This window comes from Luteibacter rhizovicinus (assembly GCF_004342265.1).
Taxonomy (GTDB): Bacteria; Pseudomonadota; Gammaproteobacteria; order Xanthomonadales; family Rhodanobacteraceae; genus Luteibacter; species Luteibacter rhizovicinus_B.
Genome location: NZ_SMCS01000002.1, coordinates 688,038 through 800,328 on the forward strand (window position 1 = coordinate 688,038; position 112,291 = coordinate 800,328).

Below are 112,291 nucleotides of genomic sequence, written 5' to 3' on the forward strand. Positions count from 1 at the left end.
AAGAACAAAGGCGCGCTGCCTTCCGGTAGCGCGCCTTTGTTCTGTACGTGCTTAAAGTACTCAACCGATTCCGTAGTTGTAGACGACAACATATTCGCCTGTTCGTGTCCAGGCGTTATAAGCAAGAATACGATACGTACCGCCGTCGACGGACGGAAGATATGTATTGGTGCCGGTGCTCCCGCTGTCTGCGATGGTCGTCCAGCCGCCATTCGTCAGCCGCTGGAATCGGAAATGCATCGAGCTACCGGATATTCGTACGTTCACGAACCCGGTGCAGCTTGTGGTCCATCGAAATGCCTCCCGTTCCTCTCGGTCGCTCAACGTACCCGAAGCCTGTCCGTCCCGGATACGAAATGGACAGTCGCGCGCCGTGGAACCGGATCGCTCCACATCGATAGCGACCGCCATCGGCTCCACAGTTCCATTTGACTTCGCCCCAACTGCGCCGGCCATAGACATGGCAATCAACCCCATCATCATGCTTTCTACAATCTTCATGATCTCTCCCTGGAATGCGCGTCAATGCGCCAGACGAACATAGCTCACGATTTCGTGAAAAAGATCGTCGGGGCAACGGAAAGTCGTTGTACCTACACGTCGAGTTTAGGAAGGCGAAGCGGAAAGAGCGCAGCGGACCAACAGCCCATCTTTCGCCGACATATCGAGGGGTAGATCGCGGATCGCGCGCGGAAACTATTCGACGCACGCTGATGCTCGGACCACCGCATCGGATTCTGCCAATGGATATGCCCCCGGTTTCCACGCCCTCCTACGATTCAAAAGGCTATAAGTACCTCAAGGTCGAGTCCAGCGAACGCGGCTACGTCGACAATCCCCTCGAATGCACTTCCGCAACCGAATCTCTCTCATCAATGTCGGAAGACACAAAGAACCTCCTTCGCAATGTGAATCTCCAGAGCATTCGACCAAAGGAGCTTGCCAAAATCATTGGCAGGCTCTATGACGAGGGACACATATCAGATAGAGCATCTAGTACGTTCTTCGTACTTCCCGCTGATGGAAACGACCCAATCGACGCCGTCGCTTTCATGGCTGCGGAAGCCAGAAAGTGGAATCTGGATAAATCCGAGTACGGACCAAACACCGCCCGCTATTACGCGCGCGCTTCCGAAGCAGCGACAAGGCTGCAAGATGTCATTGATGTTTTGAGGTCCGAATCGCGCCTCGATGTCGTCGCCTGACATGCATCGTCAACGCTCCGAATGCCCCGACTCATCGTAGTCGCGATGCGTCAACAATCCAGGCCTGATCAAATCGATGAACGCACGCGCCTCCGGACTCAGGAACTTGCCCTTGCGCATCACAACGCCGTAACTGCGTTGCGGGAAGTACTGCCGCATGTTGCGCACGACAAGTCGCTCGCGATCCGCGTCGGTGATGCAGATGCCCGTAACGATGGAGATACCGAGCCCCATAGCGACGTATTGCTTGATGACATCCCAGCCGCCGACCTCGATTGCGACGGTGTACGGCACGTGGCGCTGCTGGAAAACCATGTCGACGAGGCGATACGTCGTCAGGCGCTGCGGCGGAAGGATCAGGCCGTAAGGTGAGAGGTCTTCCAGGCGTAAGTCGGTACGTTTTGCCAGCGGATGATCGGGCGGCATGATCAGCATCGGGTCGTAATGCTGGAACGGCGCCCAGGCTATGTCGTTGGGTACATCGATCATCGATCCGATCGCGATATCGGCTTCGTCGGCGCGCAACAGAGCCAGGCCGTCCTTTCCGGTGACGTTCGCGAGCTGGAGTTGCACCGTCGGAAAGCGCTCCCGGTAGGCCTTGACCAGTTCTGGGAGCAGGTACTGGATGGTCGAAGACCCCGCTGCGACGGTCAGGCGCCCGGTCTGGGTGCCGCGTGTTTTCGCGAGGAAGTTCTTATCGAGAGTCTCCCAGCCTTCGACAAGGGGACGCGCCATTTCGTAAAGCGTCTCGCCCGCATCGGTAAGAGTGATGCGTCGACGGGTTCGCTCCAGAAGTGGCAGGCCAAGCTCTCGCTCCAGCGCCTTCAATTGAAGGCTGATGGATGGCTGGGACAGGAACAGGGCCTCCGCGGCTCGCGTCAAGGTGCCGAGGCGAACCGTGTAAACGAAGGCGCGAAGCTGCTTGAGCCGGTTGCCCTTGTAGTAGAAACGGGCGACATCGCCTTCGCCAGCTGACTGACTACCGGTGCGCTTCGCTGGCGCTTTTCGAGCTTTTACAGAGCCAGTCAGCTTTCTAACCATGACCATTTTCCATTTAAATCATGATGATAGATATAACATTAGTATTGTTAATGTTATGAATTGAAACATTTTCTTTGTCAACATGACATCCGAACGCCTAGCTTGCAATCACGACTTACGTGGAGAGCAACGCCATGGCTGTACCCAAGGACGTCATCGACCTGACCTCCGGCATCGAGGTATCAGGCACCGTTTCGGTGAACTATGCCGACGTGCTGACGCCCGCCGCGCTGGCATTCGTCGCCGCTCTGCACCGCCGTTTCAATGGTCGCCGTCTCGAGCTCCTCGCCGGGCGCGTGATCCGGCAGGCCGCTTACGACGCTGGTGAGTTACCGGACTTCCGCGCGGACACGGCGGCTATCCGAGAGGACAACTGGACTGTGGCGCCGATCCCGGCAGCACTACGGGACCGTCGCGTGGAAATCACCGGCCCAGTCGAACGCAAGATGATCATCAACGCGCTCAACTCGGGTGCGAAGGTATTCATGGCCGACTTCGAGGACTCCAGCGCCCCGACCTGGACCAACCAGATCGACGGCCAACGCAACCTGCGCGACGCCATCGACGGTTCGATCGAGTACACCAGTCCCGAGGGCAAGCAGTACCGCATCGGCGTCGACCCCGCTGTCCTCGTTATCCGACCGCGTGGATGGCACTTGCCCGAACGCCACGTCACGGTCGACGGGGAAACACTGGCCGGTGCATTGCTCGACTTCGGCCTGTTCGCGTTCCACAACGCCGCAAGACTGCATGCCGACGATCTTGGACCGTTTTTCTATCTGCCCAAGTTGCAAAGCATGGAAGAAGCGGCGCTGTGGGAAGAGGTGATGTCGTTCGCGGAGAATCAGCTGAGCCTGCCGCGCGGCACCATGAAAGCAACGGTGCTGATCGAAACGCTGCCCGCCGTTTTCCAGATGGATGAAATCCTGCATGCGCTTCGTCGCCGCATCGTCGGGCTGAACTGCGGGCGCTGGGACTACATTTTTTCCTATCTGAAAACGTTCCGCGCACACGCCGATCGCCTGCTGCCGGAGCGCGGCCAGGTGGTGATGACGGTGCCTTTCCTGAAGGCGTATTCGGAATTGCTGATCCGAACCTGCCATCGTCGTGGCGCCTTTGCCATGGGCGGCATGGCCGCACAGATTCCCATTCGCGGCGACGACGCGGCGAACGAAGCCGCCATGGAAAAAGTGCGCGCCGACAAACTGCGTGAAGTTACCGCCGGCCATGACGGTACATGGGTGGCGCATCCCGCGCTGGTCCCCATCGCGAAAGCGATTTTCGATGCGCACATGCCTGCACAAAACCAATTGCACGTGTTGCGCGACGACGTGAATCCATCGCGCGACCAGCTGATCGCCCCGGCGACTGGCACCGTGACGCGGGCGGGCTTCGACAACAATGTCGAAGTCTGCCTTCGCTACACCGCCGCGTGGCTCGACGGCCTGGGCTGCGTACCCATCCATAACCTGATGGAGGATGCGGCCACCGCCGAGATCGCACGCGCACAGCTATGGCAGTGGCTGCATCACGGACCGATCGAATTCAGCGATCACGCGCCCATCGACTTCGCACTTTTCGACCACGCACTCGCCACGCATGCGCGCCGGCTGCGCGAGAGCCAGTTCCCCGGTCACGACCGTGCCGACGAAGCCGCCGCATTGATCTCGACCCTGACCCACGCAGACGAACTGCGCGACTTCCTCACCCTGCCCGCCTACGACCAGCTCGCCTGATCGCCACGACATATCCACTCTTGAACGGAGATCCATCATGAAGACGCAGACCGCCGAACAGATCAAGCTGGAATGGAAGAATAACGACCGTTGGAACGGTGTCGAACGCCCGTATACCGCCGAAGACGTCACGCGTCTGCGCGGTACGGTGCAGGTCGAGTACACGCTTGCCCGCCGTGGCGCCGAACGCCTGTGGCGCTCGCTGCACGAGCAGCCCTACGTCAACGCGCTGGGCGCCCTGACCGGCAACCAGGCGATGCAGCAGGTCAAGGCCGGGCTGCAGGCGATTTATCTGTCTGGCTGGCAGGTCGCCGCCGACGCGAACACGGCGGGCACCATGTATCCCGACCAGTCGCTGTACCCCGTGGACTCGGTGCCGAACGTCGTGCGCAAGATCAACAAGACGTTGCTGCGCGCCGACCAGATTCATCATGCGGAAGGTAAGGACGGAACGGACTGGCTCGTGCCGATCGTCGCCGACGCGGAGGCGGGTTTCGGTGGCGTCCTCAATGCGTACGAGCTGATGGCGCACATGATCGAATCCGGCGCGGCGGGCGTGCACTTCGAGGATCAACTGGCCAGTGCCAAGAAGTGCGGGCATATGGGCGGCAAGGTGCTGGTGCCGACGCAGGAAGCGGTGCAGAAGCTCATCGCGGCACGTCTCGCCGCCGACGTAGCCGGCGTGCCGACGCTGATCGTCGCACGCACCGATGCCATGGGCGCGGGCCTGGTCACATCGGATATCGACGACCACGACAAGCCGTTCCTGACGGGCAAGCGCACGGTGGAAGGTTTCTACGAAGTCAGGGAAGGTATCGAGCAGGCCATCAGCCGCGGCCTGGCCTATGCACCCTATGCGGACCTGATCTGGTGCGAAACGTCGACGCCGGACCTGGAGCAGGCACGCCGGTTCGCCGAAGCCATCCGCACGAAGTTCCCGGGCAAGATGCTGGCTTACAACTGCTCGCCGAGCTTCAACTGGAAAAAGAATCTCGACGAGAAGACGATTGCCAGCTTCCAGAAGGAACTCGGCGCCATGGGTTATGCGTTCCAGTTCATCACGCTGGCCGGCTTCCATGCGCTGAATTACTCGATGTTCGATCTCGCCCGTGGCTACAAGGATCGCCAGATGGCCGCCTATGTGGAATTGCAGGAGGCGGAGTTCGCCGCCGAGAAGCATGGCTATACCGCCGCAAAGCATCAACGCGAAGTCGGTACGGGTTACTTCGATCAGGTGAACCAGGTCATCGCCGGCTCGCTGAGCTCGCTGTCGGCACTGAGTGGCTCGACGGAAGAAGAGCAGTTCCACGCGTCGGCGGCGTGAGGGATAAGGGCATCGCAAACGATGCCCTTATTTTGCAGGAGCCCGCCTGCGGGCGAAAGCCAATGGAGCGAGGAAGACGGATGCTCACCTCCGCGAGCCTGGTCTTCTGGCTGCGGATGTCACGCACATCTTCTCCGCTCCGTTGGCTTTCGCCCGCAAGCGGGCTCCTACAGCGGCGGGACCAGTGCTATGACGGTCCAGCCCGGGCGCGGCTCCAGCTCGTGCTTGCCCGATGCAATGCGCAGCGTGCCCTTTTCCTCGACGCCAAACAGCATGACCGTCCGCGAACCGTACTGCTCGATGAAATGCGGCCAATCGAACGTTTCGGTCAGGCGCGTCGATTTTATCCGCCAGCCGTCGCGCAGCATTTCGGCGAAGCGCGTATGCGTCATGTCTTCGTCGAACAACGCGGTCGCGAGCAAACTACCCGCGAGCGACGCGCGATCGTGACTTTCCGCTGGCGACAGATTGCGCAGGCGATAGACCTTGTCCCGCCCGAATGCTTCGCGGTAATGCACGCTGACCAGCGAATTCAGTTCGCGATGCGTGGACATCGCCAGAAGATTTCCCACGCCGGTCAGATCGAGTTTGCGATCCGCGGCCTGCGATGCCGGATTGCCGAAGAACGTATTCAATCCTTCCATACGCGCGAGACGTATGCCGTTCCAGTCATAGTCGGCGACCACGACGCGAAGATCCTCGACCTGAGCCAGCGCACGCGCGATTTCCAGCGCGACCGCGTCGGAACCGAAGATCAGTACACCGCGCGGTTCGGGCTCGGCGACACGCAGCCATTGCGCCAGCGGTCGCGCCGTGGCGCTCTGGAATACCACGGTGCCGATGATCAACAGGAAGACCAGCGGTACGAGCCGATCCGCCCCCGCCATGCCGATCTTTTCCAGACGCAACGCGAACAGCGCCGACACGGACGCGGCGACGATGCCGCGCGGAGCGACCCATGCGATAAGCGCGCGCTCCCTCCAGTTGAGTCCACTGCCCACACTGGACACCAGCACGGATAGCGGACGTATCGCGAGCTGCGCGACGACGAAGATGGCGATACCGGACACCAGCGCGCCGGGAGGCAATGGCCAGCCCAGCCGGGCCGCGAGCATGATGAAAAGCGTCGAAACGAGCAGCGTCGTCAGATGCTCTTTGAAGTCCATGATGTCGTCGACATGGACGCCACGCATGTTTCCCAGCGCGATGCCCATGATCGTGACAGCCAGCAGACCCGACTCATGCGCCAGCGCGTTGGATGCGCCGAATGCCGCCAGCACGGCAGCCAGCGTGCCGTAATTCTGCAGATACTCTGGAATGCTCTGCCGACGCAGAAGCCGCCCCAGTACAAAGGCCGCGATAGTGCCGATGATGGCACCGCACGCGATGGTCCCGAGGAATACCTGGATGGAATGACCTTCCCGCCGGGAAACAATGGCTTCGTACACCAGTACGGCGAACAGCGCGCCGACAGGATCGATGACGATGCCTTCCCAGCGCAGCACATTGGCAATGCGCGCATTGGGCCGCACGGTGCGCAGCATGGGAGCGATAACGGTGGGACCGGTAACGCAGGTCAGCGCGCCGAACAGCAGCGACAGCTCCCAGCTCAGACCTCCGATCCAGTGCGCCGCGGCGGCCAACAGCAACAGGGCGAGCACCGCGCCATAGGACACCAGTCCACGCACGGCATTGCCGATGCCGGCCAACTCGCCGAAACGCAGCGTCAGGCTGCCTTCGAACAGAATGATCGCCACAGCCAGGGAGACCACAGGGAACAGCAGATCGCCCATCAGCCGATCCGGCTGAAGCAGGCCGGTTACCGGGCCCAGCACAATGCCCGCGACAAGCAGGAAAAGAATGGCCGGCAAACGAAGACGCCACGCCAGCCACTGGCAGAGAAAGCCCACCACGAGCATCGCGGTCAGGACCAATCCGATTTCGAGCCCCATGCAGCATTCATCCTTTGCTTGCGGAGCGCCGGCCCACAGGTCGACGCAAAGCGAAGGATAGTAAGCACCCTTTCGTGAAGAAAGGCCGAGCCCGGTATCGAAGCGGGGGAGGGAGGGGATCCGATACCGGGGCGGCCATGGGAGTTCATTAAAGAACTGCCCGGTACAGGATTATCCGCGCGCCCCGGACATTCGTCAACTCACCAGTACATAAAATATATTTCACCTAGCCACGGCGATACATCAGCGCCTCGGCGAGATGGCTTTTCTCCACACAACCGGACCCGCCTTCCAGATCCGCGATGGTGCGCGATACCCGTAGGATGCGGTGATAGGCACGCGCGGAGCAGCCGAGCTGCTCCAGCGCCTTTTCGAACCAGTGGCGCTCGGCGGGAGGCAACGCGCAGTCGCGCTCCAGATTGACGACGCTGAGGTCGGCATTGGGCTGCCCGGCACGAAGCAACGCCTTTTCGCGGGCACGAACGACGCGCGCCCGTACGGTAGTCGTATCGTCGTCGCCCTTACCCGGCGGCGACGTGAGATCGGACAGGGGCACGCGAGGTACGTCCACGCGCATGTCGATACGATCCATCAGCGGACCGGATATCCGGGAGCGATAACGCAGTATCTGGTCGGGAGTGCAGCGACAGGTCTCCCGGGTGTCGCCTGCATAACCGCACGGACAGGGATTCATCGCGGCGACCAGCTGGAACTGGGCGGGAAACGAACACTGCCGGGCGGCCCGGGAGATGACGATTTCGCCCGATTCGAGCGGCTCGCGCAGGACCTCGAGGACATGCCTGCTGAATTCGGGCAATTCGTCCAGGAACAGCACGCCGTTGTGCGCCAACGAAATTTCGCCCGGCCGCGGCAACGATCCGCCACCGACGAGTGCAACGCCCGACGCGGTGTGATGCGGCGCGCGGAACGGACGGCGGCGCCATAGCGCGGGATCGACGGTGTCGCCATTCAACGATCGCAGGGCGCAGCTTTCCAGCGCATCGGACTCCGTCATCGGCGGCATGATGCCCGGCAGGCGCTCGGCGAGCATCGTCTTGCCGGTACCGGGGGGACCCATGAGCAACAGGTGATGTCCGCCGGCTGCGGCGATTTCCAGAGCGCGCCGCGCCTGCCACTGTCCGCGCACATCGCGCATGTCGGGGCCGGTATAGGGTGGATCGTCCAGTTCGGAGTTGGCCGGCGCCGAAAGTTCGGCGGTACCGCGCAGCCAGGCACAGACCTCGGCAAGGCTGCCCGCCAGAAGGATATCCGCAGGGCCGAGCAGCGCCGCCTCGGCGGCATTGGCGCGCGGCACGACGACGCGACGCCCGCGTGCCCGCGCGCGCAACAGCGCGGGAAGAATGCCGGGTACGGGCCGGAGCTCGCCGGACAGCGCCAGCTCGCCGAGGAATTCGCAGTCGTCGAGACGCTCGCGTGGAATCTGCGAGGCAGCCGCCAGAATGCCGAGGGCGATGGCCAGATCGAACCGTCCACCGTCCTTGGGTAGTTCGGCGGGCGCGAGATTCACCGTCACGCGACGGTTGGGATATTCGAAAGCGGTGTTCTGGATGGCGACACGAACGCGATCCCGGGCTTCGCGAACCGCCGCTTCCGGCAAGCCTACGATCGAGGTACTCGGGAGACCGCCCGACAAATGCACCTCGACGACGACCTGTGGCGCGGAGACGCCTTGCTGGGCACGCGTCAGGGTGACCGCGAGGCTCATCGAGCGGGGAAAATACAGGTTGGCGCGCGCTGAAGCCGCGTCACGGCCTGACCGAGCTTCGATCTGGCTCGCATACGCACTCCTTGCGTCGTTTGAAAAATAACCGCCCCCGACCGCTCTCGGGGTGAGGGTGACGAATCGGGGGCGGCTCCCGGGAGGTGGCGGGCTATTGCCCGCGAGCGGCAACGCTGACTTCTAGGTCGGCGATGCGCTGTTCCAACTGTTCGAGCTTCTCGCGTGTCCGGGCCAGTACCTGGCTCTGGACGTCGAATTCTTCTCTGGTTACGAGATCGAGGCGGCGTAATCCCTGCGCCAGAATATCTTTGAAGTTGGCGTGCAAATCCTCACGCGCCTGTGCCAACCCTGGCGGCACCAACGACGCCAACCGCTGCGCGAGCTGGTCGATACCCTGCACATCCATCATTGCGCACCCCGATGTCGTGAATGAGAGTCTAGAAGAGCTGTAGAAAGTCGCCATAGGCGCTCGCCACTACGTAGTGTAGGGTTTTTCCTACAAAGAAGCCGTCAAGCCCCCCGCCCGGGACGCCGCGACGCGCCAATGGCACAATGGTCCGTCAGGGCGCAGGCATGTGGCCGCGCCAGCAGGGAGTAAGGCAATGAAGCTCGTGGTGGCCATCATCAAGCCGTTCAAGCTCGACGACGTGCGCGAGGCGCTGGCCGAGGTCGGCGTTCAGGGCGTGACCGTCACGGAAGTGAAGGGTTTCGGCCGCCAGAAGGGCCATACGGAGCTATACCGCGGCGCCGAGTACGTCGTGGACTTCCTGCCCAAGATCAAGCTGGAAGTAGCTGTCGCGGACGACATGCTGGAGCGCGTGACCGAGGCAATCTCCCAGGCGGCACGCACGGGCAAGATCGGCGACGGCAAGATCTTCGTGAGTTCGCTCGAGCAGGTCATCCGCATTCGCACCGGCGAGCTGGACAACGACGCGCTCTGAGCGCGTCCGTTCAGGCCAGGTCGGCCGCGAGCCGGCGATTCTGCCGGTGGCGCAGCAAAAGGCCGCTGTAGTACGCGACGTAATAGCCAATGGTCAGGCCGATCACCAGCATCGTCAGCGGACTGTTCCCCGGCGCGGGTCCATTGACCTGCGCCACGTGCTCACCGCCCGCGAAAACCGGGGCGAGCACTGTGAATCGCCATACCAGCCGCCCGATCAGCAATACCGACAATGCGCCGCCAATCCAGGGATTGGGGATATAGCTGTCCCCGTCCGGGCCCGATTCGAAACGGGTCAGGCGCAGTCCGAACCAGGCAAGCATGCCGCCCAGCGCCAGACCGCCCAGCGCGCCTTCGGCAAGCCGGATGTCCTGCAGACCGGAAAGCATCATCAGGCATGCAATGACCGCGAAAATGGCCACGCGGGCGATCATCCGCTTCCTCCGGATCGGCTGCCGGCCGAAATGGCTGCGCAGGCGGCGATAGATACCGAAGGCAATCAGCGGCGCGACGATGAACGGAATGTAGTTCGGGGCCATGACGACGGACTCGGAGGCGGGGTGTGAGCGGATATTAGGCGTATGCGCCACCAGCCACGATTGCGGCCCGCCATGCATCGCGGGTGACGGATGTCATGCCGGCATTACTTTGCCTTGCCCTGGTTCGCCACCGCGGCCATCTTCGCCGCGATCTCGGCCTGATCGCCCAGGTAGTAATGCTTCACGGGCTTCATGTCGGCGTCGAATTCGTAAACGAGCGGGATGCCGTTCGGGATGTTCAGCTCGGTGATGTCGTCGTCGGAAATTCCGTCGAGGAATTTGACCAGGGCGCGCATCGAGTTGCCATGGGCAGCCATCAGTACGTTGTTTCCGGCGCGAATCGCGGGCGCCAGTACGTCGTGCCAGTACGGCAGCACGCGCTCGACGGTGTCCTTCAGGCATTCGGTCAGCGGCACCGGAATGTTCGCGTAGCGCGCATCGGGCGCGCTATCGGCGGTGGCCTGGGCCGGCGGGGGGATGTCGTAGCTGCGGCGCCAGACTTTCACCTGGTCGTCGCCGAATTTCGTGGCGGTCTCGGCCTTGTTCAGGCCGGTAAGCGCGCCATAGTGGCGTTCGTTGAGGCGCCAGTCGGTCACGACGGGGATCCACATCAGATCCATGACGTCCTGAACGTGCCAGAGGGTGCGCACCGCGCGCTTCAGGTACGAGGTATGCGCCACGTCGAAGGTGAAGCCCGCCTCCTTCAGCAGGCGACCCGCCTCTTTGGCCTCGGCGACGCCCTGCTCGCTGAGATCGACATCGGCCCAGCCGCTGAAGCGGTTTTCGAGGTTCCAGGTCGACTGACCGTGGCGAATCATCACGAGTTTGTACATGGCGTTGGCGTCGATCGGCGAAAACGACGATGGTGAAACCTGGCTCCGCCGCCGTCAACACGGGCCCATGCCGAAGGTCACGCTAAACGAAGCGCGCGGTTGGGGCATCCTAAGATGACTTTCCACCCTCGCGGAGTCGCTGCATGCGCCGTCAACTGCTTTCCCTCGTTATTGCCCTGTCCTTCGCCGGCGCAGCCGTCGCCTCGGACACCGAAAAGGTCAACGGCGCCGTCCGCATTCCCGCCGGACAGCATGTCGAAGACGTCAGCACCGTCAATGGAGCGGTCGAAATCGGAGCTGGCGCCACTGCGCAGAAAGCCAGCACCGTCAACGGTTCGATCACGATCGGCGACAACGCCAGCGCCCGCGAACTCGAAACGGTGAACGGCGCGATCACGCTGGGCACGAAGGCACAGATCGCCAGTACCGTCGAAGCCGTCAATGGCGGCATCCGCCTTGCTCAGGGTGCCGACGTAAAAGGCAAGACATCCAACGTCAACGGCTCGATCGTGCTCGACGCGGCGCATGTCGGCGGCGGTATCGAAACCGTCGCTGGCGACATCGACGTGGGCGCCAACTCGCGCGTCGAAGGCGGCATCCTCGTGAAAAAGCCTGGCGGCTGGTTCAACTTCAATTCGTCCCACAACCGCCCGCCGCGGATCGTGATTGGCCCGAACGCCATCGTGCAGGGCACGCTGCAGTTCGATCGCGAGGTCGAACTGTATGTCAGCGACAAGGCCACCGTCGGTGCCATCAAGGGTGCCACGCCGGCGAAGTTCTCCGGCGCGACGCCTTAAACCCAGTCGCGCGGCTTGAGGTACTCGTCGAGCCGCGCTTCAGGACTGCCAACCTCCGGCGTATAGGCGTATTCGAAACGTACGCGCGGAGGCAGGCTCATGAGAATGGACTCCGTGCGCCCGCCCGATTGCAGGCCAAACAGCGTGCCGCGGTCGTAAACGAGATTGAATTCGACGTACCGCCCGCGACGATAGAGCTGGAATTCGCGCTCGCGTTCGCCATATGGCGTGTCCTTGCGGCGGTCGACGATCGGCAGATAGCCGTCCAGAAGGCCTTGCCCGACATCGCGCGTGAACGACAGGCAGCGCTCGAAACCGCCTTCGTTGAGATCGTCGTAGAACAGGCCGCCCACACCGCGCGTTTCGCCGCGATGTTTCAGGTAGAAATACTCGTCGCACCAGCGCTTGTAGCGAGCATAGACATCGTCGCCGTACGGCGCGCACAGGTCGCGCGCCACGGTATGCCAGTGCTTTATGTCTTCGTCGACGGGATAGAACGGCGTCAGGTCGAAGCCGCCGCCGAACCACCATACGGTATCGACACCCTCCTTCGAGGCTTCGAAGTAGCGGACATTCGCATGCGTGGTCGGTATGTGCGGATTGCGTGGATGCAACACCAACGACACGCCCGTGGCGACGAAGCTCCCGCCCACCAGATCGGGGCGGTGTGCCGTGGCGCTGGGTGGCAACGGGGAACCGTGAACGCGCGAGAAGTTCACACCCGCCTGTTCGAAGATCGCCCCGTTACGCAGCACGCGCGTGCGGCCGCCGCCGCCCGCCGGACGCGTCCAGGCGTCTTCCTCGAAACGCGCCGAGCCGTCGATTTTCTCGATGGCAGCGCAGATACGGTCCTGTAGCTCCCGAAGGAACGAGGCGGCAACGTCGGCTTGTTCTGACATGTCTTCGATTCGCAGGCGATAAATACCGGTCAAGCTTATCAAGCTGGCGAACGACGTCGCTGCGGCAGGCGGTCGCGCCTAGGAAATCCGCTCTACCATCCGCCGGTTGCCGATCAGCACCGCCCAACGCAACCCTATGTCGGTCCACATGATGTATCCCGCTTCAGCGGCGATACGGACCACGTAGCGAAGCGAGCGCGGCAGGCGCGGCTCGGCGGCGACCGGCGTGGCGTCGAAGCCCAGGCGGCGGGCCAGCAGCAGGCAACGGGCCAGGTGATAGCGACTGGTCACCAGCGCGACAGCCGGAAGCGCACCCCCGGCGTCCACCTGATCGCGCAGCATGCTGCGTGCGTGGCGCAGGTTCTCGAGGGAATCGATCGAAGCCTGTTCGAGTTCCAGCGGCACGTTTCCGGGCCAGCCCTGTGCGAGAAGCCAGCGCTGCCCCGCTTCGGCCTCGGACACCACGCCACCGCTAAGTCCGCCGAGCAAAAGCACCTGCTCCGCATTCCCCGCGCTGGCGTTATCCAGCCCGCGGCCGAGACGTGCGCGGTAATCGGCCTCGGGCTCGTCGGCGACGAGACGCCGCCCGAATACCAGGATGACCATGCGTCGCGGCGGCACCAGCGGACTACGTGCGGCCAGATGCCAGACGTGCGCGAGATAACCCACGTAAACGAGGCCGCAACTGGCGACGACGGCGAGGATCGTGACGAAACCGGCGTGGAGAATGTCGCGATCCGAAAGATATCGCCATACGCCGCGTCGGAAGGGAGTGAGTAAGCGAGTCATCGGCAGGGCTGTGGACGAACCGAAGGGAGTCTGCGCACTCCCGCCGCGATGCGCAATCGAACAGACCGCTTCCCGGGCAGACATCATGACGCGCGCGTAAACCGGTTCGGAGCATCTCTAGGCAATCCAGAGAGCGCCCGCTAGGCTCACGACATGCCACATCCCATCTCTCCCCTCGCCATTCGCGCGTTCACGGCGACGTCCGCGCTCGGCCGCGGTCTGGACGCCCATGCGCAAGCACTGGCCGCCGGACGCGGCGGCCTTACGCGTAACGACTTCAGCTCCGCCCCGCTCGATTGCTGGATCGGTCGCGTTCCCGGCCTCGAGGACGAACCCGTGCCGGAGGCGTTTGTTTCCCTGGATTGCCGCAACAACCGGCTTGCCTGGGCCGGTCTTCGCCAGGATGGCTTCGTCGGGCACGTACTCGCCGCGCGCGAGCGGTACGGCGCCTCGCGCGTCGCGGTGTTGATGGGCACCTCCACGGCCAGCATCGGCGCGACGGAAGAAGGCTATCGCCGGCTCGACGACGGCCACCTGCCACCCGAACTGGCGTTTCCCGCATTGCATACGCCCCATTCGCTGGCGAACTTTGTCGCGTCGCTGTTCGACCTGGAAGGCCCCTGCATGACCGTGGCGACGGCCTGCTCGTCCAGCGCCAAGGTATTCGCCAGCGCCGAGCGGATGATCCGTCTTGGCCTGGTGGACGCGGCCGTCGTCGGCGGCGTCGATACGCTCTGCGACAGCGTGCTTTTCGGCTTCAATTCGCTGGAGCTCGTGTCGCCCGAACCCTGCCGCCCCTTCGATGCCGGCCGCCGGGGCATTTCCATCGGCGAAGCCGCCGGATTCGCCCTGCTCGAAAGGCTTGAGGCCGCGCCCGACGCGCCACGGCTCGTTGGCTATGGCGAGTCCAGCGACGCCCACCACATGTCGACGCCCCATCCAGAGGGTCTGGGTGCCGAACTCGCCCTGCGCGACGCGCTGGCGCGTGCCGGGCTCGCGCCAGCGGATATCGACTACATCAATCTGCACGGCACGGCGAGCATGAAGAACGACGAAGTCGAAGCGGCTCTCATCACGAGGACCTTCCCGGCGACGACGCGCGCCAGTTCGACGAAGGGATTTACCGGCCACACGCTTGGCGCCGCAGGCATGCTCGAAGCGGCGATCACGCTGCTGGCGATGCGTGAAGGCCGGGTGCCCGGCAACATCAATGCCGAAGCACCGGACCCGAACTGCGGCCCGCAGATGGCATGGTCCGCCGAAAAGCGCGACGTACGCATCGCGCTCAGCAATTCGTTCGGATTCGGAGGCAACAACGCCTGCCTCGCCTTCGCGGCAGCGGAGCGTCTGGCATGAGTCCGGCACTCACGGTATGGGTCCGCGGTATCGGTCTGTGGGCACCCGGCATGGCCGACTGGACAACCTTTCGTGCCATCGTCCGCAACGAGGCATCGCCCGGCGAAGTCACCCGTCCGGTTGCCGACACCTTGCCCGCGAACGAGAGACGTCGTGCACCGGAAAGCGTCCTGCTCGCCGCGGCCGCCGCTGGCCAGGCGGTCGCCATGAGCGGACTGTCCGCGGCCGATCTCGCCTGCGTATTCGCCTCCGGGCACGGCGATCAGACCATTACGGATTACATGTGCGCCACGCTGGCATCGGCGCCGGCGGAGCTGTCGCCGATCCGGTTCCACAACTCGGTACACAACGCACCGGTGGGTTACTGGACCATCGCCACGCACTGCCACGCGGCCTCGAGCGCGGTGTCCGCCGCCACGTACAGTTTCGGCGCGGGACTACTCGAGGCCGCGATGCTGGCCGTCGCGGACGAGCGCGATGTCCTTTTCGCCGCCTACGACATCGCCGGCACGGGTCCACTTCGCGAGATGACCGCCTGCACGGGCGCGTTCGCCGCCAGTCTCGTATTATCGCCCCACCCGCATCAGGGTGCCGCGCGCATCGACCTCACATTGGTTCCCGGCAACATCCGGGACGCATCGCTGGGCGATGCGCGCATGGATGGCCTGGCGCACAGCAATCCAACGGGTGCGGGACTACGGCTGATGGAAGCGCTCGCGCAAGAACAATCGCTGGCGTTGCGCGTCGCGACAGCCGATAGTCTCGACGTACATCTCGATGTGGAGGCATGCCGGTGAGCGACGCAACAGCGCGCATATGCGTGTTGATTCCCTGCCTGAACGAAGAGAAAGCCATCCGTGGCGTCATCGAATCGACACTCGCACTGGGCATGCCCGTGATCGTGGTGGACGACGGCTCAGACGACCGGACGCCGGATATCGTGTCCGGACTGCCTGTGACGCTGCTGCGTCACTCCACGCGACAGGGCAAGGGCGAAGCACTGCGCACGGGCTTTCGCGAGGTCCTGAAACAGGGTTTCGATGCCGTAGTCACGATGGACGGCGACGGCCAGCACCTTGCATCCGATATCCCGCGCATTCTGGCCGCCAGCGAAAAACATCCCGGAAGCATCGTTATCGGCGCGCGCCTTCTGGAGCGCGACCAGCAACCGAAAGGCCGCCGCCGGGCGAATGCCGTGGCCGACTGGGGTATTTCCTGGGCGTGCGCCCAACCGGTGGCCGATACCCAGAGCGGACAGCGTCTCTATCCCCGCGTCGCGTTATCGCTTGTCGACCTTCCCGCGGAGCACTTCGTTTTCGAGGCCGCACTGCTGATCGCCGCCTCGCGCGAACTCGACGTGGGCGTCGTATCCGTTCCCATCGCGTCGCGCTACCAGGGCGAATTCCGGCTGAGCCATTTCAGCCCCGTGCGCGACGTGACCCGCATAACGGTCTACACCGTTCGCCGTGTATTCCACTATGGCGACGTGATGGCCAGCTACCGCCGCTCGCGTGCGCATACGCCCACCATCGTGGATACGCTCCCGATCTAGGAGATGCCCGTGGGCCCAGCCCTGTTGCTCGTGCAGCTGGTGGCGATCCTCCTCACGGCGCGCGCACTGGCATGGGTGCTGCGCTGGCTCGGACAGCCGCCGGTGATCGGCGAAATGATCGCGGGCATCGCGCTGGGGCCGCTGTTGTTCGGCGCCATCGCACCGGAAGCCCAGGCCGCGCTGTTCGCGAAACCCAGCCTCGCGGCGCTGCAGAGTCTGAGTACGCTCGGCCTGGTGCTCTTCATGTTCGTGGTGGGTGTCGAACTGCGCATGCCGGGTGGTGCCCGGCGCCAGCTGACGGCCGCCACCAAGGTCGGCGTTCTCGCCGTGGTCCTGCCGATGCTGCTGGGCATCGCGGTCGCTCCGGCGCTGTATCCACGCTTTGCACCGCCCGGCGTCGCCTTCTGGCCATTCGCCCTGTTCATTGCCACGGCGGGCGCCATCACCGCACTTCCGGTCATGGCCCGCATCCTGAAAGAACGGCAACTCGCGCACACCGGACCCGCGCGGCTCGCCCTGGCATCGGCGGCCGTCGCGGACGCGCTGGCATGGGTCGCGCTGGCCATGGTCGTGGCCCTCGTCTCCGTGCACGGCGACTGGATGCCGTTCTGGCGGACGCTGGGCGGCATGATCGCGCTGACCGCGCTGTGCTTCGGCGTATTTCGCCCAATGGCGGCACGCATGCTCGCTCGTTACGCCGCGGATAGCCGTCCGCACGGCAACATGCTGTTCGTCCTGCTCATGGGTGCGCTTGCCTGTGCGGCGGCTACCGAATGGCTGAACCTGCATGCGGTATTTGGTGCATTTCTTTTCGGCGCATGTCTGCCGCGCGACGATCGTCTGCTCGACACCATCGTCGAACGCATCGAGCACGTGACGGTACTCCTTCTGCTGCCGGTGTTCTTCGCGCTTGCGGGACTCAACACCAGCGCGGATGCATTCACCGGTGGCGCAGGCTACGCATTGCTGATCATTCTTGCGTTCGCCATCGCCGGCAAGGTGCTGGGCGGCATGGCCGGCGCGCGCCTGGCAGGTCAGGGTTGGCGCGATGCGTTCGCGGTGGGTTCGCTGATGAACGCGCGCGGCCTCATGGAACTGATCGTCATACGCGTCGGCCTCGATGCCGGAGTCATCGGCAAGGAGATGTTCACCATGCTACTGATCATGGCGATCGTCACCACCATCATGACGACGCCGATGCTGGTGTTCTTCATGCGCCGGCGCCCCGCGGAAGCACAGGCGACGCGCCGGCAGGAGCGTATCGCCGGTTCTTCGGATCTTACGGGTGAATGACGGCCGCGCGGCCCGAAGCGACGACGACGCCATCGTGCTCGATACGAAACGTATATTGCGCACCGGAATCGTCGGCATACAGGCATTCGGCATGGATATCGAGTGCACCCTCCAGGGTGTCCACGCGCTCGACCGCGAGGTCGACGCCGCGCAGGCTTACCAGCATGCCCGGCCGCGCCGCGCCGCCGCCAGCCGCACGCGCGCGCAATGCGCCATGCACCGCCATCGCCTGTGCGCCGTACTCCGACAGGTGCACCGCGTGCAGCCCGTGGTCGCCGCGCAGCGGATGCGAGGGCATCGTGTGATTCGTGCTGCGTGCATGGATCGTGCGTTCGTCCCATGCAAGCACGACATCCAGCAGGCACATATCGCCCGCATGCGGCACGAGGTGCATCCAGTCAGTCTTGTCGAGCATGTGGCGCCATCAGAATCGAAAGACAGAAATGGAATGCTACGCCGAGACTAACCGTCAGACCGATCGCGCGAAGCACCGGTATGGACGACCAGCCGAGCATGCCGAATACCAGCAACGCCGAAACGACACAAACGACCGTGGCGTGCAGCGTACGCCGCTGCTCGGCGGGATCGTCCGTGTCGCGCTCGAAGAACAACGCGTAATGCAGGCCGAGTCCGGCGGCGAGAATCAACGCGACCAGATGGAACAGCGACAACGGAATACCGGCCGCGCGTTCGACGGCAAGGACGAGGAACGTCGCGAGCGTCATCGGCGCAAGGACATGCCACGCCCGTCGCACGCTGCGCAACGCCAGCGTGATCGTCACCAGCAGCAGCGCCGTGGCGGCGAGCAGTGCATGGAGGATGCGCGTGCGATATTCGACGACCAGCGATTCGGAGGCCTCTTTCAGGTCCAGCAGGCGCACGTTTCCACCGAAGTCGGCGCCCAACGCCGCGACGGCGTCCGGATCGCGCACGCCGCTCAACGTGCCGAGCCCGATCCAGTGATCCCCACGCTGCACGAGCATGGCGGCAAGTCTCTGACCCAGCGGCGACCGGACGAATGCCTGCGGCGTAAGCGGCAGCGCCGTACGCGCCATTTCCACATCGTGCCGGAACGGAGCGAACAGGTCTTTGCGAAACGGCATGCCTTCCAGTGCACTCTCAAGAGACGCGTCGAGCGCATCCGGGGCCGGAAGCTTCGCCTGCCGGGCACGCTGTACCGCTTGGCTCGGCAGGTAGATCGACGGCAGCTCGAAGGCATCCAGCGCCTTCTTTGCAACCAATGCGCGCATGCGTGGTTCGACGGACTGCGACACAGCAAGCACGTCGTCGGCCGTCGCCCCCTCCACGATCAGCAGGTAACGGACATCGGGAGCACCGAGTTCGCCGCGCAGCCGCGCATCGGTCGCCAATAAGTCCCGCGGCAGTGGCGTCAGGGCGGACAGGTCGTTCTGCCAGAAGGGACCGGGCGCGAAAACCAGCATCAGCACCGCCACGAGAGCCACCGGCACGGGCAGCCAGCGCGGACGCGGCAGCCTATCGAGGAAGTTGCGAAACGCCGCGAGACCCGGCGTGCTCTCGACATCGCGGACGTTGTCCGGCAAAAGCCAGGGCAGCGCATAGCGCGTCGTGAGCCCGGCGGCGAGCAGACCCGTAATGGTAAAGACGGCAAGTTGTTTCAGGCCACCCACGCCCGATGCATAGAAAGCGAGATAGGCAATGCAGGCCGATGCGATCGCGGTCAGCAACAAGGGCCAGAGACCGCGCACGCTTTCGATGGCGGTTTCGCCAGCGCGGCGATGACTCAGAAGACGAATGGGATATTCCTGCGCGACGCCCAGCAAAGTAAACCCGAAGGCGAGCGTGATGCCGTGGACCTCGGAGAATGCGAGCGTCATCACCGCAATGCCCGCGAGCGCACCGCTGACGACGGGCAACGCGCCGAGGAGCAGGCTACGCACACTGCGATAAGCGGCCAGCATGAGTACGATGAAACCGATCGTCGAAATGCGTCCGATCCAGTCGGCCTCGCTACGTGTCTGCGCGTTCACCACAACGCTGAAGTAACCGGGGCCGCTCAGGGTCAGATGCGCTCCGGCACTATCGGGCAACGCGGCGAAAGCGGCACGTATCCGATCGATCGCTTCTCCTTGCGCCCCCGGATCGAACCCGGCGGCGCGCGTCTGCACGAGCAGCAATGCTTCGCCCCGGGAAGAGAACCAGACACCATCGCGCACTTCCGGCGAATGCGCCGGCGTCCACTGCTCCGCAAGCTTCAGGACTTCCAGCGTCGGATCGCGTGGCAGCAGCCCCTTGAGCAACGTGGCTGCGGGAGACCCCAGATCGTCGAGGCGTTGTTCGAGCTGATCGGCGAGATAGTCGCGATCGAACGATGCGGTATCGAGCGTCGGCGAGAGCAGATACCGGTAAGGCAACAGCTGATCGTCGAGCATGCCGAGATCGAAATCGCCGTTGATCGTCTGCGAGAAGGCGCTGTCGGACCGCAGTTTCGCACTCAGGCCGCGACTCAGCGCGGCGAGTTTCTCATCGCTCGCACCATCGATCGCGACAAGCAGCAGGCGCGAACCGGGGCCCTCGCCCACCTGCTCCATAAGCAGCTTCTGATCCGGCGTGGTCGGCGCGGGCATGAAGCTGCGCAGGTCCGTACTGACTACAAGCCGCTGCGCGATGAGCAGGCCCAGGCCGGCCAACGCCAGCAGCCAGCAGATCAACAACGCGATGCGTGCGCCGCGGCGCATTCAGCGCATCGTCCGGCGGAGATAGGTCACGGTGCCCCGCCGCACAGTGCCGCAAGATTTTCACGCGTGGGCGTCGCCGGCATTTTCGTTGCCAGATCGCCCAGTAAATCGATGGCGACATCGCCGTCGGCTTCCTCCATGCGCATGCAACCTGGCTCCGTACCGGCGCCGTCGATGCGAATAGCCGAGATCTGCTTCGCGATGCGCGCGTCGCGCGGCGTAAGGGTAAGCGTCCAGTGAACGTCGCCGCGCGCGAGCTTCACATCGAATGCATCGCCGAGACGCGACGGATCGCCACCGAGCAACGCAACGAAACTATCGAGCAGCACCTTGAGCTGCGGCGCCCGCTGCAATGAAAAACTGCGTGGCTTTTTCCCTTCGCGTTGCTGGGTGACTTCGCCGTCCGCGATGGTGGCGGTCTCGCGATTGGGTGCGTCGACGCGGCGTTCCAGCCGATCGCCGCCGAGCCAGGCCAGTTCGCCCGAGACGACCAGCGGCTTGTCGAGCACGCGCATGAAGCGCGCTTCCGCGAACGGCGTGCGCGCGGGTGGCGGGCGCTTCAGCGTCGCGATGAACGCGTTCGCATCGCTCGCTTCAGGCGTCGACCTGGCGTACGAGAGAAGCGGTATCAGCGCGAGGATTAACACCAGTGTCTTGCCAGAAATCATAGAAGTTGAACCAGTTATAGGGGGCCAGACGCGCGTAATGCTCCACCCGCTGAGCGTAGCGGGAAATCAGTTCGTCGAGAGCCTGCGCGCGCCGTTGCCGAGGAATTTCCACGCGGTCGCTCAATGCTTCGAAAATCAGCTTGTAGCGATTGCCGCCCATGTACAGGCCCATGCACAGCACGACCGGCACCTGTAGCGCCGACGCAACCAGCCAGGGTCCCACGGGAAACGGCGCGGGCGAGCCGAGCAGCGGCGCTTTGCGCAAGGCCTCGTGGGCACGGCCGCGGTCGGCGAGCAACGCGACCATACCGCCCTGACGCGTCGCCTCGGCCATGGCGAGCGTGATCGACGTACCGTCCATCGACGAGTCGATGACGCGAGCGCCCACATCCGGTGCAAGCGCTTCGAGCAACATCGTCATGGCTGGGGTTTTCTGTTTGTCGAGCACCACGCGCAGCGGTATGTCGGGCCGGCGCGCGCCCAATGCACGCAATGCTTCGAAACTGCCCTGGTGGGATCCGATCAGCAGAACGCCACGGCCCATGGCGATGCGCTCGTCGAGGACGTCGAGACCGATCGTTTCTATATCGAAACGTTTTTCGCCGTGTGCGAGAAGAAATATCCGATCCAGCAGCGTCGACGCGAAACAATGGATGTGACGCATCACTTCCAGCGGAGTCGCCGGCCGACCGAATACCCGCGCCAGATAGGCCTTTGATGCCTCGCGCTCTGAGCGGCGACGCAGATAGAAATACAGGGTGATCGGGTACAGCAACGCGCGGCCGGCACCACGACCGCCATGCAGAGCGATGGCGCGAATGAGCCAGATGGCGAAGCGACCGCCGCCTTCGCGCTGATGCTGCCAGTGTGCGGTCATGTCGATCCTTCGACGGTGCCCCGTGCCAGCATCGTGCCGGCACGTACGATCGTAAAGCGCATGCGGTATTCCGAAATTTCAGTAAGAGTGAGCATCGCCTCTTCGCCGGGAAGCAAAGGCGCGACGAATTTCGCATCGGCGATGGACCGCAAGCGAAGGCCTCGCCATTCGCGCCATGCCAGAGCCACCTGCTCCAGCAGCAGAACTCCCGCGACAATGGGGCGCCCCGGAAAATGCCCCGCAAAACTGGGATGACCGGGCTCGAAGCGGATACCGCGGGTTATCTCCGGCAAATCGCTCATGGGCCACCCCGACGCCAGTTGCTCAGCAGTTCCGGCCAGCGCAGCGCGAGCTGCGTCGCCATGTCAACGGGCCCCACATGAGGCACGTCGCGAAGCAACACACGACGCACCGGATACTCGACGAGAAACGCCGCTGCAATGACGAGATAGCAGCCAACATGTGCGTATGCCATGAAGATGCCTCCTTCCAGCCGGATGGGTACGGCGACGCCGAGCGTCGCCAGCAAGCCTTCCGGTGCGGCAAAGCAGAACACGAGCGACAGGAGCAAAGCCTGAACAGCCAACAGCCCCGTCCAGAAAACGGTCAGGCCCCGTGCATATCTGGCCACGCCCGGCAGGGCGAGCCGGTCCCCGCCCTCGATAGTGGCGATGAAATACGCGATGAGCGGCTGATGGCCTCGCAATAACGTGCGCCCGAACAGCCATGCGATAGCCAGATTGATCAGCGCCGGTAGCGCATCCATCGACGTCGTCAGCCAGCCGCGTGCCGCCAGCCAGACGAGCACCGCCGCCAACACCGGCCACGCGATGTACGCAGGCGTGCGTCGTGCCAGCAGCGCGGGAAACAGCACAGCGGTAAGCAGCGAAAGCATGGCCAGCAGCGACAACCATTGGCGATGCGTCATGGCGCCGGCGAAGGCCAGCACGGCATACGTCGCGACACAGGCGATCATCCACGAACGGCCCGGCGCAGCCTGGGACGCGGGGAGAACGGATGGGGATGCCGGATTGCCGGCGTCGGGACGAGCGCGCTCGACGCTCATCGACGTTCCGGTCAGGCGACGCGGTGCTGTTCGATATGCTCGGACAGTTTGCGCAGGTTGGAGAAGATCTGCCGGTTGTCGGGATTGTCGGAACGGAGCTGGAAACCGTAACGCTTCGACACCGCCAGCGCGATCTCCAGCGCATCGATGGAATCCAGTCCCAGGTCGCCGCCGAAGAGGGGAGCTTCGGGATCGATCTGTTCCGGCTTGGTACTTTCGAGGTTCAGGCTGTCCACGATAAGCGTGGCCAGTTCATTTTCTGCTGCGGTTTGTTCTGCCATGCTCTTTCCAAGTCCCCAAAATCTGCCATCCCCCCCGGATGTCAGCGGCCGCGGAGTGTATCACAGGGCTTGCCGGCGGACGCTCTTCACCGATGTGAAAACCGCTAACTATCAGTAGCCTGCGTCACTTCGACACGACCGCGTTATATGATGGACTGCACGAATCGAACGGAAGGTCAGATGGCATCAGGCAGCGAAATGAGGGAGCGGGACAGCGCCCCTGTCCACCCAGCTCCCAGGGTCTGTTACCTGCCGGAAGACCGGGCTCCCTCATCCCACGCACTCGCCACGTTCGGCTTCGGCGCGCACGCCGCGACGTATGACGACCCTCGACACCTGAGGCTGGCCATGGAGCCGCTCGGCATGTCGATGGGCGAGGAATGGCGAGTGTCGTCGCCCGTGACCTTCGGACGCGAAGGCGCCCTTCGCTGGTCCCGCGGAGGCGGCTGGCTGTACGCCGCGATCGAGCTGGACGAAGACGAGCATGGCGGACCGGAAGCCACGGCGGCTCGCGCCTACGACGCGCTGTCGCGATTCGTGGCCGGCAGTCCCGAGTGTCACGTGCAGCGCATCTGGAATTATCTGGCCGACATCAACCTCGGTACCGGCGACGACGAACGCTACAAGCATTTCTGCAACGGCCGCATCGTCGGCATGGGCGACATCTTCGCGAACGGCTATCCGGCCGCAACTGCCATCGGCCACCACGACGCGGCGAAAATCCTGCAGGTCTATCTGCTGGCCACCGATCGTCCGGGCACGCGCGTGGAAAATCCACGCCAGGTAAGCGCCTGGCAGTATCCCCGCCAGTACGGACGTACCCCGCCCAGCTTCGCCCGCGCCACCCTGCTGCCTGCGGACGACGTTCTCGCCATCTCGGGTACCGCATCGGTCGTGGGACATGCGTCGGCGCATCGCGACGACCTGGACGCGCAGCTTGGCGAGACACTGGCGAATCTGGACGCACTACTGACGGCAAGCCACATGCCGGCAGGTTTCGACAGCTACGCCCCGCTGAAAATTTACGTACGCCACGCGGACCACGCCGCTCGCGTGCACGCTTTTGCGGCCGCGCACATGCCGTCGGCACCCTTGCTGGTGTTGCACGGGGATATCTGCCGTTCCGACCTGCTCGTCGAAGTCGACGGCTGGCGCTATCGCGCCTGAGCCCTATTTTTTCTTCGGTCGCTGCCAGCCTTCGATCGACGTCTGGCGGACTCGCGCCACCGTAAGCGCATGAGGGGGAGCATCTCTCGTCACGACCGCGCCAGCACCGATGGTGGCACCTTCGTGCAGCGTGACCGGCGCGACCAGTGCGCTGTTCGAGCCGACGAAGACGTTGTCCTCGATCGTCGTGCGACTCTTGTTCGCGCCATCGTAATTGCAGGTAATCGTACCCGCGCCGATGTTCACGCCACGACCGATGACGGCATCGCCCAGATAGGTGAGGTGATTCGCCTTGCTGCCCTCGCCCATCGACGTCTGCTTGGTTTCGACGAAGTTGCCAACGTGCACGCCGGCGGCGAGATCGGTCCCAGGACGCAGCCGGGCGAACGGACCGATCGTGCACGGTCCATGCGTCACCACGCCATCGAGATCGCAGTGCGCGAGGACGACGGTGCCCGTCGCAAGGCGCGCATTACGAATACGCGTGAACGGACCGATGCGCACATCGTCGCCGAGTTCGACGCTGCCTTCGAAGATAACGTTCACGTCGACTTCGACATCGCGTCCGGCACGGACCGTTCCGCGAACGTCCAGTCGCGAAGGGTCCGCCAGACGCACGCCGGCAAGCGCGAGTCCGCGCGCCATGCGCTGGCGATACAGCGCTTCGAGTTCCGCGAGCTGCCACGGATCGTTCGCACCGGCCGCTTCGATCTCATCGCAGTCGACGCATAGCGCAGGCGTGCCATCCGCGGCTGCGAATTCGAAGACATCGGTGAGGTAGTACTCGCCCTGCACATTGGCGTTGCCGAGGCGGGATGTCCATGCCAGTAACTTCGCCGCGTCGCCGGCGAGGATGCCGGTATTGATCAGGTCGACCGCGCGCTGCGCTGCGCTGGCGTCTTTTTCTTCGACCACGTGACGCACATGCCCGGAAGCGTCGAGGATCACGCGTCCATAGCCTTTGGGATCGGCGACGCGGGTCGCAAGCATGGCCAGCGGCTCGTCCGCCGCGACCAGCCGGCGCAGCGTCTCGCCGTGAATCAACGGAACGTCGCCGTAGAGCACGACCACGCGCCCTTCCAGTACGCCGTTGGCGCGGAGATGTTCCAGCGCGGTGCGTACGGCGTGACCGGTGCCCAGGCGCTCGGTCTGCTCGATCCAGTCCAGCGTCGTATCGTGCGCGAACGCGGCCGTGACTTTGTCGCCGCGATGCCCGTGCACGACATGGATACCGGCGGGATCGAGGGTCCGCGCCACGTCGATCACATGCTGCAACAACGGGCGTCCCGCCAGCGGCATCAATACCTTGGCGGTCGCGGACTTCATTCGCTTGCCTTCGCCGGCAGCGAGGATCACGACATGGATGGGTGTTTGGGTCATGGCTTATCTTCGGCGCATGGTGGCAGGGCGTCACTTTGGCCGGTTTCGGCGAGCATGCCAAGTCCGCCGGACGTTACGGGTTATCCGGGCGGTGGGTCAGGTGCTCGAGGTTCGGTTTATACGCCTCGATGAATGCATTGCGCAGGATGCCGAGGATCGCCGACACCGTATCCAGGTCCTTATCGCCGATGTGACCGCTGATCGGCACGCGGGTGGCGAACTGATCCTTTTCGTGGTTCTTGAAGACCTGAACCACACCTTCCGCTACCGCCTCATAGGCGATTTTCAGCGGCCCCTTCTTATCCTGCTGAACGTCCTGCTTCCAGCTGAAAATCTTCAGGCCATGGAAGAGCGGCTTGGCGTATCCGGTGAGATTGCGATCACGCGCTTCCAGCTCCATCACGAAATCGCCCTCGCCACCCGCGAAGTCGAGCCCTGAATACGCCCGCGCGAGGTCGTTCGCTTTCACGAGCTTGACGTTGTGCACGGTGAGTTCGTAGTGAAAATCGCCAAAGCGCTCCAGCGGATCGAACGAAGCGCGCGTTTCCAGCGGCGCATCGCCCAGCACGTTGGCCGTGGCATGCAACTGCGCGACGCGCGACCCCGACGTCTTCTCCACATTTGTGAGGTTCGTCGCCGTGCCGTTGACATCGGTCATCTTGAGATCGACCTTTGGGCTCGACACGAAATTGTGGAACGTCACGACACCATCGACGACATTCACTTCTTCCAGGCGCATCGGCGACAGAGCCTTCAGCTGCGCACGCCAGTCCACGCCTTTACCCGTCTGCGTATCGCCCTCGCCCTTACCGTCCACGAAGTTGAGTTCCGGACGGAAGAAGTCGACTTTCCCACGCACGTGGCCTCGTGTGAGCGCGCGCCAGCTGAGCGCGATTTCTGTACGCTCGGCACTGAACAGCGGCACGGGTACCTTGCCGTCGACCTTCGTGATCACCAGACGGTCGATGCTGTACGCACCGCGCCAGAGATGGATGTCGATATCCGCCATGCGCCCCGAGTAGGAGCCCATGCTTGCCATGCGTCCATTGAGGTAATTGAGGACGGCAAAAGGCAGCGCGATTCGCGCCGCGATCAGGACGACGGCAACGATCCCGAGGATCCAGAGACTGCGGCGATAGTGGGATTTCATGTCACGGAGGCTGGCATGCAAACGGTCGTCGGCAGATGAAGGAAGCAGTAAAAGCAAAAAGCCGGCGCTGGGCCGGCTTTTTGCTTTTACTGTGCGACTGACTCAGTGCTTCAGCGTCTTGCGCAAGCGCTCCAGCGCCTGCAACTGCGCGAGGGCTTCGGCCAGCTTGGCCTGGGCTTCGGCAACGTCGAGCGTATCGCCACGGTTCGCGAGCGCGTCCTCGGCTTCCTGCTTGGCGGCCAGGGCCGCTGCTTCGTCGAGATCGGCGGCGCGTGCCGCGGTGTCGGCAAGAATGGTCACGACCTGCGGCTGCACCTCGAGGATGCCGCCGGAGACGTAGAACTGCTGGCGCTCGCCGTTGGCCAGAACCACGTCGATGTGACCGGGCTTCAGGCGGGTGATCAACGGCGCGTGCCGGGGAGCGATACCCAGCTCGCCGAGTTCACCGGTGACGACCACCAGCGTAGCGTCGCCCGAGTAGATCTCGGCTTCGGCGCTGACGATGTCGACACGAATGGTGTGGGTCATGGGTGCGATTCCGTAAACGAAGGGGGATCAGGAACGAGAAGCGTCCGGGGTGCGGGACGAGATGCCTTGCCGGCGTCTCGTCCCTGACGACCTCAGGCGGCCTTCTTGGCGCCCATGTCCTCGGCCTTCTTGATGGCTTCGTCGATGCCGCCGACCATGTAGAAGGCCTGCTCCGGCAGGTGATCCACTTCGCCGTCGACGATCATCTTGAAGCCGCGGATCGTTTCCTTCAGCGCCACGTACTTGCCCGGCGAGCCCGTGAAGACTTCCGCGACGTGGAACGGCTGCGAGAAGAAGCGCTCGATCTTACGGGCGCGCGACACCGCTTCCTTGTCTTCCTGCGACAGCTCGTCCATACCGAGGATGGCGATGATGTCCTTCAGTTCCTTGTAGCGCTGCAGCGTGCCCTGAACGCGACGGGCGACGTCGTAGTGCTCCTGGCCGATGACGGCCGGGTCCAGCTGACGGCTGGTGGAATCGAGCGGATCGACCGCCGGATAGATACCCAGCGAAGCGATGCTACGGCTCAGCGTGACGGTCGCATCGAGATGCGCGAACGTGGTCGCCGGCGACGGATCGGTAAGGTCATCCGCGGGAACGTAGACGGCCTGGATCGACGTGATCGAGCCGGTCTTCGTCGAGGTGATGCGCTCCTGCAGCACGCCCATTTCCTCGGCGAGCGTCGGCTGGTAACCCACCGCCGACGGCATACGGCCGAGCAGCGCCGATACTTCGGTACCGGCCAGCGTGTAGCGGTAGATGTTGTCCACGAAGAACAGCACGTCGCGGCCCTTGCCGTTCTCGTCCTTCTCGTCGCGGAAGTACTCGGCCATGGTGAGGCCGGTCAGCGCGACGCGCAGGCGGTTGCCCGGCGGCTCGTTCATCTGACCGTAGACCATCGTCACCTTGTCGAGAACGTTGGAGTCCTTCATCTCGTGATAGAAGTCGTTACCTTCACGAGTACGCTCACCCACGCCGGCGAACACGGACAGACCCGAGTGCGCCTTCGCGATGTTGTTGATGAGCTCCATCATGTTCACGGTCTTGCCGACACCGGCGCCGCCGAACAGGCCGACCTTGCCACCCTTGGCGAACGGGCACATCAGGTCGATGACCTTGATGCCGGTTTCGAGGAGTTCGTTCGCGGCTGCCTGGTCGTCATACGACGGGGCTTCGCGGTGGATGACCCACTCGGCTTCCGCGCCGATCGGACCGGCTTCGTCGATGGGATTGCCCAGCACGTCCATGATGCGGCCGAGCGTCTTCTTGCCGACCGGCACCTTGATGCCTTCGCCGGTGTTGCGGGCGATGAGGTTGCGGCGCAGGCCGTCGGTCGAACCGAGGGCGATCGCGCGGACGACGCCGTCGCCCAGCTGCTGCTGGACTTCGAGCGTAATCGCGGTGCCGTCGATCTTCAGTGCGTCATAAATGTTCGGCACCTGATCGCGCGGGAATTCAACGTCGACCACCGCACCGATGATCTGAACAACTTTGCCCTGGCTCATGGGTATAGCTCCGGATGAATCTTCTAAGGTATGTGTTACGGCGCCGCTTCGCGTCGCCATCGATGTCTTGCGTCAGACCGCGGCCGCGCCGCCGACGATTTCCGAGATTTCCTGGGTAATCGCGGCCTGACGGGCCTTGTTGTAAACCAGCGTCAGTTCGTCGATGACCTTGTTCGCGTTGTCCGATGCCGCCTTCATGGCCACCATGCGCGCGGCATGTTCGCTGGCCAGGTTCTCGAGCGCGGCCTGGTAGACCACGGATTCGATGTAGCGCCCCATCACGTGCTCCAGCACGGTCCGGGCATCGGGTTCGTAGATGTAGTCCCAGTCGTGCTTCTGCTCGACCTTGACGTTGTCCGCGCCAGCGCCTTCCGCCTGTTCCATTTCCGTCGCCACCAGCTGCAGCGGCAGCAGGGCGTGGACGGTCGGCTTCTGAACGATGGTGTTGACGAAGTCGTTGTAGACCAGGAACACGCGATCGAGGCTGTTCGCGGTGTACGCGTCGAGCACCACCTTGATGACGCCAATCAGGTCTTCCAGCTTCGGGCGGTCGCCGAGATGCGTCGCCGTGCCGATCAGGTTCACGCCCTTGATGCGGCGGAAGAACTGCACGGCCTTCTGGCCGACGGCAACGATGTCGACATCGACACCCTTTTCCTGCCACTCGCGCACCGCGATAAGCGTGCGACGGAACAGGTTGGAGTTCAGGCCACCGGCCAGACCGCGGTCCGTCGACACGACGATGTAACCGACGCGCGCGACGTTCGTCCGCTCCGTGAGGAACGGATGGGTGAAGTCGGTGCTCGCCTGCGCAACATGTGCAATGACCTTGCGCATCAGGCGCGCGTAAGGACGCGACGCCTTCATCATGTCCTGCGCCTTGCGAATCTTCGAGGCCGAGACCATTTCGAGCGCGCGCGTCACCTTGCGCATGTTCTGCGTGCTCTTGATCTTGGTTTTGATTTCGCGTCCGCTTGCCATCTCGTACTCGCAGTTGGTTGAATCGTCGACCGTTTAAAGCTTCAGCCGTGCAACGCGAACCGGCATTGCCGGCCCGCGCTTACGACGGCTGCTTACCAGCTACCCGTCTTCTTGAACTCGTCAGCGGCGGCCTTGAAGGTGGCCTCGATGTCGTTGTTCCAGTCGCCGGACTTGTCGATCTTGTTCATCAGTTCGGCATGGTTCTGACGCATGAACGCGTGCAGACCCTTCTCGAACGGCAGCACCTTGTTGACCGGCAGGTCGTCGAGGTAGCCCTTCTCGGCCGCATAGACCGACACGCCGAGTTCGGCGATCGACAGCGGCGAGTACTGCGCCTGCTTCATCAGTTCCGTGACGCGCTGGCCGCGGTCCAGCTGCGCGCGCGTGGCGGCATCGAGGTCCGAAGCGAACTGCGCGAACGCGGCGAGTTCGCGGTACTGCGCGAGCGAGAGCTTCACGCCGCCCGAGAGCTTCTTGATGATCTTCGTCTGCGCGGCACCACCGACTCGCGACACCGAGATACCGGCGTTGACGGGCGGACGGATACCGGCGTTGAACAGATCGGTTTCGAGGAAGATCTGGCCGTCGGTGATCGAGATCACGTTGGTCGGAACGAACGCCGAAACGTCGCCCGCCTGGGTCTCGATGATCGGCAGCGCGGTCAGCGAACCGGTCTTGCCCTTCACTTCGCCATTGGTCATCTTCTCGACGTACTCCTCGCTGACGCGGGAAGCGCGCTCGAGCAGACGCGAGTGGAGATAGAACACGTCGCCGGGATACGCTTCGCGGCCCGGGGGACGCTTCAGCAGCAGCGAGATCTGGCGGTAAGCCACGGCCTGCTTGGAGAGATCGTCGTACACGATGAGCGCGTCTTCGCCGCGGTCACGGAAGTACTCGCCCATGGCGCAACCGGCGTACGGCGCGACGTACTGCAGTGCGGCCGACTCGGACGCCGAAGCGACGACGATAATCGTGTTGGCCAGCGCGCCGTTCTCTTCGAGCTTGCGCACGACGTTGGCGATCGAGGAGCGCTTCTGGCCGATGGCGACGTAGATGCACTTAATGCCGGAGTCTTTCTGGTTGATGATCGCGTCGATCGCGACGGCGGTCTTGCCCGTCTGGCGGTCGCCGATGATCAGCTCGCGCTGGCCGCGGCCGATCGGAATCATCGAGTCGATGGACTTGTAACCCGTCTGCATCGGCTGGTCGACCGATTTACGCCAGATGACGCCCGGCGCGACCTTTTCGATCGGGCTGGTGCCAACGGCGTCGATGGGGCCCTTGCCGTCGATCGGGTTGCCGAGCGCGTCGACGACACGGCCGAGCAGGCCCGGGCCGACCGGCACTTCGAGGATGCGGCCGGTGGTCTTGGCGGCATCGCCTTCGCGCAGGTGGACGTATTCACCGAGGACGACCGCACCCACCGAGTCGCGCTCGAGGTTCAGCGCCAGCGCGAAGGTGTTGTTCGGCAGTTCGATCATTTCGCCCTGCATCACATCGGCCAGGCCGTGGATGCGCACGATGCCGTCGGACACGCTGATGATCGTGCCTTCGTTGCGTGCCTCGGCGCCGAGCTTGAACTGCTCGATGCGGGTCTTGATCAGCTCGCTGATCTCGGACGGATTCAGTGTGGTGCTGGACATGGTCGGTTCCTTGGGTTGCGCCGCGCTAGCGGCACCCGGTGTTATGAGAATCTCGTATCAGTGCGTCAGCGCGCTGGCCAGTCGCTCGAGGCGACCGCGAGCGGAGCCGTCGATAACCTGCTCGCCCGTGTCGATCACGACACCGCCCAGCAGAGCCGGATCGATATGCGTGTCGATCTCGATCTCGCGCTTGAAGCGGCGCTTGAGCGAGGCACGCAACGATTCGGTCTGTGCGGCGTCGAGGTCGAGGGCACTGGTGACCTTGACCTTCATCGTCGACTCGGACTCGAGCTTCAACTCGTCGAAAAGCGCAGCGACTTCGGGCATCAGGTGCAGGCGACCGTTCTCGGCCAGTTCCTCGAGGAACCGCGCGAACGGAGCGTCGTTACCCATGCCTTCGGGCAGATGCAGCGCGACCAGCTGCGCAGGAAGCACGCGCGGATCGTTAATCAGGTCGGCCACTCGGGAATCCGCAGCCACGACGGCGGCGAAGCCGAGGGCGCGGGACCAGTCGGCCAGCGAACCCGACGCGTGCGCTACTTCGAAGGCAGCGCGCGCGTAGGGGCGGGCAAGGGTAAGCGCCTGGGCCATGATCAGATCTCGGTAGCGAGCTGGTCGAGCAGTGCCTTGTGGGCAGCCGGATCGATTTCACGCTGGACGATTTTCGATGCACCCTGGATAGCGAGGGCACCGACCTGCTCACGAAGCTGCTCGCGGGCACGCTGGGCCATCGAAGCGATGTCGTCCTGGGCCTGGGCCTTCAGACGGTTGATCTCTTCGGTTGCTTCCGCACGAGCCTTTTCGAGCAACTGGTTACCCTGCTGCTGAGCCTTGTCGATGATCTCGCTGGCCTGCTGACGAGCCTGCTTGATCTCGACGGCGACCTTGGCGTCGGCATCCTTGAGTTCGGCGCGGGCACGCTCGGCGGCGGCGAGGCCATCGGCAACCTTCTTCTGACGTTCTTCGATGGCGCCGCTGATCTGGGGCCAGATGAACTTGGTGGTGAACCAGACCAGGATCGCAAAAGAGATCATCTGGCCCAGGAAGGTCATGTTGATTTCCATGATCTCTCCGATTTACTCCGAACGCGTTTGGACGAACGGTTGCAGTGGCGGAAACCGCCACGGCAACGGCGATCACACAATTAGTGTGCTGCTGCGGCTGCAGCCTGGAGCACGCTGATCAGCGGGTTCGAGAAAGCGAACAGCAGGGCAACGGCCAGACCGATAATGAACGCGGCGTCGATCAGACCGGCGAGCAGGAACATGCGGCCCTGGAGCAGCGGGACCAGTTCCGGCTGGCGAGCGGCCGACTCAAGGAACTTCGCGCCCATGAGCGCGATACCGAGACAGGCGCCAAGCGCGCCGAGGCCGATGATGATGCCGATGGCAATGGCGGTCAGGCCCTGCACGTGTGCGATGAGTTCCATGGTGTTCTCCTGCAATGCGTAATTAAAAAATGGAAAAGAAACGAAACAGAATGGGACTAAAGGGTCTAACGTCAGTGCGGTGAGTTAGTGATGTTCACGCGCCGTGGCGATGTAGACGATCGTCAGCATCATGAAGATGAACGCCTGGAGGGCGATGATCAGGATGTGGAAAATCGCCCACGCCGTGTTGAACACGACGCCGGGTACGAAGCTGATCCAGCTCACCATCAGACCGGCAATCAGCATGAACACCAGTTCGCCGCCGTACATGTTGCCGAACAGTCGCATGGCAAGCGACACGGGCTTCGACAGGGTTTCGACGACGTTGAGAAAGAAATTCGGGAGGACCAGGATGGTCTTGGCGACCGGGCCTTCGGCATGGAACGGCGCGGTGATCAGTTCCTTGCCGAAACCGAAGCCGCCCTTCGCCTTGATGCCGTGGCCGATGACGATGAACAGCACCGCGACGGACAGGCCGATGGTAGTGTTGATGTCGGCCGTGGGCACCATGCGGAAGAACGTGTGGTGCGCCGTTTCAGCACCGGCGAAGGTGTGGACCAGCCAGCCGCCGAGGTCGACCGGCAGCAGATCCATTGCATTCATGAAGAACACCCACATGAAGATGGACAGCGCCAGCGGCGTCACCGTGCGACGGTCGCCATGGAACGTGTCTTTCACCTGGGTATCAACGAACTCGACGATGATCTCGACGAACGCCTGGCCCTTCGAGGGCACACCCGACGTCGCCTTGCGGGCGTACAACCAGAACCACAGACAGAACAATGCGCCCAGCACGAACGAGACGACGATGGAGTCGACGCGCACGTTCCAGAAAGCACCTGCATCCGGACGGAAATTGATCACCATGTGGTTCAGGTGATGCTGGATGTATTCGGTCAGACCGCCCTGCGGTTCGCTCACCATGCCTCAACCCTTGAATCTGAATGCAAATACGTTGACCGCGAAGCCCGCCACGAGCCCCACGAGGGCGGCCAGCGGCGGTAGCTTCCAGTAAGCCAGGACCAGCAGGACGCCACCGATGAAGACGGTCCACTTAAGGAACATCCCCAGCAGCAGCCTCCCCGTCGCTACCGTCGCATTGCCCAGCGTGCTGAAGAACCGCGCGGCGAACAGCGCGTTACCTAAAGCGACGATGAGGGCGCCCGCAAAGGCGGCCAGACCAGCCGACCGACTCTGCAGTGAGAATGCGATGCCCACCAGCACGGCCATCACCAGCTGCGCGAATACAACGCGCAAAGCCAGACGACGACCGGCGGCAAGACTGTTCAGCAACGCGAGGCTCCCGTGAGGTTTCGCTCAAAGGCGGCACCAGATAGTTCTACGGGCCACGGTCTAATCTGGAAAAGTATACCAGTGCCGTAAACATACGGACAAGCTGCAAAACCTGCGACAACGCTCTCCGGCGTGACCGACGTCACGCCGTCTCGGGAACGGCCCGGGGTGGAGGGGTCAGTCGTTACCGGCGGGCGTCACCATCGCGGTCAGGGTGTTGGCAGTCTGGCGGGCCACGTCGAGGATTTCGCCGGCGGTGGTTGTGGCGCGGGCCGCATTGTCGCGCTGGCATCCCTCGCCCTTCTCCCAGATGGCACGGAGCGCGGTGGCGTCCTGCGCCACCATGGCATCGGCGAAAAGCCCGGCCACGGAACGCGCCTGGTTTTCCATCGCCTGCATCTGCAGGTCGGCAACGCGTTCGAAACCGCGCCATGCCACAGCCTGCGCCGCGGTTGCCTGCTCGACGAAATGCGCGAACGAACGATGATCGGCAAACGGCGTCATGAGGAACTGCCAGGGGAGGTGGGGACCTGAGTGTAGCGACTGCTGCTGCGATGCACCATCGGGTGCGGCTCAGACGTCGGCGACGCCGAATTCCGCACCGGAGGTGCAGGTTTCATGGATCACGACCTTCGCCAGACCGGGGACGTCCACGCGCAACCGCTCGAAAATCCAGCGGCACAGATTTTCGCTGGTCGGATTTTCCAGCCCCTCGATATCGTTGAGGTAATGGTGATCCAGGCGGTCGTATAGCGGAGCGAACCGCGCCTTGAGATCGGCGAAGTCCATCACCCAACCGAAGTGCGGATCGGGCTCGCCCTCGACATGCAATTCGACCTTGAACGAATGACCATGCAATCGCGAGCACTTATGCCCCTCGGGAACGTTCGGCAGGCGATGGGCGGCCTCGATGTGGAAGATCTTGAAGATGCGCATGGGCCTACGGAAGAACATGGGAAGCGCCTATTGTACCGGGCTGGCCGACATCACGAATGTCAAAGTGGTCTTCACGACCTGGTTCTCAATTCCGTGCACCAGATCACATGAGCGCAAGACTTTTCGCACGTGCAAGAATCAAGTGGTATCTTCCGCAATCTTCTGCGACCCGTAATTCCGGTCCTTCGCCGCCTTGGAGGCTTCGATGTGCCTGACCCCGAGTTCAATGATTCCGCCCGCCTCGCACCACCTGTGCGGACTGGCGGAAGAGGTTTTCGCGGCATCGCCGCTGCCCTGTCTCGTCTGGCAGCACGATGTGGAGCGCGCAGTGATGGTGAACGCAGCCTTCGAACGCGAATTCGGTGCGGACCCGAAGCTGGCCGGCCCCGAATGGCTGACCCAACGATTCCAACCCTGCGGCGAGGACGATGAATTTCTCCTCCGGAAGGACGGCGAGCCGCACGGGCGCTACCGCATCACCCGGCAGGCCATGTCGGTTCCGCCCACCATATTCCATGCCGTATTCCTGCAGCCGCTGCCAGACGATCCGCCGCTCGGTCACGAACGCGCGAGTCACGCCTTCTCGGCCCTCCGGCCCGATGTCGCGCTGACCCGGCGCGAAATCCAGGTGCTCGACGGCATCATGCGCGGCAAGCTCAACAAGATCATCGCCGGCGAACTGAGCATCAGCCAGAAGACCGTCGAATTGCACCGGGCGAACCTGATGGCCAAGCTGCGGGTGCACAACGTCGTGGAACTGGCCCGCGCGGTACTCGACACACCGCATATCCCGCTCCACCTCGCCGCCGACTGATACGAAACGCCAGAACAAAGCCGCCAGAACGAAAAATGCCCCTTGCGGGGCATTCGGGACCCAGGGGTCCGGTGACGCATATTGGTGGCTAGAGGCGGGCTCGAACCGCCGACCTCAGCATTATGAGTGCCGCGCTCTGACCAGCTGAGCTACCTAGCCGTGGAACCTGGTCGTCGTGAACTGTAACGATTCACGAAGGCCGGGCAGTTTAATCGCGGGACGGGTTCCATTCAAGTAGCGCCTTGCCCGCCGTTCGTACGCTGTGGTTGAATCGGGGCGCGAGGGCACGCTGCCGCGATGAAGGAAGCTTCCTGCATCGCATGGCTTCGAGCGAGGAGGCGAGATGATCGACGCTGATGGCTACCGACCAAATGTGGGGATCGTGCTGCTGAACGCGGATGGCCGCCTGTTCTGGGCGCGTCGCGTGAACCGTGACGGCTGGCAGTTCCCCCAGGGAGGCATGCGCAGCGACGAAACGCCGCTGGAAGCCATGTATCGCGAGCTCGAGGAAGAAACCGGCCTCGCCGCGCACCATGTCGAAGTGCTTGCCGCCACGCGCGGCTGGCTGCGTTATCGCCTGCCGAACCGCTTTGTCCGTCATCACCAGCACCCCACCTGCATCGGCCAGAAACAGGTCTGGTTCCTCCTGCGCCTGACCGGCGGCGAGGACGCGCTGAAGCTCGACGCCTGCGAGAAACCGGAATTCGACCTGTGGCGCTGGGTGGATTTCTGGTATCCGGCCAATCACGTGGTGAACTTCAAGCGCCAGGTATACGAACGCGCGCTGCGCCAGTTCGCGCCGATGGTCGAAAGCGTCTGCTCGGTGACGATCGGAACCTGCCCGGCATCCGCGGCACCCCAGTCCGCGACGGGCTGACCGCTCGACCGCCGGCCTTCACATCCTCGCGGTTGACAATCGTTCGCATTCGCGTTCAAAATCTGCACCCATGTACATCTGCATGTGCAATGCCGTCACCGACCACGCCATCCGCCGCGCCGCGGCAGACGGCGTGCATTCGTTCGCCGACCTTCAGGCCCGCACCGGTTGCTCGGATTGCTGCGGCACCTGCGAGCCCGAGGCGCGCCAGTGCCTTTCGGACGCCGTCACCGAGGCCCGGTCGACGCTTTCGTTCCTGCCGACGACCGCCTGACACCGCCAGTCCGGCGCCATTCGCACAAGCGAACCATGTTCATTCTCGTTACGCCCTGGGATTCGCGGCTTGCGTATAGTCGTGTCTGAACTATCAGGGAGATCCCCATGAAGGGCGACGCGAAGGTCATCGAATTCCTCAACAAGGTCCTCTACAACGAGCTGGCCGCCATCAATCAGTACTTCCTGCATTACAGGATGTTCAAGGATTGGGGATACAACGAACTCGCCGACCACGAGTACAAGGAATCGATCGAAGAGATGAAGCACGCCGATAAGCTTATCGAGCGCATTCTCTTCCTCGATGGCCTGCCGAACCTCCAGCACCTCGGCAAGCTTCGCATCGGCGAAAACGTCGTCGAAGCACTGCAGGGCGACCTCGATCTGGAAATGGTAGCTACGAAAGACCTGCGCGAGGCCATTGCCTACAGCGAAGGCATCCACGATTTTGTCAGCCGCGACCTGTTCCGGCACATCCTCTCTGAGGAAGAAGAGCATATCGACTGGCTGGAAACGCAGTTCAGCGTCATCAAGGACATCGGTCCAGAGCGCTACATGCTCAGCAAGGTTGGCAAGATCGATAGCTGATCGACGTTTTGAAGAGGCCTCGCTGAAAAGCGAGGCCTCGTTCCTTGACGGTGGCGGAAACCGGGGGGTATACCTTCACGCCGCCTGCACGGAATCCGTCCATGGCTTCTACGCCGCCGCCCCGCTTCATTGTGCGCACGGCCGACGACGTCGGCCGCCAGCGCCGGCTGCGCCTGATTCTGATCGGAGCATGGGCCGGCAGCATCGTCCTCGCCTGCGTCCTGACCTGGGCGCTCACGACCCACGCGCCTGCACTGGTGTCCGATCGCGGCCAGGTCCGCACACTCACCCAGCAGAACGACGACCTCCTCCAGCAGCTGGCGAACGTCCAGCGCTCGGACCAGGTGACCGATATCGCCGGGAAGGAACTCAAGCGCAGTCTTGCCGAGCGCGACGAGGAAATCAGCGGGCTGCGCGCCGACCTGGCGTTCTATTCCCGGCTTGTGGGCGGGGGCGCCCAGCGCGAAGGCCTGCAAGTGCAGGACACCCGGATTTCACCCGTAGGCGGGGCGTCACGTGCCTGGAATATCGTCCTGACGCTGACCCAGAACGCGAAGCGCGGCGAGGACATCAAGGGCAAGGTCTCGATCGCTGTCGAGGGCATTCGTGCCGACAAGGTCGTGGCGCTGGAGGGCGCCGCCCTGGGCGAAACTACTCAAGACGGCATGGCCTTCTCTTTCAAATACTTCCAGCAGTTGCATGGCAGCTTCGTGCTGCCGACCGACTTCAAACCCACCCGTCTGCGGATTACGGTGACCGCCGACGGAAGCAATGCGGCGACCAGTTCCGTTGCCTGGAACGACGCCATCAAAGGTAAAGAGGAATCCGATGTTCAACGGTAATCGCAAGAATCAGGGGCCAAGCGTCAACGCGTCCGATACCAGCCTGGTCTCCCGCGGCATGACCATCCGGGGCGATGTGAAATTCAGCGGCGCATTGCACCTGGACGGCGTGGTCGAGGGGTCGATCCAGGCCGACGCCAAGGGCGACAGCGTCCTGACCATCAGTGAGACGGGCCGGGTGACCGGCCAGATCAACGTCCCGCATGCCGTCGTCAATGGACGGGTGGTTGGCGATATCGACGTCTTCGACAGGCTCGAACTGGCGGCCCAGGCCCGCATAGAGGGCGATGTGCGCTATCAGGTGCTGGAAATGGCCGCGGGGGCACAGGTCAACGGCAAGATGGCGCACCGCGCCCCGGAAGCACCCCGACAGCTGGAAGCCCCGGAAACCGAAATCATGCCGTCTCTCGCAGCGCAGGCTTGACCTGCCGGCAATCGGCGCCATTATGGACAGCATGAATAACCCGTTTCCCATGGCGCCCGATTACCGCAGTAGCGGTGCTCCCCTGGTCTTCACCGAGGCCGCGGCGGGCAAGGTACGCGAACTGATCGACGAAGAGGGCAATCCCGGCCTCAAGCTGCGCGTCTACATCAGCGGCGGCGGGTGTTCGGGGTTCCAGTACGGATTCACATTCGACGAGGAGCAGGCGGACGACGACTTCGCCGTTTCCCGCAATGGCGTGACGCTGGTTGTCGATCCGCTTTCGCTGCAATACCTCACGGGCGCGGAAATCGACTACGCGGAATCGTTCAGCAGCTCCCAGTTTGTCATTCGCAATCCCAACGCAAAGACGACCTGCGGTTGCGGCTCGTCCTTCAGCGCCTGACCGGCTGCCCTGGGGAATGAGCGTCGAACAGGAACGTGACAAGGCGGTCGCAACGCGCGCCCGCGAAAATGTCTTCGCCGGCATCGACATCGACCGCATGGCCGAACGTCGCGACGACCGGCTCTGGGTCGACGAACTCGAAGCGACCGACAGTTCGCGCTTCCTGGTACTGGACAGCGAAGGCCAGGCCTTCGCCCACGCGGATGCGGATCAGCTCCAGTGGATGACGCCCGCCACGCGCTCCGATCGCTTCGGCGACATTCCCGCCACGCTGCTCGGCATTGCCGGCGGCGTCGCTTATTTCACGCTGGCCGTGGACGAAGCACACGCGGAAATCTTCGTGGCGCTTTCCAGTGCGCGGCGCCTCGGCCTGCGCGATGCCGGCCTGCTTTTTCCCGAATTCGAAGCCGGACTATTCGCTTTCGCCAAGGGCATCACCCACTGGCAGCGACAGACCCGTTTCTGCAGTTTCTGCGGTTCTCCCGTGTTGCTGGTGGCTTCGGGCCATCGCGCGCAGTGCACCAACGAAGACTGCGCTCATCTGCACTTTCCACGCACCGACGCGGCCATCATTGTCATCGTCGAGCACGATGGTGCCTGTCTGCTCGGTCGCCAGCGCGGCTGGCCCAAGGGGCGCTATTCAACGCTGGCCGGTTTTATCGAGCCCGGCGAATCGCTCGAAGATGCCGTGCGCCGCGAAGTGCGCGAGGAATCGGGCGTGGAAGTCGCGTACGCCACCTACCATTCCTCGCAACCCTGGCCGTTGCCCGCATCGCTGATGGTCGGCTTCACCGCCACGGCCCGCACACGTGACATCCACCTGCGCGACAACGAACTGGAAGACGCCCGCTGGTTCACCGTGAAACAGATTGTCGATGGCATGACCGACGGCAGCCTGGCGGTTCCACCACCGTTGTCGGTGTCATACCGGCTGATCGAGCACTGGCTTGCCTTGCGTGGCGTCGACCTCGGCGAACTCGCGCGAATCAAACAGGCATAGCTAACCGCCGCACGTTGGCTACAATCGGGGCGAACTCCACGGATCGCTCCCTATGGCTCTACGACTGCTCGCTGCCCTGATTGCCCTGCTACTGGCGTACGCCCTGCCACAGCTGGCCCGCTGGCGCGACGACCGCTGGTTCCGGGCCTGGGTGGATCGCCTGGGCGACGCCTCCGGCGGCGGCCGGGTCGCTGTCGCACTGCTGGTACCGGTGCTTGCCTGCGCGATCATCGGGGCCCTCCTCTCCGGCCTGCCCCTGTTCGATCTGGCGTGGCTGGCGTTCGCCGTCATCGTACTGGTCTACGCACTGGGTCCCCGCGAGATAGAAACCGATATCGACGCGATCCTGAAGGCTCCGGATACCCTGCGCCGCCACGAAACCATACAGGCACTGCGCCAGAACGAAGAACCCCTTCCCTGGTTCGCACCCGCGCTGGTCGAGGCGGCCTTCTTCGCCGCGCTACGCCGGCGATTCGGCGTGCTGTTCTGGTTTTTCCTGTTCGGACCGTGCGGTGCGCTGCTCTATCGGCTGGCACAGATCCTTGGACGCGAGATGACTCAGCGTCTCGACACCGATACGCGCCCCGCTGCTCAGCGCGTCGCGGACGCCCTCGACTGGGTGCCGGCACACATCATGGTCTTCGCCATGGCGCTCGTTTCCGACTTCGACGCGGTCGTCGGATCCTGGCAGCACTGGCACCGGAACTCCGGCAGCCCGCGAACCCGCCTCGATCCCGACTTCCTCGGCGCCGTCGCACGCGCCGGCGTGGATGCGGATGTGGAAGCCGGCGATGGCTACGTCGAAGACACCAGCGACCCCATCGCCGAACTCGCCGATGCACGCCACGTCATCCGGCGCGTACTGATCGTATGGCTGGCGGTCGTCGCGGTCATCGTGGTCGGCGGGTGGTTCGCGTAACGCCCGCTGTTATGCCTGATCCCCGCGCAGCTCGCCTACCCGCGTCTCCAGCATCGCGGCATTCGCCTGTTCCGCGGGAACCAGCGCTCCACCCACCAGCTCGATACGCGACCAGAAACGGCGCGGCACGCGCATGCGCCGAAGGGCCGAATCGCGGCGGCTGAAAATGCTTCCCCACATGCCGCGCAATGCCAGCGGCACGACCGGCACCGGTCGACGCGCGAGAATGCGATCGACGCCTGGCCGGAAAGGTGCGATGGCACCATCCCTCGTGATTCCGCCTTCCGGGAAAATGCAGACGAGCTCGCCGTTCGCGAGCGCTTCGTCGACACGCTCGAACGCCTCGTCCATCAGCGCCGGATCTTCCTTGCGACCCGCGATAGGGATCGCCTTCGCCGTCCGGAATACGAAGCGTAGGATGGGGATGTTGAAGATCTTGTAGTACATCACGAAGCGCACGGGACGACGCACGCTGGCCATCAGGATCAGCGGATCCATGAAGCTCACGTGGTTGCACACGAGCAACGCGGCGCCCTCTTCCGGAATATTGCGCAAGCCATCGACGCGCACGCGATATAGCGTGTTCACCAGTACCCAGGTGATGAAACGCATCGGGAACTCGGGGACCAGCGTGAAGATGTATACCGCCACGACGATGTTGATGAGACCGGTGGCGAGAAATATCTGCGGGATGCTGAAGCCGAAATGCGACATCCCGATACCGAAGCTCGACGCGATGCAGATAAGCAGCGCATTGACGATGTTGTTGCCCGCGATGACGCGGGAAAGTCGATCGCTGGGCGTCCGGCTCTGCACGAAAGCGAACAGCGGCACCACATAGAAACCGGCGAAGACACCGATCATCGTCAGGTCCAGCGCGATGCGCCACGTACCGGGCGCCCTCAGAAAGCCGTGCCAGTCCAGACCGGAAACCGGTGCCAGACCCGAACGCGCGAAGTACAGATCCACCGCGAACACGGTAAGGCCGAACGCACCCATCGGTACGAGACCGATCTCGACGCGACGCCCGGACAGACGTTCGCACAACAGGGAACCCACACCGGTGCCGAGAGAAAACAACGTCAGCACCAACGTGTTGACCGAACCGTCGCCACCGAGATTGTGCAGCGTGTAATTCGGCAGCTGCGCGATCATCACGGTACCGAAGAACCAGAACCAGGAGATACCCAGTACCGCGTTGAATACCGCGCGATCGGCACGCGTAATGCCGAGTACACGAACGGTTTCGGTGAAGGGATTCCAGTTGAATCGCAGATCCGGCGCCGTCGCCGGCGCGACGGGAATCGAGCGGCTTACCGTATAACCCGCGATAGCGATGAGGATCGTGGTCGCCGAAGCGGCAAGCGGACCGTACCCGGCGATCAACATGAGCGAATTGCCGACGATCATGCCGATCAGCATGGCCAGCTGCGTGCCGGTTTCGACGAGGCCGTTGCCACCGACCAGTTCCGAACGATCGAGCGCCTGAGGAAGGATGGCGTACTTGATCGGACCGAATACGGTGGAGTGGACGCCCATGAGGAACAGCACGACGAGCAGCAGCGAGACGTGATGCGTGAAGAATCCGATGGCCGCGATCGTCATGGCCACGATCTCGAAGATCTTCACGTAACGGATGATCCGCGTCTTCTCGTATTTTTCCGCCAGCTGCCCCGCGGTGGCGGAGAACAGGAAGAAAGGCAGGATGAACAATGCGGGCGCGAGGTTCGTGTACAGCGACACCATCTTGTCGCCGAGCGACATCTGGAACGCGACGAGCATGACCATCGCATTGCGGAACGCATTGTCGTTGAACGCTCCGAGAGCCTGCGTCCAGAAGAACGGAGCAAAGCGACGCTTTCCAAGCAGACTGAATTGGCTCACGGGGTCTTCCATCTGGAGTCGTGGGGCAAGCGTAGCCTGAAACGATGTCGGATGATGCGACGTCCCAACATCAGTCTGACGCGCGCCAACTACCCCTCACCGTCACCCCGGCGTACGCCGGGGTCCGCAGCGACCACATCTGGCAAGACCGGACGCTGATGTTCCGGCTTGAAAGCAATCATCGTGGTCGCGATACCCGATCGCCTCGCCGCGGATTCCGGCGTGCGCCGGAATGGCGGTGAGACGAACACGCAGGTCGCTGCAAACTGAGCCAATAACGAATAGCCGATCCCTCAGCCCAACGCCCGATGCGCAATATCGTGGCGATAGAACGCCCCCTCGAAGCCAACATGCGTCAGCGCCTCGTACGCTTTCGCGCGAGCCTGCGCGAGGTCGTCGCCCAACGCACAGACCGTCAGCACGCGTCCGCCCGCGGTCACCGCACGACCATTCGCATCCTGTGTCGTGCCTGCATGGAAGACTTTGACATCCGGACCGAAATCGCCGTTCGCACCTTCGATGACATCGCCGCTGCGCACCTTGCTGGGATAACCGCCGGCCGCAAGCACGACGCCAAGGGAAGGGCGCGAGTCCCACTGCGCATTCACGCGCGAGATATCGCCATCCAGCGCAGCCTCGATCAGGTCGACCATATCGGATTGCAGACGCAGCATGATCGGCTGCGTTTCGGGATCGCCGAAACGCACATTGAACTCGATGACCTTCGGCGTGCCCGACGCGTCGATCATGAGGCCGGCGTAGAGGAATCCCGTGAACGGAACGCCATCGGCGATCATGCCCGCCAGCGTGGGATCGATGATTTCCCGCATGACACGATCTGAAATAGCCTGGGTGACGACGGGAGCGGGCGAATACGCACCCATGCCACCCGTGTTCGGCCCCTTGTCGCCATCGTCGCGACGCTTGTGGTCCTGACTGGTCGCCATCGGCAAGGCGCGTTTGCCATCGCTGATAACGATGAAGCTGGCCTCCTCGCCATCGAGGAATTCCTCGATCACGACACGCGACGACGCGTCGCCGAACGCCTGCTGGCCAAGCATGTCCTCCAGCGCGGCCTCGGCCTCGGCGAGCGTCATTGCAACGACGACGCCCTTGCCTGCCGCCAGACCATCGGCCTTGATGACGATGGGCGCGCCCTTTTCACGGACGTGGACGAGCGCCGGCGCCAGCTCGGTAAATACCGCGTAGTGCGCCGTGGGGATGCCGTGACGCTGCAGGAAATCCTTCGCGAAAGCCTTGCTTCCCTCGAGCTGGGCAGCGGCCGCACTCGGGCCGAAACAACGCAGACCGGCGGCGTCGAAACGATCGACGACACCCGCCACCAGCGGAACTTCGGGACCGACGACCGTCAATCCGACGCCTTCGTCGCGGGCAAGCGCCAGCAGGCCGTCGATGTCCGTCACGGCCACCGGCGCGTTGCGCAGGCCTGGCTCGAGGGCCGTACCGGCATTGCCGGGCGCCACGATCACTTCGCTGACACGCGGCGACTGCCGGAGCTTCCAGGCCAGTGCGTGTTCGCGGCCGCCGCTGCCGATAACGAGGACTTTCATGCTTGCTCCGAATGATCCGGCGCCCTTCCGGCGCAACGTGCCATTGTACCGGCCGTCGTGCCCGAGTATCGCCACTTTCCTGCCCGTCCCGGGCCGTTGTGGACCGCCATGCTCCCCGCACCTGCCCCCAAGGACCTTATGACGATGCGCCGATTATTCCTGTGGATCCCCGCGCTGTTCCTGACGCTGGCCGCCGGCCATGCGCACGCCGCTTCGAGGCGCGAGCACCCGGAATGGGCTCCGATATTCGACGACGCGGGCCTTCGCGGCACGATCGTCGTCTACGACGAGCGCAACGACACATACGACGTTTTCGATGCGGAACGCGCTAAGCACCGCTACCTGCCAGCCTCGACCTTCAAGCTCTTCAACGCCATGGTCGCGCTCGATACCGGTGCCGTGAAGGACGAATACGAAACCGTTCCGTGGGATGGCACGGTACGGACTCTTTCCGGCCCGCCGAAAACCGAATGGAACCGGCCTAATTCACTCGCCAGTGGCATGCGCTATTCCACGGTCTGGTTCTATCGGGAAATGGCGCGACGCGCCGGCGAGCCGCGCATGCGCGACTGGTTGCATCGTGTCGGCTACGGCAACGAGAAAATCGAGGGCGGCATTGACGATTTCTGGCTGAACGACACGTTGCGTATCTCGGCGGAAGAACAGGTGGCCTTCCTGCGCCGCCTCGCCGACGGAACGCTGCCGTTTTCTGCACGCGCCCAGGAAACCGTTCGCCGCATCGCGATCACGGAGTCGCAGCCGACCTACGTGCTTCACGCAAAAACCGGCATGGCCACCGAGGGCGCTCAGAACGCATCAAAAGGAAAGAAGTCGGACGGTCTGGGATGGTATGTCGGCTGGGTCGAATCGAACGGCCGGCGTTGGTTCTTTGCGTCCAATATCGATATCGTAAAACCGGAGGATGTCGACAAGCGCGTCGAAGTCGCCAAACGCATACTGGCGATCGAAGGCGCGTTGCCGCACTGATTCAGGACGACACGCGACCGAGCATTTCCAGCAGAAGACTGCGCGGGAGCTTGCCGGTTTCGTTGCGAGGCAACGCCTGCACTTTCCGCAACGGACGCGGCAGGAATACCGGGTCGATCGACTGGCGCAATGCAAGGGCGATCGACTGCTCGTCGAGATCGGGCGCCACCACGAGCGCGGCGATACGACGCACGCCGATGATGTCGCTATCGTCGAGCTGAAATACCACGCCGTCGAGCACACCGGGGATGGCCAACAGACGCCGGTTGAGATCGCCAAGCGATGCGCGCTTGCCTGCGATTTCCAGCAGGTCGGTATTGCGTCCACGCAAACGGAAACGTCGACCGTCGTCATGCAGCGTGACGATGTCCGCCAGCGCGATCGGCGCATCCAGCTGGGGCGCTTCGACCAGCGTGCCGTCCGGCTGCGGATGCAATCGCACGCCATCGTAAAGCGACCAGTCGTCGTCCGTCGCCGTGCGACGGCTGGCGAAGACACAGGTCTCCGTCGAGCCGAATACTTCGTGCAGCGGCGCACCGAAGCGACGCTCGGCGGCCTGCGCCAGCTCGACGGGCATCGGTGCCGTCGCCGACACGAAGGCGGCGAGAGGCGGCAGGTCGATGTCCGCCTCGACAAGCGTACGCAGGTGGACAGGCGTGATGACCAGAACGCGCGGCGGCGGCACGCTGGCCAGCGTCGCGGCAACATCGGCGGGAAAGAACGGCCGCGCGGCATGCACCGAAACACGACTGAACAGCGGCATCACCACCGACATTTCCATACCGTACATGTGCTGCGGCGGAACCGTCGCGACGACGTGAAACGCTTCGCCCGCGATACTGCTCAGCCTGGCGACATTGCCGAGGTTGCTGGCATGGAAACCACCCCACGTTTTCACGTTGGGCTTGGGCTTTCCCGTCGAACCGGAGGTGTAACCGATGGCAACCACCCTGTCGGCGGGCACGGTGGCCAGCACGTCATCCGACAATGCGTCGGGCGCGCTGTCGGGCCAGACGATGCGGAGATAGCCGGCCGGAGCGGGTTCCAGCACCTGCTCGCCAAGGGCATAACTGCCCGGGTGCGCGGCAAGCACTTCGTCGACGGCACGGGGAGCGCGCGACGGTGGCAACAGATTCGTCTGGCCGCGCAACACCAGTGCGCAGAACGCGACGAGAAACGCATAACGATCCTCGCAGAGGTTCACCGCGCTGGGCGCATCGGGCAGAGCGGCCGCGACATACCGTACGTGACTCAGGAAGGTCGCCGCATCGATACCGCGCCCGTCGCGCCAGGCGACAATCCGCCCGGCCGGTCCAAGCACCAGCGGGAGCCTTGCTCCACCTTCCTGCTCGACAATTTCACAGACAATCGACACGTACGGGGGCTCCAGGTCAGGCGCGGATAATAGCGCCGGTCAGAGCGTCGCGAATGACGGTAGGCGAAACGAGACCGCCCACCGGGGCGTCCAGCAGCCCATCGAGCGCATCGCCGAACCAACCAGCCAGAAGATGGGCATCGCGGGCGGGCGGAACACCGTGGGGATTGGCGCTGGTGGACACCAGAGCCCCGCCAAACGCGCGGCACAGCGCGGCGGCGGGCGGATGGGCCGTGACCCTCAGGGCGATGCCCGCATGGGCGCCAGCCACCCAACCGGGCACGCGGTCCGTTCGGGGAAATACCCAGGTGTTCGGACCAGGCCAGGTGGCGTACACCTGTTCCAGCACAGCGGCAGGAACTGCCGCAAAATCGACATAGGGCTCGATCTGGGCGATGTCCGAGGCGATCAGAAGTACGCCCTGGGTCGCGGGACGGCCCTTGAGTGCGAATACACGTTCGAAGGCCACGCGGTCGTGCGGATCGCAACCGAGGCCGAATACCGCCTCGGTCGGGTAAGCCAGCACGCCACCGTCGCGCAGAAGCGCGGCGGCGGCATCCACCTCGGACAGCTCGAATCGCTGCACGTTACGTTGCCTGTTTTGCCGGCGCTTTCTTCGCAGCGGCTTTCTTGGTCGCGGTCTTTTTTGTCGCGGCTTTCTTCGTGGCGGTTTTCTTGACCGTCGTTTTCTTGGCCGCCGCTTTCTTCACCGCGGTTTTCTTGGCCGGCGCGGCTTTCTTCGTAGCGGTCTTCTTCGCGGCGGTTTTCTTCGTCGCCGTTTTCTTGCCCGCCTTGCCACCGCGCGGCTTCTTCACCGGCGCCGCGGCAAGCAGCTCCAGGCATTCGGCTTCGGTGAGCGTTTTCGGATCGCGGTCTTTCGGAATGCGCGCGTTCTTCTCGCCGTCGGTGATGTAGGGGCCATAGCGACCATTCAACACCTGCACGTCGTTGCCGAAGTCCTGGATGATGCGGTTCGCGATGGCTTCCAGCTTTTCCTGCACGAGCTGCAGCGCACGCGGAAGTTCGATAACGTACGGATCGTCCTCGGGTTTCAGCGAGGCATAGGTGCTGCCCTGCTTCACGAAAGGACCGAAGCGGCCGATACCGACCGTCACGTCCTCACCCGCGTCGGACTGTCCGAGATTGCGCGGCAGCTTGAACAATTCCATCGCGTCTTCGAGCGTGATGGTGTGCATGCTCTGGCCCGGACGCAGGCTGGCATAGGTCGGCTTGTCTTCGTCGTCCTTGCTGCCGATCTGCGCATACGGTCCATAGCGACCGAGACGCACGGATACCGGCTTGCCGGTCTTCGGATCGGTACCCAGTTCGCGCGCGCCCGTGGCTTCGCTGCGATCGACGCTTTCGGTCTTGTCGTCCACCAGCGTTTTGAACGGCTGCCAGAAACGTTCGAGCAGCGGGACCCACTGCTCTTCGCCGCGACTGACCGCATCCAGCTCGTCTTCGAGCTTCGCGGTGAAATCGTAGTCGACGTAACGCGTGAAGTGACCGGAAAGAAAATTGCTGACCGCGCGACCGACGTCGGTCGGCTTGAAGCGACGGCTGTCCAGAAGCACGTATTCGCGATTCAGCAGCACCTGGATGATGCTGGCGTACGTGGACGGACGGCCGATGCCGTATTCCTCGAGCGTCTTCACCAGACTGGCTTCCGAATAGCGCGGCGGAGGCTCGGTGAAGTGCTGGTCGGCGGCAATGGCCGATACATCCACCACATCGCCCTCGGCCAGACGCGGCAGACGGCGCTGATCTTCGTCTTCCTCGTTTTTCTGATCGCGGCCTTCTTCGTATACGGCAAGGAAACCCGGATCGATGACGGTCGTACCGGTGGAACGGAACGACGAATCGGCCACCGCGAATTCGACGGAGACGGTGTTCATCGTCGCGTGAATCATCTGGCAGGCGACGGTGCGCTTCCAGATCAGTTCGTAGAGTTTGCGCTGGTCGTCGTTGAGGTACGACGCCACGCTGCGCGGCGTGAGCATGGCCGAGGTGGGGCGGACAGCTTCATGCGCTTCCTGCGCGTTCTTCGATTTCGATTTGTATACCTGCGGACCATCGGGCAATGCCTGCGCGCCGTAGTCGCGCGCGATCAACTCGCGCAGCTCGGTCACCGCATCGTTGGACAGCGCGGTGGCATCGGTACGCATATAGGTGATGAGACCGACGTTACCTTCGCTGCCCAGCGACACGCCTTCGTACAGACCCTGCGCGATTCGCATCGTGCGGCTGGTCGTAAACCCCAGCTTGCGCGCGGCTTCCTGCTGCAGCGTCGACGTAGTGAACGGCGGCGCCGGACGACGTTTGCGTTCGCGACTGGTGACTTCGCTGACCGTGAATTTGCCGGCCGCGGCCTTTTCCAGCGATGCGCGGGCGGACATCGCATCGGCTTCGTTGGTCAGGTCGAACTGTTCGAATTTCTTGCCATGCAGCTTCGTCAGCTTGGCGGTGAATGCGCCATCGGCGTGTGCCAGGGCCGCTTCGATCGACCAGTATTCTCGCGCCTTGAAGGCTTCGATCTCTTCCTCGCGCTCGACGATCATGCGCAGGGCGGGCGACTGCACGCGTCCGGCCGACAGACCGCGCTGCACCTTGCGCCAGAGCACGGGCGACAGATTGAAGCCGACCAGGTAGTCCAGCGCGCGACGTGCCTGCTGCGCGTCGACCAGGTCATGCGACAGCTTGCGCGGGTTGGCGACGGCTTCCTTGATGGCCTTCGGCGTGATCTCGCTGAACACGACACGCAATACTTCTTTGCCTTCGAGCAGGCCGCGCTCTTTCAGAATCTCGCTGATGTGCCAGGAAATGGCCTCACCTTCGCGATCCAAGTCGGTCGCGAGATAGATGGTGCTGGCCTGGCGGGCCGCCTTGGCGATGGCATCGACATGTTTCTCGTTGCGGTCGATGACCTCGTAGGCCATGGCGAAGCCGCGCTCGGGATCGACGGCGCCCTCCTTGGGGCGCAGGTCGCGGACGTGACCATAGGACGCCAACACCTGGAAATCGGTCCCCAGGTATTTGTTGATCGTCTTGGCCTTGGCCGGCGATTCGACGATGAGGAGGTTTTTTGCCATGGATAAAGCGTTTCCTGGTCCGTCCCGGCCAAGGGCCGCGGCGAACTGCCGGTTCGGTTTCGGATTGTGGGGTAACGAGAAGCTGGCACCCAGCCAACGAACCGGGGTGTCAGTCACTCTATATATATAGTTAGAGACACAGCGCCGTGACGGCTGTCAAGCGGCGGGTGGTTCGGGCAGCCTCTGGTAACGATTTCCGGGCAGGCTGGCGACCTGCCCCTCCAGTTCGAGCATGATCAGCATGGACGACAGCGCGGCCGGGGCGAAGCCCGTGGTTCGCAGCAATGTGTCCAGAGGGGCGGGATCGTAACCCATGGCGTCGAGCAGGCGGCGATATTCAGGATCGGCCCGCCAGTCGAAGGGCCCGGATGAACGCTTTCCGGACGCCTGGGTAGCCGGAAGGGCCAGCCGGGCCGCCAGTTCGGCGCCGAGTTCTCGTGCGGCCGGTGCAAGCGCTTCGAGAATCTCAGCCGGTCGCTGGACCAGCCTCGCACCCTCGCCGATCAGCTCGTGACAGCCTTCCGAGAGCGGATTGTGAATGGAACCGGGCAGCGCGAAGACTTCGCGGCCCTGCTCGCCCGCCTGACGCGCCGTGATCAGCGACCCGGACCGCAGGCCAGCTTCGACGACCAGCACCCCCAGGCTCAGGCCCGCGATAATGCGGTTGCGGCGCGGAAAGTGATACGGAAGCGCGCCGATGCCGGGCGCATGCTCGGTCACGATGACTCCGTGTTCGGCGATCCTGCGGGCCAGGGCGTGGTGCTTTCTGGGATAGACCCGATCCGGTCCGGTACCGACCACCGCGACGGTCGGCATACCCGCGTCCAACGCCGCCTCGTGGGCCGCGCCGTCCACCCCGTCGGCCATGCCGCTGGTCACGATCAGACCATCCCGGGCCAGGGCATCCGCGAATATCCGCGCATTGGCAAGCGCAGGGGCCGCCGCGGCACGGGATCCGACGATGGCAATCTGGGGCCGGAGGAGCAGCGAGGCGTCGCCTACGACGAACAGCGCCGCTGGCGGCTGTGCGATCGATTCGAGCTGCGGCGGGAAATCCTCGTCCGTGCACCGGAGCAGGCGATGGCCGGGCTCCGCGAGCCAGGCGAGGTCGCGGGCAAGCATCGCTTCGTCGGGGTTGTCGAGCCATGCCCTCGCCTCGTCGGAAAGCCCCAACGACCGCTTCCGAAGCACATCGAGCACGACGCCTGCCCGTCGCGACGCGACCAGCGCTTCGCGCAGCCGCGAGGCGGGAAAGTCGGGCGTGCGCAGCAGGATCAGCCAGTCGCGGTCGTCGTCGGTCGTCATCGGAACAGTGTATGGGCTGGACCGGCGTCGCGGAGGGGCGCCGAGCGCCCCAGGGCGTAGCCCACGCCGACGCTTTTCTGTAGGAGCGCGCGCCTGCACGAGCAGCACCCCAAACGAAATCGCCCCCGGCCTTGCAACCGGGGGCGATGGAACGTGCTTTACGGCGTGTCTTATTCGGGCTGCGTGGCCCGGTCGCCCTTGTGGATCGGACGCAGTCCGTCCATCACCAGGCCGTAACTCACGCGATCGAACGTGCGGAAGATCATCACGTGGCCGGCGTATTCGTCGGGCAACCTGACGTTCTTGGCCGTGCCGCGCTCCTCGCTGTTGCTTGCCACATCGTCGGAGATCGTCTCGCCCGCCGACATGACGGTGAACGTCGTGCCGTTGTCGATGCCGTCGTGGGCACCGGCCGAAATCGCGACCACCTGACGGCTACCCACGGCGGCCAGTGCGTCCGAGAACGCGATGACCCGCGGATCGGCAGGCATGGTCTTCGGTGCATGCGGATAGTAATAAGCGTCGTAAGGCGCGTCGTCGACAGGCATCAGGCGATCGCCCTTGCGAATCTCCAGCGTCGAATCGACCAGGACCAACGAGGCGGGATCGCCCGCGCGCAGGACTTCCGCCGTACCGATCACGGTCACCTCGACACCGAGCGAAGCGCCCTTGCCGAAGTGTCCGTTATCGCGGCCGTCTTCGTGCCAGGGGCCGCGATTCATCGATACGTCGCTGTCGAGCGAGTCGCCGACCACGCTGCCGCGGTCGATATTGCCGACGTCCTTGAACTCACGGAACGCGTTGGTCGGACGTACGATCGCCCAGCGCTGGCCCGGCTCGGCACTCAGCTGACGCGCGTAGACCTTCTGCCCCGGCGTGGCCCGCAGGTGGTTTTCCTCGAAGCCGACGACGTAAGGTGCGGACTTGACCTGATCCTCGGTCATGACGCGCGTGTCCTTGAGGAACATCCGCAGTTCGCTCAACGGAATGGCCGTAACGGCGTCCCCGTCGATGCGTACGCGCGGCTGCAGGCCGAGGTGAGCACCGCCCTGCATCGACAGGTTCAGCACGTCGCCCGGGTAAATCTTGTGTGGGTTTCGGACCTGGGGATTGGCCTGCCAGATCTCCGGCCAGAGCCACGGTTTGCTCAGGAAGCGCGCCGAAATATCCCAGAGCGTGTCGCCCTTTTTCACCGTATAGGTGTCGGGATGATCCGGACGAAGCTGGGCGGCTGCCGCATAAACGGCCACAGTAAAGAACATGCTGCCGAGCAGCATGGCGAACTTCTTGATCATGACGGGATTTCCCCCTTCCCCGGTGCTGTCGCGAGTGTAACTGAATCGTTAAAGGGCACAATACGGCGCTGCGCTCGCCCGACTTGACCGGCCGGCGTAGAATACGGGCCCATCCTACCGGGTAGCGGTGTTTGGATTTCGCCGATTTGCCCGCATTCTGGGCACACCGCAATCGCTCCCGGCCCGAGAAGAAAACAGGTGCCATCGTGTCCGTCCTTACGATCCTCGAATTCCCCGATCCCCGCCTGCGCACCGTCGCGGCGCCGGTGACCGTGTTCGACGACAAGCTGAAGCAGTTCGTCGACGACATGTACGAGACCATGTACGAGGCCAATGGCGTCGGCCTGGCCGCGACCCAGGTCGATGTCCACCAGCGCGTGCTGGTTGCCGACATGAGCGACGACCGCAACGAGCCGCTCGTACTGATCAATCCCGAGATCGTCGAGAAGGACGGCAGCCAGGTTTATCAGGAAGGCTGCCTGTCGTTCCCCGGCGTCTACGCCGACGTGACCCGTGCCCTCAGCGTGAAAGTCCGCGCGCAGGACGTCACGGGCAAGGACATCGTCGTCGAGGCGGAAGGCCCGCTCGCCGTGTGCATCCAGCACGAGATGGACCATCTCGCGGGCAAGGTCTTCGTCGATTACCTCTCCCCGCTGAAGCGCGGCATGCTGCTCAAGCGGATGGAAAAACAGCGTCGGGCAAGCGCCTGACCGATGACCGACCGCCCTCTGCGCCTGGTATTCGCGGGCACGCCCGATTTCGCTGTCCCTTGTCTTGAAGCCTGCCGCGCCTCCGGCGCTGACGTCGTCGCGGTCTATACCCAGCCCGACCGCCCCGCGGGTCGCGGGCGCAAGCTGACCGCCAGCCCGGTCAAGGAAGCGGCGATCGCGGCTGGCATAGCGGTCGAGCAGCCCGAATCCTTCAAGGCGGAGGCCGACCGCGACACCCTCGCCGCCTATGCTCCCGATCTGATGGTGGTCGTGGCCTACGGTCTGATCCTGCCGCGCAAGGTACTCGCCATTCCACGCCTGGGCTGCTGGAACGTGCACGCCTCGCTGCTGCCGCGCTGGCGCGGCGCGGCTCCGATTCAGCGGGCCATTCTCGCGGGCGACACCGAGTCGGGTGTCGACCTCATGCAGATGGAAGCCGGCCTGGATACCGGCCCCATGCTCGTCGAACGCCGCACGCCGATATCGGCGGACGACACCGGCGGCAGCCTGCACGACCGCCTTTCCGTACTGGGTGCCGATGCCCTGGCCGAAGGTCTGCGCCGGGTCATGGCCGGCGAAACCCTGGTCGCCACGCCGCAGGCCGACACCGGCGTCGAATACGCGCACAAACTCGACAAAGCCGAAGCGCTGCTCGACTTCACCCGGCCTGCCATCGAACTGGAACGGAAGGTACGCGCCTTCGATCCCTGGCCTGTTGCCGAAGCCGAGGTCGCGGGCGAACGCCTGCGTATCTGGTCGGCCGTCGCTATCGCGGGCGAGCCCGGCGCCGTGCCGGGTTCGCTTCTCGCCGCCAGTCGCGACGGGCTGGATATCGCCTGTGCCGAGGGAGCGCTCCGCCTGCTCGCCGTACAACGCGCGGGTGGGAGACGGATCGGTGTCGTCGACTATCTCAACGCGCGACCGGAACTACGGAAGGCTCGTTCATGAGCACGATGTCGACCCGGGCGCTCGCGGCCGAAGCACTGGCCGACATCGCGCTTGCGGGTCACTCGTTGCGAGAGGTCGCCGACCGGGCGACCAGAAAACTTTCCGACTCCCGCGATCGTGCATTGCTGACGGCGCTGCTCAATGAAGGCGCGCGATGGTGGCCACGATACGACGCCGCGATCGACCGCCTGCTGGATAAATCGCTGCGACGTAACGAGCCGGCGATCCATGCGCTGCTCGTCCTGGGCCTGATCCAGATCGAGGTCCTGGAAATGCCGGGATACGCCGCCGTGGCAGCCACGGTCGAAGCGGCTCGCGAATTGCGCCGCCCGCGATTCGCGGGACTGGTCAATGCCGTGCTGCGTCGCTGGCAACGAGAGCGCGTATCGCTGATCGAAGCACTGGATGCGACACCGGCGACACGTCACGCCCATCCCGCATGGCTTGCGAAGACCATCGCCGCGGACTGGCCGGGCAGGGCCGACAGCGTGTTCGCCGCCAACAATCAGGAACCGCCGCTGATGCTGCGGGTGAATCGTCGACGCGCCACGCGCGAGACGGTGGCCGAAGCATTGCGGGCGGCCGGTCAGAACGCGACATTGCATCCATGGCTGGTCGACGGGCTCGTCCTGCCGCACAGCACCGATATTACCCGGCTGCCCGGCTTTCCCGAAGGTCACTTCGCGGTACAGGACGGCGCGGCGCAGATACCCGCCGACCTGCTCGACGTTGCCGACGGCCAGCGTGTGCTGGACGCATGCGCCGCACCCGGCGGCAAAGCCTGCCACGTGCTGGAGCGCGCCGATGTCGCGCTGGTCGCCGTGGAATCGGAAGCGGGACGCGCCCCACGCATCCAGCAGAATCTCGACCGCCTGGGCCTCGCCGCGACTATCGTCGTCGGCGATGCGGGCAACCCCGATAGCTGGTGGGACGGGCGTCCTTTCGACCGGATCATGATCGACGCGCCATGCTCCGCGACGGGCGTGATTCGCCGCCGGCCGGATGTACGCCTCCATCGTCGTGCTACCGATATCGACAACCTCGTCACACAGCAGAAGCGCATCCTCGAAGCACTCTGGCCGCTGCTGGCTCCGGGCGGAAAGTTGCTGTACGTGACGTGTTCGCTGTTGCGACGGGAGAACGAGGGCGTGGTCAGTGCTTTCATCGACTCCCACACCGACGCCGTCGCTGCACCGTTCTCGTTGCCCGTGGGACAAGCGGCCGGCATCGGCTGGCAGATACTTCCCGGCGATGGCGATCTTGACGGCATGTATTACGCGCTCGTCGAGAAACGCAGCACACCTTAAGGCTGTTCTCAGCTGTATTATTTCTACTGAAGCCCCACCATGCGCCGCACTAGCGGTAGCCGTCGAGCCTATCGAGATATGGACGCAGTACACGACGATTCGCAGGAGCGCCGCTATTTCTGGTTTCTGATGATTGCCGCATTGGTGGTGATCGGCGCAGGAATCGGATTGCGCGATCCCTGGCCCTCGGACGAACCGCGATTCACGCTGGTCGCACGACAGATGTTCGAAAGCGGGGACTGGCTGTTCCCTCGCCGCGGCATCGAGCTATACGCCGACAAGCCTCCGATGCTGATGTGGCTGGAAGCCGGCTTCTACACTTTACTGCGCAGCTGGCGCGTGGCGTTCCTCCTGCCTTCCCTGCTCGCGTCGGTCGGAACGATTGCCCTGGTCTACGATCTCGGCCGTCGCCTATGGACCCGTCAGGCGGGTCTTTATGCGGGTGCCGCGCTGCTCGTCACTTTCCAGTTCGCGTACCAGACCAAACGCGCGCAGATCGACCCGCTGGTGATGTTCTTCATCACACTTGGCAATTACGGACTCCTTCGACATTTCCTGCGCGGCCCCGACTGGCGGGCGTTCTGGCTTGGCTGTTTTGCCGCGGGGCTCGGCGTCATCACCAAGGGCGTCGGCATCCTGTCGCTGTTCCTGTTCATTCCCTATGTCGTCGCTCTCGTCGCGCGCTTCGATGGCGTCACGCTGGTGCGTGGGCACGTTGGCCACTGGCTGCTGGGCCCGGTTGCGTTCCTGCTCGCCATCGCCTTATGGCTGGTGCCGATGCTGCTGACCGCGCAGGCCCATTCGAGCGATCCCGCCTATGCCGCTTACGTCAACGACATCCTGTTCCAGCAGACGGCGAAGCGATACGCCAATTCCTGGGATCACGGCCAGAGCGTCTTTTATTTCCTGCCCGTCATCATCGGCACATGGCTACCGCTGTCCCTTACCTACTTCGGTACCTTTCCGCGCTGGTGGGCGAAGCTGAAAGCCCGCGACGCCCGATACCTCCTGCCCCTGGGCTGGATCGTGCTCGTACTTATTTTCTTCAGCATTCCCCACGGCAAGCGGGACGTCTATGTGATGCCGGCGCTGCCCATGCTGGCCCTGGTCACCGCGCCGTTGCTCGACGAACTCCTCGGCAAACCGTGGTTGCGACGCCTGGGGCTGGCAACGCTGACGGTCATCGGCGCCGCCCTCGTCGCCGGCGGCGTGCTGGCTCTCACGACCCATCCGAAATTCGCCGTGAACTTCATCGAACAGCGCGGCCTGGAACAGGGCGATACGTCGATCTGGTGGATGGCGATCACGATCGGCGTCATTCAGCTCGCCCTTGTCGCGACGATGCGCATGAAGCGCGCCGTTACCGCGGTCGTGGCGGGCATGGTGTCTTTGTGGCTGGTGTTCTCGCTATGGGGTTACCCGGCGCTCAACGCATCCAGCTCGTCGGTCGAAGTCATGCAGCGTACGCGTGAGCTGGTACCCCAGGACGACCAGTTGGCCATGGCGGGATGGAAAGAGCAGAACATGTTGATGTACCCGGGCCACGCCACCGACTTTGGCTTCACGGTGCCCTGGAACGAGCAGTTCGCCGCGGCGGCGGCATGGCTCCAGCAGGACCCGGATCGGCGCTGGGTATTCATCCAGGATGCCGTCATGGGGAACTGCGTGGACGTGGCAAAAGCCACGTTCGTCGGTACGGCGAACCGCCGTGGGTGGTATCTCATCCGTGCCGGCTCACTCGTTCCGGGTTGCAAGCCCGGCGAGGATGTCAACGAAAACGGAGCCTCGGGCGATTCATAAAGAGTCGGGCTGGTTCAGGTTCGTGATGTACCATTCGGTCGGATAATGCATCATTCAAGGCACTCCCGATCCCCGGCTCTCATCCCGGGGTTGGGCAGCACGGCGACAGGACTGACCCGCTTCAATGACCGACACCCCGCCGTCCAAAGACAGCCGAGCCTACTGGCGTACCCTCGCCCTTAGCGCCCTGGTGGCAATTACACCGTTCAGCGTGGCCTTGCCCTCGAAAATGAAAGCACTGTCCATGCTGGCACTGCTTATCGTCGGCGTGACCCTGATCGCAACCAGCACCGAGACGCGGCAACGCTATCGCGTGGCCGCTGCCATTGTGGTCGTCTGCCTGCTGCGGTTCGCGCTTGCCGCCACCAACATCGCCTGGCACGGCCTTGGCTGGACCGAACTGGACCTTCCCGCCCAGACGCTGATGTTCCTGGGAATCGCCGGGGTCTTCACCGCCCCTCTTAACTGGCGTTTCATCTGGTGCGGCTTTGCCATTACCGCCATGGTGTTCGGCAGCGCCTGCATCGTGCAGCACTTCTTTTTGGGCGCCGACCGGGCATATGGCCTCAATGGCGGCCCCTGGAGCGCCATCGAATTCACCATGATCACGCTGACGATGGTGCTCTTCAGCATCATTCAGTTGATGGCTCGCGAGCCGTCCATGCCAGAGCGCTGGCTCCACGCCATCGCGATCGGCGTGGGCCTTTACGGTGCCTTGCTGACCCAGAGTCGCGGCCCGTTGCTGGCTTTTCTTCCGGCGCTGGCCATCGCGATGATCGTGACCGTGCGGCGAACCGGCCGCCTGCGTCAGGCGATAACCTTTGTCGTCATCCTCATTGCGGGCGCAAGCGTTGCCACGTTCAGCCTGCACCGGGAGCTCGTCGACCGCTTCGGCCAGGTCCAGGGCGAAGTCGCCACGTTCAGCCGCGACAACGCGCAGGGCCCCGTCCGCGAACGAATCGAAATGTGGATCACGGCCTGGCAGGCCTTCGAGGAACATCCCGTCATGGGCGTCGGGCTGGACAAGTTCGGTCAGTATGCACGCGATCAGATCGCGCGGGGCCAGGTCAGCCCGGTCATCGAAAAGTACGATCATCCGCATAACGAATACCTGGAAGCGGCGGCTACAGGCGGCGTTCCCAGCCTGATCCTCCTGCTCCTGCTATTCGCCCTGCCTGCGGTGTACTTCGCGCGACGGACACTCCAGACGGACGAACGGCGGGCCCTCATCGCGACGGCCGGGCTCGTATTGGTCGTCGTCTACTCGCTCTGCGCGTTGACCGACAACGTGTTCTATCGTGCCATGCCGCAGTCGGTTTTCCTTTTCCTGATGCTCGGCTTCGCCCTGGCGACCGCCTACCCCGTCAGACGCATCGATACGACCGCGACGCCGGCCTGACATGGCTCGTATTCACCTGATCGCGTGGGACAACCAGCGCGGGCTGAGCCACGACATCCGGGTCATGGCCGATGCGCTGGCCGCTCTTGGTCACGACGTGCACATCAGCCGGCTGGGCTCCAAACGGCGCGACGGAACATGGACCCTGCACGCCCTCCGCCTGCGCCGATGGCTGGGCTGGCTGTTCAGCGGCGGACGGCAACCGGCGAAGTTCGATATGAACCTGTCGCTCGAACACGTGCGGCCCGCCAGCTTCGGACTGGCGCGCATAGATGTCCTCATGCCCAACCCCGAATGGATGTCGCTCCGTAGTCAGCGTTATCTGCCGCGGTTCGATGCGCTGCTGACCAAGACCGCCGAAGCCAGTCGCATTTTCTCGTCGCGCGGCCTGCGCACGCTGCATGTCGGATTTCGCAGTCGCGACTGCTACGACCCCGACGTCGTGCGCACGCCGCACGCGTTCCTGCACGTCGCCGGCGCCAGCGACCTGAAGGGGACAGCGCGCCTCATCGCGGTCTGGAAGCGTCATCCGGAATGGCCGCGCCTGCGTGTGCTGCGTGCCGGCGCCAGCGAGGAAGAGGCTCAGACCGAATGCGCGAACATCGAGGTGGTGCGGACGTATCTGCCTGCCGACGAAGTGCGCCGTCTTCAGAACGAGTACGCGTTCCATATATGCCTGTCCGAAACCGAAGGCTGGGGTCACTACCTCGTCGAGGCGATGAGTTGCGCCGCCGTGGCGATCACCTGCGACGCGCCACCCATGAATGAACTGGTCACTGAAGACCGGGGGCTGCTGGTCGCGGTCGGCGAGCCCCGGCCGTTCAACGCCGCGCTGGCCTATCCGTTCGACGAAGCCTCGCTGGAACGAACGATAGCGCGCGCCATCGCCATGCCGGACGACGAACGCGAACGACTGGGCGTGAACGCCCGGACCTGGTTCCTCGACAACGATGCCGGATTCACCGATCGCCTCGACCGCGCGTTACGCGATCTGCTCTGAGTTCCGCGGACGGATATCGACGGGCGGTTCGGAAAATTCCGCCAGATGCTGGTCCACGCCGTTGTCGCAACGGACGAGCTGCCGCCGGCGCGTATCTTCCAGAAACCGGTCGTTGGGATTGTCGACGACATTCTTGCGCGTGCGGTGATACAGATGAGTGGCCAGCGCGCTGAAACGCAGGTCGCGGCGACGGATCCCGGCGTGGAAAGCGCGCGCCACCAGTTCGGTGTCTTCGCGCCCCCAACCCGTCATGCTCTCGTTGAAGCCATTCAGCCGAAGCAGGTCGTCGCGCCAGAAACCCATGTTGCAGCTTTTGATGCCACGCGTTTTCTGCGAAGGCTTCGCGTACCAGCGCGCCAGCGCGGGTAGCCGCAACGTATGCCGGCGGCGCTCGATGCCCGGGGTGAAGAACGAGGCGCGCACCGTGCCGTCCGCCAGCATGCGCCGGGTCAGGGTTTCGTCGCTGAGCACGCGGGAACCCTGCACATAGCAATCGGCCATGGCGAATGCCTCGTGGTCGGCGATGAAGTGCGGCTCGGCGACCATGTCGCCATCGAGCAGGATGATGTAGTCGCCGGTAGCCGCCGCGATGGCCCGGTTACGTGCGCGGCTCATACGGGCACCGTCGTCGGGCTGCCAGAGGTGGACCAGTCTTACCGGAAACCATGCGGCCACGCGGCGCATGACCTCGGCCGTGGCCTCGCCGGAGCCGTCGTCGGTCACGATGACCTCGTCGGGCAGACGCGTCTGCCGGGCCAGCGACTCCAGCACGCGTTCCAGCGCGTCGGGCCAGTTATAGGTGAGGATCGCAACCGTGATACGCATGGCGAAAGTCTAACCGAATCGCCGGAAATACCCGCCACGAACCGGGCTTCATGGCGATTCGGTTAGACTTTCACGATGGCGAACCTCCCCCTCTCCCTTGTGGTCATCACCTATAACGAGGCGCATACGATCGCCCGTTGCCTGGACAGCGTGCCTTTCGCCGCGGAGAAGATCGTCGTCGACAGCGGGAGTACCGACGACACCGTCGCGATCGCGATCGCCCATGGCGCCCGCGTGGTGCATCAGGACTGGCTCGGCTTCGGCCCCCAGCGCAACTTCGCCACCGGTCAGGCCAGCCACGACTGGTTGCTGGCACTGGACGCCGACGAGTTTCTTTCGCCCGAGCTCGCCGCCGAACTCAGCCAGGCGTTGCCCGGCATCATGGCCAGCGACGCGCCCGCCGCCTGGCTGCGCCGCCGGACCATCTACATGGGCCGCCCCATGCGCTGGTACCGCCCGGCCGTCGGCGAAAAGATGGCGCGCCTGTGGCATCGCGACCGCGCCCGCTGGACCGACGCGCGCGTGCACGAGTCGCTGCGCTTCGAAGGATCGGCGCCGACGCTTCGCGCGCCCTTCGACCACGTGAACAATCCCAGCCTGGCCGAGAAACAGCTCAAGGTCCTGCGCTACGCCGAACTGAAGTGCCGCGACTGGCTCGACAAGAACAAGCCCGTGCGCATGTGGCAAACCCCGTTCGTGTTCGCACTGGCGTTCATCAAGGATTACATCTTCCGGCTAGCGTTCCTCGACGGCTGGCGCGGCTACGCTATCGCGCAGACCGCCGCGAGCTACGCCGTTTACAAACGGATGCGCTACTACGAAATGCGCAACAACCCCCTGTCGCGCGATACCGCCGCGACAGCCCTTCATCGACACGGACTCGACCGTTGAAAAAGCACTACCTTCTCTACGGCTCCGAGCGCTACGCGCTGGCCATCCTGCGCCCGCTGCAGGAAGCGATCCGCGCACGCGGCGACGAAGCCGCGTGGTTCTTCGACGGTCCGGGCGGCGAAGACCTTGTCGCAGGCGAAACCTGGCTGCGCACGACGCAGGAGGTTCGCCGGTTCGATCCGATCGCCGTGGTGACCTCCAGTAACGCCGTGCCGCACTTTTTTCCCGGCGTGAAAGTCGAAACCTTCCACGGTTTCGATGCAGGTAAGCCGCGCCATATCTATATCCGCGGTTTCTTCGACCTGTACTGCACCACCGGCCCGAAAGACACCCGCGCGTTCGGCGAGATCGCCGCGCGCCTCGGCCACTTCGCCGTCAAGGAAACGGGCTGGCCCAAGCTCGATCCGTTCCTGAAGGACATCGGCGAAGGCCCGGTGCCTCCCGTGCGCCAGCCTCCGACGATCCTTTACCACTCGACGTTCTCGCCGTCGTGGAGCGCTGCGGAAACCCTTTACGACAAGGTGCGCGAACTGTCGCGCGACGGCCGCTATCGCTGGATCGTGACCTTCCATCCGAAGATGAATCCGGAAACGACGGCGAAGTATCGCGCACTGCAGAACGACCATCTGCGCTTCGCCGACGACGACAATATTCTGGATCTCTTCGGCCAGGTCGACATGATGTGCTCGGACACGTCCTCCGCACTGAGCGAGTTCCTGCTCACCGGAAAACCGGTGGTCACGTTCAAGAATCGCCGGCCGGGTCCGCAGCTGATCGACATCGCCGACGCTGCCGACTTCGAGCCGGCGATCGAGCGCGCGCTGTCGCGTCCGCCCGAACTGATGCGCGCGATCCGCGAATACGCCGACTCGATCCATCCCTACCGCGACGGCCGCTCGAGCGAGCGGGTGCTGGACGCCATCGACCAGTTCATCGCCGAAGGCGGTCGCAGCCGCAAGCGCAAACCCCTGAATCTGTGGCGCAAGCTGAAAATCCGGCGCCGGATCGGCTACTGGGGCCCGGCCTGACGGCCAGGCTCCACGCCAGCTCCACACTCCGAGCTGTACGCAGGCGGTCAGCCGAACGGACCGTCATGCGTTTAGACTGACCCGACCAACGACCCGGTGAAGACAACCTTGCCTTCCAGCGCCTATACCCGTTCCGAACATCTTCGCGCCCTGTGGCCCTGGCTGCCTTTGTGGGGTGCGATGGCCCTGCTGGCCATCTTCTCGCATGGTCCGATGCCGATGTTCTCCACGCGAACCCTCGCCGTGGCATGGGAAATGTGGGCACACGGACACTGGCTGGTGCCTTACATCAACGGCCAGCCGTACAGCGAGAAAGTCCCGCTGCTCTTCTGGATGATCCACGCCGGCTGGTTCGTTTTCGGCGTTACCGACGTGTGGCCGCGCTTCCTGGAGGTCCTGTTCGGGGGCATCCAGCTCGTGCTGGCCTCGGTACTCGCCTCGCGCCTGTTCCCCTCGCGACCGTGGGTCGCCAAGGCGACTCCGTGGTTGTTGATGGGACTGACCTACGCATTCCTGTTCGGCCAGCAGATCATGTACGAGGTGCTGCTTGCCGTCTGGGTACTCGGGGCCATCCTGTGCCTTACGCCCACGTCGCGGCGCGCCGAACCCCGCTGGTGGCTGTTCGGGCTGCTGGTCGGCGCGGGCCTGCTCACCAAAGGCCCGGTGATGCTCCTGCACGTGGTGTTCCCGCTGCTGCTCGGGCCGCTCTGGAACGACTGGGCACGACGGAATCGTGCCCGCTGGTATGGATTCGGACTGCTCGGCCTGTTGCTCGGCTTCGCGATCCTCCTTGCCTGGGCCATCCCGGCGGGTTTCGCCGGTGGCGACGAATACCGTCAACGGCTGTTCTTCACCCAGACAGCCGGTCGCGTCGTCGATGGCGATCACGCCCGTTCGCTGCAGAATCATGCGCGCTCCGCATGGACTTACCTGGTCTGGCTGCCGCTCCTGCTGTTTCCCATCACCGGCTGGTTGCGCGCGCTGGTCGCCGTACCCCTCACACTGTTTCGCCGCCCCTGGGACCGGTCCGTCGTGCCAGCGCTGGTCATCGCCGCCGTGGCCGCACTTGCGCTGCTCGTCATTGGCAATCTCGACCTGAACGTGCCGGCCGGCATCCCGCAGTTGCTGGTCTGCCTGCTGATCGTCCCATTGCTGGTGGCCATACTCCGCCAGCCCCTCGAGCCCGGTCTCCGGCTGCTCGTCTGCTGGCTGCTTCCGACCCTGCTGGTGTTCTCGCTGATCACGGGCAAGCAGGGTTATTACGTGCTTCCGGAACTCGGCGGGGCCGTGATGCTGATCGCCGCTGCCATTGCGCATCTTCGCGAGCGCCATCTCAAGCTGGCGGCGCACTACGCACTCGGTACATGGCCGCTCGCCCTGGGCGGGTTCTGCCTGGCGGCCTTCCTGTTCGCCATGCCGGCACTCGTGGCCTCGGGCCGACTGACCAATGTCTGGATGGTCGACATGGCACCTTACGCGCGCTTCTTCGCCGTGGTGTTCATCGTGCTTGGCGTCCTGCTGTTGCTTCCGGGACGCGGCGAAATGCGCCGGCTCGCTTTCGCGGGGCTGATCGGCACGCTCGCGGTCAATTCCCTGTGGACGCTGGGTGCGTGGCACAACTACGACTTCCAGCCGACCGCCCAATACCTCGGACAAGCCGAAGCCTCAGGACTTCCCATCGCCAATCTGGGACGTGGCTACAACGGGCAGTACCATTTCGCCGGTCGGCTCATGAACCCCATCGTCAGGCTCAACGAGGGAGCGGGTGCACCTCCGGACGACGAGGATGACGATGACAATCCGGCGATCCACGACGGCGACACTCTCGACGAGTTCGCACGCAAACATCCCGATGGCGTGGTGATTTCCTATACCAGCAGCCTCACCCAGAACGACCTGCGTTATGCCCATCTCATCCAGCCGTCCTTCTCCAGCTGGCTGCTGATCTGGGACGCGCGCACCATCTCCGCGCTACGCGCCGGACGCATTCCGCCCGAGCCGAAACTGCCGACCCTCATGTATCCGCGCGATTACTGGCGCTACAAGGTCGTCCGTTGAACGACGAACTCATCCAGCGGCTTCGCACGCAGGTCGGCGGCGTCCGGGATGGGGCGCTGTTGCGGTTCTCCATCGGCAACGCCCTGCTGGGCGACGCGCGATACGCGGAAGCCGCTGTGGAGTTTCGCGAAGCCGTCGCCTTCGATGCCGACTATTCGGCGGCATGGAAGCTGCTGGGCAAAACGCTGCTGGCTCTTGACGACGAAGCCGGCGCCGCCGCCGCGTGGCGGTCGGGCATCGAAGCATCCGAACGCCGGGGCGACAAACAGGCCGGCAAGGAAATGGCGGTCTTCCTCAACCGGCTGAGCCGAAGCGCGCCGTAAACCTGGCCGGCGCTTATGTTGCCGGAGGAACTACCGGTACGGACTGGCGCGATCGTTCGCCGTGTATCGTTTGTAATGCCACTGATATTGCGGGAAGGCCCGCTCCACGCACGATTCCACACCACGATTGAGCGCCGCACAGGCCACTTTCAGATCGGCGTCGGCCAGACCGGCGGGCGCCGGAAGAATATGGATGCGGTAACCCGCCCCTTCGGGCAGTCGCTCGGCGAAGCTGAAGAGCACAATGGAACCCGTCCGCGCCGCAAGCCGGGGCAGCAATACGCCAGTCAACGCGTCCACGCCGAAGAACGGCGCGAACTCGCCCTCGCCCTCACGCGGCTTCTGGTCGGGCAGGATGCCCACGGTGCCGCCGGCGGCCAATCGTTTGTATAGCGTGCGCACGCCTGCGCCCTCGGCGCGCACCTGTTCCGGAGCCAGCGCGCCGCGCACTTTGCGTAGCAACGCCTCGATGGCCGCGATGCGCGGCGGCCGATAGAGAATCGCCATCGGCGTGCGGCTGCACAGCCAGTAATTCAGCAGCTCCCAACAGCCAAGATGGGGTGCGGCGATGATCACGCCCTTGCCGCTCGCCAGCGCCGCCTCGAAAAGTTCGCCACCTCGAACCTCGCGCACCAGCCCGAGGGCACGCTCCGCGCCACCGCCCCAGATGCTGGCGATCTCAGTCAGGGATTTGCCGCTTTCTTCCATGGTCCGCGTCAGCAGCGCCTTGCGGTCGTCCTCGACGAGGTCCGGTTGCGTAAGCCGGAGGTTGACCTCGGTGTAATGCGCGGCACGCGTGCGACGGCGCAGGGAAAAACGCCCTATGGCCGCCCCGATGGCCTGCACGGTACGCAGGGGCAGCAGGCTGACGAGCCGCAACAGGAGATAAACGAGATAGATATCCGGGCGCATGCCACAAGTTTAGGGCATAGACAGGTTCACCCCCTTCCCGCGAGCCCACCTTCCGTTAAGCTGTCGGCCACTCAGCCGTTACCTCATCCATGATCGCACTTATCCAGCGGGCCGAATCCGCGCGAGTCGATGTCGATGGCCTCACCGTGGGTGCCATCGGAGCGGGCCTGCTCGCCCTCGTGGCCATCGAGCCCGACGATGGCGAAGCCCAGTGCGCCCGCATGCTGGAACGTCTGCTGGGTTACCGGGTCTTTTCGGACGACCAGGGCCGCATGAACCTCGGACTGGCCGAAACCGGCGGCGGACTGTTGCTGGTCAGCCAGTTCACCCTGGCCGCCGATACCCGGAAGGGCATGCGCCCCAGCTTCACCACCGCGGCGCCGCCCGAACACGGCAGGCGCTGGTTCGACCGGCTGGTCGAACTGGCCCGCGCGGCGCATCCTGGGGTGGAAATCGGACAGTTCGGTGCCCATATGAAAGTTCACCTGGTCAACGATGGTCCCGTCACTTTCTGTCTGGAAGTGCGTTGAGCCACGCATGGCATCGAAGCCACCCTTTCCTCCCGCCTTCGCGGCGCGCTCCGGCCGTATATGGCTGTCTGGCGCGATTCTTGCGTTGCCGCGTGGAGGCCGATCCACTTGAAAACTGGTCAAAAAATCATCAAATGACTATACTGATCGGTTCCTGTAACCCGCGGCGGTCGGCATGACTAATAAAGCTCACGAGCAGCAGTCGGAAATCAAACAGCTCATCTCCAAGGGTTTGGAGCAGGGCTACCTGACCTATGCCGAGATCAACGACCACCTCCCGGACGACATCGTCGATCCGGAGCAGATCGAAGACATCATGGCGGTGCTCAAGGGCGTCGGCATCGAGGTCCATGATTCCGCGCCCGACACCGACACTATCGCCGACGGCGCCGCCCCGGGCACCAGCACGGACGACGAGTCCGCCGCCGAGGAAGCCGTGGCCCTGCTGTCGGCCGTCGATGCCGAGGTCGGCCGCACCACCGATCCCGTCCGCATGTACATGCGCGAGATGGGCACCGTCGAGCTGCTGACGCGCGAAGGCGAAATCGCCATCGCCAAGCGCATCGAAGAAGGCCTCAACCAGGTCCAGACCGCGCTGGCCAGCTTCCCGCTGACCATCCAGCTGCTGCTCGAGGAATACGACCAGCACGTCGAGGGCAAGCGCCGCCTGAGCGAAATCCTGGCCGGCTTCGCCGATCTGGAAGAAGCCGCCGATGCCGCGCAGGCCGCCGCTGCCGAACTCCCGGCCGCCGACGCTGAAGACGCCGAAGAAGAAGAGACCGACGACACGGCCGCCGAGGAAGAGGAAGCCGGTCCCACCGGCCCCGACCCGGAAGAAGTGAAGCGTCGCATGGAAGAACTGCGCTCGCTGCACCAGAAATTCCAGAAGGCGGCACCGAAGGCCGAAATCAACGACAAGAAGGTCACGAAAATCCGTGAGCAGATGTCGGAAGCCTTCCTCAAGCTCAAGCTGCCTTCCGCGCTGATCGACAGCTTCGTGCGCAAGCTGCGCGAAGTGGTGAACGACATTCGTCACCACGAGCGTCTGCTGATGGATATCTTCGTCAAGCAGGTGAAGATGCCGCGCGCCGAGTTCCTGAAGACGTTCCCCAGCAACGAGGGCAACCTCGAGTGGGCCGCCGACCTGTCGCGCAAGCGCCAGAAGTGGTCGCCGAACATCAAGAACTTCCGCGAAGTCATCGATGGCGAGCAGGAAAAGCTGGCGCAGATCGAGCGCACGCTGTACCTGCCGCTTACCGACATCAAGGAAATCAATCGCGCCATGTCGGTCGGCGAGGCGAAAGCCCGTCGCGCCAAGAAGGAAATGGTCGAGGCCAACCTGCGTCTCGTCATCTCCATCGCCAAGAAGTACACCAACCGCGGCCTGCAGTTCCTCGACCTCATCCAGGAAGGCAACATCGGCCTGATGAAGGCGGTCGACAAGTTCGAATACCGTCGCGGTTACAAGTTCTCGACGTACGCCACGTGGTGGATCCGTCAGGCCATCACGCGCTCCATCGCCGATCAGGCCCGCACCATCCGTATCCCGGTGCACATGATCGAGACGATCAACAAGCTCAACCGCATCTCCCGCCAGATGCTCCAGCAGTTCGGCCGCGAGCCGACGCCGGAAGAACTGGCGAAGGAAATGGAGATGCCGGAAGACAAGATCCGCAAGGTCCTGAAGATCGCGAAGGAACCGATCTCCATGGAAACCCCGATCGGCGACGACGAAGATTCGCATCTTGGCGACTTCATCGAAGACACCAACGCCAGCTCGCCCGTCGAGTCGGCCACGGAAACCGGTCTCATGGAAACGGTGCGCGACGTACTCGCCGGCCTCACGCCGCGCGAAGCGAAGGTGCTGCGCATGCGCTTCGGTATCGATATGAACACGGATCACACGCTGGAAGAAGTCGGCAAGCAGTTCGACGTCACCCGCGAGCGCATCCGCCAGATCGAAGCCAAGGCCCTGCGCAAACTGCGTCACCCGAGCCGCTCGGAAACGCTGCGCTCGTTCCTCGATATCGATTGATCGGGGTTACAACGCAGAAGTGAAAACGCCCGCGAAAGCGGGCGTTTTTTTGCGCGTGTTTCAGAGCGTAGTCGTGCGTGGTCTGAGCGCGAACCACGCACGAACATGCGTTAAAGATTCTCCAGCCCGGACGCAATCGACCATTGCCGACCAACGCCGAAACGCCCAAGAAACTCCTCAGCGCATAACGTGACAGCGCACGCACAACATCGGCGACGCACCCCGTATCCTCGCCGGCCCGCGTTCACCGGAAGAACGATGCTCGTCCCCATCACGCCGACCTCGCGTCAGTACCTCGAGCACACCCTGCGAATGTTGGATGCGCAATCGATGGGCGGCCTTTGCCAGGGTGCATCGGCACACTGGATGATGGATGTCATGTCGGGAAGGTTGGCGACGTTCGACCTGATCAAGCTGCCGCGGGCACTTCTGTATCAACGGCATTACGAAGCATTGATGAATCCGGACACTGCCATCCGGGCCGTCCACGCCGCCATTGCGTATTACCTCGATCGCTTCCGCTGTACGACGTCATTCGAAACCAGTGCCCGAAAAATCGGCGGCGCGCTCAATTCGCCTTGCAATGTCGCCGCCATGCTCGGCATGGATGCTCCGACAGGAGGCAGCCATTCCATCGTTCTCTTCAAGGCAAAAAGCGGACGACGGTTTGTGTATTGCTCCAACGCAGGCATCTACGAGTGGGCATGCTCGCCTCACAACGCCATCGGCGTGTTTCTGTCTGAATACAACACGCGCTTCGGCACCAACTACGACAAGATCAGCGAAGCGATCATATCCACGACGCCACACGATCTTCCCGTCAATGCCTACGCCTGACGCCCGACGCCCGACACCGGGAGATGTCCTCGTCGCTCAGCGAGCGCGCTTCAAGCGGATCAATGCCGAAATATCGTCGTCGCCATAACCTTGCGACATCAATTCGGCAAAGTCGGCGAGCGACTTCTCGATCACACCGCGATCCGTGCCGGCTTCCTCGGCGATACCCCGCACGATGCCCAGATCCTTGTGCAGCAGCGCCAGCTTGAACCCGACCGAGAATTCGTTGCGCAACATCGTCGCGCCGCGCTTGTCGAGGAACCAGTTGCCCGCGGCACCGGCAGCCAGCGTGGGAATAAGGCGGTCGGCTTCGAGGCCCAGCGCATCGCCCAACGCGAGGCCTTCCGTCACTGCCTGCGCGATGCCGGCGACCAGCACCTGGTTCACCGCTTTCGTTGCCTGCCCCGAGCCCACCGGACCCATATGCGTGATGCGCGCGCCATAGGCTTCCAGCACCGGTCGCGCACGTTCGAGTACATCCGCTTCACCGCCGACCATCACGGACAGCTTGCCGTTCTTCGCGCCTTCCACGCCACCCGAAACCGGTGCGTCGAGGAAATGCGCACCCACTTCGGCGAGGCGACGCGCAACACGCTTCGCCGTGGCGGGCGCCACCGTCGAGTGGTCGATGACAATCGCGCCTTTACGCAACGAAGGGGCCATCGCGTCGACGACGCCGATCACGTCGGCGTCGGCACTGACGCAAAGGGCAATCACGTCGCACAACGCCGCGATACCGGCGAGGTCCGGCGCCGCGACCTTCAGCTCCGCGGCGAGCGCGTCGGCTTTCGCCTGGGAGCGATTGCCGACGGCCGCGAGCAGGCCCTTATCGTTCAGATGCCCGGCCATGGGAGCGCCCATGGCGCCGAGACCGATAAAGGCTGCTTTGATCGACATGTGTTTTCCCGTAGAGGAGATCAGTCGCCGGTGTTTTCGGCGAGGTAGGTGTAACCGGTCAGGCCCGCATCCAGCGCGGCATACAGACGCTCGCCTTCCGCGCCCGCGATACCCGCGGCGGCAAGCCGGTCGGTATAGGACTGACGCAGTGCCTTCAGGTCGTAGCCGACGTAGTCCAGCATCAGGTCGGTAGTGTCGCCACGACGGATATGGGCGAACTCGTAGCCGTCCGCGGTCGCGCGGACATTCACCGCATCGGTGTCGCCGAACAGGTTGTGGATGTCGCCGAGCGTTTCCTGATAAGCGCCGACCATGAAGATGCCCAGCCGGTACGACTCGCCCGAGCGCAGCTCGTGCAGCGGCAGGCTGACGTCGACGCCCTCGGCGTCCACGTAGTGATCGATGCGGCCATCGGAGTCGCAGGTCAGATCCGCGATGACGCCGCGGCGCATCGGCTCTTCATCCAGGCGCGCAATCGGCACGATCGGGAAAATCTGGTCGATCGCCCAGATATCCGGTACCGATTCGAATACCGAGAAGTTGACGAAGTACTTGTCGACCAGCTTCTCGTCCAGATCGTCCAGCGCCTGACGATGCGCGCGCTCGGCGGGCAACAGGCGGGGACGCACGGCATTGGCGATGGCGTAGAACAGTTCGTCGAGACGTGCGCGGTCTTCCAGATGCAGCTGGCCCAGCGCGTACAGCGCCTGGCCCTCGGCGAAATGGTGTTGCGCCTCGTGGAAGAGTTCCAGCGCCGGGCGGCTGTCCAGTTCGGCATGCGTCTCGCGCAGATGGCGCAGTACCGTCGGCTCGCCTTCGCGCTCCGGCGGAATCGTACCCATCGGCACGGCCTCGACCTCGCTGACGTTCACCACCATCACGGCGTGGTGCGCCGTCATGGCGCGGCCGGACTCGGTGAAGATCACGGGCGCGGCCATGCCATATTCGGTCACGGCCTCGGCCAGCGGCTGCACGATGCTGGCGGCGTACTGACCCAGGCTGTAATTGATGGAGTTATAGCTACGCGAACGGGTGCCTTCGTAGTCGACACCCAGGCCACCGCCCACATCGACGACTTCGATACTGACACCGAGGCGGTGCAGTTCGACGAAGTAACGTACGGCTTCGCGCATGCCCGCCGCGATGTCGCGCACGTTCGAAATCTGCGAACCCATGTGGAAGTGTTGCAGCTTCAATGTGTGCTTGAGACCGGCCGCGTCGAGGCGTGCGATCAGTTCCAGCACCTGGCCCGGGCTGAGGCCGAACTTACCCTTGTCGCCACCCGTGTTCTGCCATTTGCCGGCACCGATCGAGGCGAGACGGACGCGCACGCCGAGCAGCGGCTCCACGTCCAGCGCTTTCGCCTCGGCGAATACGTGGTCGAGCTCGGAGAGCTTCTCGATAACGATATGCACGCGCAGGCCGAGCTTCAGGCCGATCAGCGCCAGGCGTACGTATTCGCGATCCTTGTAGCCGTTGCACACGACCATGCTGCCCGGACGAGCATGCGCCAGCACGGCCATCAGCTCCGGCTTGGAACCCGCCTCCAGCCCGAAGCCCTGCTCGCCGGCGGCGACCAGCTCGCTGACGACGCCGCGCTGCTGGTTCACCTTGATCGGGTAGATCGCCGTATAGCTGCCGGCGTAGTCGGCATCGTCGATGGCACGGGCGAATGCTTCCTGCAAACGGGCAAGCCGGTCGGCAAGGATGTCCGGGAAGCGGACCAGCAGGGGAAGGCGCAAACCCTGCGCCTTGGCCTCGTCCACGATGGCCGACAGGTCCAGCGCGGGGCCTTCGCTGCCGCGCGGACGCATCAACAGGTTGCCATTGCCGGCCACATCCACGTAGCCGTTGCTCCAGTGCGGGATAGCGTAAGTCTGTCGCGCGCGTTCGATGTTCCAGGTCGCCATGGGCGTCCGATCTCCTCGTCGATAGTCGTGCCCCCTCGGGGGCCAGAAGCAGTCGCAGCGGCGAACCTTGACCTGAAGCGTGTCTGGCGGCCGGGAGCCTCGCACGCCGCGGGGCCGGTCAGACAGGGCCTGACCGCGGCCATGGCAACGGACAGACCGCCTATTGTAATAGCCGTTCGTGACGCGTGCGTATCACCCCAGCCCGGGGTGTCATAGCGCCGGCAGGACGGCGTGCGCCCGCGATAGCCGGTACAATCACGGTTTTCCGTCCTTACACGATTCTCAGGAACAGCGTCATGTCGCAGCTCAGCTGGTTCACCGAAGCCCATCAGGCTTCCGGCTCCTCCATCGGTTTCCGCGTCGAGCGACTGCTGCATGCCGAAAAAACGCCCTTCCAGACGATCGAGATCTATCAGACGACCGACTGGGGCAACCTGATGGTGATCGACGGCTGCGTCATGCTGACGGCCCGGGACAATTTCCTGTATCACGAAATGATGACCCACCCGGCGCTGTTCACGCACGCACGCGCCAAGCGCGTCGTGGTCATCGGCGGCGGCGACTGCGGCACGCTGCGCGAAGTGCTCAAGCACGAGGAAGTCGAATCGGCCGTGCAGGTCGAGATCGACGAGCGCGTCACCCGCCTCGCCGAGGAATACTTCCCGGAACTGTGCGAATCGAACAACGACCCACGCGCCGAGCTGCTCTTCATCGACGGCATCAAGTACATGGCCGAAGCCGATCCCGAATCGCTCGACCTGATCATCGTCGACTCCACCGACCCGATCGGTCCGGCCGAAGGCCTGTTCAACGCGGCCTTCTACGCCAGCTGCTACAAAGCCCTGCGCCACGGCGGCATCCTGGTCCAGCAGTCCGAATCCCCGCTGGCCCACATCGAACTCATCAAGGCGATGCGTTCGGCCATGCGCACGTCGGGCTTCCAGGCCGTGAAGACCCTGCCGTTCCCGCAGCCGTGCTATCCCACCGGCTGGTGGAGCTGCACCATGGCCCGCAAGGGTGGCGACCTGTCGGGCTTCCGCGAGCGCGGCGCCCTCAGCAAGAACTTCCCGACCCGCTACTACAACGCAGACATCCACAAGGGCGCACTCGCCCAGCCGGAATTCATGCGCGAAGCCCTGGGCGAATAACCCAAAGCCAAAGCAGGCGCGCTCCCTGTGGGAGCGCGCCTGCGCGCGAAAGCCAACGAAGCGAGGAAGCCATGCGCCTCCTTAGAGCGCGCAGAGCACCGGACATCACCCAGTCCGCATCCTCAAAACATCTTCGCCCGCACCTTCGGCAGCACGACCAGAATCAGCGTCGCGATCGGCCCGAGCAGCGCCGACAGCAAAAACCACAGCAGACCGCTGCGATTCTTGCCCTGGGCGAGCCCCGCGTTAATCAACATCAACGTGCCCCATCCGGCAAGCCAGCCACCACGATCGCTGGCAATAAGCGCGAATTGTTCCATCGTATTCTCCTGTTCTGTCGCAGGATTGGTATGAGCGTGGGGTACGAATACGCAGCACGCCCCCGACGTGAACGCCGATAGTAGCAAGACCCTGCGACACCGCACGTTTTGTCGCCCACGTTCCGTTCATGCAGAAGCCGTATCCTTACCCTTTTGTGACGGAGACGGATCCATGCGCGGATGGCGCCTTACGACCTTGGCCCTGATGGCCACGTTATCGCTTCCCGCACTGGCTGCCCCGCCCAAGGCGCCCCCAGCCGCCTCGAAAGCCGAGGCGAAGGACCAGACCAAGGCCCTGCTCCAGTTCCAGCGCGATCTGGCCAGCGTCCTGGCCCTGCGCACGGATGCCGAGCCGCTGCTGGCCGCCGCCCTGCTTGCACGCCCCCTGCCGGATGCGCCGGAAGTACTCAGCTACCACGCGCTGCTTGAGCGCGCCGCCCGCAACGAGGACGCCGGCCCCGCCGTGTCCTGGGCCCAGTTGGCCGATTGCAGCCGCAAGAGCGGCGACTGCCCCAACGTCGACGCCCTGACGAAACTGGAACAGCAGGCGCCGGACAATGCCGCCGTGTGGCTGCTGAAGCTCGCCGTCGACGACCACCAGGGCAAGAAGGACAGCGTGCGCACCGACCTCGGCCGCGCCGCGAACGCCAAGGCCTACGACGACTATCTCGGCAATAGCCTGAAAGCCCTGGCCAATTCGGTCAGCCAGCTTCCGCCGCCGCCCGCCACCTTCAGCCCGCTGGCGGGTGCCGGTACCGCGGGCGTCCAGATGGTCCTCGTCTTCGGCCTGGGCAGTGCGCAGCCGATGCCCGGCTTCCAGGTCACGGCCCGGTTCTGCGAAGACAACAAATCCGACCAGGGCGTCGTCGACGACTGCCTGAAGCTGGCGAAAGTCCTCGAGTGGGGCAGCAGTCCGCTCGGCCGCTCGCTTGGGCTGCACCTGCGCGAAACGCTGTCGCCGGACGCCGCACAGCAGCAGGGTGCGAAGACCGCCCGCCTGAACCTCATCTGGCAGATGCAGCGCTTCGCCCAGTTGAACATGCAGGGTCAGGGCGACAAGGTAACGGCGCAGAAACTGCTCGCGCTGGCCCGTACGGGCGGCACGGAAATGAGCGTCATCCTTTCGGCCCTGCGCACCTACGGCATTCCCGCCGAGGCGCCGGCAGGCTGGGAACCGGCGAAAGCCGAGAGCTGATAACCGCTCGTCATGCAGGAGCGCCCCCAGGCGCGCTCCTGCATGACGATTGCGCCTCGCGTTAGGCCACCTGCGTGGGTTAGCCTTGTCCCATCCTTCGGGCAGGTGACGACGTATGCTCACGACGCTTGTGGCAAGCAGCAAGGGCGGATGCGGTAAGTCCACGGTGGTAACCCAGCTGGCGGCTTACTGGACCCAGGCGGGCAAACGCACCGCCGTCATCGACGCCGACCGGCAACACTCCAGCCTGCGCTGGGCCGGAAGACGACCGGACAACGTCCCGGCCGTCGCCGCCATCGAAGGTAGCCGCAAGGCCCTCGATCGCGTACCGGAACAAACCGAACGGGTCATCGTCGATACCCCGGCGGGCGTCACCGAGCGCGACCTCGAGCCATACATCGAGAAAGCCGACGTCCTCCTCGTGCCGGTACTCCCGTCCAGCTTCGACCTCGACGCCACCCTCGATTTCCTGCACATGCTCCGGAACATCCCGCGCATCAAACGCGGCAAGTTGCCGGTCGGCCTGGTAGGCAACCGCCTCAAGCCCTGGACCAACGCCAGCCAGAGCGCCATCGCCGAACTCGCCGAGCGCGCGCCCTTTCCGGTGGTTGCGGAACTTCGCGACTCCCAGGCGTACGTCTTGCTCACGGCGCTCGGTAAGGGCATCTTCGACTACAACTCGGAAAACGTACGCGGACACCAGGACGACTGGACGAAACTGTTGCGCTGGATAAAACGTAACGGTTGAACCCTAGGCTGGCGACGCGCGACACGATCCCGCCACGCTCGCGTGGCACGTAGGAGGCAACAACCATGCACGAACTCATCCTGTTGCGTCACGCCGAGGCCGAGCCTCCCGAGAAGGCGAAAGACGACCGTTCGCGAACCCTGACGGAACACGGCAAGCGCGAAGCCCGCGATACGGCGAAGTGGTTCGCCGAACACCACATCGAATATGACCGGATCCTCTGTTCGCCCGCGGTGCGAACCAAAGAAACCGCCATGCTCGCCCTCACCCACGGCAAGCCCCAATTCGTCGAAGAAATCTACGATGCCACCCCCGGCGACCTGATGGCCGTGCTCGACAAGCACCACGGTGTCGGACGCGTCGTTTTGGTCGGCCATAACCCCGGCATCGAACAGCTCGTCGCCCTGCTGGTAGACGGCCGCTCGGACGACTATCGCGGCATGCCCCCTGGCGGCGTGGCTCGACTGACGCTCCAGAAGAAGGGCTCCATCGAGCCCGGCATCGCGAAGCTGGAAGCCTTTTGGTCGCCTAGTTTCAAAGAGTCGAAAGCTTCCTGATCACCTTGAAACGGGCCCTCCGCCACATCGTCCCGGCGGCTATCTTTCTGTTCACGACGGCGCCGGCCGGCGCCGCCGATCTTCGTATCGATCCCGTGAAGTCGCACGCCGAATTCGGTGTGCGACTCCTTTGGGTGAGCACGGTATCGGGCGTTTTCGACAATATCCGCGGCGATATCGCCATCGACCGGATCAATCAGACCGCCGTGGTCGACGCCGTCATCGACGCGGACAGCATCCGCATGGAGTCGGCCCGGCTGCGTCGCTGGGTGCTCGCCCCCGAATTCTTCGACTCGGTGCACTATCCGCAGATCCAGTTCGTATCGACGCCCACGCCGTTGGAATCGTTGACCCATGGCGGCACATTGCAAGGCCGGCTCACGATCCGCGGCATCACCCGCGACGTCGACTTCCGCCTGCTTCCCAGCCCATGCCCCACGGAATCGATGGATGGCTGCGTAGTACAGGTGCAAGGCACCATCGACCGCACGGATTTCGACATGCTCGGTCGTCGTGGCGCGTTGTCCGACCGCGTGAACCTCGGCCTGATCATCGTACTGGCGATGCCCGAGGCGTACTGACTCCACCTGTCGCGGCATCCTCTCCCCTATCATGTCCGGATATGCGTCGCCTCGCGCTTTTCCTCATCCTGACCGCCACCGCACTCGTGCAGGGGTGTTCCCTGTCACACGCCCATATCCACCGGGCGGACGTCATCGTGGCCCAGACCATCGACAGGGAATCGACCTGCGCCGGCGCCGATCATTGCGCGACCTCGTCGCCGCTTATCGCCGCCGCCGAGGAAGCAAATTCGGCATCCACCGCGGATAAGCCCGTACACGTGGCCACGCTGCTCGACGACGGCGAGGCGGCGATGGCTGCCCGGATCAACCTTATCCACGCAGCGCGCAGGACCATCGACGTCCAGACCTACATCTGGGAGCAGGACGATGCGGGCAATCTGGTACTGAATGAGCTGATCAAGGCCGCCCGGCGCGGTGTGCAGGTCCGCATCCTGGCCGACCAGTTGTTCTCTTTCCGCGATCCGGAATTGCTTGCGAAGCTCGCGCGTGCGAACGAGAACCTCCAGATCCGCCTGTACAACCCGACCTTCCAGAGCGCGAAGACGCCGCCGCTGGAATTCGCCGCCGGCATCCTGTGCTGCTTCTACAAGTTCAACCAGCGCATGCACAACAAGCTGTTCCTCGTGGACGATCTCGTCGGCATCGCCGGTGGCCGCAACTATGAGGATCGCTACTTCGACTGGGACAACACCTTCGATTACGTGGACCGCGACGTGATGATCGGCGGCCCCGTCGCGAAAACCATGGCGGCCAGCTTCGACCTCTTCTGGGAACACAAGCGTTCCGCTCCCCTTACCCATCTGCGCGACGTGAACCAAGCCATCGTCGCGGACGACGAGGGAAAGCAGCGATGGACCGAACCGGCATACGAGAAACCCGATCGTGTCGAGCAACTGCTGTGGGAAGCGGACGATCCCGACTGGCTCGATCAACATATCGGCCGCGAAACGCTGCGAATGAACAAGGTCGAATACCAGTCCGATCTTCCGGGCAAGACCGACAACCCGAAGCGCCGTGAAGTCCGCGCACTCACGCGGCACCTGATGGGACTGATGCGCAACGCGAAAAGCGAAATCGTGCTGCAGACGCCCTACCTGGTCATGAGCAAACCCGCCCGTCGGATCTTCAAGGAAATTCACAAGCGCGAGCAGCCACCCCGGGTCATCGTGTCCACCAACTCGCTGGCATCGACGGACGCGTTCGCGGTGTATGCCGTGTCGTACAAACACCGCAAACGCTACCTCATCGACTACGGCTTCGAGATCTACGAAATGAAGCCGCGTCCGGGCAATACCGATGGCGATGGGCTCGACAGGCGTCCCGAAGCCGGCACGCTCCCGCCTTACACAGCGACCGCCGGAGGTGGCAGCGGTAGCGGCAGCCGGGGCCGCCGCGGCGAGCGCGCAGGCGCGCCCAGCGAAGCCACCGGTCCTTTCGCCTTGGGCAGCCACTCTCACAAGGGCGCGCGCAATCGACCCGCGCCGCTGATCACCGAGGGCGTCCGCTTCGGACTGCACGCCAAGTCGATCGTCATCGACGACACCTTCGCGATGGTCGGGTCGCACAACTTCGATCCGCGTTCGGACCACTACAACACCGAATCGGGCGTGATCGTCTACGACAAGCGCTTCGCCGATCGCCTGCGCCAGTCGATCATGCAGGACACGCTACCCGGCAACGCCTGGGTCATCGGTCCGCGGGAGAAAACGCTCGGCGTGCTCTCGGAGGTCAACGAGGCGATCGGAGACGTGTCCGAACACCTGCCGTTCTTCGACCTGTGGCCCTTCCGCTATGCGACCAGCTACGACCTGAAACCCGGCTGCATTCCCATGCGCTGGACCGATCCGCGGTTCTTCGAATGCTACGAGCCCGTCGGCGACTTCCCGGAAGTCGACGTATCGCTGAAACTCATCTACACCCGCATGATCACGGCCTTCGGCGCATCGGCGGCCGGCATCCTGTAACGCGCGGCCGACCTGTAGGAGCCCGCATGCAGGGCCCGCACCAATGCAGGCATGGGTACGTTACAACCCGCGCGTCAGTTCGAACCTGATCGGCAGTTCCGCCGTATACGAGGCGGGTCGCGACTCGACCTGCGCGAAACGCCAGGTACGGACAGCCTGTTCCGCCGCACGATCCAGCTCGATGTCGCCGCTGGACCTTCCCACCGCGACATGGGTGACATCGCCACTGGGCGTCACCGTGACACTCAGCACGACCTGACCTTCGCGCTGCGCACGTAACGCCGACATCGGATAACGCGGCGAAGGCATGTACACCGGCACCAGCGCGGGTACATCGGCCACTTTCGATCCAGCGGCAACCACGGGGACGGCCATCGATGAAGCCCTGGCGGCAGAACGTGACGGATCGTCGGCCGCGTGCCGCGGCGACGTAGCGGCAGCGGCATGCCGGGCCGCGAGCGGCTCGCGATCGTAGGTAAGCGCCGTGAGCCAGGTCGTGCCGGCGATGCCGACTACCAGCCCCAGCAAGCTCAAGGCCGTCGTGCTGCGCATGGAAAACATGAAACCCTCTATAACGAAGACGCCCCACACGAACACGCATGGGGCGCCGGTTTAGCGAAGCGAAGAAAATCAGGGGCGTTCGAGAATCGCCGTGACGCCCATGCCGCCAGCCGTGCAGATAGAAATCAGACCGCGGCCGGAGCCCTTCTGTTCCAGCATCTTCGCCAGCGTCGCCACGATGCGCGCGCCGGTCGCCGCGAACGGATGACCCGTGGCGAGACTGGACCCAAGCACATTGAGCTTCGCCGGATCGATGCTGCCCAACGGGGCGTCGAGGCCGAGGCGGTTGCGGCAATAATCTTCCGACTCCCATGCACGCAGCGTGCACAGCACCTGCGCGGCAAAGGCTTCGTGGATCTCGTAGAAGTCGAAATCCTGCAACGTCAGGCCCGCCTGCTTCAACATGCGGGGCACAGCGACGGTAGGTGCCATCAACAGGCCCTCGCCGTGCACGAAGTCGACCGCGGCAACCTGCGCGTAAGTGAGGTAGGCCTGGATGCCGAGTCCGCGAGCCGCCGCCCACTCGTCGCTGGCGAGCAGCACCGCCGCCGCGCCGTCGGAAAGACCGGTGGAATTACCAGCGGTCAGCGTGCCCTGGCCCGATGTCTTATCGAACGCGGGCTTCAGCGAGCCGAGTTTTTCGAGCGTGGAGTCGGGACGCAGGAATCCGTCGCGCTTCAGACCGCGAAACGGAACGACCAGGTCGTCGAAAAAACCGGACTCGTACGCCGCGCCCAGCTTCTGATGGCTTTCCATCGCGAGCTGGTCCTGCGCCTGACGGCCGATGTGCCATTCCTTCGCCATCATCTCGCAGTGATCGCCCATCGACTTGCCGGTGCGCGGTTCGGCCACGCCGGGGAACGACGGCTTCAGTTCCTTGAACGAGAACCCGCGCGTGGCGGCGGTGAACTTTTCCTTGAACGTCTTCGCGCGGTTCATCGCCAGCAAGCGCTTACGCAGCCGCTGGCCATACACGATGGGTACGTCGCTGGTCGTGTCCGAGCCGCCCGCGATGCCGGCGTCGATCTGGCCCGTCGCGATCTTGTTCGCGACGATGATCGCGTTATCGAGCGAGGTACCGCAGGCGCGTGCCGTGGTGATGCCGGGCGTTGTGGGGGCCAGGCCGGACGAAAGCAGGGCTTCGCGCGCCAGGTTCCATTCCGAGGAATGTTTGATGACCGCGCCCATGGCCACTTCGCCGAGTTCCACGCCATGCAGCCCGAACTTCTCGACCAGGGCGCCAAGCACCTTGACCGACATGCCGAAGTTACCTACGTCGGCGTAAGCCGTATTGTTGCGACAGAAAGGGATGCGGACGCCACCCACTACACCCACGCGCTTTTGCGTCTTTTCCATGCTCAAGGACAATCCGAAACCGATAGGGGGCCGTTACCGGCCAAAAGGAGCCCGGACGCCGACGATCGCCGACGAACGCGTATCGGCAAGGCTAACCCGCATCACCCCACGACGAAAGCCCTGCGCGACGCACGGCAGCACTTTATTCAGGCGTCATGAGATCCAGCGCACGTCTGGGCCGATGCTAGACTTACCCTCCTTTGCCGTTCGGAAACCGCGTCGTGAACGAGTCCCTTATTGCCTGCCCCGCCGTTCTGGCGCTGGAACTGGCCGAGGGCGAACGGCCTTCGCGGCTGGAACTCACGCGCGACGAGGCCCAGACCCTGGCCGCCCTGATCGCCGACGACCTCCGTGCCCTGCTGCCAGGCGTCGAAGACTCGCGCTTTGCGCTGGCTGGCGCCCTCTTCGACGGCGTGGAACTGCTGCGCCCCGGCTTTCCGGTGTTCGCGACGCTGGAAGAGCTCGCCCGCCGCGTTCCGCGCGTCACCACCGCTGGCGGCATCGTCTCGTTCGGCACTCATGAAGGCCACATGCCCGCCCAGCCGCTGGTACCGGACATGGTTTACGCCGACGGCCCCATGCGCCTGATGCCGTGGATGCTGCTGGCCCCGGCCGATCTGGCCGAGTCGCTGACCGAGCGGATGGAAGTGGAGCTGGTGGGCCGGGGCGAAGCGAGCGCTGCCACGGCCGACTTCATCATGCGAACCCTTGGCATCCGCCTGGAGCACGCGCGCTATCTCAGCCGCGACGACCTGCTCGCGCTGACCTGCGTGCAATACGAACACGTAAACCTGGCGCCGCTATGGACGGTGCTGGAAGCCGCCCTGCTCACGCCGTATCGCGAGGAAACCGCGCTCGGCTCGCGCGGTCTTCCCCTGCATTACGCCGACGGCCGCGTCGGCATTCCCGGTCCTGCCGCCTGGTTCGCTGCGTCGGGCAGCCGTCGCGACAATCCGGCGCACGAGTTCGCGGGCACCATCTTCGAACTGCGCCAGTACGCGGCGCTGCTAGCCGCACACCACGTACCGCTTCATCTGGAGGGAGCCCCCGCCAGCACCGCCGGCTATCTGGTCGAAGCACTGGCCGAGCCCGATGCCAGCCTTCCCACGCCCCAGTTCTACGCCCACGAAGCGACGGGTCTTGGCATCGCCGCGATCACGGTCGCGCAGCCAGTACCCGGCCGCGCCCGCGTGCTGGCCCACGGTTATCCCCTGGCACCGGATGCACTGGGCCCCATGCTCGACGCCCTGGCCGAACGGTATGGCTGCGACCTCGACATACATGCGCTCGGCCGTGTCCTGCTCGACGATCAGGCAACCCTGACGGCACCGGCGCCCGCCCTGCACTGAATGTTGTCCATTCGGTGACGGAATTCGCGACCTTAGCGATATACGGCCGCCGCCCCACGGATTAGAGTGCGTCATCGTCACAACGGCGTTTCCATGCACGATCCCGTAAACCTCCAGCGCGAGCCCATCGAAGGGTGGCCGGCCTATGTACTGGCGCGCGCGCCCGCGCTCGTCGCCTACGTGGACGCCAGTCTTCGTTACCGCTACGCCAACGAACGCTATCTGGAATGGATGGGTGTCGACTGGAGTTTTGCACTCGGCTCTCATCTGGCCGATGTCCTCTCCCCCACGCTCTATGCCGGCATCGAACCCAATCTGCGCGCCGCGCTGTCCGGCCGCACCGTCGTGTCGGACCACGAAATCGGCGAAGGCGACAACACGCGCTATGCGCAGGCCACGTTCAATCCGGACGTCGCCGAAGACGGCGCGATCCGCGGCGTCATCATTGCCGTCATCGACATCTCCGAACGGCGCGAGCTGGAAAACCGGCTGCTCGAAAGCCAGCGAAGGTTCTCGCAGGCCTTCCGCTACGCCGCCATCGGCATGGCGCTGGTGTATCCGGATGGGCGCTGGCTCCAGGTCAACGACGCCATATGCTCGATGCTCGGCTATAGCGAAGACGACCTGCTGTCCTCGACCTTCCAGGACATCACGCATCCGGACGATCTCGCCGCCGACCTCGCGCTGGTGGACAGGCTGCTGGACGGCGAACTTATGTCGTACCACATGGAAAAGCGCTACCTGCATCGCGACGGACACGTGGTCCATGCGCTGCTCAGCGTTTCGCTGGTACGCGACGAAACCAATCAGCCGCTGTACTTCGTTTCGCAGTTGCAGGACATCACCGAGCGCAAAGCATTCGAGGACGCACTGTTCCGCGAGCGCGAGCTGGCCGAGGTCACGCTGAAATCGATCGGCGACGCGGTGATCACCACCGACCCGAACATGATCGTGACGTCGCTCAACCCCATTGCCGAGGCCATGACCGGCTGGTCCAGTCACGAAGCCGTCGGGCGTCCGATGGACGAAGTGTTCCATCTGCGCGATCCCTTGACGCGTCAGCCCATTCCTAACCCGTTGATCTCCGCCGTCACCAAGAACGCGATCGTCGGACTGACCACCGATGCCATCCTCGTTCACCGCAATGGCTTCGACAGTCCGATCGAGGATTCCGCGGCACCGATCCACGACCACGCCGGCAACGTGGTGGGTGGCGTGGTCGTGTTTCACGACGTCAGCGAGACGCGCGCCCTCGCGCTGAAGATGGCGCACCTGGCACATCACGACACGCTGACCGGCCTGCCCAATCGCGCTCTGTTGCAGTCGCGCATCGAACTCGCGGTCACCGTTGCCATGCGTCGCACGCAACGCACCGCCGTACTCTTCGTCGACATCGATCATTTCAAACAGATCAACGACACGCTCGGCCATGCCGCCGGCGATGCCATGCTTCAGGAAGTCGCGCGCCGCATACGCATGAGCGTGCGCAGCGACGATACGGTAAGCCGCCTTGGCGGCGACGAATTCGTCGTCCTTCTGCCGCATATCGAATCGCAGCGCGATGCCGCGTCCGTCGCGGAAAAGGTACTCGAAGTCTGCAGCCAGGCCGTCGCCGTCGAAGGCTCCGAGCTGGCTATCAGTTTCAGTATCGGCATCAGCGTTTTTCCGGACGACGCCCGCGACGCCGACGCGCTGATGCGAAATGCCGACACCGCGATGTACGAAGCGAAGATGCAGGGCCGTAACGGCTTCCGCTTCTTCAACGCGGCCATGAACGAACGCAACGCCGCACGCGTGCGCATCGAAGTCGAACTCCGCAAGGCGCTGGCACGCAACGAACTGAGCCTGCACTACCAGCCCAAGGTGGACACAAGGCTCGGCATCATCATCGGCGCCGAAGCGCTGCTGCGCTGGCAAGTCGATGGCGAGGACGTGTACACGCCCGAACAGTTCATACCGGTAGCGGAAGACTGCGGCCTCATCATTCCCATCGGCGAATGGGCCCTGCGCGAAGCCTGCCGGCAGACGCAGGAATGGCACACGATGTATCGACCGCTTTCCGTATCGGTCAACGTGTCGCCATTGCAGTTCCAGCAAACGCGCTTCTTCGAAACGCTGCGCGACGCACTGGCCGAAAGCCAGTTGCATCCCACGCTGCTGGAACTCGAACTTACCGAACGCATGGTGATGGAGGGTGGCGACCACATCGCCAGCCTGTTACGCCGCATCAAGGAACTCGGCGTCGTCCTCAGCCTGGACGACTTCGGCACGGGTTATTGCAGCCTTTCGTATCTGAAGCACTTCCCGATCGACACGCTGAAAATCGATCGCGCCTTCGTTCGGGACATTGCCTGGGACGCCGACAGCGCGGCAATCACCAGCGCCATCATCGCCATGGCGCACAGCCTCAACAAAAACGTGCTGGCCGAAGGCGTCGAAACCATGGAACAGGCGACCTTCCTCGGCGCCGCGGGTTGCCCGCAGATGCAGGGCTTCCTGTTCGGCAAAGCGGTATCGGCGAAAGAGTTCGAGGCGCGCATCGCGGCGATAAACACGGGCGACCTGACGGTCTGAACACCCCGCCATCCCGTCAGTCCAGCATCGCCTCGTACATGTAGTAGTGGCAACGCTCCATGCCCAGGCCCACGTACGTCGCCTGCGCCCGCTCGTTCTCCGTCTCGACGTAAAGCCTGATTCCCACGGCACCGGCCCCCTCGGCCATGGCTTTCACATGGACGTACATCTCGCGGAACACGCCCGAACGACGCGCCGCCGGCACGACATACACGCTCTGTATCCACCAGAAATCGCCGTTGCGCCAGTCGCTCCATTCGTACGTTACCATCAGACAGCCCACCGGCACGCCGTCCATCTCGGCGACCAGATAGAACCCGCGACGCGGTTCGTCGAAGATCGCCGCGACGCCTTTCGCCAATACGTCGTCGTCGAGGCGCTTCGCCTCGGTCTCCCACGCCATCGCGGCATTCCACGCAGCGATATGGGCGGCATCGGCCGATTCGGCGCGACGAACGTAGAGGGTATTCAGCGGCATGATGTTATTCCGTCGAAGGACGCCGCTTGCGCGACGCACCGAGTTTGCGGGTAAGCGTATTGCGACCGACCCCAAGCGCCGCCGCGGCGTGCTGGCGATGTCCGTCATTGGCGATAAGCGCCGCTTGAAGAAGCGTGCGATCCAGCGCATCGCGAGCCCGCGCGTGCACCTCCGTCTCGCCCTGGGCCAGGGCATCCTCGACCCACCGGCGGAGCGCGTCGGTCCAGTCGGCATCACGCGTGTCGCGCGCCGCCACGTCGCCGAGATCGGTCGCGAGAATTTCGGGACCGGGCGCAATCACCGCCAACCGTCTGCACAGGTTTTCAAGCTCGCGAACATTGCCCGGATAATCGCGCTGCTCGATCAGCTTCATCGCACCGCGGGAAAACCGCTTCGGCGGCAACTTCAGTTCGTTCGCGGCGGCAGCGAGAAAATGTCGCGCCAGCAGCGGAATATCGGCGCGGCGTTGACGCAGCGATGGCAACGCAATACGCACGACATCGAGCCGGTGTTTCAGATCCGCGCGGAAATGCCCACTAGCCACGCGCGCATCCAGGTCCTGGTGCGTCGCCGCGATAATGCGCACATTGCCGCGCATCAACTCCCGGCCACCCACGCGATAAAACTCGCCACCCGCCAGTACGCGCAACAGGCGCGTCTGCAAGGCAATAGGCATGTCGCCGATTTCATCGAGGAACAGCGTGCCGCCATCGGCCTGTTCGAAACGACCGGCATGACGGCGCGTCGCGCCCGTGAATGCGCCCGCCTCATGGCCGAACAATTCGCTTTCCAGCAATTCGGAAGGAATAGCCGCCGTGTTGAGCGCCACGTAGGGATGTCCGCGCCGCGCACTTTCGTCGTGCAGCGCACGCGCCACCAACTCCTTGCCGGTTCCGGTTTCGCCCGTGATCAACACATTCAGATCGCTTGCCGCCACGCGACCGATCAGGCGAAACACTTCGCGCATCGCCGGACTCTCGCCAAGCAACGCATGCCCATCCGTCGCGGCAACGGCCGGGATCTCGACATCCGCAAGCGTCGCCAACGCGCGTTCGACGGCTTCCACTGCCTGATCCAGATCGAATGGCTTGGCGATGTAATCGGCCGCGCCAGCGCGATACGCCGCCGCGGTCGTGGCCACATCGGTATATGCACTCATGACGATCACCGGACCGATACCGCGCGACGTCAGGTCTTCAAGCAGACGCAATCCATCCTCGCCCGGCATGCGCACATCCGTCAGCAGCAATCCCGGCCGCCCTTCGGACAGCGCCGCGCGCACTGCGTCGCCCGATCCGAATTCGCGTACGCCATGCCCCGCATCGCGCAACGCCTCGGCCAGCACGAAACGTACCCCACGATCGTCGTCCGCGATCCATATCTCAGTCATGGTGACGCTCCATGGGCAGGAACAACGAGAAAACGGTTTCGCCCGGTCGACTGCTGTAACGCAACTCGCCACCGTGTTCGCGCGCTATTTCGCGCGATAGCGCAAGACCGAGACCCGTGCCGTCCGGACGGCCGGAAACCAGCGGCTGGAACAACGAATCGCGTATCGCATCGGGTACGCCAGGACCGTCGTCAACGATATCGACGCGCAACGCGCTACGCACCGTGCGCTCGCCAAGTCTCGCCCCGTGCTCCACGCGCGTGCGCAACGTAATGCAGGCCGCACCGGCCTCCGTCGCATTGCGCGCCAGGTTCAACAGCACCTGCAACAAGCGATCCGCATCGCCCGTCGAATCGGGTAGGCTCGGATCGAAATCGTGTTTCAGACGCGGCGCGTCCGGCTGCGCTTCTATCAGCGCGTCCAGACGTTCGAGCAATTCGTGCACATTCACCGGCGCGATGCGCGCCGCGCCGCCATGTCGCAGCAGGCCATCGGCCAGTGCCGCAAGACGATCCGCCTCGGCGATCACCATCGCAGCCAACTGCTTCAGGTCCGCCTCCGCCACGCGACGTTCCAGCAACTGCGCCGCACCGCGCAAACCCGCGAGCGGATTTTTCACCTCGTGCGCGAAACCGCGCAGCGTCGCCGACAACGGCGTAGCCGCGGCATCGAGCCCGGCCGCCAGTGGATGCAGTTCCAGCAATAGTTGCGAACCGTCGAGCGGCTGCACCGCCAGATCGGCGGTCACTTCGCGACCCCGCGCGATCCCGAACGTCACATTGCGCAGATTGAACGCACGCCGCTCACCCAGCGCCCGCGCCAGTTGCCCCGGCAGCGAGGGCTCGCGCATCAGCAACCCCACGTCCTGCCCCACCGCCGTACGTGGCCCCACATCCAGCATTTCGCCCAGCGCGGGATTCAGCCAGACAACCCGCAACCCCGCATCGAGCACAGCCAGTCCCGTGCCCATCAAGGTCGTCAGGTCGTTCGGATCGGGTGCATGCATTGCACCAATGTAGGGATTTCCGGGTAATGGTGCAAACTGGGATAGGGGCCAATTTGTTGGACGGATTCCCATAGTTGCGACAGCGGTACCAACTATGGGAATCGCTCGGTGACATCTTTGCGGCCCCGAATCGCGACTGGGCGAAGGCGTACGGGTGAGCCGGGGGTTGAAAATCCCCGTGTCGGCGGTTCGATTCCGGCTCGAGCTACCGTTTACCAACGCTTCCAGACCCTCGCGAGAGCTGCGGCGCTAAAAACTTCCTCACTTGCTAAAAACTCACGGCGTTTTTTGCTTCGGTGCGTTGAAGTATCGCGAGCGTCTGCTGAGCATCTTTCGCCCTTCGTCACGCCCGAACGTCGATCGAATTGCGAAGTCATGCAACCCGTCAATCAACAGGTGCGCCGAGAGATTTAAGAAGTCCCAGTTTGGCAAGGTCAACGACCCGTTGACGATATAACGGAAGCGATGGCCTCTATAGGGATCAGACAGAAGGTCGATCGCATGCATCTGAAAATCGTGCAGCTGAATAAGCCTGTGAAGGCTTAGTGCCCGTGCCTCTTGAAGGGCTCGGGATAGGTCGTGTCCAACCTTCGATCGAACGTATGGCATTTCGATTCCTCTGGCTCGCAGGAACGATTTCAGCGCCAGCTCGATCGCCTGCCCCATGAGGGAGTAGGAAGGCATCGACGCGGGCGCCAGCAGCGGCGACGCACGAACCACTTCCGCCGCGACGCGGTAGTCATACGCGAATCGGAGCATGCCGAACGGAGAGGTTCTTCCCCACTTTCCCAAAATCATATCGCTCCCGCCCAGGGGCTCAGGCGCAGCCTATCGGAAAGACACTTGACTGTTAATCAGGGGGTCATTGGTTCGAGCCCAACTTCGGGCGCTAGGTTTTGCAAGGCCGTGCAATGATACGCGGCCTTTTTCTTGGCCAACGTGTAAATTAATGTGTAAAAATCAGTCCGTCTTGATCATGGATTGACCATGCCGCCGATCGATATGTTCCCCGTACGCGCCCTGCCAGAAGATATCGAGCGGACGAACCTTGAGCAGCTCGGTTCGAAGAGCAAATTCTGGTTCGAGGAGCAGGGGCAGCGAGTGATGTTCAAGGAAGCCCGTCCTGCGACCGGTGAGGATTGGGCGGAGGTCGTGTGCGCTGAGCTAGCCCGGCTGTTGATGTTGCCGCACGCCAAGTACCAGCTGGCGACGTGCGGGGAAGCGCGCGGTGTCATCACGCCGTCGTTCATCCCCCCGGGTGGCCGTTTGATCCCAGGCAACGAATTAATCGGGCGAGTTGTCTCGGACCTTGAGACGGCAAGACGCGAAACTATCCATGTGCATCGGGTAAGCCGAGTCATGGCGCTCTTGGCACATCCCGTCATCCAGCTTCCGAATGGCTTTGAAGCGCCATTTGACTTGCCGCGCGCAGCCGACGTGTTCGTAGGCTACCTATTACTTGACGCGTTAACCGGGAACCAGGACCGCCACGATGAGAACTGGGGCGTCGCCCGAATCGAGCGGGGCGTTCACCTACTTCCTACGTTCGACCATGCATCAAGCTTAGGGCGGAACGAGCGGGACGAGGTGAGGGTTCGGCGCCTAGCCTCGAAAGAGGCAAATGCCGGCATGGAAGCGTATGTTAGTAAGGCCCGATCCCGCTTCTATGAGGGTTCTATCGACGGCCGCCGGATGACGACACTTGAGGCATTTGAAGCAGCAGCTCGGTTGTCACCTAAAGCGGCAGCGGGCTGGATCGATATGGTGAGGAAGATCGACAACGACACGTTCAGATCCGTGCTTGACCGGGTCGATGGCGGCCTCATCAGCGAGCCAGGTCGAGAGTTCGCAGGAAAGATGCTTGAAATCAATAGACTACGGCTGCTGGAGTGTGAAGCATGAAGGCGATCTTCGTGGCCATCCAAAACGAGCAAACGCGAGCTTGGACGCCAGTTGGCAGGCTGACCAAGGACGCCGGCGAGTATATTTTCGAGTACACCAAGGGCGCCGAGAAGGTTTCCGGCTTCCAGACGTTCGGCCGGATGAAGGATCTACACGTACGGTACGTCTCACCAACGCTCTTCCCGCTTTTTGCGAATCGGCGCCTGCCGAAGAGCCGGCCCGAGTATGCGGAATATCTCGATTGGCTGGGTCTAACGCCGGAGTCGGGGTCAGACCTTGAAGAGCTCGGGAGGACGAACGGACGGAGAGCGACCGATGGAATCGAGCTTATCCCTTGTCCCGAGGCGGATGCCGAGGGGCTGTGCGAGCTTTTCTTCTTCAGCCGCGGGATCAGGCACGCCGCCGCTGGCGGTGGAGATCGCGTTGCCGCGCTCAAGCCTGGCGAGAAGCTCTATCTCTGCCGTGACGTTCAGAACTCTTTTGACGAGGCGGCTCTCATTCTGAGAACCGACGACCCTGTGGCGTTCGTCGGATATCTTCCTGCGTACTTCACGCAGGCGTTCTCGTCTCTCATCGACTCTTGCGGCCCTGAATGCTTGCGTGTGGTCGTCGAGAAAGTGAATTCCTCGGCCCCCACTCATTATCGGCTGCTCTGTCGCCTTACGTCGGTGTGGCCAAAAGGATTCGAACCGTTCTCAGGTGAGGATTTTCAGCCGCTCGAGCGGTTGGGTACTGAGGCGCACCATGGGATCGGACGGGTGAACCTGGCCGAGCCCTACGAAGTCGCGTACTGGACCAAAGCGCTTGGCATCAGCGAACGCGAATTGCGGGACGCTGTCGACTCGGCCGGAGCTTCTGTCCCGGATGTCCGGAACTTCGTAGCGAACGGTCATTGAGGGAATGACCGGTCGCGACGCTTGAGACATGACGGCAGGACAACGCTGCCATGGATTCCTACCGACGCTGTGCGCGCGACACGCGCGAACAGCGCCAGGCGCTGACCCGAACCTCGCCTCCCGCGGGCAGGGCTTTCGAAAAACGGGACGGAGGTAATAATTGGGCTTAACCACCTCCGTCCCGGCTTCTGACAATGGGGAACGCGCACATGGATTGCCCTTTCAGAATGCGGATCCGCTGGCTTCTGGTTTGCGCCCTGATGTGGCCAGCCATCAGCGTGCAGGCCGCGATACCCGACATGCGCGTACACCTTCCGACGTGTTACGCCGGGCCTGACACCTATGCCGGCGTGACTCGTCGGCGCGATCAGGGCCGTCCCATGGATACTCAGTTTCAAAAGGCCGTCTTGCCGCCACCAGGTAGCAGCGTCGACCTGTCCGCCATCCAGACCCGCGTGCATAACCGGCTTGTCCGGGAGATTTATGAGCATCCGGAGTGGACACCCGATGAGGTCGCTAAGCGTTGGCTGGACCGATGCAAGGCCAACACCCAGAACCCGAACGCACACCTGCCCCCAACTATCGGGGTCGAGACCCTGTTGTAAAAACTTCTCGCTCTCCACGTCTTTATTGGTGAGGACGCAGCAGCGGTTCGCACACAGGTCTTGTGTAGAAGCGCGCTTGAGCGCGATGTCCTCGAGGTTGCAGGAAGTGCTGAACCGACGTGGTCGCGATAGCTCCATGCACCGCACTGGGTCCCTGCCTGCGCAGGGACGACGTTGAGGGGGAGTGGACGTCTTCGGCTCTTTAGGCAGCTTGGGACGAGGTGTCGGCGACATGACTTTTCTCGCGCCAGATCGCCACGACAAATTCCGCCGCTTCATCGACCAAACGTCGCACCGACGATAGCGCCTGCGACATCGACGTCGCATCGAAATCGGTGTGCGTCGAAAGCGCGAGCAGGCTCAGAATCGACGTCGATGCGGTAAGTCGCATCTGCGCGGCATCATGCAATTCGTCGACGGAAAGCGCGAGGTCGCTGTGGCAAACGGGGCAGGATGAAATGAGGGGAGAGGACATACACGGCTCCATGTGACCGATGAGCCGCCACCCGCATTGCGCGGGTGGCGGACGTGTCGGGGTGGAAAACCGGCTGTAACCCAATCCCGGCCAGACCGAAGCCTGCCCGACACGCCCGCCGTAAACGCACGGAAATGAACGCAGGGACCGAAGTCGCCTGCGTGGGTTAAACGAGATCGGGTTTCCACACCCGGCCATCGAAAGAGTCGACGGCCCGGCAAGCATCGCAACCCGTCACCCACGCATCCATCCGATTATTCCGAAAAACGCGTGCGATTTATTGAGAGCGCAAAAGCCGCGGCTCTTCGCTACAACAAACCCCACCATCCGGAAGAGCCTGCCGCTGCCTTCGTCGCGACCGGTAGGAGCGCGCGTGAATCCGAAAGGACGAGGCAGTCATTGCGCGACGTGGGCGTGACGAGGGTAGCGGCAGGCTCTGTGCCATGCGTTCCGATGTATGTCACCGCGAAGAGCTGATCGTGCGTGATCGCGACAACCTAATGCACCGCACTGGGTCCCTGCCTGCGCGGGGACGACGGTGAGGGGTGGTGAGGGTGCCGCCGCGGCGCCTCACCCAGGTCGACGAACGCTTCTCACCTTCCCGCTGCCCCCGCCTCCGCAGAAGAACCGATCTGCGCCATCGGACTCAAGCCCCGATACGCCTGTGCCAGGCGGCATGTCGAGTGTCTCCAGAACCTCGCCCGTTAAAGGGTCGATTCGCCTCAGATCGCTTTCGTCGCCTTCCCACGTGCCGTGCCAGAGCTCTCCGTCGACCCAGGTGACCCCGGTGACGAAGCGGCTGGAATCGATGGAACGAAGAATCGTCCCTGTCTCGGGATCGACCTGATGGATCTTCCGCTCCCGATATTCCCCTACCCAGAGCGACCCTTCGGCCCATGCCAGTCCCGAGTCGCCGCCGCCACCGGGTGCGGGGATCGTGGCGAGTACCTGGCCGGTATCCGGGTCGATCTTCTGGATGCGATCTTCGGCGATCTGAAAAATATGCTGGCCGTCGAAGGCCGTACCCGCATGCGCGGCGACATCGATCGAGCGCAGCGTCTTGCCGCTCACCGGATCAAAGGAATTCAACGTATCTCCGGCGGCGAACCAGACTTGCCGGCCGTCATAGGTGACCCCGCCCACGCTGTCGACACCCGGAAAAGGTCCATATTCACGGAGGATTTTGGCTGCTGATTTTTTCATGCTTCCATCCTAGTACCCCGATAGCGGCGCTGGGAGTAACAAGGTCGTCGCGAATCCCGGCACCGGCGGGGTCATCCACCGACGCGCCCGCCCGTGACCGAACGACTGCACTTTACCTTCGACCGCAAGCAAGTCGAGTGTCCGCTGCACGGTACGCTGGCTGGTTCCAAGCGCAAGCGCCAGGGCCGAGCTCGACCACGACTCGCCATCGGCCAGGAAGGCGAGCACCGCCGCATGTTTCTCTTCGACCGGACGCAGCAGAACGACGACCTCGCGTGCACGATGCGGCACCAGTGCGAACCCACGCTTGGTCGCGCTCACGTCGGCCAGCGCGCCCAGCATCGCGCGAAGCCGCCCGACTTCGACGCGCAACCGCGCGCGATGCGATTCGTCGGCGTGCTTTGCCCGGAACACCCGTGCGACGAGCGCGTCCCTCGACACGTCCCCAGGCCACGCTTCGCCCAGCGCGCGTGCAAGCGCGAACAGTATCGGGCGTCGCGCCAGAGGAATCACCGTGCGCGCGTCGCGCACGACATGACGGCATGCGTCCACCACAAGCGCCTTCGACGCCAATAGCACCTCAACTTCCTCGAGCAGGAGCAGGCGCTCCTCACCACGAGTCATCAGGCGAGCAGACGGTGTGTTCAGGACGAGGGACGCACTTTCGATCTCTGAGGACAACGCGGGGATGCCCGCCTCACGTGCTTCGCGTGCGGCCCGGGCAAGCGCCGTGCGTGCCGCCTTCGTCCGGAGGCGGCGCATCGCAATCCCCGCGACGAGCAGTTCCCGGGCGGCCCGCGACGCGGGCGGGAGATGCGCGGGATCGCACTCGGCGAGCTTGCGCTCCGCCTCGTCGAGGTGCCCGATAAGAAGCAAGCGCCGGACTTCGAGATAACGCGCATGCGCGGCGTTCACATGGTCGCCATGCGCCTCGAGCGTCGCCCGTGCCGCATCGAGCGCCTTCGCAGGCCAGCCCAGGTCGCGCGAAACAAGCGCGATCTCGGCCTCGGCGACGACACATCTCGCACGGGCTACGGCTTCTTTGGAACCGAAGGCGCGCGCCGCACTGCGCATGAGTGCCTTCGCCCGAACAAGATCGCCGAGCTGGGCCATCGCGATGCCCCGAAGCGCCAGCGCAGGCGCGTCGTCGCGCAACGCGATGCGATTCAGTGCGCCGAAGGGATCACCCGCGGCTAGCGCGCGTGCCGCGGCCGTGATCAGCGAGTCCATCTGAATCCCGCCACACTTGTCACTCCCACCGTTCGGGTCCCCGGTTCCAGTCTATCTCACGACCACCAACCCAAAGGTCTGGAGAAAAGACGATGACGACACACATGACCGGAACTCGCGAAGAATGGCTGGCAGCGCGTATCGATCTGCTCCGTGCCGAGAAAGAACATACGCGGCACGGCGACGAGATGACGCGACGGCGGCAGGAACTGCCGTGGGTTCGGATCGACAAGGACTATCGATTCGAGACTTACGAAGGAAGCGTTTCGCTGGCGGAACTCTTCAGAGGATGCTCGCAACTCCTCGTCTATCACTTCATGTTCGGACCCGATTACACGGCGGGATGCCCGTCCTGCTCGTCGATCGCGGACGGCCTGAACGGTGTCGCCGTTCACCTGGCGAACCACGACGTCATGGTGTCGGCGGTATCGCGGGCGCCACTCGCGAAGTTGCAGGCGTACAAGCAGCGGATGGGATGGACGTTTCCGTGGGCGTCCTCGCTCGGCAGCGACTTCAACTTCGACTTCAATATCTCGTTTACCGAGGAGCAAGATCGCGAGGGCACCGTCGAATACAACTACCAGCGCGGCGGCCATGCCATGGACGCGAAAACCGCTCCGGAGCCGGTCGTCCGGTTGGCGGCCAGCTGCGGAACCGACGCGCCCACATACGCGCGCGACAGGCCGGGCTTAAGCGCCTTCGTTCTTGAGGACGGCGTCATTTACCACACGTATTCCACCTATGCGCGGGGCGTGGACGGCTTCTGGGGCATGTATCAGTGGCTTGATCGCGCGCCCAAAGGGCGTAACGAAACAGGCATCTGGTGGCGCCGCCACGACGAGTACGACAAGGCCTGAGCAGAAGCCATGGCTTCCGAACGAGTTTCGCGGCAAGCATTCTTTGGCGCCTCGGTACTGCTTTTCGCCGCAAGCGCAGCGATAACGATCGTCTGGTGCGCATCCATGTCGACGGCAGGCGAGATGCCGATGCCCGGCGGCTGGTCGATGTCGATGGCATGGATGCGGATGTGCGGACAGACGTGGCCGGGCGTCGCGACATCGTTCCTCGGCATGTGGATCGCAATGATGGCAGCGATGATGCTGCCATCCCTGGCGCCAGGGTTGTGGCGCTATCGACAGGCCGTCCGCAACACAGGCGTGACGCATCCGGGCCGGCTGACCGTGCTGGTTGGCGTGGGGTATTTCTCCGTGTGGACTGCGTTCGGCATGGCCGCATTCGTGCTGGGCGTCGCGCTGGCGGCGCTCGAGATGCAGATGCCGGCGCTCGCGCGCGCCGTTCCGATCGCGGTCGGCGTAGTGGTCCTGATCGCCGGCGCGTTTCAGTTCACCACATGGAAGGCGCATCACCTCGCTTGCTGTCGTGAAACCCCTGGGGCGCGGTCGCCGGTACCCGCGGATACCGGCACGGCCTGGCGATACGGTCTGCGCCTCGGCCTTCACTGCAGCTACTGCTGCGCCGGCCTGACGGCAATCCTCCTCGTCATCGGAGTCATGGACCTGCGCGCCATGGCCGTCCTGACGGCTGCCATCACTGTCGAGCGCCTTGCGCCGGCACCCGCAGGTAAGCATGTCGCGCGGGCCATCGGGGCTGTCGTCGTCGGAGTGGGGTTACTTCTGATCGCGCTGGCAGCCGGGCCTGGGTGACGCATCCGCATCGAGTGGGTCGTTGAGCTGATGGCGCAACATGGGCCTGTCGCAGACCGACATTGAAAGCGGAACGGGGGTGAAACAGGCAACGCCCTCTCCGCCCCGCTTCCGGCTATCCCTGCCTTTTACCTTCCCGGCGACGGCTTTACCCACTCGATGAATGGCGCGACAGCCTCCTGCTCCGCCATGCGCCCGGCTTCGTCCGTAACGCTTTCCGGCACCCATTGCGGAAAGGGAATCTCGCGATTCACGTGCTTCCCCGAGGCGGTGTGTTCCTGATGAACCTGAGTGATCCGATCGGGCACGAAGTGTTCCGCCGCGCGAACGAGCGACGGCCATAAGCGCCGGTGCACCATCGTCAACTTGCCATCGACCAACCGGCAGACCAATACCTGATCGGACTCGGCGATAGCACTGAGGATGGCGAAGATACGGCGACCTTCGGGATGCGCCCACCAGCTACCTCGGATCGACTCCCCCACGATGGCCTCGGTAAGACGAGGCGCGCCGCCCTTCGCCGAGACGAGCACGACGCCGTGCTCTCGTACAAACGTCAGGGCGTCTTCCGTGCGGGTGATCCGGTTCATAGGTTCGACTACATAACATATCTATCTGTGGAGCCGAAAATCGAGACGATGGTAACAAGTGGACTCAACCATTCCCGCCCCGATTTTTCGTGTCTCAGTCCTTCTTGATCGATTCCACTTCTATACCAACCTGCTTGCAGGCTGGGACAGAAATCCCCCCCAATGAAGATCGAATCATCTTTAGCGATAGCTTCAAGTCATTAAGCCGGAACACGTACCTGAGGTGGCTGGCCGTACTTAGTCTGTGGCAGCGTGATATGCCCGATCACATAGCTCTCGATCACCTGCTTCGCACTGCTTCGCAATATTAGCAATTACTGCCAAGCGATCCGCGGGAACGGTGTCGTCGATATGGCGAATGACGAACGCAATGAAAAGAGGATCTGTCTTCTTAAGTGCGCGAAGAGACGCCATAGCACTAGGGTCTTTCGCAATCACCCGCCCGACACTCTCACTGTAACCTTCAGCAATAGCACCATCATCGCATCCTGAAAAATGCCGATACGCAGCACGGAGACTCGACAACGAAGGCAACGACGAGGCTTGCTGTTCCGCCGCAATAGCCATTGCCTTGTCACACTTTTTTGCCGCTTGAGCCATAGGAGCGATCAGAACCATACAAGCAAGTACAAGCCCTACTTTCATCTTAGTGCTCCACAGTAAGCGTAGTAATCGGGTCACCCCGATGTTCAAGATCGCCCATTAATGCGGTTGCTCCATCGGTGGTTCGAATACATCCATTGGTCGCAAAATTGACCCCAGATCGACCCGCGCGATCGGTACTATTGGCACGCCCCGAATGAACGCCACATCCGATGCAACCTGGCACGTTGATACGATATTGCCATTGGAACCGTCGCACGGATAACGGAAATGAGTTCTGCGACAAAGCAGTGCTGACCTAGGCAAAAGCACGTGGCGTCACGCTACGGCTGATCGAGCCAGGAAAATTCAACTAGAACGCCTACTGTCGAGTCCTTCAATGGCCGCCTACGCGATGAGTGCCCTATGAGCATGTTTCATCAGCCTTGCTCACGCTCGGGCTGTCATCGAGGCGTGGCGACGCGACGCGAATACAACGGTGAGCGCCCCAAGCGAGCGCTTCGCGGACTAACGCCATCGGCCTATTTCCGACGACTGGCTGCTGAAACGATTACGATTACTGCCAGACTCCGAAGCGAAGCGCTACTGAGAACGGGTTGACATCGCGGCGCTATCGTCTTGCACGCGAAAGCACTTAAAAAAGCACAGAAAATACAATGACCGAGAAGCTTATCAGCCCGTCCGGTGAGGTTAACTGTATTAATGACGTCAATGTGGAGGGCGGCGTTGCCTCATCCAATTCAAGTGCAATACAAAACCGACCACGGTCAAAGCGAAAGCCGCGACGAAAGTAATCACACCAAGGCCAGGAAATCCCACGAGGAAAACGCCAAATGCGATAAAAGCGAGAAGAACCCCAAGGACTCCAAACCGGAAGCCCTTGAAGCGCGGCTGGCTCAATATTTCTTTCAGATCGAACTTATATTCCGGCGTCATCGGCAACTCTTTTCCGTTTTGGGCTCTGGCTCGCGCGCGCAGAGGAATTGAGTATGGCAAACAAAAGCACCTAAATAAGTCCCGCCCCCTATGCCAAAGATACCTCTACTAGCCGAAACCTGACCAGTCGCCCCATCGATCTCAACTCCGGCCCCAGCAGTAAGACCACTCCCGACATCAGCAGTGATCAAAGCAGTCATCTGGGGCCCGGAGCTAAGGGCACCGGTACCTAGGCCTCCAGCAACGGAAACGTTGGCGGCAACTCCTACTCCAGTAGCCGCCATTGCACAGAGTTTGGTGTAAAAACACATATTGGGTGTCGAATCGACAGCGATACCAAATTCGCTCTGCTCGCCCAGAAGTGCGCCGACGGCAGTTTCATTGAGACCTATAGACCCATTCGCAACAGCTGATGCGCCCTTACCCCATCCGCACCACGAAGCGTCGATCCTACAATAGGTATCATCAAGCGCCAGGGGATCGATTTTTCGGAACGGATTTCCGGAAACGTAGCCGTAGGTACTGGGGCCGGCCAGCATCCCTACGGGATCACTCTGATGATAACGCCCTGTCGATGCCTCATAGTTGCGATTGAGGTTGTAGCTCTGCCCTGACTCGATGTCGTAGTACTGCCCCGGAAAACGAAGATTAAAAGTGTAGCCGCTGCTCGATACGGGCCGCTGCTCCCCAAACGGATTGCCCTGATAAGGCCACTGCCATTGCGTCACACCACTGGCATCAGTGACAACTCGGGGCGTTCCCAGCCCATCCGCAACTACATAGTTCATTGTGCTGACTGTGCCAGTCGTGTCCACTACGGCAACGGGCAGATCATCCAACCAAATATAGTCGCGATTGTTCGTACCATATTCGCCGATTAGCTGACTATTTTGATCGTACGCAAAGCGTTCATTGATGGTCTGCGGCAACGTGGCCGTCTTGGCAATGCGCTGACCCAAGACGTTATAGGTATAGGTTCCCACCGTGACGCCGTTGCGCTGTACTACGGTCAAACGGTTCCGGCCGTTGTAGCCGAAGCCAAAGGTTTCGCCACCAACCGCACTACCGGTGGTATTGCCATTCGGATCGTAGGTACGCGCAGCATTGCCGATGGTGGTTAGCCAGTGCGTGCTGCTCTGATAGCCATAGCTGCCGGTAGCGAGGCCGCCCCCCGATTTGCTCAGACGGTCGCCTGTCTTGCTATAGGTATAAGCCTCAATGGCTGCGCCCGCCGAGTCGTTCACTGCACTGAGCCGATACAGCGGGTCGTAGGTGTAGCTTTCGGTCGCCAGAGTGGCGCCAGCCGTCGCGCCCAATGAAATGATGTTGCCCATGGCATCGCGTGCGAAGTGCAGGCTAAACGCAGGACTGGTGAGATCGGTCAATTGGTAGTTTGCGTCGTAACTACGCGTAATGGCCTGACCGTTGCCCAACATATAACCGGCAATGGGGCCAAATGGCAGATAGCTGATCGCACTGACCACCGCTTGTCCCGCACCGCCCGACGGCGTCACCGAGACCCCACTGACCCTGCCGAGCCCGTCGCGGCTGTACTGAGTGATGGTCAAGCCCGGACTGGTCATGCCACCAAGGCGCCCAGCCAGGGTGTAGCTATAGCTCGTAATGTCGGTCATCGCGCCCTGAATCTGACGCTTTTGCGTGATATTGCCTCGGGCGTCATAGCAGAACACGGTAGTGACCGCCGCCTCGACGATCCGGGTCAAGCGACCAATGGGATACGAGTTGGCGCATCCCGTGGAGGCATTAGCTTCGTCGTAGGCATAGGTGACATTGAGCGCCGCGTCGGCGTAGCTCACCGAGGCCGCTCGATTGAGGGCATCGTAGGAAAACGTGTTGACGACGCCCCTGGCATCGGTTTGTTGGATCCGGTTGCCTGCCGCGTCGTACGTGTAGCTCGTGGAACCGGTGTCCGGACTATGCAACCCGGTCAGATTACCCAAGCCATCGTGATCGTATACGGTGTTCAGACCATCTGGATCGCTAACACCTTCAAGATTGTCACTGGCATCGTAGGACGAGACTGACTGTGTGTTCCGTGTCGCTATATCGGTGCCGTTGTAGTTGTCTATCGTACTGACCAAGCGATTCAAGGCATCGTAGCCTTGCTTGCGCTGCACGTCAGCCGCATCGGCGCTATGCGTCGGATGACCCTCTGCGTCATAGCCGTCTGCCGTGTCGAAGGCAAGAATCGTCCGGTTTAGTGCATCGACAACCGTTAGCAACTGGCCGAGACTATTGTAAGTGCGCGATACGGTTCGCTTCACCGTACCCAAGGCATCAATAGTCTCCTCTTTGGTCTTATTTCCCGCCGCGTCCAGGGTGTAGTGAATATGATTACCCGCGCCATCGGTGATGTCAGTGACCCTATTCGCGCCATCGTAAGTGTATTTGGCCACAACGCCATCGGCGTCCTGGCTTTGGGTAACGTTGCCGACAGCATCGTAGGAAAATGAGGTCGTCGCCGCACCACCATTTGCATCGCGCGTGGTCGTTGCAAGCCATCCCTCGGACGTATACGTCATCGTCGTGACCACACCGTTCGGGTCAACGATTCGGCCCGCATGCCCGTACATATCGTAGCCGCCGTACGTTGTCATATGCCCCAAGGCGTCGGTAACCGTTGCTAGCCGCCCTTGTCCGTCGTACGTGTATTTAGTCACATCCGCGACATCCGTTCTCGGACCATCCAGAGTCTCGATCTGGCCATTCGCGTTATAGGTGACTATCGAGACTCGATCTGCGGCGGCCACTTGGGCGCATGCTGCCATCAGAGCCAGAACAAGAGGTGACAAGCGCAATCCATTCTTCATGACATCATTCCTTGATTGAATGGACGTTAGTGGAAAGCAATCGGCCCTTCGGATCGTACGAATACGTAGTAATCCGATCAACGCTTGTCACGGTCGCTGGACGAAAGCTTTCGCCATCCCAAGTCGTGCTTGTAGTGCGAGCCTGAATCGAACCCTCAGCCTCGACTCGTCGCGTTTCACGTCCGAGCGCATCGTAGGTGTACGAGGTTACATGCCCCAGCGCGTCTGTCTTTGTCGCGACCTGTCCATTCACGGTGTATGTATAACTGGAATTGGCCGCAGGGCATCCAGGTGCTGGCTCACCCTCGATGGCGGTAACACGCTTGACGCCTTGTACAACGCTGTACCGATACACGACGGCATGGCCAAGCGCATTCATCACTGTCGCTGAACCATCGTCGGCATAGACAACCGACACCTTATTGGCGCCACCAGCCAGCTCGTTCGAGAGTGCTCTGCCCTGCGAGTCGTAAGTCCAACTCGCTGAGCGAACGCCTCTCTCATCGATTAGGCCAGTGATCTTCTTTGGATTGGCCTCATCTTCGTACAGAAATGTACGCGTGGCTGCGTGCCCTGGCCAACTGCGCGTTACCGACGCGAGACGTGCCGATGCGTCGAACTGGTAGCTAACAACCAGATCGCCTGCGGTCATTTTCGACAGTCGGCCGCTAACATCGGCCACGAAAGTCAGCTTATGTCCACGCGAATCCGTCACCGTCGCCGTCGTGTTGTAGGCGGTGTCGGTAACGTAGCTCAACGTCTGGGCCAGGCCGTTTGCGTTCTGCCACCTGATCAAGCGACCTCGGGGGTAATCAAAAGTCATTTTTTCATTGGTTGGAGCCGCGTAGGTCCACTGCCCCCCTTGATAGGTCGCCGTCCCCATTTCGCCTGGCTCAGCGGTGGCTACATTATTCTCCACTGCGAAGACGGACTGCCGACCATCCGCGAAATTCATCGCAAGAGAATGTGGATCCACAGGAGCAAGCAGCGCCGCATAACTGTGGTCCCAAGTACCTATCTCACTATTATAGGTACGACTAAAGCGGAGCTCTCCATCCGTATCTTCGTAATCCACCTCCTCCTCAAATACGTTGCCCGTACCAACGTTGATAGGGTCGCCACAGGACACTACACCTACCACCGCAGGGTTATTTGGGTTGCCTAGTTCCTTATACGGCTGCTCCTGATCCGAGGTTTGGCAGGCACCGGAAACGGGGTTGTAATACTGCCCATCCTGGCAATTGTTACCTTCTCGACTAATGTAGTAACCAATACTAGTCACTGAAGTCGAGGTGACATTGCCGTTGCTATCCAGGAAGGAAATTGTTGCGGAGGTATGGCACCCGTAAACCAGTACTTTTGGCGGGTAGGATTGGAAAACCGTGGGCGGTTGATACGGAAGAGGCGCGACCGGATTTTTTCCGGCTCGCGCAGGAAAAATAACGGATTGACTGTAGTCGTATGCTGCGTGACACGTTTCGTCGGCACTCGCGAAATGCGCGTCAGCCAACGGGGGAATATTGTAGATGACATAGTAATAGTCATTGGCTGAAGCAGGCCCTGTGGCCAACAGCAATATCGAGAATATTATGAGTCGCATACCGTCCCCTGGATGTGTGCGATGACGTTGACCGCCCCTGTCTCGCTCACGAATAGAAAGTGAAGCGAAATTGTTTACGAGTTAACACCGTGGGACGGGGCATGCCTGTAGGGGATAGCTGATAGACGCGTAGGCGTTATCCGAACACCATGATTTCGTGACAACGCTCACGTTCCGGTAGTCAGAGTCATTTTCGCAGTTGCATCGAATGGAGCGCGAGAAAAACGGATTGAAGATAATGAATGACTTCACACCTCGGGCTCGATTTACTACCAGGGCATCACCACACAACCGCCGGAACCCGCATCCAACCGAGCATCCATGCCGAACCCGCCGAGAAACACCTCGTCGTGGGAAACAATAACGATGGCACCGGGATAGCTCCGAAGCATCTGCTCCATCGTTTGCACAGAAGACAAATCGAGAATGAGGCTTCGCCACGCTGCCGTTCCGGCTTGCGCTGCTCCAGTTCGCGGACGGCGTACTCGTGTTCCCGCGCTATGCATTCAACGTAGAACGAATATCCGGCGAAGGAGAACACGGCTCCGCTGGCACGCGCTTCATACGCACCGTGCCATTAGTCACGACATTTACCCTTCGGGAGCAATTTGCCAGACTGCGGCGATTACCCCAAAAGGCCACGCCATGCGACCGCTGCGCCCTGCCCTGTCTTCCGCCGGAACCGCATTGTCGTTTGGCGCGGCGACGTTCCTGCTCGCATTGGCCCAGCCCGTCGCGGCGCAGGCCGTTCAGACGCCCGAACAGAAAGCCCTTGTCGCCAAGCGCAACGACATCGAGAAGCAACTCGGGGACATCGCCGTCATCGATCGCAAGGTGATGGTGAAGATGCGCGACGGCAAGCGCATGGCGGCGGATGTTTACCGTCCGAAGGACGCCACCGGAAAAGTCCCCGCGATCTTCGTTCGCACGCCGTACAACTTCAATTTCTGGGACGTAAAGATCGGTGCGCCACGCGACATGAGCCGCGAACTGGCTGCCGTGAAACGCGGCTATGCGTACGTGGAAATGAACGAGCGCGGCCATTACTTCTCGGAAGGCAATTACGAGATCCTGGGGGCACCCGTCACCGACGGTACCGACGCGGTCCGCTGGATGACGTCGCAGCCGTGGTCGAACGGCAAGGTCGGCACCACGGGCTGTTCGTCGACCGCCGAGTGGCAACTGGCCGTGGTGGCCCAGAACGAACCGGGCCTGGCCGCGTTCAACGTGCAGGGCTTCGGTGCCGGCGTGGGCCGCGTCGGTCCCTACTACGAGCAAGGCAACTGGTATCGCGGCGGTGCCGTGCAGATGCTTTTCATCGACTGGCTGTACGGCGAGCAGAACCAGGTGCGGCCCATGTTCCCGTCCAACGCATCGCAGGCGGACCTCATCCGCGCCTCGAAGGCCTTCGATCTCGATCCGGCCATGCCGCCGGTGGACTGGAACAAAGCGTTCTGGCACCTGCCCGTGAAAGACATCATGAAGTCGATCGATGCGCCGAAAGGCATCTTCGCCGATGCGATGGACGTACCCACCGGCGGCAATATGATCGCCCGCACGCCCAACAGTCCGGCCTGGTACAAGGGCGGCCTGTGGCACGACAACATGCAGGTGAAGAAACCGGGGCTCTGGTTCATGAGCTGGTTCGACGTATCCGTCTCGCCGAATCTCGCCGCTTATAACCACGTGCGAGCCACCGCACCCAAAGCCATCGCCGATCAGCAATACGCCATCATCGCGCCGGTACTGCACTGCGCGTACACGCGCGCTACCGAGCACACGATGATCGGCGACCTCGACGTGGGCGATGCCCGCTTCGACTACGACGGACTGGTCTATGGCTGGTTCGATCGTTTCCTGAAGGGCCAGGACAGCGAGGTACTCGCGAAGCAACCGAAGGTCATGTACTACGTGATGGGCGAAAACAAATGGCGCAATTCGCCCACCTGGCCGCCCGCCGGTGCGATCACGCGCGACCTGTTCTTTACCAGTGAAGGCAAAGCCAACACCCTCTACGGCGACGGCAAACTTGTCGCGGCCGCCGGCGATACCGACCGTCCCGACACCTTCGTCTATGACCCGGCCAATCCCGTGCCGACCTTCGGCGGTGGCGGCTGCTGCCAGGGCACCGCGGTAAAATTCGGCTCGTTCGACCAGACCTCGCAGGAAGCACGCAACGATGTGCTGGTCTACGACTCCGAACCCTTCAGCGAAGGCACCGAAGTCAGCGGCCCGATCACCGTAACGCTTTACGTATCCTCAAGCGCGAAGGACACCGACTTCACCTTCAAGGTGATGGACGTCTATCCGGACGGCAAAGCGTTCAATCTCACCGAGAACATCCAGCGCATGCGCTACCGCGAAGGCTACGAGAAACCACCCGTGTGGATGAAGGACGGCGAGGTCTACAAGGTGACCTTCCAGCCCATCGACACGAGCAACTTCTTCTTCCCCGGTCACAAACTGCGAGTGGCTGTATCGAGCAGCAACTTCCCTCGTTTCGATCGCAATCTCAATACGGGCGGCAACAACTACGACGAGGCCAAAGGTGTCATCGCGCACAACGCGGTGCATCACGACACCGCGCATCCGTCGAAGATCACCTTTACCGTGGTTCCGCGAGCCCAACCGTAACGAACCGGTTCAATACAGGTGCTTACAAACGTCCTTCCTGCACGAGATGCTCCCTGATCGACAGGATATGCGCTTCGCCATCGCGAAGCGCTTCCGGCGACGTATGCACCGAGTAATACCCCATCACCAGGTCATGCTCGTGCGGAACAGCCGAGCCGAGAACGAACTCGGCATCGGTCAACGCTTCGAATTCGACGGCTTCGTTCGATGGTTCGAATGCCGCCAGATACCCGTGCTGCAACTCCTCGGGCGCCGATAGCGCGCCCGAGGCGACGGCGACCCACAGAACGGTGTGGCCCGCCGGGGGCTCGTAGCGCCAGCGCTCGCCGGCCTTCAGGCGCACGGCGAGGTAATTGATCGGCGAAGGCGACTTCAGTGCACTCGACGCCGATCCGTAGTTGCCCAACAGCACCCGCGCCGGACCATCCGTCGGCACGTCTTCCGGCGCCTGGTAAACACTGAACGTCGGGCCCAGTTCCAGTTCCGGCGGCAAGGCAATCCATAGCTGGAATCCTCGCGTCCGGCCCGCTTCGTCGAGACCGCCGCCGTGCCACATACCGCGTCCCGCCTGCATCCATTCGACGCCGCCAGCCGGCAGCGTGCCTCTCGTATCGTCGGGGTCGATGTAGTTCACCGCGCCTTCCACGAGGTAGGTCAGCGTCGCGATACCCGAGTGGGGATGCAGGGGTCCGGCGAACGGCGCGCCGCTGTGATCGAACAGATCGAGAAACACGAACGGCTTCAGGATCTGACCGACGTCCGATGGACTCATCAAACGGGTCATGGGGCCGTGCGTCCGGCCGCGCGTGCGCTGCACGATCGACCGCGTACGACTCGGGGATAGCGATTTAGCTGTGGCAAGAGACATGGCAATTCTCGGTAAATAACGCGGAAGCGAACCGCCGCGCATGGGTGGTCAGACGTTCCCGGCGCGGGCCGATTTCAAGGCGGCGGTCCACCAGAGCAGATCGTCGATCATCGCGTCGGCGGGCTGGCCCAACTCGGCTAGTCCCGCGTCGACATCGCCGCCCTGGTAATGAGCCCACAACGTCGCGACGGGGATATGGACCGACGTGCGGATCGGGGCAACCTGAAGCTCGATCATCGATTCACGAAGCTGCTGCACGCTGCGCACACCGCCCGCGGAGCCATAGCTCACGAAGCCGGCCGCCTTGCGATGCCACTCCGGATAAACCCAGTCGAGCGCGTTCTTGAGCACCGCGGCCGGACCGTAGTTGTATTCGGGAGTGACGAAGACGAAGCCATCGGATTGCGCGATCGCGGCGGTCCATCGCCGGACGACATCGTTTTCGAATGCCGGACGCCCGGGCATGGCCGGCGTCATGGGCTGGTCGAAGAACGGCATCGGAAAGTCGCGCAGGTCGAGCAGGCGTGCGTCGATGCCATCGCGCTTTTCCAGGTGCTTCAGAATCCAGTGCGCGGGCTTTTCGGAGAAACGGCCTTCGCGGGTGCTGCCGACAATGACGGAAATGACGGTCATTCGTTTAGTCCTGTGGTTCGCCAAGATGAAAGTCAGGTATCAAATAGTTACCTGGACTAACATAGATACCCGAGCTATCGTTCACAAGAACGCACAGCTCTGATACCTGGGAACACCGGAATGACCGTCCACCTACCCGATACAGCCAGCGAGGATTGCCGCGCCATCAGTTCCATCCTGGCGCGGGTCGGCGATAAATGGACCGTGCTGATCGTTGTCCTGCTTGGCGATGGCCCGAAACGGTTCAACGAGATCAAGCGCATGGTCGGCGGTATTTCACAGCGGATGCTCACCTTCACGCTGCGGGGATTGGAGCGGGACGGGCTGGTGACCCGGACGGTTTATCCCACCACGCCGCCGCGTGTGGACTACGAGCTGACGAAACTCGGCAGTACCTTGTGGACGGCCGTGGAACCGCTGGGTTCGTGGGCACGCAATCACGTGAGCGAGATCCTCACATCGCGAAAGCAGTACGACGGGAACGACGCAAGCTGACGTCAACCCATCTCAGGGCTTGGGCAGCAGATCCATCAGCGGCTTGATCAGGTCCAGCGGCAGCGGAAATACGATAGTCGAAGCCTTGCCGCTGCTGGACACATCGACCATCGTCTGCAAATAGCGCAACTGCAAAGCCTGCGGCTGCTGCGACAGCATGGCGGCGGCATCGCGTAGTTTCTCAGCCGCCTGCAATTCGCCTTCGGCATGAATCACCTTGGCGCGGCGTTCGCGCTCGGCCTCGGCCTGGCGGGCTATAGCACGCACCATCGTTTCGTTGAGGTCGACATCCTTGATTTCGACATTGGCGATTTTGATACCCCACGGATCGGTCGCCTCGTCGAGTATCTGCTGCAGGCTGCGATTGATCGAATCGCGCTGGGCAAGGATTTCGTCCAGCTCGTGCTGACCGAGTACCGAACGCAGTCGCGTCTGCGCCAGCTGGCTGGTGGCCTGCAGGAAATCCGCCACCTGCAATACCGACTTATCCGGTTCCATCACGCGGAAGTACACCACGGCGTTGACGCGTACCGAAACGTTATCGCGCGAGATCACATCCTGGGGCGGCACATCCATCACCGTGACGCGCAGGTCCACACGCGTCATCCGCTGCACGATCGGAGCGAGGATCACCAGGCCGGGCCCTTTGATTCCCGTATAACGACCGAGCGTCAGCACGACACCCCGCTGATACTCCGGCAACACCTTGATCGACAGAAACAGCAGTGCCACCACGATGGCTACGACAACGCCAGTGAATCCGATCATGAAAGTTCTCCTTCGCGCGCCGGCACAGGTATCACCTGGAGCAACAAGCCCTGACGACTTGTCACGCGCACGCGCGTACCGGCGGGAAGCGCCGCCTCGCTATGCACGCGCCAGCTCTCGCCGCCGATGCGTGCCCAGCTTTCGCCACCGGCCATTACCGCCTGCAGCAATTCGCCGGTAGCCCGCAACATCTGTTCGTCGCCGTTGAATACGTGGGCCCGGCGCGCACGCATTACCAATCGCAAAAGCAACGCGAGCAAAACGATCGCACTGCTCGCGATGCCGGCGATCACACCCAGGTTCACCGCATAACCGGGCACCCCCGTACGGAACAGCATGATCGATCCCAGCACGAACGCGACCACGCCGCCGACACCCAGCACACCCGCCATAGGCACGAATACTTCCGTCAGAAGCAAAGCGAGGCCCAACGCCATCAGCGCCAGTCCGGCGTAGTTCACCGGCAGCAATTGCAAGGCATACAGACCGATCAGCAAGCAGATGCCTCCGACGACGCCCGGTAAAAACGCGCCAGGATGAAACGCCTCGAGAATCAGGCCATAAATGCCGACCATCAGCAGGACATAAGCGATGGTCGGATTGGTGATGATGGCAAGGAAACGCTCTCGCCAGTCCGGCAGATAGTCGCTCACGGGCAAGCCGCGCAGTTTCAGCGTAATGGTTTGTCCGCCGGCCTTCACGCTATGGCCGTCGGCCTGCGCCAGCAACGATGCGACATCGGCCGCGACGAAATCGATCACGTGTTGATCGGCCGCTTCGCTGGCGGTCAATGTGGCCGCGCCGCGCACCGCCCGTTCGGCCCAGGCGGCGTTACGGCCATGCAGCTGGGCCAATGAACGGATGGACGCGATAGCGTCGTTGAGTACCTTTTGCGATTCGGCATCGGGTGCCGGTTCGTGTTGCGCTGGCGTGCTGGCCGATTTCGCGGGCGCGAGCGGATTCTGCGCCGGTGCCGGCATGGGTGAACGACCGCCCAGGCTGACCGGCGTCGCCGCACCCAGATGCGTGGCCGGCGCCATCGCCGCGATCGGACAGGCATACAGGATATAAGTGCCCGCCGAGGCCGCCCGCGCGCCACCCGGAGCGACATAGCCAAGAACGGGCAGCTTCGAAGCGAGGATGTCGGCGACGATACCGTCCATCGATTCGGCCAGGCCACCGGGCGTATCCATCTGCAACACAACCGCCGTGGCACCGTCTTCGGCGGCGTGCCGCAACGCGCCGTGGACATACTCTTCCGTGGCCGGCCCGATCGGGCCGGTCAGTTCGATGCGGGCTACGAAACCGGCGTTTGTCCGTACCGGCCCAGGGGATTCGCTGGCGAAGGCCACCAGCGAAATGCCTATCGCAACCACGCAGATGAGCCAGAGCACTCGTGACATCTCGCCCGCCTCCTGTCGTCACAGTGCGCCGTCGAGTGTTGTCGCAATGTCTAAAACCGGACTCCTGTCGCGAACCGGGTATCAGGCGTGCCTGTCCAGGAACGGCAACATCAACGCCGCGATTTCTTCCGCATGGGTTTCCAGGGCGAAATGGCCAGTGTCCAGCAGGTGGACCTCGGCGTCGGGCAGGTCGCGCCTGTATGCCTCCGCGCCAGCCGGGAGAAACGCCGGATCGTGGCGCCCCCATGCCGCAAGGAAGGGCGGCTGGTGGCGACGGAAGTATTCCTGGAACTCCGGATACTTCGCCACGTTGCTTCGATAATCCAGTATCAGGTCGAGCTGAATCTCTTCGGCATCCGGTCGCGCCATGTAGGCGATATCGAGCGTGTAGCCATCCGGCGACAGGCGCTCGGGATCGGCGCCCGTCGTGTACTGCCAGGTAATGGCCTCGGGAGACAACGCTTCACGACATACCTCGCGATGCTCTGGGGTCGGCTCGCGCCAGTACGTCTGCCACGGCCCCCATACGCCGCTCAGGCCTTCGACGTATGCATTGCCGTTCTGACTGACGATAGCCGTGACGCGTTCGGGATGCGCCGCTGCAAGCCGGAAACCCGTGGGTGCGCCGTAGTCGAACACATATAGCGCATACCGCTTCAGACCGAGTGCGACCGTAAAACCGTCGACGATGCGCGCCAGGGCATCGAACGTGTAGCTGAATTCCCCGCGAGGTGCTGCTTTCGTTTGCCCGAAGCCCGGCAGATCGGGAGCGATCACACGATACCGCTGAGCCAGAAGAGGGATCAGGTCGCGGAACATGTGACTTGCGGTCGGAAATCCATGCAGCAAGAGAAGGACGGGTGCGGCGGGATCGCCGGCTTCGCGGTAGAAAACGTCGACGTTCTCGACTCGCTGCGTACGATAGGACAAACGATGTTGTGTCATGGCGCTCTCCTGTGACCGGTCATCATGCGGTGGGTAACCAGCGTCAACGATAGGCACGAGGTATAAGAACGCCTATGCGCCAGCGTCGCGCTCCGTTGCCCTATCGTCTCAACCGCACCGTCAAGGTCTCTGCGTCATGGACATTCTCAGCGAACTGATCGAGGCCCATCCCGGGCGAGGGAATTTGGATGCCCGTTGCCAGTGGTCGGGCCATTGGTCGCTTATTCACGAGGCCGAGGCGCCGGGCACCGTGCGATATCACGTCGTCGTCGACGGCGAGCTTTACGTCGAGATCGCCGGACAACCGCCCTTCGTCGCGGGAACGGGCGACGTAATCATGCTGCCGGGCGGAGACAGGCACACCCTCGCGGCGAACGCGAAAGACGAAGGCGCCGCGCCGCCGGCGTACCGGCTAAGGCCTCATCCGCTGGTGCAGTGGCGCAAGAGCGACGACGAAAGTACCGCGGCGCTCGATCTGTTCTGCGGCCTCATCGACTTCGGCGAAGGCGCCACCGTGCTGCTTCGCGCGCTGCCTCGCGTATTGCATCTGCCGGCGGGAGAAGGCCCCTGCATCCAGGCCGCCCGGTCGGTGGTGGCATTGATGCGTTACGAGATACAGAACCCTTCGGATGGATCGCGCGCCCTTATGGGGACGCTTTCCCAGTCGCTGTTCACGCTTACTCTCCGTTACTGGTGGCGGACCGACAGCCATTTGCAAGGCATTATCGGCCTGTTGCGCGAACCGCGTCTGCGGCCGGCCGCCGTGACGATGCTGACGCGATACATGGACGATGTGACGGTTCCCGCCCTTGCGGACGCATGCCACATGTCGCGCGCCAGCTTTATCCGCCTCTTCGAAAAGACGACGCAGGACACGCCAGCGGCCATGCTTACGCGCATGCGCATGGATGCCGCGGCGGTCAGGCTGTCGCGCACGAAAGAGAACGTCGGCCAGATTGCCGCGTCGGTTGGCTTCCAGTCGGACTCCGCCTTTATCCGCGCCTTCGAGCGCGAAAAGGGTCAGTCGCCCAGCGCTTATCGCCGCCAACTCAGCGGCAACGATTGAGACGAATGGGCAATCGACCGCGGCGACAAGCGATGTCGCCGGTTTCCCCACGGGTCCATAGTATCGACAGCGGTGAGCAACCCGCCCTCCGCATCGCGATCGATGGAGACATCCCATGCTCGACTGGCTGACATATCGCAACGAACTGATGAGCAAGATCGGCGAGCTCGGCAAGCTCACCCCCGATACGATTGCCGGCTACCAGACGCTTTCCAGAGCCGGGCAGAAGACCGGCCATCTGGACGCTAAGACCCGCGAACTGATCGGACTGGCCGTGGCCGTGACCACGCGCTGCGACGGGTGTATCACCGTGCACACCGGCGAAGCGCTGAAGCATGGTGCCAGCCGCGAGGAAATCGCGGAGGCACTGGGTGTCGCCATCGCGCTCAACGCGGGCGCGGCGCTCGTTTATTCGGCACGCGTGATGGATGCCGTGGAACAGCACGCCAAGGCGTGAGGTACAGGGTCGGGAGGGGTGGGACTTTATCTCACCCCTGCGACTCGCAACCCCAACCGTCGTTGCTACCGCCAAGCGGTTCGGCACCGTCGGCGAGCAACGTCTCGAAACCCGAGATGTTTTCTACCGTCGGCAGCATGAAGGGGTGAACCCGAACTTCCCACGGCAGTTCTTCGTTTTCTTCATACGCCGAGAACGATACTTTCAGATCGTTCCGAAGCAGATGAATCGCGAACTCGAGGGCAGCGCCCTCCGTCGGAAAGAGGATGGAAAAATCCATCTCGCGAGGAATGGAGAGATCGTCGCCCTGTTCCACCATCTCCCGAAGCACGGCGCGGTTTTCGTCGTCGGCGGCGGACGACACAATATCGTTTGTCATAAAAGTCCCGCTTGTCGGTTCAGCGGAGCTTAGCGTGTCACCGCCGATTTTCAGAAGTGCCGCCCGATGCCGATGGTCAGAAGAGCACCGCGAGAACCTGCACTATGCCCCATATGGAAACCGCCCAGATCAGCGTCCGCAGGTAAGGAATGCCGATGATGTAAACCGGCAGATACACGAGACGTGCCCAGAAGAAAAGCTGGA

The 112,291-nt window shown here is 63.1% G+C and carries 112 protein-coding genes and 1 tRNA gene (1 of these 113 running past the window's edge); 50 read left to right on the forward strand and 63 right to left on the reverse strand.

What is annotated here, in order from left to right:
- Nucleotides 1–60 precede the first annotated feature (60 nt).
- The gene (locus EC912_RS07180) at nucleotides 61–501 is read right to left on the reverse strand and encodes a hypothetical protein (protein ID WP_132142451.1); all 441 of its coding nucleotides are present in this window, start codon (nucleotides 499–501) and stop codon (nucleotides 61–63) included.
- A 242-nt stretch (nucleotides 502–743) separates the two neighbouring features.
- On the opposite strand from EC912_RS07180, the gene EC912_RS07185 reads away from it, so the two are divergent.
- Nucleotides 744–1,205, forward strand: coding sequence for a hypothetical protein (locus EC912_RS07185; RefSeq protein ID WP_132142452.1), 462 nt, complete (start codon nucleotides 744–746; stop codon nucleotides 1,203–1,205).
- Between the two features lie 9 nt (nucleotides 1,206–1,214).
- Here the strand turns inward: EC912_RS07185 and EC912_RS07190 are convergent, their stop codons facing one another.
- Nucleotides 1,215–2,246 (reverse strand): LysR family transcriptional regulator, encoded by a 1,032-nt coding sequence (locus EC912_RS07190; RefSeq protein WP_132142453.1) that lies wholly within the window; start codon nucleotides 2,244–2,246, stop codon nucleotides 1,215–1,217.
- A 134-nt stretch (nucleotides 2,247–2,380) separates the two neighbouring features.
- On the opposite strand from EC912_RS07190, the gene aceB reads away from it, so the two are divergent.
- Nucleotides 2,381–3,982 carry a malate synthase A gene (gene aceB / locus EC912_RS07195; protein ID WP_132142454.1) on the forward strand — a complete coding sequence of 534 codons (1,602 nt, stop codon included), beginning with the start codon at nucleotides 2,381–2,383 and terminating at the stop codon, nucleotides 3,980–3,982.
- 34 nt (nucleotides 3,983–4,016) lie between these two features.
- Nucleotides 4,017–5,306: an isocitrate lyase gene (gene aceA / locus EC912_RS07200; RefSeq protein WP_243649199.1), complete on the forward strand. Its 1,290-nt coding sequence runs from the start codon at nucleotides 4,017–4,019 to the stop codon at nucleotides 5,304–5,306.
- Between the two features lie 167 nt (nucleotides 5,307–5,473).
- Here the strand turns inward: aceA and EC912_RS07205 are convergent, their stop codons facing one another.
- The 3 genes from EC912_RS07205 to ubiK form a co-directional block, all read right to left on the reverse strand.
- Nucleotides 5,474–7,258 carry a cation:proton antiporter gene (locus EC912_RS07205; protein WP_132142456.1) on the reverse strand — a complete coding sequence of 595 codons (1,785 nt, stop codon included), beginning with the start codon at nucleotides 7,256–7,258 and terminating at the stop codon, nucleotides 5,474–5,476.
- Between the two features lie 226 nt (nucleotides 7,259–7,484).
- A complete protein-coding gene (locus EC912_RS07210; protein WP_132142457.1) occupies nucleotides 7,485–8,984 on the reverse strand; it encodes a YifB family Mg chelatase-like AAA ATPase in 1,500 nt (499 codons plus the stop codon).
- A 166-nt stretch (nucleotides 8,985–9,150) separates the two neighbouring features.
- The gene (gene ubiK / locus EC912_RS07215) at nucleotides 9,151–9,408 is read right to left on the reverse strand and encodes a ubiquinone biosynthesis accessory factor UbiK (RefSeq protein WP_132142458.1); all 258 of its coding nucleotides are present in this window, start codon (nucleotides 9,406–9,408) and stop codon (nucleotides 9,151–9,153) included.
- Nucleotides 9,409–9,601: 193 nt separating this feature from the next.
- On the opposite strand from ubiK, the gene glnK reads away from it, so the two are divergent.
- On the forward strand, nucleotides 9,602–9,940 hold the full coding sequence (gene glnK, locus EC912_RS07220) for a P-II family nitrogen regulator (RefSeq protein ID WP_132142459.1): 339 nt from the start codon (nucleotides 9,602–9,604) through the stop codon (nucleotides 9,938–9,940).
- A gap of 10 nt (nucleotides 9,941–9,950) precedes the next feature.
- Here glnK and EC912_RS07225 read toward each other — a convergent pair whose 3' ends face one another.
- Nucleotides 9,951–10,478, reverse strand: coding sequence for a DUF1453 domain-containing protein (locus EC912_RS07225; RefSeq protein ID WP_132142460.1), 528 nt, complete (start codon nucleotides 10,476–10,478; stop codon nucleotides 9,951–9,953).
- 104 nt (nucleotides 10,479–10,582) lie between these two features.
- Nucleotides 10,583–11,311: a 2,3-diphosphoglycerate-dependent phosphoglycerate mutase gene (gene gpmA, locus EC912_RS07230; RefSeq protein WP_132142461.1), complete on the reverse strand. Its 729-nt coding sequence runs from the start codon at nucleotides 11,309–11,311 to the stop codon at nucleotides 10,583–10,585.
- Between the two features lie 143 nt (nucleotides 11,312–11,454).
- Here gpmA and EC912_RS07235 point away from each other — a divergent pair, with 143 nt between their 5' ends.
- Nucleotides 11,455–12,108 (forward strand): hypothetical protein, encoded by a 654-nt coding sequence (locus EC912_RS07235; RefSeq protein ID WP_132142462.1) that lies wholly within the window; start codon nucleotides 11,455–11,457, stop codon nucleotides 12,106–12,108.
- Here EC912_RS07235 and hemF read toward each other — a convergent pair.
- Together hemF and EC912_RS07245 are read right to left on the reverse strand one after the other, a co-directional pair.
- Nucleotides 12,105–13,007 carry an oxygen-dependent coproporphyrinogen oxidase gene (gene hemF, locus EC912_RS07240; protein WP_132142463.1) on the reverse strand — a complete coding sequence of 301 codons (903 nt, stop codon included), beginning with the start codon at nucleotides 13,005–13,007 and terminating at the stop codon, nucleotides 12,105–12,107. The two genes, EC912_RS07235 and hemF, sit on opposite strands and share 4 nt — an antisense overlap.
- A gap of 78 nt (nucleotides 13,008–13,085) precedes the next feature.
- On the reverse strand, nucleotides 13,086–13,796 hold the full coding sequence (locus EC912_RS07245; RefSeq protein ID WP_132142464.1) for a YdcF family protein: 711 nt from the start codon (nucleotides 13,794–13,796) through the stop codon (nucleotides 13,086–13,088).
- Between the two features lie 153 nt (nucleotides 13,797–13,949).
- Between EC912_RS07245 and EC912_RS07250 the strand changes: the two genes are divergently transcribed.
- The 4 genes from EC912_RS07250 to EC912_RS07265 are packed head-to-tail and all read left to right on the forward strand — an operon-like array spanning nucleotide 13,950 to nucleotide 17,997.
- Complete coding sequence (locus EC912_RS07250; protein ID WP_207906776.1) at nucleotides 13,950–15,152, forward strand: beta-ketoacyl-[acyl-carrier-protein] synthase family protein; 1,203 nt, start codon at nucleotides 13,950–13,952, stop codon at nucleotides 15,150–15,152.
- Nucleotides 15,149–15,949 (forward strand): beta-ketoacyl synthase chain length factor, encoded by an 801-nt coding sequence (locus EC912_RS07255; RefSeq protein ID WP_132142465.1) that lies wholly within the window; start codon nucleotides 15,149–15,151, stop codon nucleotides 15,947–15,949. Before EC912_RS07250 ends, EC912_RS07255 begins: the two co-directional genes overlap by 4 nt.
- Nucleotides 15,946–16,704, forward strand: a complete 759-nt coding sequence (locus EC912_RS07260) for a glycosyltransferase family 2 protein (protein ID WP_243649180.1) — start codon at nucleotides 15,946–15,948, stop codon at nucleotides 16,702–16,704. The genes EC912_RS07255 and EC912_RS07260 overlap by 4 nt, the downstream gene beginning before the upstream one ends.
- Nucleotides 16,705–16,713: 9 nt before the next feature.
- Nucleotides 16,714–17,997, forward strand: coding sequence for a cation:proton antiporter (locus tag EC912_RS07265; RefSeq protein ID WP_243649181.1), 1,284 nt, complete (start codon nucleotides 16,714–16,716; stop codon nucleotides 17,995–17,997).
- Here EC912_RS07265 and EC912_RS07270 read toward each other — a convergent pair.
- From EC912_RS07270 to EC912_RS07300, 7 genes are read right to left on the reverse strand one after another with little or no spacing between them, the layout of a single operon-like run.
- Nucleotides 17,984–18,412 (reverse strand): phosphotransferase, encoded by a 429-nt coding sequence (locus EC912_RS07270; RefSeq protein WP_132142468.1) that lies wholly within the window; start codon nucleotides 18,410–18,412, stop codon nucleotides 17,984–17,986. The genes EC912_RS07265 and EC912_RS07270 overlap by 14 nt on opposite strands.
- On the reverse strand, nucleotides 18,396–20,714 hold the full coding sequence (locus EC912_RS07275; RefSeq protein ID WP_132142469.1) for an MMPL family transporter: 2,319 nt from the start codon (nucleotides 20,712–20,714) through the stop codon (nucleotides 18,396–18,398). The genes EC912_RS07270 and EC912_RS07275 overlap by 17 nt, the downstream gene beginning before the upstream one ends.
- A gap of 26 nt (nucleotides 20,715–20,740) precedes the next feature.
- A complete protein-coding gene (locus EC912_RS07280) occupies nucleotides 20,741–21,361 on the reverse strand; it encodes a LolA-related protein (RefSeq protein WP_243649182.1) in 621 nt (206 codons plus the stop codon).
- Nucleotides 21,309–22,259, reverse strand: coding sequence for an acyltransferase (locus EC912_RS07285; protein ID WP_207906777.1), 951 nt, complete (start codon nucleotides 22,257–22,259; stop codon nucleotides 21,309–21,311). The genes EC912_RS07280 and EC912_RS07285 overlap by 53 nt, the downstream gene beginning before the upstream one ends.
- Nucleotides 22,256–22,561, reverse strand: a complete 306-nt coding sequence (locus EC912_RS07290; RefSeq protein ID WP_132142472.1) for a hydroxymyristoyl-ACP dehydratase — start codon at nucleotides 22,559–22,561, stop codon at nucleotides 22,256–22,258. Before EC912_RS07290 ends, EC912_RS07285 begins: the two co-directional genes overlap by 4 nt.
- Entirely contained in the window at nucleotides 22,558–23,325 is a 768-nt protein-coding gene (locus EC912_RS07295; RefSeq protein ID WP_132142473.1) for a xanthomonadin biosynthesis protein, read from the reverse strand. Before EC912_RS07295 ends, EC912_RS07290 begins: the two co-directional genes overlap by 4 nt.
- Nucleotides 23,326–23,336: 11 nt before the next feature.
- Nucleotides 23,337–23,606, reverse strand: a complete 270-nt coding sequence (locus EC912_RS07300) for a phosphopantetheine-binding protein (RefSeq protein ID WP_132142474.1) — start codon at nucleotides 23,604–23,606, stop codon at nucleotides 23,337–23,339.
- Between the two features lie 180 nt (nucleotides 23,607–23,786).
- Here EC912_RS07300 and EC912_RS07305 point away from each other — a divergent pair, with 180 nt between their 5' ends.
- Entirely contained in the window at nucleotides 23,787–24,773 is a 987-nt protein-coding gene (locus tag EC912_RS07305) for a pteridine-dependent deoxygenase (protein ID WP_165973531.1), read from the forward strand.
- Between the two features lie 3 nt (nucleotides 24,774–24,776).
- On the opposite strand, the gene glmU is transcribed toward EC912_RS07305, so the two are convergent.
- From glmU to queD, 13 genes are all read right to left on the reverse strand, one after another.
- Nucleotides 24,777–26,153: a bifunctional UDP-N-acetylglucosamine diphosphorylase/glucosamine-1-phosphate N-acetyltransferase GlmU gene (gene glmU, locus EC912_RS07310; RefSeq protein ID WP_132142475.1), complete on the reverse strand. Its 1,377-nt coding sequence runs from the start codon at nucleotides 26,151–26,153 to the stop codon at nucleotides 24,777–24,779.
- 73 nt (nucleotides 26,154–26,226) lie between these two features.
- The gene (locus EC912_RS07315) at nucleotides 26,227–27,303 is read right to left on the reverse strand and encodes a DUF748 domain-containing protein (RefSeq protein ID WP_132142476.1); all 1,077 of its coding nucleotides are present in this window, start codon (nucleotides 27,301–27,303) and stop codon (nucleotides 26,227–26,229) included.
- Between the two features lie 102 nt (nucleotides 27,304–27,405).
- Nucleotides 27,406–27,831 (reverse strand): F0F1 ATP synthase subunit epsilon, encoded by a 426-nt coding sequence (locus EC912_RS07320; protein WP_132142477.1) that lies wholly within the window; start codon nucleotides 27,829–27,831, stop codon nucleotides 27,406–27,408.
- A gap of 92 nt (nucleotides 27,832–27,923) precedes the next feature.
- A complete protein-coding gene (atpD, locus tag EC912_RS19510) occupies nucleotides 27,924–29,336 on the reverse strand; it encodes a F0F1 ATP synthase subunit beta (RefSeq protein WP_132142478.1) in 1,413 nt (470 codons plus the stop codon).
- Nucleotides 29,337–29,408: 72 nt separating this feature from the next.
- Nucleotides 29,409–30,317, reverse strand: coding sequence for a F0F1 ATP synthase subunit gamma (gene atpG, locus EC912_RS19515; protein ID WP_132142479.1), 909 nt, complete (start codon nucleotides 30,315–30,317; stop codon nucleotides 29,409–29,411).
- Nucleotides 30,318–30,409: 92 nt separating this feature from the next.
- Nucleotides 30,410–31,960, reverse strand: coding sequence for a F0F1 ATP synthase subunit alpha (gene atpA / locus EC912_RS07335; RefSeq protein WP_132142480.1), 1,551 nt, complete (start codon nucleotides 31,958–31,960; stop codon nucleotides 30,410–30,412).
- A 57-nt stretch (nucleotides 31,961–32,017) separates the two neighbouring features.
- Nucleotides 32,018–32,551 carry a F0F1 ATP synthase subunit delta gene (locus EC912_RS07340; RefSeq protein WP_132142481.1) on the reverse strand — a complete coding sequence of 178 codons (534 nt, stop codon included), beginning with the start codon at nucleotides 32,549–32,551 and terminating at the stop codon, nucleotides 32,018–32,020.
- 2 nt (nucleotides 32,552–32,553) lie between these two features.
- Nucleotides 32,554–33,024, reverse strand: coding sequence for a F0F1 ATP synthase subunit B (locus tag EC912_RS07345; protein ID WP_132142482.1), 471 nt, complete (start codon nucleotides 33,022–33,024; stop codon nucleotides 32,554–32,556).
- A gap of 80 nt (nucleotides 33,025–33,104) precedes the next feature.
- A complete protein-coding gene (gene atpE / locus EC912_RS07350; RefSeq protein ID WP_132142483.1) occupies nucleotides 33,105–33,389 on the reverse strand; it encodes a F0F1 ATP synthase subunit C in 285 nt (94 codons plus the stop codon).
- Between the two features lie 84 nt (nucleotides 33,390–33,473).
- Entirely contained in the window at nucleotides 33,474–34,313 is an 840-nt protein-coding gene (gene atpB, locus EC912_RS07355; protein WP_132142484.1) for a F0F1 ATP synthase subunit A, read from the reverse strand.
- Between the two features lie 3 nt (nucleotides 34,314–34,316).
- A complete protein-coding gene (locus EC912_RS07360; protein ID WP_132142485.1) occupies nucleotides 34,317–34,682 on the reverse strand; it encodes an ATP synthase subunit I in 366 nt (121 codons plus the stop codon).
- 177 nt (nucleotides 34,683–34,859) lie between these two features.
- Complete coding sequence (locus EC912_RS07365; protein WP_132142486.1) at nucleotides 34,860–35,186, reverse strand: phasin family protein; 327 nt, start codon at nucleotides 35,184–35,186, stop codon at nucleotides 34,860–34,862.
- A 69-nt stretch (nucleotides 35,187–35,255) separates the two neighbouring features.
- Nucleotides 35,256–35,618, reverse strand: a complete 363-nt coding sequence (gene queD / locus EC912_RS07370; RefSeq protein ID WP_132142864.1) for a 6-carboxytetrahydropterin synthase QueD — start codon at nucleotides 35,616–35,618, stop codon at nucleotides 35,256–35,258.
- Between the two features lie 226 nt (nucleotides 35,619–35,844).
- Between queD and EC912_RS19745 the strand changes: the two genes are divergently transcribed.
- Complete coding sequence (locus tag EC912_RS19745) at nucleotides 35,845–36,432, forward strand: LuxR C-terminal-related transcriptional regulator (protein WP_279389021.1); 588 nt, start codon at nucleotides 35,845–35,847, stop codon at nucleotides 36,430–36,432.
- Between the two features lie 82 nt (nucleotides 36,433–36,514).
- Here EC912_RS19745 and EC912_RS07380 read toward each other — a convergent pair.
- Nucleotides 36,515–36,591: transfer RNA gene (locus EC912_RS07380), tRNA-Met, on the reverse strand.
- A gap of 184 nt (nucleotides 36,592–36,775) precedes the next feature.
- On the opposite strand from EC912_RS07380, the gene EC912_RS07385 reads away from it, so the two are divergent.
- The 8 genes from EC912_RS07385 (at nucleotide 36,776) to EC912_RS07420 (ending at nucleotide 41,758) form a co-directional block, all read left to right on the forward strand.
- The gene (locus EC912_RS07385; protein WP_132142488.1) at nucleotides 36,776–37,309 is read left to right on the forward strand and encodes an RNA pyrophosphohydrolase; all 534 of its coding nucleotides are present in this window, start codon (nucleotides 36,776–36,778) and stop codon (nucleotides 37,307–37,309) included.
- A 70-nt stretch (nucleotides 37,310–37,379) separates the two neighbouring features.
- Nucleotides 37,380–37,583 carry a (2Fe-2S)-binding protein gene (locus EC912_RS07390; protein WP_132142489.1) on the forward strand — a complete coding sequence of 68 codons (204 nt, stop codon included), beginning with the start codon at nucleotides 37,380–37,382 and terminating at the stop codon, nucleotides 37,581–37,583.
- A 107-nt stretch (nucleotides 37,584–37,690) separates the two neighbouring features.
- Nucleotides 37,691–38,170, forward strand: a complete 480-nt coding sequence (gene bfr / locus EC912_RS07395) for a bacterioferritin (RefSeq protein WP_132142490.1) — start codon at nucleotides 37,691–37,693, stop codon at nucleotides 38,168–38,170.
- 101 nt (nucleotides 38,171–38,271) lie between these two features.
- Nucleotides 38,272–39,012 (forward strand): DUF6776 family protein, encoded by a 741-nt coding sequence (locus EC912_RS07400; protein ID WP_132142491.1) that lies wholly within the window; start codon nucleotides 38,272–38,274, stop codon nucleotides 39,010–39,012.
- The gene (locus EC912_RS07405; RefSeq protein ID WP_132142492.1) at nucleotides 38,999–39,436 is read left to right on the forward strand and encodes a bactofilin family protein; all 438 of its coding nucleotides are present in this window, start codon (nucleotides 38,999–39,001) and stop codon (nucleotides 39,434–39,436) included. Before EC912_RS07400 ends, EC912_RS07405 begins: the two co-directional genes overlap by 14 nt.
- Before the next feature lie 31 nt (nucleotides 39,437–39,467).
- A complete protein-coding gene (gene erpA / locus EC912_RS07410) occupies nucleotides 39,468–39,839 on the forward strand; it encodes an iron-sulfur cluster insertion protein ErpA (protein WP_428993085.1) in 372 nt (123 codons plus the stop codon).
- A gap of 16 nt (nucleotides 39,840–39,855) precedes the next feature.
- Entirely contained in the window at nucleotides 39,856–40,839 is a 984-nt protein-coding gene (nudC, locus tag EC912_RS07415; RefSeq protein ID WP_132142493.1) for an NAD(+) diphosphatase, read from the forward strand.
- 52 nt (nucleotides 40,840–40,891) lie between these two features.
- Nucleotides 40,892–41,758: a cobalamin biosynthesis protein gene (locus tag EC912_RS07420; protein WP_132142494.1), complete on the forward strand. Its 867-nt coding sequence runs from the start codon at nucleotides 40,892–40,894 to the stop codon at nucleotides 41,756–41,758.
- A gap of 9 nt (nucleotides 41,759–41,767) precedes the next feature.
- Here EC912_RS07420 and EC912_RS07425 read toward each other — a convergent pair whose 3' ends face one another.
- Together EC912_RS07425 and purD are read right to left on the reverse strand one after the other, a co-directional pair.
- Nucleotides 41,768–43,642, reverse strand: a complete 1,875-nt coding sequence (locus EC912_RS07425; RefSeq protein WP_132142495.1) for an MFS transporter — start codon at nucleotides 43,640–43,642, stop codon at nucleotides 41,768–41,770.
- A gap of 293 nt (nucleotides 43,643–43,935) precedes the next feature.
- Nucleotides 43,936–45,213, reverse strand: coding sequence for a phosphoribosylamine--glycine ligase (purD, locus tag EC912_RS07430; RefSeq protein WP_132142496.1), 1,278 nt, complete (start codon nucleotides 45,211–45,213; stop codon nucleotides 43,936–43,938).
- Nucleotides 45,214–45,357: 144 nt separating this feature from the next.
- Here purD and blaOXA point away from each other — a divergent pair, with 144 nt between their 5' ends.
- Entirely contained in the window at nucleotides 45,358–46,200 is an 843-nt protein-coding gene (gene blaOXA, locus EC912_RS07435) for a class D beta-lactamase (RefSeq protein WP_165973532.1), read from the forward strand.
- Nucleotide 46,201: 1 nt separating this feature from the next.
- Here blaOXA and EC912_RS07440 read toward each other — a convergent pair whose 3' ends face one another.
- The 5 genes from EC912_RS07440 to EC912_RS07460 form a co-directional block, all read right to left on the reverse strand.
- Nucleotides 46,202–47,575 (reverse strand): AMP-binding protein, encoded by a 1,374-nt coding sequence (locus tag EC912_RS07440; protein WP_132142498.1) that lies wholly within the window; start codon nucleotides 47,573–47,575, stop codon nucleotides 46,202–46,204.
- 16 nt (nucleotides 47,576–47,591) lie between these two features.
- Complete coding sequence (locus EC912_RS07445) at nucleotides 47,592–48,161, reverse strand: L-threonylcarbamoyladenylate synthase (protein WP_132142499.1); 570 nt, start codon at nucleotides 48,159–48,161, stop codon at nucleotides 47,592–47,594.
- A 1-nt stretch (nucleotide 48,162) separates the two neighbouring features.
- Nucleotides 48,163–50,664 carry a DNA topoisomerase I gene (locus EC912_RS07450; protein ID WP_132142500.1) on the reverse strand — a complete coding sequence of 834 codons (2,502 nt, stop codon included), beginning with the start codon at nucleotides 50,662–50,664 and terminating at the stop codon, nucleotides 48,163–48,165.
- Between the two features lie 156 nt (nucleotides 50,665–50,820).
- Entirely contained in the window at nucleotides 50,821–51,969 is a 1,149-nt protein-coding gene (gene dprA, locus EC912_RS07455) for a DNA-processing protein DprA (protein WP_132142501.1), read from the reverse strand.
- Nucleotides 51,970–52,139: 170 nt separating this feature from the next.
- Complete coding sequence (locus EC912_RS07460; protein WP_132142502.1) at nucleotides 52,140–53,264, reverse strand: LysM peptidoglycan-binding domain-containing protein; 1,125 nt, start codon at nucleotides 53,262–53,264, stop codon at nucleotides 52,140–52,142.
- Between the two features lie 206 nt (nucleotides 53,265–53,470).
- On the opposite strand from EC912_RS07460, the gene def reads away from it, so the two are divergent.
- The 6 genes from def to EC912_RS07490 all read left to right on the forward strand — a co-directional run bounded on the left by def (nucleotide 53,471) and on the right by EC912_RS07490 (nucleotide 60,428).
- Entirely contained in the window at nucleotides 53,471–53,974 is a 504-nt protein-coding gene (def, locus tag EC912_RS07465; protein ID WP_132142503.1) for a peptide deformylase, read from the forward strand.
- Nucleotides 53,975–53,977: 3 nt separating this feature from the next.
- Nucleotides 53,978–54,922, forward strand: a complete 945-nt coding sequence (fmt, locus tag EC912_RS07470; protein WP_132142504.1) for a methionyl-tRNA formyltransferase — start codon at nucleotides 53,978–53,980, stop codon at nucleotides 54,920–54,922.
- Entirely contained in the window at nucleotides 54,919–56,229 is a 1,311-nt protein-coding gene (rsmB, locus tag EC912_RS07475; protein WP_243649183.1) for a 16S rRNA (cytosine(967)-C(5))-methyltransferase RsmB, read from the forward strand. The genes fmt and rsmB overlap by 4 nt, the downstream gene beginning before the upstream one ends.
- 78 nt (nucleotides 56,230–56,307) lie before the next feature.
- Nucleotides 56,308–58,029, forward strand: coding sequence for an ArnT family glycosyltransferase (locus tag EC912_RS07480; RefSeq protein ID WP_132142505.1), 1,722 nt, complete (start codon nucleotides 56,308–56,310; stop codon nucleotides 58,027–58,029).
- Between the two features lie 124 nt (nucleotides 58,030–58,153).
- Nucleotides 58,154–59,428: an O-antigen ligase family protein gene (locus EC912_RS07485; protein ID WP_132142506.1), complete on the forward strand. Its 1,275-nt coding sequence runs from the start codon at nucleotides 58,154–58,156 to the stop codon at nucleotides 59,426–59,428.
- A 1-nt stretch (nucleotide 59,429) separates the two neighbouring features.
- Nucleotides 59,430–60,428, forward strand: coding sequence for a glycosyltransferase (locus EC912_RS07490; protein WP_132142507.1), 999 nt, complete (start codon nucleotides 59,430–59,432; stop codon nucleotides 60,426–60,428).
- Here the strand turns inward: EC912_RS07490 and EC912_RS07495 are convergent.
- Nucleotides 60,411–61,253: a glycosyltransferase family 2 protein gene (locus EC912_RS07495; RefSeq protein ID WP_132142508.1), complete on the reverse strand. Its 843-nt coding sequence runs from the start codon at nucleotides 61,251–61,253 to the stop codon at nucleotides 60,411–60,413. The two genes, EC912_RS07490 and EC912_RS07495, sit on opposite strands and share 18 nt — an antisense overlap.
- 75 nt (nucleotides 61,254–61,328) lie before the next feature.
- On the opposite strand from EC912_RS07495, the gene EC912_RS07500 reads away from it, so the two are divergent.
- From EC912_RS07500 to EC912_RS07515, 4 genes are all read left to right on the forward strand, one after another.
- Complete coding sequence (locus EC912_RS07500; protein WP_132142509.1) at nucleotides 61,329–62,144, forward strand: glycosyltransferase family 2 protein; 816 nt, start codon at nucleotides 61,329–61,331, stop codon at nucleotides 62,142–62,144.
- The gene (locus tag EC912_RS07505; RefSeq protein ID WP_132142510.1) at nucleotides 62,141–63,172 is read left to right on the forward strand and encodes a CDP-glycerol glycerophosphotransferase family protein; all 1,032 of its coding nucleotides are present in this window, start codon (nucleotides 62,141–62,143) and stop codon (nucleotides 63,170–63,172) included. The genes EC912_RS07500 and EC912_RS07505 overlap by 4 nt, the downstream gene beginning before the upstream one ends.
- A gap of 108 nt (nucleotides 63,173–63,280) precedes the next feature.
- Nucleotides 63,281–65,230: an ArnT family glycosyltransferase gene (locus tag EC912_RS07510; RefSeq protein WP_132142870.1), complete on the forward strand. Its 1,950-nt coding sequence runs from the start codon at nucleotides 63,281–63,283 to the stop codon at nucleotides 65,228–65,230.
- A complete protein-coding gene (locus EC912_RS07515) occupies nucleotides 65,227–65,553 on the forward strand; it encodes a hypothetical protein (protein WP_132142511.1) in 327 nt (108 codons plus the stop codon). Before EC912_RS07510 ends, EC912_RS07515 begins: the two co-directional genes overlap by 4 nt.
- 30 nt (nucleotides 65,554–65,583) lie before the next feature.
- Here the strand turns inward: EC912_RS07515 and EC912_RS07520 are convergent, their stop codons facing one another.
- Nucleotides 65,584–66,465: a lipid A biosynthesis acyltransferase gene (locus EC912_RS07520; RefSeq protein WP_132142512.1), complete on the reverse strand. Its 882-nt coding sequence runs from the start codon at nucleotides 66,463–66,465 to the stop codon at nucleotides 65,584–65,586.
- An 89-nt stretch (nucleotides 66,466–66,554) separates the two neighbouring features.
- On the opposite strand from EC912_RS07520, the gene dtd reads away from it, so the two are divergent.
- From dtd to EC912_RS07535, 3 genes are all read left to right on the forward strand, one after another.
- Complete coding sequence (gene dtd / locus EC912_RS07525; RefSeq protein WP_132142513.1) at nucleotides 66,555–66,995, forward strand: D-aminoacyl-tRNA deacylase; 441 nt, start codon at nucleotides 66,555–66,557, stop codon at nucleotides 66,993–66,995.
- Between the two features lie 175 nt (nucleotides 66,996–67,170).
- A complete protein-coding gene (gene rpoD / locus EC912_RS07530; RefSeq protein WP_132142514.1) occupies nucleotides 67,171–69,030 on the forward strand; it encodes an RNA polymerase sigma factor RpoD in 1,860 nt (619 codons plus the stop codon).
- 258 nt (nucleotides 69,031–69,288) lie between these two features.
- On the forward strand, nucleotides 69,289–69,867 hold the full coding sequence (locus EC912_RS07535) for a hypothetical protein (RefSeq protein WP_132142515.1): 579 nt from the start codon (nucleotides 69,289–69,291) through the stop codon (nucleotides 69,865–69,867).
- Between the two features lie 36 nt (nucleotides 69,868–69,903).
- Here the strand turns inward: EC912_RS07535 and EC912_RS07540 are convergent, their stop codons facing one another.
- Together EC912_RS07540 and speA are read right to left on the reverse strand one after the other, a co-directional pair.
- Nucleotides 69,904–70,764, reverse strand: coding sequence for an NAD(P)-dependent oxidoreductase (locus tag EC912_RS07540; protein WP_132142516.1), 861 nt, complete (start codon nucleotides 70,762–70,764; stop codon nucleotides 69,904–69,906).
- A 20-nt stretch (nucleotides 70,765–70,784) separates the two neighbouring features.
- Nucleotides 70,785–72,674: an arginine decarboxylase gene (gene speA / locus EC912_RS07545; RefSeq protein ID WP_132142517.1), complete on the reverse strand. Its 1,890-nt coding sequence runs from the start codon at nucleotides 72,672–72,674 to the stop codon at nucleotides 70,785–70,787.
- A gap of 296 nt (nucleotides 72,675–72,970) precedes the next feature.
- On the opposite strand from speA, the gene speE reads away from it, so the two are divergent.
- Nucleotides 72,971–73,822 (forward strand): polyamine aminopropyltransferase, encoded by an 852-nt coding sequence (gene speE, locus EC912_RS07550; protein ID WP_132142518.1) that lies wholly within the window; start codon nucleotides 72,971–72,973, stop codon nucleotides 73,820–73,822.
- Between the two features lie 122 nt (nucleotides 73,823–73,944).
- Here speE and EC912_RS07555 read toward each other — a convergent pair whose 3' ends face one another.
- A complete protein-coding gene (locus EC912_RS07555) occupies nucleotides 73,945–74,142 on the reverse strand; it encodes an antitermination protein NusB (RefSeq protein ID WP_132142519.1) in 198 nt (65 codons plus the stop codon).
- 172 nt (nucleotides 74,143–74,314) lie between these two features.
- Here EC912_RS07555 and EC912_RS07560 point away from each other — a divergent pair, with 172 nt between their 5' ends.
- From EC912_RS07560 to EC912_RS07580, 5 genes are all read left to right on the forward strand, one after another.
- The gene (locus EC912_RS07560) at nucleotides 74,315–75,337 is read left to right on the forward strand and encodes a hypothetical protein (protein WP_132142520.1); all 1,023 of its coding nucleotides are present in this window, start codon (nucleotides 74,315–74,317) and stop codon (nucleotides 75,335–75,337) included.
- Between the two features lie 115 nt (nucleotides 75,338–75,452).
- Nucleotides 75,453–76,085 carry an AAA family ATPase gene (locus EC912_RS07565; protein WP_132142521.1) on the forward strand — a complete coding sequence of 211 codons (633 nt, stop codon included), beginning with the start codon at nucleotides 75,453–75,455 and terminating at the stop codon, nucleotides 76,083–76,085.
- A 65-nt stretch (nucleotides 76,086–76,150) separates the two neighbouring features.
- Nucleotides 76,151–76,642, forward strand: coding sequence for a SixA phosphatase family protein (locus tag EC912_RS07570; protein WP_132142522.1), 492 nt, complete (start codon nucleotides 76,151–76,153; stop codon nucleotides 76,640–76,642).
- Between the two features lie 5 nt (nucleotides 76,643–76,647).
- The gene (locus EC912_RS07575) at nucleotides 76,648–77,223 is read left to right on the forward strand and encodes a YceI family protein (protein WP_243649184.1); all 576 of its coding nucleotides are present in this window, start codon (nucleotides 76,648–76,650) and stop codon (nucleotides 77,221–77,223) included.
- 41 nt (nucleotides 77,224–77,264) lie between these two features.
- Nucleotides 77,265–79,190: a phospholipase D-like domain-containing protein gene (locus EC912_RS07580; RefSeq protein WP_132142523.1), complete on the forward strand. Its 1,926-nt coding sequence runs from the start codon at nucleotides 77,265–77,267 to the stop codon at nucleotides 79,188–79,190.
- Nucleotides 79,191–79,250: 60 nt separating this feature from the next.
- Here EC912_RS07580 and EC912_RS07585 read toward each other — a convergent pair whose 3' ends face one another.
- Both EC912_RS07585 and EC912_RS07590 read right to left on the reverse strand, forming a co-directional pair.
- A complete protein-coding gene (locus tag EC912_RS07585) occupies nucleotides 79,251–79,751 on the reverse strand; it encodes an energy transducer TonB (protein ID WP_132142524.1) in 501 nt (166 codons plus the stop codon).
- 69 nt (nucleotides 79,752–79,820) lie between these two features.
- A complete protein-coding gene (locus EC912_RS07590; protein WP_132142525.1) occupies nucleotides 79,821–81,107 on the reverse strand; it encodes an acetyl-CoA C-acetyltransferase in 1,287 nt (428 codons plus the stop codon).
- A gap of 221 nt (nucleotides 81,108–81,328) precedes the next feature.
- Between EC912_RS07590 and EC912_RS07595 the strand changes: the two genes are divergently transcribed.
- A complete protein-coding gene (locus tag EC912_RS07595; RefSeq protein ID WP_207906780.1) occupies nucleotides 81,329–82,456 on the forward strand; it encodes a hypothetical protein in 1,128 nt (375 codons plus the stop codon).
- Between the two features lie 93 nt (nucleotides 82,457–82,549).
- Complete coding sequence (locus EC912_RS19750; RefSeq protein WP_132142527.1) at nucleotides 82,550–85,030, forward strand: sensor domain-containing protein; 2,481 nt, start codon at nucleotides 82,550–82,552, stop codon at nucleotides 85,028–85,030.
- A 16-nt stretch (nucleotides 85,031–85,046) separates the two neighbouring features.
- Here the strand turns inward: EC912_RS19750 and EC912_RS07605 are convergent, their stop codons facing one another.
- The 4 genes from EC912_RS07605 to EC912_RS07620 form a co-directional block, all read right to left on the reverse strand.
- Complete coding sequence (locus tag EC912_RS07605) at nucleotides 85,047–85,508, reverse strand: GNAT family N-acetyltransferase (protein ID WP_207906781.1); 462 nt, start codon at nucleotides 85,506–85,508, stop codon at nucleotides 85,047–85,049.
- A 4-nt stretch (nucleotides 85,509–85,512) separates the two neighbouring features.
- Nucleotides 85,513–86,898 (reverse strand): nitrogen regulation protein NR(I), encoded by a 1,386-nt coding sequence (gene ntrC, locus EC912_RS07610; RefSeq protein WP_132142528.1) that lies wholly within the window; start codon nucleotides 86,896–86,898, stop codon nucleotides 85,513–85,515.
- A complete protein-coding gene (locus tag EC912_RS07615; protein ID WP_243649185.1) occupies nucleotides 86,891–87,904 on the reverse strand; it encodes a two-component system sensor histidine kinase NtrB in 1,014 nt (337 codons plus the stop codon). The genes ntrC and EC912_RS07615 overlap by 8 nt, the downstream gene beginning before the upstream one ends.
- Nucleotides 87,905–88,180: 276 nt before the next feature.
- Entirely contained in the window at nucleotides 88,181–88,702 is a 522-nt protein-coding gene (locus EC912_RS07620; RefSeq protein ID WP_132142529.1) for a hypothetical protein, read from the reverse strand.
- 189 nt (nucleotides 88,703–88,891) lie between these two features.
- Between EC912_RS07620 and EC912_RS07625 the strand changes: the two genes are divergently transcribed.
- Nucleotides 88,892–89,806: a hypothetical protein gene (locus EC912_RS07625; protein WP_132142530.1), complete on the forward strand. Its 915-nt coding sequence runs from the start codon at nucleotides 88,892–88,894 to the stop codon at nucleotides 89,804–89,806.
- Nucleotides 89,803–90,702 carry a DUF3606 domain-containing protein gene (locus EC912_RS07630; protein WP_243649186.1) on the forward strand — a complete coding sequence of 300 codons (900 nt, stop codon included), beginning with the start codon at nucleotides 89,803–89,805 and terminating at the stop codon, nucleotides 90,700–90,702. Before EC912_RS07625 ends, EC912_RS07630 begins: the two co-directional genes overlap by 4 nt.
- Before the next feature lie 807 nt (nucleotides 90,703–91,509).
- On the opposite strand, the gene EC912_RS07640 is transcribed toward EC912_RS07630, so the two are convergent.
- From EC912_RS07640 to EC912_RS07650, 3 genes are all read right to left on the reverse strand, one after another.
- The gene (locus EC912_RS07640; protein WP_132142532.1) at nucleotides 91,510–91,782 is read right to left on the reverse strand and encodes a hypothetical protein; all 273 of its coding nucleotides are present in this window, start codon (nucleotides 91,780–91,782) and stop codon (nucleotides 91,510–91,512) included.
- 570 nt (nucleotides 91,783–92,352) lie between these two features.
- Entirely contained in the window at nucleotides 92,353–92,985 is a 633-nt protein-coding gene (locus EC912_RS07645) for a PQQ-binding-like beta-propeller repeat protein (RefSeq protein WP_132142533.1), read from the reverse strand.
- A 9-nt stretch (nucleotides 92,986–92,994) separates the two neighbouring features.
- On the reverse strand, nucleotides 92,995–94,215 hold the full coding sequence (locus tag EC912_RS07650; RefSeq protein ID WP_132142534.1) for a helix-turn-helix domain-containing protein: 1,221 nt from the start codon (nucleotides 94,213–94,215) through the stop codon (nucleotides 92,995–92,997).
- A 92-nt stretch (nucleotides 94,216–94,307) separates the two neighbouring features.
- On the opposite strand from EC912_RS07650, the gene EC912_RS07655 reads away from it, so the two are divergent.
- Together EC912_RS07655 and EC912_RS07660 are read left to right on the forward strand one after the other, a co-directional pair.
- Nucleotides 94,308–95,072: a DUF899 domain-containing protein gene (locus EC912_RS07655; RefSeq protein WP_132142535.1), complete on the forward strand. Its 765-nt coding sequence runs from the start codon at nucleotides 94,308–94,310 to the stop codon at nucleotides 95,070–95,072.
- Nucleotides 95,073–95,177: 105 nt separating this feature from the next.
- On the forward strand, nucleotides 95,178–95,879 hold the full coding sequence (locus EC912_RS07660) for a DUF2182 domain-containing protein (RefSeq protein ID WP_243649187.1): 702 nt from the start codon (nucleotides 95,178–95,180) through the stop codon (nucleotides 95,877–95,879).
- Between the two features lie 128 nt (nucleotides 95,880–96,007).
- Here the strand turns inward: EC912_RS07660 and EC912_RS07665 are convergent, their stop codons facing one another.
- Both EC912_RS07665 and EC912_RS07670 read right to left on the reverse strand, forming a co-directional pair.
- Nucleotides 96,008–96,469, reverse strand: coding sequence for a hypothetical protein (locus EC912_RS07665; protein ID WP_132142537.1), 462 nt, complete (start codon nucleotides 96,467–96,469; stop codon nucleotides 96,008–96,010).
- Between the two features lie 237 nt (nucleotides 96,470–96,706).
- The gene (locus EC912_RS07670) at nucleotides 96,707–97,114 is read right to left on the reverse strand and encodes a hypothetical protein (protein ID WP_132142538.1); all 408 of its coding nucleotides are present in this window, start codon (nucleotides 97,112–97,114) and stop codon (nucleotides 96,707–96,709) included.
- A gap of 369 nt (nucleotides 97,115–97,483) precedes the next feature.
- Between EC912_RS07670 and EC912_RS19850 the strand changes: the two genes are divergently transcribed.
- Entirely contained in the window at nucleotides 97,484–97,672 is a 189-nt protein-coding gene (locus EC912_RS19850) for a hypothetical protein (RefSeq protein ID WP_428993090.1), read from the forward strand.
- A 108-nt stretch (nucleotides 97,673–97,780) separates the two neighbouring features.
- Here the strand turns inward: EC912_RS19850 and EC912_RS07680 are convergent, their stop codons facing one another.
- Genes EC912_RS07680 through EC912_RS07690 form a run of 3 tightly spaced genes read right to left on the reverse strand, consistent with a single transcriptional unit; the run spans nucleotide 97,781 to nucleotide 102,439 of the window.
- The gene (locus EC912_RS07680; protein ID WP_132142540.1) at nucleotides 97,781–98,008 is read right to left on the reverse strand and encodes a hypothetical protein; all 228 of its coding nucleotides are present in this window, start codon (nucleotides 98,006–98,008) and stop codon (nucleotides 97,781–97,783) included.
- On the reverse strand, nucleotides 98,005–100,839 hold the full coding sequence (locus tag EC912_RS07685) for an RHS repeat-associated core domain-containing protein (RefSeq protein ID WP_132142541.1): 2,835 nt from the start codon (nucleotides 100,837–100,839) through the stop codon (nucleotides 98,005–98,007). Before EC912_RS07685 ends, EC912_RS07680 begins: the two co-directional genes overlap by 4 nt.
- A gap of 4 nt (nucleotides 100,840–100,843) precedes the next feature.
- Nucleotides 100,844–102,439, reverse strand: a complete 1,596-nt coding sequence (locus EC912_RS07690; RefSeq protein WP_132142542.1) for an RHS repeat domain-containing protein — start codon at nucleotides 102,437–102,439, stop codon at nucleotides 100,844–100,846.
- 645 nt (nucleotides 102,440–103,084) lie between these two features.
- Between EC912_RS07690 and EC912_RS07695 the strand changes: the two genes are divergently transcribed.
- The gene (locus EC912_RS07695; RefSeq protein ID WP_132142543.1) at nucleotides 103,085–105,073 is read left to right on the forward strand and encodes a CocE/NonD family hydrolase; all 1,989 of its coding nucleotides are present in this window, start codon (nucleotides 103,085–103,087) and stop codon (nucleotides 105,071–105,073) included.
- 22 nt (nucleotides 105,074–105,095) lie between these two features.
- Here EC912_RS07695 and EC912_RS07700 read toward each other — a convergent pair whose 3' ends face one another.
- A complete protein-coding gene (locus EC912_RS07700; protein ID WP_243649188.1) occupies nucleotides 105,096–105,857 on the reverse strand; it encodes a pirin family protein in 762 nt (253 codons plus the stop codon).
- Nucleotides 105,858–105,989: 132 nt separating this feature from the next.
- A complete protein-coding gene (locus EC912_RS07705) occupies nucleotides 105,990–106,574 on the reverse strand; it encodes an NADPH-dependent FMN reductase (protein ID WP_132142545.1) in 585 nt (194 codons plus the stop codon).
- Between the two features lie 120 nt (nucleotides 106,575–106,694).
- On the opposite strand from EC912_RS07705, the gene EC912_RS07710 reads away from it, so the two are divergent.
- Nucleotides 106,695–107,069 carry a winged helix-turn-helix transcriptional regulator gene (locus EC912_RS07710; RefSeq protein WP_132142546.1) on the forward strand — a complete coding sequence of 125 codons (375 nt, stop codon included), beginning with the start codon at nucleotides 106,695–106,697 and terminating at the stop codon, nucleotides 107,067–107,069.
- Between the two features lie 12 nt (nucleotides 107,070–107,081).
- Here the strand turns inward: EC912_RS07710 and EC912_RS07715 are convergent, their stop codons facing one another.
- The 3 genes from EC912_RS07715 to EC912_RS07725 form a co-directional block, all read right to left on the reverse strand.
- A complete protein-coding gene (locus EC912_RS07715) occupies nucleotides 107,082–107,837 on the reverse strand; it encodes a slipin family protein (protein ID WP_132142547.1) in 756 nt (251 codons plus the stop codon).
- Nucleotides 107,834–109,240, reverse strand: coding sequence for an NfeD family protein (locus tag EC912_RS07720; protein ID WP_132142548.1), 1,407 nt, complete (start codon nucleotides 109,238–109,240; stop codon nucleotides 107,834–107,836). Before EC912_RS07720 ends, EC912_RS07715 begins: the two co-directional genes overlap by 4 nt.
- 81 nt (nucleotides 109,241–109,321) lie before the next feature.
- Nucleotides 109,322–110,185 carry an alpha/beta fold hydrolase gene (locus tag EC912_RS07725; RefSeq protein WP_132142549.1) on the reverse strand — a complete coding sequence of 288 codons (864 nt, stop codon included), beginning with the start codon at nucleotides 110,183–110,185 and terminating at the stop codon, nucleotides 109,322–109,324.
- A 136-nt stretch (nucleotides 110,186–110,321) separates the two neighbouring features.
- On the opposite strand from EC912_RS07725, the gene EC912_RS07730 reads away from it, so the two are divergent.
- Together EC912_RS07730 and EC912_RS07735 are read left to right on the forward strand one after the other, a co-directional pair.
- Entirely contained in the window at nucleotides 110,322–111,251 is a 930-nt protein-coding gene (locus EC912_RS07730) for an AraC family transcriptional regulator (protein ID WP_132142550.1), read from the forward strand.
- A gap of 115 nt (nucleotides 111,252–111,366) precedes the next feature.
- Nucleotides 111,367–111,708: a carboxymuconolactone decarboxylase family protein gene (locus EC912_RS07735; RefSeq protein WP_132142551.1), complete on the forward strand. Its 342-nt coding sequence runs from the start codon at nucleotides 111,367–111,369 to the stop codon at nucleotides 111,706–111,708.
- A gap of 31 nt (nucleotides 111,709–111,739) precedes the next feature.
- Here EC912_RS07735 and EC912_RS07740 read toward each other — a convergent pair whose 3' ends face one another.
- On the reverse strand, nucleotides 111,740–112,087 hold the full coding sequence (locus EC912_RS07740; RefSeq protein WP_132142552.1) for a ribonuclease E inhibitor RraB: 348 nt from the start codon (nucleotides 112,085–112,087) through the stop codon (nucleotides 111,740–111,742).
- 76 nt (nucleotides 112,088–112,163) lie between these two features.
- Nucleotides 112,164–112,291, reverse strand: the 3' end of a protein-coding gene (locus tag EC912_RS07745; protein ID WP_132142553.1) for an MAPEG family protein. Its footprint extends 262 nt past the window's final position; 128 of the gene's 390 nt are visible here — the last part of the coding sequence; the start codon falls outside the window, past its right edge; it ends in the stop codon at nucleotides 112,164–112,166.

What these genes read in the sequence shown, in the direction of transcription:
- EC912_RS07180 (WP_132142451.1), bottom strand. Translation starts at nt 501, where the DNA reads ATGAAGATTGTAGAAAGCATGATGATGGGGTTGATTGCCATGTCTATG.
- EC912_RS07185 (WP_132142452.1), top strand. Translation starts at nt 744, where the DNA reads ATGGATATGCCCCCGGTTTCCACGCCCTCCTACGATTCAAAAGGCTAT.
- EC912_RS07190 (WP_132142453.1), bottom strand. Translation starts at nt 2,246, where the DNA reads ATGGTTAGAAAGCTGACTGGCTCTGTAAAAGCTCGAAAAGCGCCAGCG.
- aceB (WP_132142454.1), top strand. Translation starts at nt 2,381, where the DNA reads ATGGCTGTACCCAAGGACGTCATCGACCTGACCTCCGGCATCGAGGTA.
- EC912_RS07205 (WP_132142456.1), bottom strand. Translation starts at nt 7,258, where the DNA reads ATGGGGCTCGAAATCGGATTGGTCCTGACCGCGATGCTCGTGGTGGGC.
- EC912_RS07210 (WP_132142457.1), bottom strand. Translation starts at nt 8,984, where the DNA reads ATGAGCCTCGCGGTCACCCTGACGCGTGCCCAGCAAGGCGTCTCCGCG.
- ubiK (WP_132142458.1), bottom strand. Translation starts at nt 9,408, where the DNA reads ATGATGGATGTGCAGGGTATCGACCAGCTCGCGCAGCGGTTGGCGTCG.
- glnK (WP_132142459.1), top strand. Translation starts at nt 9,602, where the DNA reads ATGAAGCTCGTGGTGGCCATCATCAAGCCGTTCAAGCTCGACGACGTG.
- EC912_RS07225 (WP_132142460.1), bottom strand. Translation starts at nt 10,478, where the DNA reads ATGGCCCCGAACTACATTCCGTTCATCGTCGCGCCGCTGATTGCCTTC.
- gpmA (WP_132142461.1), bottom strand. Translation starts at nt 11,311, where the DNA reads ATGTACAAACTCGTGATGATTCGCCACGGTCAGTCGACCTGGAACCTC.
- EC912_RS07235 (WP_132142462.1), top strand. Translation starts at nt 11,455, where the DNA reads ATGCGCCGTCAACTGCTTTCCCTCGTTATTGCCCTGTCCTTCGCCGGC.
- hemF (WP_132142463.1), bottom strand. Translation starts at nt 13,007, where the DNA reads ATGTCAGAACAAGCCGACGTTGCCGCCTCGTTCCTTCGGGAGCTACAG.
- EC912_RS07245 (WP_132142464.1), bottom strand. Translation starts at nt 13,796, where the DNA reads ATGACTCGCTTACTCACTCCCTTCCGACGCGGCGTATGGCGATATCTT.
- EC912_RS07250 (WP_207906776.1), top strand. Translation starts at nt 13,950, where the DNA reads ATGCCACATCCCATCTCTCCCCTCGCCATTCGCGCGTTCACGGCGACG.
- EC912_RS07255 (WP_132142465.1), top strand. Translation starts at nt 15,149, where the DNA reads ATGAGTCCGGCACTCACGGTATGGGTCCGCGGTATCGGTCTGTGGGCA.
- EC912_RS07270 (WP_132142468.1), bottom strand. Translation starts at nt 18,412, where the DNA reads ATGCTCGACAAGACTGACTGGATGCACCTCGTGCCGCATGCGGGCGAT.
- EC912_RS07275 (WP_132142469.1), bottom strand. Translation starts at nt 20,714, where the DNA reads ATGCGCCGCGGCGCACGCATCGCGTTGTTGATCTGCTGGCTGCTGGCG.
- EC912_RS07285 (WP_207906777.1), bottom strand. Translation starts at nt 22,259, where the DNA reads ATGACCGCACACTGGCAGCATCAGCGCGAAGGCGGCGGTCGCTTCGCC.
- EC912_RS07290 (WP_132142472.1), bottom strand. Translation starts at nt 22,561, where the DNA reads ATGAGCGATTTGCCGGAGATAACCCGCGGTATCCGCTTCGAGCCCGGT.
- EC912_RS07295 (WP_132142473.1), bottom strand. Translation starts at nt 23,325, where the DNA reads ATGAGCGTCGAGCGCGCTCGTCCCGACGCCGGCAATCCGGCATCCCCA.
- EC912_RS07300 (WP_132142474.1), bottom strand. Translation starts at nt 23,606, where the DNA reads ATGGCAGAACAAACCGCAGCAGAAAATGAACTGGCCACGCTTATCGTG.
- EC912_RS07305 (WP_165973531.1), top strand. Translation starts at nt 23,787, where the DNA reads ATGGCATCAGGCAGCGAAATGAGGGAGCGGGACAGCGCCCCTGTCCAC.
- glmU (WP_132142475.1), bottom strand. Translation starts at nt 26,153, where the DNA reads ATGACCCAAACACCCATCCATGTCGTGATCCTCGCTGCCGGCGAAGGC.
- EC912_RS07315 (WP_132142476.1), bottom strand. Translation starts at nt 27,303, where the DNA reads ATGAAATCCCACTATCGCCGCAGTCTCTGGATCCTCGGGATCGTTGCC.
- EC912_RS07320 (WP_132142477.1), bottom strand. Translation starts at nt 27,831, where the DNA reads ATGACCCACACCATTCGTGTCGACATCGTCAGCGCCGAAGCCGAGATC.
- atpD (WP_132142478.1), bottom strand. Translation starts at nt 29,336, where the DNA reads ATGAGCCAGGGCAAAGTTGTTCAGATCATCGGTGCGGTGGTCGACGTT.
- atpG (WP_132142479.1), bottom strand. Translation starts at nt 30,317, where the DNA reads ATGGCAAGCGGACGCGAAATCAAAACCAAGATCAAGAGCACGCAGAAC.
- atpA (WP_132142480.1), bottom strand. Translation starts at nt 31,960, where the DNA reads ATGTCCAGCACCACACTGAATCCGTCCGAGATCAGCGAGCTGATCAAG.
- EC912_RS07340 (WP_132142481.1), bottom strand. Translation starts at nt 32,551, where the DNA reads ATGGCCCAGGCGCTTACCCTTGCCCGCCCCTACGCGCGCGCTGCCTTC.
- EC912_RS07345 (WP_132142482.1), bottom strand. Translation starts at nt 33,024, where the DNA reads ATGGAAATCAACATGACCTTCCTGGGCCAGATGATCTCTTTTGCGATC.
- atpE (WP_132142483.1), bottom strand. Translation starts at nt 33,389, where the DNA reads ATGGAACTCATCGCACACGTGCAGGGCCTGACCGCCATTGCCATCGGC.
- atpB (WP_132142484.1), bottom strand. Translation starts at nt 34,313, where the DNA reads ATGGTGAGCGAACCGCAGGGCGGTCTGACCGAATACATCCAGCATCAC.
- EC912_RS07365 (WP_132142486.1), bottom strand. Translation starts at nt 35,186, where the DNA reads ATGACGCCGTTTGCCGATCATCGTTCGTTCGCGCATTTCGTCGAGCAG.
- queD (WP_132142864.1), bottom strand. Translation starts at nt 35,618, where the DNA reads ATGCGCATCTTCAAGATCTTCCACATCGAGGCCGCCCATCGCCTGCCG.
- EC912_RS19745 (WP_279389021.1), top strand. Translation starts at nt 35,845, where the DNA reads ATGATTCCGCCCGCCTCGCACCACCTGTGCGGACTGGCGGAAGAGGTT.
- EC912_RS07385 (WP_132142488.1), top strand. Translation starts at nt 36,776, where the DNA reads ATGATCGACGCTGATGGCTACCGACCAAATGTGGGGATCGTGCTGCTG.
- EC912_RS07390 (WP_132142489.1), top strand. Translation starts at nt 37,380, where the DNA reads ATGTACATCTGCATGTGCAATGCCGTCACCGACCACGCCATCCGCCGC.
- bfr (WP_132142490.1), top strand. Translation starts at nt 37,691, where the DNA reads ATGAAGGGCGACGCGAAGGTCATCGAATTCCTCAACAAGGTCCTCTAC.
- EC912_RS07400 (WP_132142491.1), top strand. Translation starts at nt 38,272, where the DNA reads ATGGCTTCTACGCCGCCGCCCCGCTTCATTGTGCGCACGGCCGACGAC.
- EC912_RS07405 (WP_132142492.1), top strand. Translation starts at nt 38,999, where the DNA reads ATGTTCAACGGTAATCGCAAGAATCAGGGGCCAAGCGTCAACGCGTCC.
- erpA (WP_428993085.1), top strand. Translation starts at nt 39,468, where the DNA reads ATGAATAACCCGTTTCCCATGGCGCCCGATTACCGCAGTAGCGGTGCT.
- nudC (WP_132142493.1), top strand. Translation starts at nt 39,856, where the DNA reads ATGAGCGTCGAACAGGAACGTGACAAGGCGGTCGCAACGCGCGCCCGC.
- EC912_RS07420 (WP_132142494.1), top strand. Translation starts at nt 40,892, where the DNA reads ATGGCTCTACGACTGCTCGCTGCCCTGATTGCCCTGCTACTGGCGTAC.
- purD (WP_132142496.1), bottom strand. Translation starts at nt 45,213, where the DNA reads ATGAAAGTCCTCGTTATCGGCAGCGGCGGCCGCGAACACGCACTGGCC.
- blaOXA (WP_165973532.1), top strand. Translation starts at nt 45,358, where the DNA reads ATGCGCCGATTATTCCTGTGGATCCCCGCGCTGTTCCTGACGCTGGCC.
- EC912_RS07450 (WP_132142500.1), bottom strand. Translation starts at nt 50,664, where the DNA reads ATGGCAAAAAACCTCCTCATCGTCGAATCGCCGGCCAAGGCCAAGACG.
- dprA (WP_132142501.1), bottom strand. Translation starts at nt 51,969, where the DNA reads ATGACGACCGACGACGACCGCGACTGGCTGATCCTGCTGCGCACGCCC.
- EC912_RS07460 (WP_132142502.1), bottom strand. Translation starts at nt 53,264, where the DNA reads ATGATCAAGAAGTTCGCCATGCTGCTCGGCAGCATGTTCTTTACTGTG.
- fmt (WP_132142504.1), top strand. Translation starts at nt 53,978, where the DNA reads ATGACCGACCGCCCTCTGCGCCTGGTATTCGCGGGCACGCCCGATTTC.
- rsmB (WP_243649183.1), top strand. Translation starts at nt 54,919, where the DNA reads ATGAGCACGATGTCGACCCGGGCGCTCGCGGCCGAAGCACTGGCCGAC.
- EC912_RS07480 (WP_132142505.1), top strand. Translation starts at nt 56,308, where the DNA reads ATGGACGCAGTACACGACGATTCGCAGGAGCGCCGCTATTTCTGGTTT.
- EC912_RS07485 (WP_132142506.1), top strand. Translation starts at nt 58,154, where the DNA reads ATGACCGACACCCCGCCGTCCAAAGACAGCCGAGCCTACTGGCGTACC.
- EC912_RS07490 (WP_132142507.1), top strand. Translation starts at nt 59,430, where the DNA reads ATGGCTCGTATTCACCTGATCGCGTGGGACAACCAGCGCGGGCTGAGC.
- EC912_RS07495 (WP_132142508.1), bottom strand. Translation starts at nt 61,253, where the DNA reads ATGCGTATCACGGTTGCGATCCTCACCTATAACTGGCCCGACGCGCTG.
- EC912_RS07500 (WP_132142509.1), top strand. Translation starts at nt 61,329, where the DNA reads ATGGCGAACCTCCCCCTCTCCCTTGTGGTCATCACCTATAACGAGGCG.
- EC912_RS07520 (WP_132142512.1), bottom strand. Translation starts at nt 66,465, where the DNA reads ATGCGCCCGGATATCTATCTCGTTTATCTCCTGTTGCGGCTCGTCAGC.
- dtd (WP_132142513.1), top strand. Translation starts at nt 66,555, where the DNA reads ATGATCGCACTTATCCAGCGGGCCGAATCCGCGCGAGTCGATGTCGAT.
- rpoD (WP_132142514.1), top strand. Translation starts at nt 67,171, where the DNA reads ATGACTAATAAAGCTCACGAGCAGCAGTCGGAAATCAAACAGCTCATC.
- EC912_RS07535 (WP_132142515.1), top strand. Translation starts at nt 69,289, where the DNA reads ATGCTCGTCCCCATCACGCCGACCTCGCGTCAGTACCTCGAGCACACC.
- EC912_RS07540 (WP_132142516.1), bottom strand. Translation starts at nt 70,764, where the DNA reads ATGTCGATCAAAGCAGCCTTTATCGGTCTCGGCGCCATGGGCGCTCCC.
- speA (WP_132142517.1), bottom strand. Translation starts at nt 72,674, where the DNA reads ATGGCGACCTGGAACATCGAACGCGCGCGACAGACTTACGCTATCCCG.
- speE (WP_132142518.1), top strand. Translation starts at nt 72,971, where the DNA reads ATGTCGCAGCTCAGCTGGTTCACCGAAGCCCATCAGGCTTCCGGCTCC.
- EC912_RS07555 (WP_132142519.1), bottom strand. Translation starts at nt 74,142, where the DNA reads ATGGAACAATTCGCGCTTATTGCCAGCGATCGTGGTGGCTGGCTTGCC.
- EC912_RS07560 (WP_132142520.1), top strand. Translation starts at nt 74,315, where the DNA reads ATGCGCGGATGGCGCCTTACGACCTTGGCCCTGATGGCCACGTTATCG.
- EC912_RS07565 (WP_132142521.1), top strand. Translation starts at nt 75,453, where the DNA reads ATGCTCACGACGCTTGTGGCAAGCAGCAAGGGCGGATGCGGTAAGTCC.
- EC912_RS07570 (WP_132142522.1), top strand. Translation starts at nt 76,151, where the DNA reads ATGCACGAACTCATCCTGTTGCGTCACGCCGAGGCCGAGCCTCCCGAG.
- EC912_RS07580 (WP_132142523.1), top strand. Translation starts at nt 77,265, where the DNA reads ATGCGTCGCCTCGCGCTTTTCCTCATCCTGACCGCCACCGCACTCGTG.
- EC912_RS07585 (WP_132142524.1), bottom strand. Translation starts at nt 79,751, where the DNA reads ATGTTTTCCATGCGCAGCACGACGGCCTTGAGCTTGCTGGGGCTGGTA.
- EC912_RS07590 (WP_132142525.1), bottom strand. Translation starts at nt 81,107, where the DNA reads ATGGAAAAGACGCAAAAGCGCGTGGGTGTAGTGGGTGGCGTCCGCATC.
- EC912_RS19750 (WP_132142527.1), top strand. Translation starts at nt 82,550, where the DNA reads ATGCACGATCCCGTAAACCTCCAGCGCGAGCCCATCGAAGGGTGGCCG.
- EC912_RS07605 (WP_207906781.1), bottom strand. Translation starts at nt 85,508, where the DNA reads ATGCCGCTGAATACCCTCTACGTTCGTCGCGCCGAATCGGCCGATGCC.
- ntrC (WP_132142528.1), bottom strand. Translation starts at nt 86,898, where the DNA reads ATGACTGAGATATGGATCGCGGACGACGATCGTGGGGTACGTTTCGTG.
- EC912_RS07615 (WP_243649185.1), bottom strand. Translation starts at nt 87,904, where the DNA reads ATGCATGCACCCGATCCGAACGACCTGACGACCTTGATGGGCACGGGA.
- EC912_RS07620 (WP_132142529.1), bottom strand. Translation starts at nt 88,702, where the DNA reads ATGATTTTGGGAAAGTGGGGAAGAACCTCTCCGTTCGGCATGCTCCGA.
- EC912_RS07625 (WP_132142530.1), top strand. Translation starts at nt 88,892, where the DNA reads ATGCCGCCGATCGATATGTTCCCCGTACGCGCCCTGCCAGAAGATATC.
- EC912_RS07630 (WP_243649186.1), top strand. Translation starts at nt 89,803, where the DNA reads ATGAAGGCGATCTTCGTGGCCATCCAAAACGAGCAAACGCGAGCTTGG.
- EC912_RS07640 (WP_132142532.1), bottom strand. Translation starts at nt 91,782, where the DNA reads ATGTCCTCTCCCCTCATTTCATCCTGCCCCGTTTGCCACAGCGACCTC.
- EC912_RS07645 (WP_132142533.1), bottom strand. Translation starts at nt 92,985, where the DNA reads ATGAAAAAATCAGCAGCCAAAATCCTCCGTGAATATGGACCTTTTCCG.
- EC912_RS07650 (WP_132142534.1), bottom strand. Translation starts at nt 94,215, where the DNA reads ATGGACTCGCTGATCACGGCCGCGGCACGCGCGCTAGCCGCGGGTGAT.
- EC912_RS07655 (WP_132142535.1), top strand. Translation starts at nt 94,308, where the DNA reads ATGACGACACACATGACCGGAACTCGCGAAGAATGGCTGGCAGCGCGT.
- EC912_RS07660 (WP_243649187.1), top strand. Translation starts at nt 95,178, where the DNA reads ATGTCGACGGCAGGCGAGATGCCGATGCCCGGCGGCTGGTCGATGTCG.
- EC912_RS07665 (WP_132142537.1), bottom strand. Translation starts at nt 96,469, where the DNA reads ATGAACCGGATCACCCGCACGGAAGACGCCCTGACGTTTGTACGAGAG.
- EC912_RS07670 (WP_132142538.1), bottom strand. Translation starts at nt 97,114, where the DNA reads ATGAAAGTAGGGCTTGTACTTGCTTGTATGGTTCTGATCGCTCCTATG.
- EC912_RS19850 (WP_428993090.1), top strand. Translation starts at nt 97,484, where the DNA reads ATGTTTCATCAGCCTTGCTCACGCTCGGGCTGTCATCGAGGCGTGGCG.
- EC912_RS07680 (WP_132142540.1), bottom strand. Translation starts at nt 98,008, where the DNA reads ATGACGCCGGAATATAAGTTCGATCTGAAAGAAATATTGAGCCAGCCG.
- EC912_RS07685 (WP_132142541.1), bottom strand. Translation starts at nt 100,839, where the DNA reads ATGAAGAATGGATTGCGCTTGTCACCTCTTGTTCTGGCTCTGATGGCA.
- EC912_RS07690 (WP_132142542.1), bottom strand. Translation starts at nt 102,439, where the DNA reads ATGCGACTCATAATATTCTCGATATTGCTGTTGGCCACAGGGCCTGCT.
- EC912_RS07695 (WP_132142543.1), top strand. Translation starts at nt 103,085, where the DNA reads ATGCGACCGCTGCGCCCTGCCCTGTCTTCCGCCGGAACCGCATTGTCG.
- EC912_RS07700 (WP_243649188.1), bottom strand. Translation starts at nt 105,857, where the DNA reads ATGACCCGTTTGATGAGTCCATCGGACGTCGGTCAGATCCTGAAGCCG.
- EC912_RS07705 (WP_132142545.1), bottom strand. Translation starts at nt 106,574, where the DNA reads ATGACCGTCATTTCCGTCATTGTCGGCAGCACCCGCGAAGGCCGTTTC.
- EC912_RS07710 (WP_132142546.1), top strand. Translation starts at nt 106,695, where the DNA reads ATGACCGTCCACCTACCCGATACAGCCAGCGAGGATTGCCGCGCCATC.
- EC912_RS07715 (WP_132142547.1), bottom strand. Translation starts at nt 107,837, where the DNA reads ATGATCGGATTCACTGGCGTTGTCGTAGCCATCGTGGTGGCACTGCTG.
- EC912_RS07720 (WP_132142548.1), bottom strand. Translation starts at nt 109,240, where the DNA reads ATGTCACGAGTGCTCTGGCTCATCTGCGTGGTTGCGATAGGCATTTCG.
- EC912_RS07725 (WP_132142549.1), bottom strand. Translation starts at nt 110,185, where the DNA reads ATGACACAACATCGTTTGTCCTATCGTACGCAGCGAGTCGAGAACGTC.
- EC912_RS07730 (WP_132142550.1), top strand. Translation starts at nt 110,322, where the DNA reads ATGGACATTCTCAGCGAACTGATCGAGGCCCATCCCGGGCGAGGGAAT.
- EC912_RS07735 (WP_132142551.1), top strand. Translation starts at nt 111,367, where the DNA reads ATGCTCGACTGGCTGACATATCGCAACGAACTGATGAGCAAGATCGGC.
- EC912_RS07740 (WP_132142552.1), bottom strand. Translation starts at nt 112,087, where the DNA reads ATGACAAACGATATTGTGTCGTCCGCCGCCGACGACGAAAACCGCGCC.